At 39.9% G+C, this 115,343-nt stretch carries 90 protein-coding genes, 1 other RNA gene and 2 pseudogenes (1 of these 93 running past the window's edge); 67 read left to right on the forward strand and 26 right to left on the reverse strand.

What is annotated here, in order from left to right:
* The 4 genes from J699_RS12185 to rimI form a co-directional block, all read left to right on the forward strand.
* Positions 1-534: EF-Tu/IF-2/RF-3 family GTPase (locus J699_RS12185; RefSeq protein ID WP_032882785.1), on the forward strand; the 534-nt coding region annotated here is incomplete at its 5' end.
* A gap of 199 nt (positions 535-733) precedes the next feature.
* Positions 734-1,615 carry a metal-dependent hydrolase gene (locus J699_RS12180; protein ID WP_032867904.1) on the forward strand — a complete coding sequence of 294 codons (882 nt, stop codon included), beginning with the start codon at positions 734-736 and terminating at the stop codon, positions 1,613-1,615.
* Between the two features lie 216 nt (positions 1,616-1,831).
* Entirely contained in the window at positions 1,832-2,716 is an 885-nt protein-coding gene (locus J699_RS12175; protein WP_032867902.1) for a metal-dependent hydrolase, read from the forward strand.
* Positions 2,717-2,820: 104 nt separating this feature from the next.
* Positions 2,821-3,270 (forward strand): ribosomal protein S18-alanine N-acetyltransferase, encoded by a 450-nt coding sequence (gene rimI, locus J699_RS12170; protein WP_032867900.1) that lies wholly within the window; start codon positions 2,821-2,823, stop codon positions 3,268-3,270.
* Here the strand turns inward: rimI and J699_RS12165 are convergent.
* From J699_RS12165 to trxB, 3 genes are all read right to left on the reverse strand, one after another.
* A complete protein-coding gene (locus J699_RS12165) occupies positions 3,256-4,071 on the reverse strand; it encodes an arginyltransferase (protein ID WP_032867898.1) in 816 nt (271 codons plus the stop codon). The genes rimI and J699_RS12165 overlap by 15 nt on opposite strands.
* Before the next feature lie 28 nt (positions 4,072-4,099).
* Entirely contained in the window at positions 4,100-4,831 is a 732-nt protein-coding gene (aat, locus tag J699_RS12160; protein ID WP_032867896.1) for a leucyl/phenylalanyl-tRNA--protein transferase, read from the reverse strand.
* Positions 4,832-5,027: 196 nt separating this feature from the next.
* On the reverse strand, positions 5,028-5,978 hold the full coding sequence (gene trxB, locus J699_RS12155) for a thioredoxin-disulfide reductase (protein WP_005283969.1): 951 nt from the start codon (positions 5,976-5,978) through the stop codon (positions 5,028-5,030).
* Positions 5,979-6,230: 252 nt separating this feature from the next.
* Here trxB and J699_RS12150 point away from each other — a divergent pair, with 252 nt between their 5' ends.
* Positions 6,231-9,314, forward strand: coding sequence for a DNA translocase FtsK (locus J699_RS12150; RefSeq protein ID WP_032867890.1), 3,084 nt, complete (start codon positions 6,231-6,233; stop codon positions 9,312-9,314).
* A 128-nt stretch (positions 9,315-9,442) separates the two neighbouring features.
* Positions 9,443-10,060, forward strand: coding sequence for a threonine export protein RhtC (gene rhtC / locus J699_RS12145; protein WP_032867888.1), 618 nt, complete (start codon positions 9,443-9,445; stop codon positions 10,058-10,060).
* Positions 10,061-10,129: 69 nt separating this feature from the next.
* Here the strand turns inward: rhtC and J699_RS19755 are convergent.
* The 7 genes and pseudogenes from J699_RS19755 to J699_RS12115 all read right to left on the reverse strand — a co-directional run bounded on the left by J699_RS19755 (position 10,130) and on the right by J699_RS12115 (position 15,227).
* A pseudogene (locus J699_RS19755) lies at positions 10,130-10,667 on the reverse strand (hypothetical protein).
* 156 nt (positions 10,668-10,823) lie between these two features.
* A complete protein-coding gene (locus J699_RS12140; protein WP_032868277.1) occupies positions 10,824-11,111 on the reverse strand; it encodes a PA4642 family protein in 288 nt (95 codons plus the stop codon).
* 125 nt (positions 11,112-11,236) lie between these two features.
* Positions 11,237-11,509: a cell division topological specificity factor MinE gene (gene minE / locus J699_RS12135; RefSeq protein WP_004655180.1), complete on the reverse strand. Its 273-nt coding sequence runs from the start codon at positions 11,507-11,509 to the stop codon at positions 11,237-11,239.
* Positions 11,510-11,511: 2 nt separating this feature from the next.
* Complete coding sequence (gene minD, locus J699_RS12130) at positions 11,512-12,324, reverse strand: septum site-determining protein MinD (protein WP_005229058.1); 813 nt, start codon at positions 12,322-12,324, stop codon at positions 11,512-11,514.
* A gap of 65 nt (positions 12,325-12,389) precedes the next feature.
* Positions 12,390-13,109 (reverse strand): septum site-determining protein MinC, encoded by a 720-nt coding sequence (gene minC / locus J699_RS12125; protein ID WP_005283982.1) that lies wholly within the window; start codon positions 13,107-13,109, stop codon positions 12,390-12,392.
* A gap of 117 nt (positions 13,110-13,226) precedes the next feature.
* Complete coding sequence (locus J699_RS12120) at positions 13,227-14,285, reverse strand: hypothetical protein (protein WP_032867886.1); 1,059 nt, start codon at positions 14,283-14,285, stop codon at positions 13,227-13,229.
* A gap of 24 nt (positions 14,286-14,309) precedes the next feature.
* Positions 14,310-15,227 (reverse strand): acyltransferase, encoded by a 918-nt coding sequence (locus J699_RS12115; RefSeq protein ID WP_009516136.1) that lies wholly within the window; start codon positions 15,225-15,227, stop codon positions 14,310-14,312.
* Positions 15,228-15,607: 380 nt separating this feature from the next.
* On the opposite strand from J699_RS12115, the gene J699_RS12110 reads away from it, so the two are divergent.
* The 10 genes from J699_RS12110 (at position 15,608) to J699_RS12065 (ending at position 25,749) form a co-directional block, all read left to right on the forward strand.
* Positions 15,608-16,261 carry an OmpA family protein gene (locus J699_RS12110; protein ID WP_004770962.1) on the forward strand — a complete coding sequence of 218 codons (654 nt, stop codon included), beginning with the start codon at positions 15,608-15,610 and terminating at the stop codon, positions 16,259-16,261.
* 197 nt (positions 16,262-16,458) lie between these two features.
* On the forward strand, positions 16,459-18,498 hold the full coding sequence (gene rep / locus J699_RS12105) for a DNA helicase Rep (RefSeq protein ID WP_005229067.1): 2,040 nt from the start codon (positions 16,459-16,461) through the stop codon (positions 18,496-18,498).
* A gap of 23 nt (positions 18,499-18,521) precedes the next feature.
* Positions 18,522-18,974 carry a dUTP diphosphatase gene (dut, locus tag J699_RS12100; RefSeq protein WP_032867884.1) on the forward strand — a complete coding sequence of 151 codons (453 nt, stop codon included), beginning with the start codon at positions 18,522-18,524 and terminating at the stop codon, positions 18,972-18,974.
* Positions 18,975-19,167: 193 nt separating this feature from the next.
* Entirely contained in the window at positions 19,168-20,589 is a 1,422-nt protein-coding gene (locus J699_RS12095; protein WP_032867882.1) for a phosphomannomutase/phosphoglucomutase, read from the forward strand.
* A 13-nt stretch (positions 20,590-20,602) separates the two neighbouring features.
* Complete coding sequence (argB, locus tag J699_RS12090; RefSeq protein WP_032867880.1) at positions 20,603-21,502, forward strand: acetylglutamate kinase; 900 nt, start codon at positions 20,603-20,605, stop codon at positions 21,500-21,502.
* A gap of 127 nt (positions 21,503-21,629) precedes the next feature.
* Positions 21,630-22,406 (forward strand): GNAT family N-acetyltransferase, encoded by a 777-nt coding sequence (locus J699_RS12085; RefSeq protein ID WP_005229071.1) that lies wholly within the window; start codon positions 21,630-21,632, stop codon positions 22,404-22,406.
* Positions 22,407-22,505: 99 nt separating this feature from the next.
* The gene (locus J699_RS12080) at positions 22,506-23,354 is read left to right on the forward strand and encodes a class II glutamine amidotransferase (protein ID WP_032867878.1); all 849 of its coding nucleotides are present in this window, start codon (positions 22,506-22,508) and stop codon (positions 23,352-23,354) included.
* Between the two features lie 285 nt (positions 23,355-23,639).
* Positions 23,640-24,095 (forward strand): bacteriohemerythrin, encoded by a 456-nt coding sequence (locus tag J699_RS12075; RefSeq protein WP_004770972.1) that lies wholly within the window; start codon positions 23,640-23,642, stop codon positions 24,093-24,095.
* 247 nt (positions 24,096-24,342) lie between these two features.
* Positions 24,343-25,425, forward strand: coding sequence for a membrane protein (locus J699_RS12070; protein ID WP_032867876.1), 1,083 nt, complete (start codon positions 24,343-24,345; stop codon positions 25,423-25,425).
* Positions 25,426-25,749, forward strand: a complete 324-nt coding sequence (locus tag J699_RS12065; RefSeq protein WP_032882786.1) for an RnfH family protein — start codon at positions 25,426-25,428, stop codon at positions 25,747-25,749.
* A 53-nt stretch (positions 25,750-25,802) separates the two neighbouring features.
* Here J699_RS12065 and J699_RS12060 read toward each other — a convergent pair whose 3' ends face one another.
* Positions 25,803-26,201, reverse strand: coding sequence for an outer membrane protein assembly factor BamE (locus J699_RS12060; protein WP_004655148.1), 399 nt, complete (start codon positions 26,199-26,201; stop codon positions 25,803-25,805).
* A 111-nt stretch (positions 26,202-26,312) separates the two neighbouring features.
* On the opposite strand from J699_RS12060, the gene fur reads away from it, so the two are divergent.
* Positions 26,313-26,750 carry a ferric iron uptake transcriptional regulator gene (gene fur / locus J699_RS12055; RefSeq protein WP_004770976.1) on the forward strand — a complete coding sequence of 146 codons (438 nt, stop codon included), beginning with the start codon at positions 26,313-26,315 and terminating at the stop codon, positions 26,748-26,750.
* A gap of 97 nt (positions 26,751-26,847) precedes the next feature.
* On the opposite strand, the gene J699_RS12050 is transcribed toward fur, so the two are convergent.
* Positions 26,848-27,966 carry a PilT/PilU family type 4a pilus ATPase gene (locus tag J699_RS12050; RefSeq protein ID WP_004770977.1) on the reverse strand — a complete coding sequence of 373 codons (1,119 nt, stop codon included), beginning with the start codon at positions 27,964-27,966 and terminating at the stop codon, positions 26,848-26,850.
* Positions 27,967-27,990: 24 nt separating this feature from the next.
* Positions 27,991-29,028, reverse strand: a complete 1,038-nt coding sequence (locus J699_RS12045; protein ID WP_004770978.1) for a type IV pilus twitching motility protein PilT — start codon at positions 29,026-29,028, stop codon at positions 27,991-27,993.
* 127 nt (positions 29,029-29,155) lie between these two features.
* On the opposite strand from J699_RS12045, the gene J699_RS12040 reads away from it, so the two are divergent.
* Entirely contained in the window at positions 29,156-29,848 is a 693-nt protein-coding gene (locus J699_RS12040; protein WP_032867869.1) for a YggS family pyridoxal phosphate-dependent enzyme, read from the forward strand.
* Positions 29,849-30,076: 228 nt separating this feature from the next.
* Here J699_RS12040 and J699_RS12035 read toward each other — a convergent pair whose 3' ends face one another.
* The 3 genes from J699_RS12035 to J699_RS12025 are packed head-to-tail and all read right to left on the reverse strand — an operon-like array spanning position 30,077 to position 35,640.
* A complete protein-coding gene (locus J699_RS12035) occupies positions 30,077-30,742 on the reverse strand; it encodes an HAD family hydrolase (RefSeq protein ID WP_032867867.1) in 666 nt (221 codons plus the stop codon).
* Between the two features lie 41 nt (positions 30,743-30,783).
* Positions 30,784-34,380, reverse strand: coding sequence for an AAA family ATPase (locus J699_RS12030; protein ID WP_032867865.1), 3,597 nt, complete (start codon positions 34,378-34,380; stop codon positions 30,784-30,786).
* 9 nt (positions 34,381-34,389) lie between these two features.
* A complete protein-coding gene (locus tag J699_RS12025) occupies positions 34,390-35,640 on the reverse strand; it encodes an exonuclease SbcCD subunit D (protein ID WP_032867863.1) in 1,251 nt (416 codons plus the stop codon).
* A gap of 163 nt (positions 35,641-35,803) precedes the next feature.
* On the opposite strand from J699_RS12025, the gene J699_RS12020 reads away from it, so the two are divergent.
* The gene (locus tag J699_RS12020; protein ID WP_032867861.1) at positions 35,804-36,586 is read left to right on the forward strand and encodes a crotonase/enoyl-CoA hydratase family protein; all 783 of its coding nucleotides are present in this window, start codon (positions 35,804-35,806) and stop codon (positions 36,584-36,586) included.
* Positions 36,587-36,593: 7 nt separating this feature from the next.
* Here J699_RS12020 and J699_RS12015 read toward each other — a convergent pair whose 3' ends face one another.
* Together J699_RS12015 and J699_RS12010 are read right to left on the reverse strand one after the other, a co-directional pair.
* Positions 36,594-36,980, reverse strand: a complete 387-nt coding sequence (locus J699_RS12015; protein WP_032867859.1) for an SMI1/KNR4 family protein — start codon at positions 36,978-36,980, stop codon at positions 36,594-36,596.
* A 32-nt stretch (positions 36,981-37,012) separates the two neighbouring features.
* Positions 37,013-37,390, reverse strand: a complete 378-nt coding sequence (locus J699_RS12010) for a VOC family protein (RefSeq protein ID WP_032867857.1) — start codon at positions 37,388-37,390, stop codon at positions 37,013-37,015.
* Between the two features lie 161 nt (positions 37,391-37,551).
* On the opposite strand from J699_RS12010, the gene J699_RS12005 reads away from it, so the two are divergent.
* The 3 genes from J699_RS12005 to J699_RS11995 all read left to right on the forward strand — a co-directional run bounded on the left by J699_RS12005 (position 37,552) and on the right by J699_RS11995 (position 39,728).
* On the forward strand, positions 37,552-38,001 hold the full coding sequence (locus J699_RS12005) for a GNAT family N-acetyltransferase (protein ID WP_032867855.1): 450 nt from the start codon (positions 37,552-37,554) through the stop codon (positions 37,999-38,001).
* A gap of 289 nt (positions 38,002-38,290) precedes the next feature.
* Entirely contained in the window at positions 38,291-38,737 is a 447-nt protein-coding gene (locus tag J699_RS12000) for an ABZJ_00895 family protein (protein WP_032867852.1), read from the forward strand.
* An 85-nt stretch (positions 38,738-38,822) separates the two neighbouring features.
* Positions 38,823-39,728, forward strand: coding sequence for a TIGR01777 family oxidoreductase (locus tag J699_RS11995; protein ID WP_032882787.1), 906 nt, complete (start codon positions 38,823-38,825; stop codon positions 39,726-39,728).
* On the opposite strand, the gene thiO is transcribed toward J699_RS11995, so the two are convergent.
* Complete coding sequence (gene thiO, locus J699_RS11990) at positions 39,714-40,835, reverse strand: glycine oxidase ThiO (RefSeq protein ID WP_032867848.1); 1,122 nt, start codon at positions 40,833-40,835, stop codon at positions 39,714-39,716. The two genes, J699_RS11995 and thiO, sit on opposite strands and share 15 nt — an antisense overlap.
* A 59-nt stretch (positions 40,836-40,894) precedes the next feature.
* On the reverse strand, positions 40,895-41,908 hold the full coding sequence (gene hemB, locus J699_RS11985) for a porphobilinogen synthase (RefSeq protein ID WP_005229100.1): 1,014 nt from the start codon (positions 41,906-41,908) through the stop codon (positions 40,895-40,897).
* A gap of 169 nt (positions 41,909-42,077) precedes the next feature.
* Here hemB and J699_RS11980 point away from each other — a divergent pair, with 169 nt between their 5' ends.
* The 5 genes from J699_RS11980 to J699_RS11960 all read left to right on the forward strand — a co-directional run bounded on the left by J699_RS11980 (position 42,078) and on the right by J699_RS11960 (position 47,264).
* A complete protein-coding gene (locus J699_RS11980; RefSeq protein WP_005229102.1) occupies positions 42,078-42,575 on the forward strand; it encodes a thioesterase family protein in 498 nt (165 codons plus the stop codon).
* A 264-nt stretch (positions 42,576-42,839) separates the two neighbouring features.
* On the forward strand, positions 42,840-44,255 hold the full coding sequence (antA, locus tag J699_RS11975) for an anthranilate 1,2-dioxygenase large subunit (RefSeq protein WP_032867845.1): 1,416 nt from the start codon (positions 42,840-42,842) through the stop codon (positions 44,253-44,255).
* A gap of 3 nt (positions 44,256-44,258) precedes the next feature.
* Entirely contained in the window at positions 44,259-44,750 is a 492-nt protein-coding gene (antB, locus tag J699_RS11970; protein WP_032867843.1) for an anthranilate 1,2-dioxygenase small subunit, read from the forward strand.
* A gap of 6 nt (positions 44,751-44,756) precedes the next feature.
* Positions 44,757-45,794, forward strand: coding sequence for an anthranilate 1,2-dioxygenase electron transfer component AntC (antC, locus tag J699_RS11965; protein WP_104021885.1), 1,038 nt, complete (start codon positions 44,757-44,759; stop codon positions 45,792-45,794).
* A 135-nt stretch (positions 45,795-45,929) separates the two neighbouring features.
* The gene (locus J699_RS11960) at positions 45,930-47,264 is read left to right on the forward strand and encodes an MFS transporter (RefSeq protein WP_032867839.1); all 1,335 of its coding nucleotides are present in this window, start codon (positions 45,930-45,932) and stop codon (positions 47,262-47,264) included.
* A gap of 47 nt (positions 47,265-47,311) precedes the next feature.
* Here the strand turns inward: J699_RS11960 and J699_RS11955 are convergent, their stop codons facing one another.
* The gene (locus tag J699_RS11955; protein ID WP_032867837.1) at positions 47,312-48,298 is read right to left on the reverse strand and encodes an AraC family transcriptional regulator; all 987 of its coding nucleotides are present in this window, start codon (positions 48,296-48,298) and stop codon (positions 47,312-47,314) included.
* 471 nt (positions 48,299-48,769) lie between these two features.
* On the opposite strand from J699_RS11955, the gene J699_RS11950 reads away from it, so the two are divergent.
* The 5 genes from J699_RS11950 to J699_RS11935 all read left to right on the forward strand — a co-directional run bounded on the left by J699_RS11950 (position 48,770) and on the right by J699_RS11935 (position 55,600).
* Positions 48,770-49,918: an HlyD family efflux transporter periplasmic adaptor subunit gene (locus J699_RS11950; RefSeq protein WP_032867835.1), complete on the forward strand. Its 1,149-nt coding sequence runs from the start codon at positions 48,770-48,772 to the stop codon at positions 49,916-49,918.
* 6 nt (positions 49,919-49,924) lie between these two features.
* Positions 49,925-51,451 carry a DHA2 family efflux MFS transporter permease subunit gene (locus tag J699_RS11945; RefSeq protein WP_032867833.1) on the forward strand — a complete coding sequence of 509 codons (1,527 nt, stop codon included), beginning with the start codon at positions 49,925-49,927 and terminating at the stop codon, positions 51,449-51,451.
* Positions 51,452-51,758: 307 nt separating this feature from the next.
* Positions 51,759-53,753: a gamma-glutamyltransferase gene (gene ggt, locus J699_RS11940; protein ID WP_032867831.1), complete on the forward strand. Its 1,995-nt coding sequence runs from the start codon at positions 51,759-51,761 to the stop codon at positions 53,751-53,753.
* A gap of 158 nt (positions 53,754-53,911) precedes the next feature.
* Positions 53,912-54,271, forward strand: a transfer-messenger RNA (tmRNA) gene (gene ssrA / locus J699_RS19105).
* Between the two features lie 180 nt (positions 54,272-54,451).
* Positions 54,452-55,600 carry a tyrosine-type recombinase/integrase gene (locus J699_RS11935; RefSeq protein ID WP_032868274.1) on the forward strand — a complete coding sequence of 383 codons (1,149 nt, stop codon included), beginning with the start codon at positions 54,452-54,454 and terminating at the stop codon, positions 55,598-55,600.
* Between the two features lie 213 nt (positions 55,601-55,813).
* On the opposite strand, the gene J699_RS11930 is transcribed toward J699_RS11935, so the two are convergent.
* Positions 55,814-56,767: a hypothetical protein gene (locus J699_RS11930; protein ID WP_032867830.1), complete on the reverse strand. Its 954-nt coding sequence runs from the start codon at positions 56,765-56,767 to the stop codon at positions 55,814-55,816.
* A 569-nt stretch (positions 56,768-57,336) separates the two neighbouring features.
* Between J699_RS11930 and J699_RS11925 the strand changes: the two genes are divergently transcribed.
* Positions 57,337-58,281 carry a YagK/YfjJ domain-containing protein gene (locus J699_RS11925; protein WP_032867829.1) on the forward strand — a complete coding sequence of 315 codons (945 nt, stop codon included), beginning with the start codon at positions 57,337-57,339 and terminating at the stop codon, positions 58,279-58,281.
* A gap of 101 nt (positions 58,282-58,382) precedes the next feature.
* Here the strand turns inward: J699_RS11925 and J699_RS11920 are convergent, their stop codons facing one another.
* Positions 58,383-59,093 (reverse strand): hypothetical protein, encoded by a 711-nt coding sequence (locus tag J699_RS11920; RefSeq protein ID WP_032867828.1) that lies wholly within the window; start codon positions 59,091-59,093, stop codon positions 58,383-58,385.
* A gap of 682 nt (positions 59,094-59,775) precedes the next feature.
* Here J699_RS11920 and J699_RS0218605 point away from each other — a divergent pair.
* The 16 genes from J699_RS0218605 to J699_RS11855 all read left to right on the forward strand — a co-directional run bounded on the left by J699_RS0218605 (position 59,776) and on the right by J699_RS11855 (position 94,146).
* On the forward strand, positions 59,776-60,072 hold the full coding sequence (locus tag J699_RS0218605; RefSeq protein ID WP_032867827.1) for a hypothetical protein: 297 nt from the start codon (positions 59,776-59,778) through the stop codon (positions 60,070-60,072).
* 545 nt (positions 60,073-60,617) lie between these two features.
* Positions 60,618-60,785: a hypothetical protein gene (locus tag J699_RS19500; protein WP_153561899.1), complete on the forward strand. Its 168-nt coding sequence runs from the start codon at positions 60,618-60,620 to the stop codon at positions 60,783-60,785.
* Positions 60,786-60,850: 65 nt separating this feature from the next.
* A complete protein-coding gene (locus tag J699_RS0218610; RefSeq protein ID WP_032867825.1) occupies positions 60,851-61,096 on the forward strand; it encodes a hypothetical protein in 246 nt (81 codons plus the stop codon).
* A 190-nt stretch (positions 61,097-61,286) separates the two neighbouring features.
* Entirely contained in the window at positions 61,287-61,931 is a 645-nt protein-coding gene (locus J699_RS11915; protein ID WP_032867822.1) for a hypothetical protein, read from the forward strand.
* Between the two features lie 707 nt (positions 61,932-62,638).
* The gene (locus J699_RS11910) at positions 62,639-62,920 is read left to right on the forward strand and encodes a hypothetical protein (RefSeq protein ID WP_032867820.1); all 282 of its coding nucleotides are present in this window, start codon (positions 62,639-62,641) and stop codon (positions 62,918-62,920) included.
* Positions 62,921-62,929: 9 nt separating this feature from the next.
* Positions 62,930-63,256 (forward strand): hypothetical protein, encoded by a 327-nt coding sequence (locus tag J699_RS11905; protein ID WP_032867818.1) that lies wholly within the window; start codon positions 62,930-62,932, stop codon positions 63,254-63,256.
* Between the two features lie 37 nt (positions 63,257-63,293).
* Positions 63,294-63,902, forward strand: coding sequence for a hypothetical protein (locus J699_RS11900; RefSeq protein WP_032867816.1), 609 nt, complete (start codon positions 63,294-63,296; stop codon positions 63,900-63,902).
* Positions 63,903-64,102: 200 nt separating this feature from the next.
* Positions 64,103-65,152 carry a DUF932 domain-containing protein gene (locus J699_RS11895; RefSeq protein WP_032867814.1) on the forward strand — a complete coding sequence of 350 codons (1,050 nt, stop codon included), beginning with the start codon at positions 64,103-64,105 and terminating at the stop codon, positions 65,150-65,152.
* Between the two features lie 148 nt (positions 65,153-65,300).
* The gene (locus tag J699_RS11890) at positions 65,301-66,416 is read left to right on the forward strand and encodes a YqaJ viral recombinase family protein (protein WP_032867811.1); all 1,116 of its coding nucleotides are present in this window, start codon (positions 65,301-65,303) and stop codon (positions 66,414-66,416) included.
* Positions 66,417-66,515: 99 nt separating this feature from the next.
* Entirely contained in the window at positions 66,516-67,418 is a 903-nt protein-coding gene (locus tag J699_RS11885) for a hypothetical protein (protein WP_032867809.1), read from the forward strand.
* A gap of 96 nt (positions 67,419-67,514) precedes the next feature.
* A complete protein-coding gene (locus J699_RS11880; protein WP_032867807.1) occupies positions 67,515-67,745 on the forward strand; it encodes a helix-turn-helix transcriptional regulator in 231 nt (76 codons plus the stop codon).
* Positions 67,746-67,913: 168 nt separating this feature from the next.
* Complete coding sequence (locus tag J699_RS11875) at positions 67,914-72,200, forward strand: NACHT domain-containing protein (protein ID WP_032867805.1); 4,287 nt, start codon at positions 67,914-67,916, stop codon at positions 72,198-72,200.
* A gap of 1,046 nt (positions 72,201-73,246) precedes the next feature.
* Positions 73,247-74,017: a hypothetical protein gene (locus tag J699_RS11870; RefSeq protein ID WP_032867803.1), complete on the forward strand. Its 771-nt coding sequence runs from the start codon at positions 73,247-73,249 to the stop codon at positions 74,015-74,017.
* A gap of 16 nt (positions 74,018-74,033) precedes the next feature.
* A complete protein-coding gene (locus tag J699_RS11865; RefSeq protein ID WP_032867800.1) occupies positions 74,034-74,465 on the forward strand; it encodes a hypothetical protein in 432 nt (143 codons plus the stop codon).
* 7 nt (positions 74,466-74,472) lie between these two features.
* Positions 74,473-93,489, forward strand: coding sequence for a VCBS domain-containing protein (locus J699_RS19915; protein WP_032882788.1), 19,017 nt, complete (start codon positions 74,473-74,475; stop codon positions 93,487-93,489).
* Between the two features lie 162 nt (positions 93,490-93,651).
* Entirely contained in the window at positions 93,652-94,146 is a 495-nt protein-coding gene (locus tag J699_RS11855; protein ID WP_032867797.1) for a hypothetical protein, read from the forward strand.
* A 349-nt stretch (positions 94,147-94,495) separates the two neighbouring features.
* Here the strand turns inward: J699_RS11855 and J699_RS11850 are convergent, their stop codons facing one another.
* Positions 94,496-95,071: a TetR/AcrR family transcriptional regulator gene (locus J699_RS11850; RefSeq protein WP_032867795.1), complete on the reverse strand. Its 576-nt coding sequence runs from the start codon at positions 95,069-95,071 to the stop codon at positions 94,496-94,498.
* A 99-nt stretch (positions 95,072-95,170) separates the two neighbouring features.
* On the opposite strand from J699_RS11850, the gene J699_RS11845 reads away from it, so the two are divergent.
* The 9 genes from J699_RS11845 to J699_RS11805 all read left to right on the forward strand — a co-directional run bounded on the left by J699_RS11845 (position 95,171) and on the right by J699_RS11805 (position 106,553).
* On the forward strand, positions 95,171-95,923 hold the full coding sequence (locus J699_RS11845; RefSeq protein WP_104021886.1) for an SDR family oxidoreductase: 753 nt from the start codon (positions 95,171-95,173) through the stop codon (positions 95,921-95,923).
* 48 nt (positions 95,924-95,971) lie between these two features.
* Positions 95,972-96,562: a 2-hydroxychromene-2-carboxylate isomerase gene (locus J699_RS11840; RefSeq protein WP_032867792.1), complete on the forward strand. Its 591-nt coding sequence runs from the start codon at positions 95,972-95,974 to the stop codon at positions 96,560-96,562.
* A 395-nt stretch (positions 96,563-96,957) separates the two neighbouring features.
* Positions 96,958-97,518, forward strand: a complete 561-nt coding sequence (locus tag J699_RS11835) for a PadR family transcriptional regulator (RefSeq protein WP_032867790.1) — start codon at positions 96,958-96,960, stop codon at positions 97,516-97,518.
* Positions 97,519-97,958: 440 nt separating this feature from the next.
* Complete coding sequence (locus J699_RS11830; RefSeq protein ID WP_032867788.1) at positions 97,959-99,185, forward strand: oxygenase MpaB family protein; 1,227 nt, start codon at positions 97,959-97,961, stop codon at positions 99,183-99,185.
* Positions 99,186-99,228: 43 nt separating this feature from the next.
* Positions 99,229-100,923, forward strand: a complete 1,695-nt coding sequence (locus J699_RS11825; RefSeq protein WP_050441674.1) for an aldehyde dehydrogenase family protein — start codon at positions 99,229-99,231, stop codon at positions 100,921-100,923.
* A gap of 30 nt (positions 100,924-100,953) precedes the next feature.
* Entirely contained in the window at positions 100,954-102,540 is a 1,587-nt protein-coding gene (locus J699_RS11820; RefSeq protein WP_032867786.1) for an AMP-binding protein, read from the forward strand.
* Positions 102,541-102,653: 113 nt separating this feature from the next.
* Positions 102,654-103,364, forward strand: a complete 711-nt coding sequence (locus J699_RS11815) for an AraC family transcriptional regulator ligand-binding domain-containing protein (RefSeq protein ID WP_050441675.1) — start codon at positions 102,654-102,656, stop codon at positions 103,362-103,364.
* Positions 103,365-104,031: 667 nt separating this feature from the next.
* Complete coding sequence (locus J699_RS11810) at positions 104,032-105,093, forward strand: NucA/NucB deoxyribonuclease domain-containing protein (RefSeq protein WP_032867783.1); 1,062 nt, start codon at positions 104,032-104,034, stop codon at positions 105,091-105,093.
* Positions 105,094-105,146: 53 nt separating this feature from the next.
* The gene (locus J699_RS11805; RefSeq protein WP_032867781.1) at positions 105,147-106,553 is read left to right on the forward strand and encodes a molybdenum cofactor biosysnthesis protein MoeA; all 1,407 of its coding nucleotides are present in this window, start codon (positions 105,147-105,149) and stop codon (positions 106,551-106,553) included.
* Between the two features lie 218 nt (positions 106,554-106,771).
* On the opposite strand, the pseudogene J699_RS19775 reads toward J699_RS11805, so the two are convergent.
* Both J699_RS19775 and J699_RS11800 read right to left on the reverse strand, forming a co-directional pair.
* Positions 106,772-107,183 (reverse strand): annotated as a pseudogene (locus J699_RS19775) (integrase); the annotation flags it as partial.
* Between the two features lie 303 nt (positions 107,184-107,486).
* Positions 107,487-108,095, reverse strand: coding sequence for a DoxX family protein (locus tag J699_RS11800; RefSeq protein WP_032867778.1), 609 nt, complete (start codon positions 108,093-108,095; stop codon positions 107,487-107,489).
* Positions 108,096-108,258: 163 nt separating this feature from the next.
* On the opposite strand from J699_RS11800, the gene J699_RS11795 reads away from it, so the two are divergent.
* The 9 genes from J699_RS11795 to J699_RS11755 all read left to right on the forward strand — a co-directional run.
* Complete coding sequence (locus tag J699_RS11795) at positions 108,259-108,567, forward strand: hypothetical protein (protein ID WP_032867776.1); 309 nt, start codon at positions 108,259-108,261, stop codon at positions 108,565-108,567.
* Positions 108,568-108,636: 69 nt separating this feature from the next.
* The gene (locus tag J699_RS11790) at positions 108,637-109,500 is read left to right on the forward strand and encodes a DUF692 domain-containing protein (protein ID WP_032867774.1); all 864 of its coding nucleotides are present in this window, start codon (positions 108,637-108,639) and stop codon (positions 109,498-109,500) included.
* The gene (locus J699_RS11785; RefSeq protein ID WP_005229121.1) at positions 109,451-110,209 is read left to right on the forward strand and encodes a DNA-binding domain-containing protein; all 759 of its coding nucleotides are present in this window, start codon (positions 109,451-109,453) and stop codon (positions 110,207-110,209) included. The genes J699_RS11790 and J699_RS11785 overlap by 50 nt, the downstream gene beginning before the upstream one ends.
* Positions 110,206-110,826: an RNA polymerase factor sigma-70 gene (locus tag J699_RS11780; RefSeq protein ID WP_032867772.1), complete on the forward strand. Its 621-nt coding sequence runs from the start codon at positions 110,206-110,208 to the stop codon at positions 110,824-110,826. Before J699_RS11785 ends, J699_RS11780 begins: the two co-directional genes overlap by 4 nt.
* Complete coding sequence (locus J699_RS11775) at positions 110,820-110,999, forward strand: zf-HC2 domain-containing protein (protein ID WP_005229125.1); 180 nt, start codon at positions 110,820-110,822, stop codon at positions 110,997-110,999. Before J699_RS11780 ends, J699_RS11775 begins: the two co-directional genes overlap by 7 nt.
* Positions 111,000-111,199: 200 nt before the next feature.
* The gene (locus tag J699_RS11770) at positions 111,200-112,189 is read left to right on the forward strand and encodes an acyl-CoA desaturase (RefSeq protein WP_032867770.1); all 990 of its coding nucleotides are present in this window, start codon (positions 111,200-111,202) and stop codon (positions 112,187-112,189) included.
* The gene (locus J699_RS11765) at positions 112,186-113,460 is read left to right on the forward strand and encodes an NAD(P)/FAD-dependent oxidoreductase (protein ID WP_032867768.1); all 1,275 of its coding nucleotides are present in this window, start codon (positions 112,186-112,188) and stop codon (positions 113,458-113,460) included. Before J699_RS11770 ends, J699_RS11765 begins: the two co-directional genes overlap by 4 nt.
* A gap of 14 nt (positions 113,461-113,474) precedes the next feature.
* Complete coding sequence (locus J699_RS11760) at positions 113,475-114,263, forward strand: DUF1365 domain-containing protein (RefSeq protein ID WP_032867766.1); 789 nt, start codon at positions 113,475-113,477, stop codon at positions 114,261-114,263.
* Position 114,264: 1 nt separating this feature from the next.
* Positions 114,265-115,343: the 5' portion of an SAM-dependent methyltransferase gene (locus J699_RS11755; protein ID WP_032867764.1), read on the forward strand. The gene runs 121 nt beyond the window's last position; 1,079 of the gene's 1,200 nt are visible here — the first part of the coding sequence; it begins with the start codon at positions 114,265-114,267; its stop codon lies off the right edge, out of view.

A 115,343-nucleotide genomic window follows, 5' to 3' on the forward strand; every position in this document is an offset into this window, starting at 1 on the left:
GTATTCTCAATTTCTGGTCGTGGTACTGTAGTAACAGGCCGTGTAGAAGCTGGTATCGTTAAAGTTGGTGAAGAAGTCGAGATCGTTGGTATTAAAGATACAGTTAAAACAACTGTAACTGGCGTAGAAATGTTCCGTAAACTTCTTGACGAAGGCCGTGCAGGTGAGAACTGTGGTATCTTGCTTCGTGGTACTAAGCGTGAAGACGTACAACGTGGTCAAGTACTTGCTAAACCAGGTACAATCAAGCCACACACTAAATTCGATGCAGAAGTATACGTACTTTCTAAAGAAGAAGGTGGTCGTCACACTCCATTCCTTAACGGTTACCGTCCACAGTTCTACTTCCGTACAACTGACGTAACTGGCGCGATCAAATTACAAGATGGCGTAGAAATGGTAATGCCTGGTGACAACGTAGAAATGTCAGTAGAGTTAATCCACCCGATCGCAATGGACCCAGGTCTACGTTTTGCGATCCGTGAAGGTGGTCGTACTGTAGGTGCTGGTGTTGTTGCTAAAGTAACTGCATAATCGCCTAGAGTGATAAAAAAACACCCCATTGGGGTGTTTTTTTTGTTTATTGTTAGACAATCCATTGGTAAGAGTGTCCTAAACTGATAGCTTGCTGTCCCAAACTGCACTTAATTGATTTGCATAACCACGTAATATAAAACGCAAGAAACAGACAAAAGTGCTCAGTGGAAAGTTCCACTGAAAAGGAGTTGGCAGCATGAATGCTAAAGTAAATATTTCAAATCGTGCGGGTGCAAGCTTCCCAGTCCGTCGTATGAACTTTGATTTTGATCAGGTCCCTGAATACTGGATGAATGGTTCGGCGGGGTTAACCCACTTCATGACAGGTTTATCTGCGCTGTTCCCAGATGGTGAAAAATTATTTATTGATGCAGTGCGTGCGGTTCGTTATTACCCGGCGATTAAAGACAATGAAGAGCTACAAAAAGAAATCAGTGCCTTTATTGGTCAGGAAGCCATGCATACGCAAGAGCATGTTAATTTTAATGCCTCAGCCCAGAAATATGGCCATGATGTCAGAACGTTAGAACGGATCACGGGGCGTTATATCCAGTTTGCATTAAGCAACTTTTCTAAGGTGGTCAAACCTTTTGGTATGACCCGAGAAATGGTCAATCTCACCGCAACCACAGCCTTAGAGCATTTTACGGCGACCATTGCTTCTGAATTATTACGTAACCCGCATATTCAGGACTTAATGACCGATGACACCATGTCCTATATGTGGTTCTGGCATGCAGTCGAGGAAAATGAACATAAAGCCGTGGCTTATGATGTTTATGAAGCAGTATTTGGTAAAGGTTTCAAAGCCTATAGCTTGCGTACCTCTGCGCTGGTATTTGCCATGGCCTTGATTTTTATCCTCCAGTCTTATTTCACTTTACGTTTGTTGCAACAGGACAAGAAGCTGAACTTTAAAGAATTGGCCATGATTTATAAATATGGTTATAGCCCTTCAAAAGGCATTATTACCGGCATGGCCGGGGAGATGCTGGCTTATTTTAAACCTGGTTTCCATCCTAATGATCTGGATACAGTTCAGCTGTTAAAAGACTGGAAAGCAAAACTTGGTTTCTAACTTTTCATTTTGAAGTGTATGGTTTAAAAAGGGCAATCAAAATTGCCCTTTTTTATTTTGTAGCCTTTATTTCATAGATGATTTTTAGTGTGGTGACATGTCCTAATATGATGTTTTTCTGACCTTATCTGCACTTATGAGAACGACTGAAAAGGGCGTATAAATGAACTATTCAGCATGATTTATCAAGAATATTCACGGATAGGAGAAAAGGGTATGAATGCTAAAGTCAATATTTCAAACCGAGCTGGCGCCAGTTTCCCTGTACGCCGAATGGATTTTGAATTTGGTGAAGTACCACGTTACTGGGCCAATGGAGATGCTGCCTTAACCCATTTTATGACTGCGCTTTCAGCACTATTTCCAGAAGGTGAGCAATTCTTTGTAAATAGTACCCGTGCAGTCCGTAATGATCCTAAACTGGCTGACCCGAGATTGCAGAGAGAAATCAGTGCCTTCATTGGTCAGGAAGCGATGCATTCAAAAGAGCATTTGGCTTTCAATGCATCTGCCCAGGCCTATGGATACAATGTCCGTAAAATGGAAGCACAAACCGGCCTTTTGATTAATCGAACCATTGGAATAACCTCTAGACTCCTGAAACCTTTTGGTTTCACCAAAGAAATGATCAGTTTGACCGGGACCTGTGCCTTAGAACACTTTACCTCGACCATTGCCGAAGAGTTATTGAGTAATCCGGATATCCAGGCCATGTTTATGGATGAGACCATGTACCATTTATGGATGTGGCATGCGGTAGAGGAAAATGAGCATAAGGCCGTCGCTTTTGATGTATATGAGTCGATGTATGGTCAGGGTGCTAAAGCCTATTTTATGCGTTCATTGGCCTTGGTAATTGCCATGGGGCTGATCTTTATTACCCAATCTTATTTCACTGCAAAATTACTGCAGGTAGATGGCAAACTGACCTGGCGTGATAGCAAGTACATGCTGAAGTTTATGTATGGTTATAAAGGCTTTATGACACGTCAGATTCCAACATTGCTGTCTTTCTTAAGACCGAAATTTCATCCCAATGATGACGATACGACCGAACTGCTGAATAAATGGCGGGCTGAATTGGGCTTTAATCCAAGTTAATGTTCAAGGGCAGTAAAACTGCCCATTTTTTTATTCAATTTTCAGCTGAAATTGTCGATAATCTGCCACAGTAATTTTTAGAGTGTTAACTTGTGATTCGATTGATGCGAGACAGTGATCTGGAAAGTGTGGCAGCCATTGAACGCTTGGTCCAGACCCATCCATGGAATAAGCAGCAGTTTCAGGAGTCTTTAGCTTCATATCAATGTACGGTTTACGAACAGGCTAATCAGGTGGTCGGTTTTTGTATTCTGCAGCCCGTTCTGGATGAGGCAAACCTGTTACTGATGGCAATTCATCCAAGTCAGCAGGGCAAGGGTCTTGGTTATAAATTATTGGACCAATCTATCCAGCAATTAAAAAACAATCCGATCCAGATTTTTTTAGAAGTGCGTGAGAGCAACACAGCCGCGATCCGTTTGTATGAAAAAACAGGTTTTCATCAAATTGATGTGCGCAAAAACTATTATCCGAATCCGGATGGTTCCAGAGAGCATGCCGTGATTATGGTTAAGACATGCACAGATGATTTTGCAGCGTTATTTAATAATTAAATTATTCCATTCAGAGGGTAAGGTACTCATCAATGAATTCCCGAGTTGCTGGATTTCATTGTCTGCGAGTGGGCGGTTGAGTCTGCGCCATTGACCATCCAGTAATAATTCCAGTGGGGTATATTGCGATTTATAATTCATTTTATCTGAATGCGGGACCCAATAACCCAGATATAAATACTCCAGATTCAAGCTGCGGACATATTCAATCTGTTTCAGGATTGCGAACACACCTAAGGAGCGGCGTTGCTCATCAGGATCGAAGAAAGTATAAACTGCTGACAGTCCATCATCCATCAGATCACAGGTGGAGACCGCGACCAATTTCTGGTCTTTCCATAGTTCAATAAAGAAGCTTTCGGTGCAGCTATGCACCAGAAATTTTTCAAACTGATCCAGACTGGCTGGGTACATATCGCCATCTGAGTGGCGTTCATTGATATAGCGTTCATATAAATCGTAATGTTGCTGCGTGGCCTGCGAGGTCGGCAGAATACTCATTTGTAAATCTTGATTGCGTTTCCAAGCCTTTTTCTGGCTGCTATTCATGCTGAATTCTTGCACGGGAACACGACAGGATAAACATTGACGACATAAGTGACATTCAGGACGATAGACAAAATCACCACTACGACGAAAACCCACACGAGAAAGTTCTGACAATGTCACCACATCAATACGGTGAATCGGGTCCAGAAAGACCATCCGCGCAGATTTATTATCGAGATAACTACAATCATGCGGTGGGGTAATGTAGTACTGTAAGTCATTTAAAAGGGACTTGGGTTGGTATGATTTCATTAATCTGTCCCTCCAAGGTGTTAATCCGTTAACCGTCTAATGTGGCAAAAACTGCTATTGTTTTACTTGAAAATACACGTTCTTGATAACTTTTCCAATTGATAGAGGGGGCAATAATTACATCTTGTAACGATTTAAGATAGGCTTGGCGAGAAAGTGTACTCGCACCCAAGCTTAAAAGATGATCATTGACCAGCTGGCAATCAATCCACGGCAACTGATTTTCCTGTCCAATCAGCATCAAGGTATAGAACGCCATTTTTGAAACATCGGTTTCTGTGCTAAACATGGATTCACCAAAACAGCCTTTGCCAATGCTGACGCCATACAAACCACCCACCAGTTTCTCTTCCTGCCAGACTTCAACACTATAGGCATAGCCCGCATTAAATAAGTCATAATAGCCTTGAATAATGTCTTCACTGATCCAGGTTTCATTGGCATAACTGCGAGGTAAGGAACAGGAACGAATCACCTGTTCAAAAGCATGATTCACGGTGATTCGATAATCGTGTTTTTTCATGTTCCGAAGTAATGATTTACTCGGTTTATAGGCATGAGGTTCAATAATGCAACGAGGTTCGGGACTCCACCAGCAAATCGGTTCATCGGCATTGAACCAAGGAAACAGGCCATGCGTATAGGCTTCATATAATGTAGAGGGGCTAAGATCAGCACCAATACAGATAAAACCTTGGCCTTCTGGATCGGCTTCTACAGGATCAGGAAAAATATATTGAGAAGGGGGAAGCGGTTGCATAGCAAACAAAGTAAATAAGAATAATTCTAAACTAACTGAACTGCGCAGGAATGGCAATCCTTAAGCAGAATCAGCTTGGGTCATGCCCAAGAAGAATGTGCATGACTGTGACAGAGGATTGGGGGAATTTTAACCTGATCCTAGTGGGTATAATAAAAAACCACCAATGAATGGTGGTTTTTCTGTTTTGGTCTAATTAGTTTAGATTATCCAGATATTTTTCTGCATCAAGCGCTGCCATACAGCCTGAACCCGCTGAAGTAATCGCTTGACGATAAACGCTATCTGCGACATCACCCGCTGCGAATACACCTTCAATAGAAGCCGCAGTTGCATTACCTGCCGTACCGCTGTGTACCTGAATATAGCCATCACGTAAGTTCAATTGTCCATCAAACATACTGGTATTAGGTTTATGGCCGATTGCAACAAACAGACCTTGAACCTGAACATCCTGAGTGCTTGCATCTTGGGTCGATTTAATACGAACAGCGGTTACACCGGTATTGTCACCTAAGACTTCATCGACCTGATGGTTCCAGATAATACTGATTTTGCCTTCTTTTTCTTTGGCAAACAGGTGATCTTGCAAGATTTTCTCTGAACGTAAGCTATCGCGACGATGCACCAGCGTAACATGCGCTGCAATATTCGAAAGATACAGCGCTTCTTCAACGGCAGTGTTACCGCCACCAACCACCATCACATTCTGGTTCTTATAGAAAAAACCATCACAGGTCGCACAGGCACTGACGCCTTGACCCATAAAGGCAGCTTCAGATTCGAGGCCTAAATATTGTGCGGTTGCCCCTGTTGCAATAATCAGCGCATCACATGTGTACTCTTCCATATCACCTTTCAGCACGAATGGACGAGTCTTAAGATCAACTTCATTGATATGATCATAGACGATTTCTGTACCGAAACGTTCTGCATGGGCTTGCATACGTTCCATCAGTACAGGACCGGTTAATCCTTCAGGGTCACCAGGCCAGTTATCAACTTCAGTAGTTGTGGTTAACTGACCACCAAGTTGTATACCAGCAATGAGTGTCGGTTTGAGATTCGCACGTGCTGCATAGACTGCCGCACTATAACCTGCAGGACCAGAACCCAAAATAATTAACCGTGAGTGACGAGCGCTCATTAAAGAACATCCTTTTTATATTGAAACTGCTAAAATTATACGTGAATCGAGAGGGGAGTGGGGCAAATCGATCCGGATAATATTGATTAACTCAATCGAATTGGGCTATATCCGTGCAGAATGTTAACAACAACAGTAAATAATCGTGCATCTTTTTTGTAAGAACGAGTGCATAATATAAAACTTATTGATTAAGGTAAGTTAGGCCTTAAAAGATACCAACAAATAACGAATTGGGTTACAGGACTGTATATGACTGCGGTGTCAAGTGTTTATGCACAACGCTTTTTAATGACATTATTTTTGATTTCCTTTGGCATTTATTTATTTCTTGCCACAGTCACCTATACACCGTTTGATCCGGGGTGGATGCATATTTCCAGCGATACCCAGCAGGTTTCGAACGCAAGCGGTGTGGCCGGTGCTTGGATCGCAGATTTACTCTTTGGCTTTCTGGGATGGGCAAGCCTGCTTATTCCCTTGTTCCTGTTTATAGAAGCGATTCAGGTCTGGTGGCCGAGAAGCTTTTTGAACCGCCCATTTCGTTATGCAGCCCAGTTCTTCCTGATTCTTTCAATTTCAAGTTTGTTGTATCTACATTGGAATATGCCGGCAGATACGCTGGAGAATGCCGCTGGCGGTATTATCGGTTATGAGTTGGGGGGAAGTCTCTCTCAATTGCTGACGATTTATGGTGCGACCTTATTTTTACTCGCTTTCAGTATCTTGTTGCTGACTTTGGCTTTTGGGATTCAGTGGAACAAAACCTGGGTAACCTTGAAGAATACGCCTGCGTATTTGCAAGACCTGTTCTATAAGAACGTGCCACAAAATGAATCTGCATATGATTTAACCGAACAGTTGACGCCGGCTGAAACACCAGCGGTCACGACCAAGGCTCAAGCAGAGAGCGAGAGTCAGGATAATACAAACCAGAGCAAAACCGATCAGGTTCAGGCCAAGCTGATTAAAATTGATGATTCACACCATCAACTCATGGCTGAAAAATTATTTGCCGATGTGGTGGCGAAAGAACAGCAACAAAGCGCTGAGCCGCATCCAGCGAATGTGCCAGATGAAGAGTTCGAGCAGACCTTACAACGTGCACGTCAATTTGAAACTGAAAGTCAGCGTTTAGTCAAAACAGGTGAAGTATGGCGTGCATTACAACGTGATGATGTCAGTCATAAACAGGAGATTGATGCATTACTCCGTGCTGCTGATGAGTCAGCTCAGATGACTACAGCACTTGAACCCTCAGCCCACGCTGAAGCGGTTATGCAGCAAGCCAATGCCAGCCATCTGGACTGGAATGATGACCAGATCTTTGATGAGCTGTTGGCCGCGGTACCGAATAGTAAAACTGCTACAGATGCGCATACGCCATTCACGCAAAACGTTCCGGCAATGCCGCATACGCCGGTTGAGCAGGAAAACGAGTTTGAGGCGGACATTGAAGCCCTGATTCATGAATCTAATCAGAACAATGGTGCTCAAACTCCTGCTACTGTACAAAATACCGTACACGAGGAAAAACCGCATGCTGTTGCAGAGGAATTTGATGAATTCAATGATCTTCTGGTTGAGGAGGAGCGTGAACATGCTGCTGCTCCACGCACTACAAGTTATGCACAGTCATCTGCTTTCGTCAAAGCACCGATTGAAGTGAAGTCTGCACCGAAAGAAGCTTTGTCTAAAGAAGCATTTATTGAAGCATGGCAAGAAACAGCAGGTAAAGCTGAACCCGAGCCAGACTTTGATCTTGAAGAAGATTTTGATCTGGATGCACCTTTAACCGATGCATTTGGCCGTCCAATGTCACGCGCCATGCAAGTCGCGCAAAAACGCCATGATCTGCCGACCTTACCGGGTCTGGAATTGCTGGATGAAGTCGATCCAAATAAAAAGGTCAATTTTACTGCCGAGCAATTAGCCCGTCTTTCTGAACTTTTAGAGATCAAATTACAAGAGTTTAACGTCAAGGCTCAGGTGGTCGAAGCCCAGCCGGGACCCGTAGTAACACGCTTTGAACTCGATCTTGCACCTGGTGTAAAAGCCTCTAAAGTCACCAATATTTCTCGCGATCTGGCACGTTCCATGTCGATGGCATCGGTCCGTGTGGTTGAAGTGATTGCAGGAAAACCATATATCGGAATTGAAGTACCGAATAGCAGCCGTGAAATGGTACGCTTGATTGAGTTGTTGAAAACGCCAGCGTTTGAAGACCCTGCGGGTATGCTCTCTATGGCGATGGGTAAAGACATTTCAGGCAATCCTGTTATTACTGACCTTGGTAAAGCGCCGCATATGCTGGTTGCGGGGACCACAGGTTCGGGTAAGTCGGTTGCAGTGAACTCGATGATTTTATCGATGTTGCTGAAATATACACCAGAGCAGCTTCGCCTGATCCTGATCGATCCAAAACAACTGGAATTGGCCAACTATAACGATATTCCTCATCTACTCACACCTGTTGTCACCGACATGAAAGATGCGGTTAGCGCATTAAACTGGTGTGTCAATGAGATGGAACGTCGTTATAAACTGATGTCATTCCTGAAAATCCGTAAGCTCAGTGACTATAACCGTAAGGTTGAAGAAGCCATTGCCAATGGTGAAGACTTGATTGATCCAACCTGGAAAGCCAGTGACTCAGTTGTGGGCGAACGTGCGCCGCGTTTAACGCCGTTACCTTCCATTGTGATCGTGGCCGATGAATTTGCCGACATGATTATGCAGGTCGGTAAAAAGGCTGAAGAAATGATTACCCGTCTGGCACAGAAATCTCGTGCTGCGGGGATTCACCTGTTACTTGCAACACAACGTCCATCGGTAGATGTGATTACTGGTCTGATCAAGGCGAATATTCCAACTCGTGTGGCATTACGTGTCAACAGTAAGATTGACTCGCGCACCATTTTGGATGCGGGTGGGGCAGAAGACTTGCTTGGTCATGGTGATATGCTGTTCCTTGGCCCTGGTAAAATTGAACCTGAGCGTGTCCATGGAGCCTTCATTAGTGATGATGAAGTGAACCGTATTTGTGACGCGTGGCGTGAACGTGGTGAGCCAGATTACGTGGATGAGATTCTCACGCCATTTGATGAAGAGCCTACATCGCGTGGTTTTGAAGATGGGGATGGTGATCCAAGCCGAGATGCGCTGTATGATCAATGTGTCTCTTTCGTTCTAGAAACTCGAAAAGCATCGACTTCATCATTACAGCGTAAATTTAGCCTGGGTTATAACCGTGCAGCGCGAATCATTGACCAGATGGAAGAAAATGGCATCGTCAGCTCGATGGGTGCCAATGGTAAACGGGATATTCTGGTTTAACCCAAATATCCCCTAAAAAAAGCCTCGTTATCGAGGCTTTTTTGTTTTAGGTTTTCAAATTTTTATATGGTAAAAATCACGTTTTTTATTTAAGCTTGCCCTTTAAAATCTCAACCTTGAGGTGAGTCGTGTTCGTTGCATTAACTACACTCATTTTTATTCATTTCTGTGCCTTGATTACACCTGGACCTGACTTTTTCTTAGTCTCACAAACCGCAATTAGCCGCTCGCGTAAAGAAGCCTTGCTGGTGGTACTGGGGATTTGTCTAGGAGCAATGTTGTGGTCACTGCTTGCCTTGATGGGACTCAATATCATCTTTGAAAAAATGGCATGGCTTAAGCAAGGACTGTTGATCGCTGGCGGGCTATATTTGTGCTGGCTTGGTTTTCAAATGCTTCGCTCTGCTTTCTCTAAAAATAACCAAACCACAAATCCAATAAGCTTACCTCAGTCACCTTATTTATTTTTTATGAAAGGCTTGTTGACCAATCTTTCCAATCCTAAAGCCATTATCTATTTTGGCAGTGTCTTCTCACTGTTTCTGGCAAACCCACTATTTGACCAGCATCATTCTTTACTTTTTATTATTGTTTCGATTGAAACGATTTTATGGTTTGTCCTGGTCGCTTTTGTATTTTCTCTGCCGACATTTCGCAATGCATACCAAAACTTTGCCAAATGGATTGATGGTGTTTCAGGCGGGATATTTACTTTACTCGGTATTTATCTGATCGGCAGCCGCTAATTCAGGGATAACAAAGCCTGCATCATGCAGGCTATCTGATATACGCCAATCTTATGATCTTTTTAACCCTTAAACTTCAAGAAAAAACCCCATTAATAACAAGATCCAGAAGATAGACCCAATAATAATCACAAAAATTTGAGCAATATTAAATTTTTCCTGTATCACCGCATTAAGTTGATCATCCTGTTTTTTGGCATGATTAAGGGCTACAAAAGCGGGAATAAGGAACATGAAACTGACTGATGAAATTAACCAGTAAGGATCTGGTAAGTTGGCGAATACTAAGGCGAAAAGGATATAGCCGATATACATCCAGCCTGCAGAAAACTTCTGAACATCGCCTTGCGCTTTGGCATATTCCCGGATTTTTTTTAAACAGGGAATATAAGAAGAAAATAGAAAAAATAGCTCGGGCAGCCGGCATGATATTTAAATGATCTTTAATTGCGAAAAAGCGCCATGCCTTAAAAATCCACCATAGCTCGTATAACCCTAAAGAAATAATTGATAAAAAGATAAACCTTTTTAAGCTAATAATGGTTAAATCGGCTAAATGATGGTTTACAGGATCAGTTTTAATTACAGTTGTGTTTTGATCAGTCATGGTCTTAGTTAGAATAGCTAAAATATAAAAATTGTATTATTGGCAATCTATTTATCAGAGAATTTAAGAAATATCATTATTTTAATTAAAAACCACATAATTTACGCTTCAATTTATTGATATTGATAAATTATGTGGCCTTTATTGTAGCGTTGATTAAGCAAACTTCGCTAAAACTTCCAGAAAACCCTCTTTCTGGCGAGGAAATTGTGCAATCACATCATGAATGCGTTGGCCTTCAGGATTGGTTGCATTCAAGTCACGGCCATCTGCCAGGAACTTGGTAAGCAAGCGCTCATAATCATTTGGACGCATATGTTTGAAGGCATGGTAGAGCACATGAAAGTCGGCATTTACGCCAGCTGGAGGAAGCTGGTTAAGGTAGGCAAACACACGCTCATCTGACCATTCTTCATTGAAAGTTGCTGGCTGTGATAATGCCATGACAATCTCCTCAGTCTTATAAAATAATAAAGGCAAAATATGAGGCAGGATGAGAAAAGTCATACTTTTCAAATTCTGCGACGTATTTTGCCCTTATTTACAAAAAATCGCTAATGAAAAAACTTCTAACGATCTTCAGGTAAATTGATATTCATTTCTAGCATTTCAATGTTTGCTTCTGAACGAACCTGCATTTGAATATGCTGTTCATCCACCCCACGAACATAACGACTCACAACCTGCATGATTTCTTTTTTCATTTGGTCGATTTTGTCTTGGCCTAAGCGACGGCCCAAGCCTTGTTCAGATGCCACAATAACTTTTAAACGATCTTTGGCAGTTTGTGCACTTGATGGTTTTTCATCACTGCTAAAAAGTTTACTCCAGAATCCTGCCATAATTACGCTCCAAATAGTCTAGCTAACCAACCTTTTGGCTGTACTGCAATGTGTCGATAAGGACGGTCTTCGCCAAGGAAGCGAGCCACTAAGTCATCATAGGCTTGTCCAGCTTTTTCATCTGAATACAGAATTACTGGTTTACCTTCGTTTGATGCTTGAAGTACGCTTGGGCACTCAGGAATTACCCCTAAAGTCGGCACACGTAAAATATCTTTAGAAATATCGTCGATCGTTAACATTTCCTGTTTATCCGCACGTTCCGGATTGAAACGGGTGATACATAAATGCTTACGGATACGACCTTCGTTTTGTTCAACTTTTTTGGTTTTGCTATCAAGCATACCAATAATACGGTCAGAGTCACGCACTGATGAGATTTCAGGGTTGGTCACAATGATCGCTTCATCGGCATGATACATGGCTAGAATCGCACCACGCTCGATACCAGCAGGCGAGTCACAGATGATGTAATCGAATTCTTGCGAAAGTTCGTCGATCACACGTGCCACACCATCATCACTCAACGCATCTTTATCGCGGGTTTGTGACGCAGGGAGAATATATAAGTTTTCAATATCTTTATCACGGATGAGTGCTTGTTGTAAGCGAGCTTCATTATTGATGACATTGACAAAGTCATAAACTACACGGCGTTCGCAGCCCATGATCAAATCAAGATTACGTAAACCCACATCGAAATCGATCACAACAGTTTTATGACCACGTAGGGCTAAACCTGTTGCAAAAGATGCGCTTGTTGTAGTTTTACCTACACCACCTTTGCCTGACGTTACGACAACAATTTTGGCCACCGAATCCACTCCTATTTATGGTCATACGCCCCTAAAAGGGCTTTTTTGGTGTTTAATGAGATAAATTAAAACTGCAAGGCCTCAAATTCAAGTTCTTGCTTGTTATTTAAATAAATATGTACAGACTTTTTGATCATATCTTTTGGAATATCATCGGCTACACAATAGGTCCCTGCAATCGAGATGAGTTCGGCTTCTAGCGAATGGCAGAAAATACGTGCTGCAGCTTGTCCACCTGCACCAGCAATGACTCTACCACGAGCATTGCCATAAATGTGAATATTTCCAGATGCAATCACTTCCGAACCACTATTCATGCCTGCATTTAAAATGATATCACCTTGATCTTGCACCAAACATTGGCCTGTACGCAAAATTTCATCATGATACGAGCTGATATAGGCATTCGATGTGTTTTTTTGTGGTGTTTGTATTGCTGAATTATCTGCGGCTTTTGCCGGAGCAGGATCAACCACCTGTTCTTTTGAGGCCTTGATACGTTGCAACGGCTGATCGACAGGTAGAACCGGGAACTGAATAGCGCGGGCTTCATCACCCAAGATGCCGTCAATCACTGCCATCGGTTGTAAACCCAGATCAATCAAGAGCTGAATCAAGGCAATCAGTTCTTGCTCAACCGTACTGTCAATAATGACCAGGGTACCGATATAGGAACCTTCATTCAGGGTGCTGGTAAGTTGCTGTCGGATTGCATTATGGTCATTTGTGTCGAACGTGAGTCGACTAAAATTCACCATTCTGCCCGTAATCCGTATATCAGCCATAATTTATCCTTCAGGGCTTTTTAAGCGCTCTATATGTGTTAAAGCAGTTGTAAATAAAAGCAAATGCTAGAACAAATTACACGAATTCTCTAGCTCGATTGGTAATTTTTCTTGTAATCATTCTGCTTTTTTATCCAATTGATCAGATTCTTGCAAAGTTTGCTGCCATTGCTTCACTTTTACTTGTTTTCTGATCGCTTCCAGACTTTCAAATACCACCGATTCGACCAATTCTTCCAGATATTGATTATCAATATTTAACTGGCTGACCTGCTCGGCAATATATTGATAAGTTGCATTTGGTTGCTGAGCTGATCCTGCTATAAAAGGATCAATCAAACCAGCGGTGATATTTTCACCTAAACGTTGACCAATACTTTGAATCTGTTGTTCGATTCTTCCCCCCACAATCGGGATCAAGCGTAATAGTTGCGTCAGTTCCGGCGTATCTTCAATGGCCTGATTGACAATAACGCCAACTTTCTGGGTAATCAGGGGTTGCTGTTGTTGTAATGCTGCAGCAAGCGACTCCTGTAGCATCGAGGCCAAAGTCACCGTAAACAATTGTCGATGATGATCGACCAGATCGTGAATAATTTTTTTATGATGCGAACTGGTTTGCAGTTCATGGCGGATTCCGTCAATCACGGTAATCACAACACGATCTGATAATTCTTCCATGACCACGCGATAATAAAACACGGCTTTGATGCGGATGCCGTCTGGTACGACTTTATAGCCGAGTTCATATAAACGGTAAGCAATCACGCCTGCACGGAACAAACGTAAAAAACGGAAATAGGGAATGATCGCCAGAATTTCATACCAGTGCACAAAAGGAAAAAACCACCAGCGTGCATGGTGTTTTTGCACAATCGACAGAAACCAGCGAATCACCAGTTCAACAATTAAAAAGATAATAAACCAGGCTTCGGTGGTAATCACCCACGGGTGTAGGTGAGTCCGGTAAAACTCCAGCACCGTCGGAAGCTGGATGGTATTAAAAAACCAGCTCCCGATATTGCTCATCAGGAAAAAGTTCATGCCCAAGCAGAACAGGTTAAAAACAATAATAAAGACCATAAAAATGTCATAGACCAGAAACAGCTTGAAGAACTTGCTGTTCGGATTGACATAGTTATATTTAGAGTTGTTTCCTGAGTCCGGCTGGGTCATGTCTTACTACAATTCCTTGTGCAACTATTGATGGTATCTGGCTTTCATCTGGCTAATCAGCTGATCTTTTTCAGTCCAGATCTGGTCTACCCATTTCTGGAAGCGCTCACGGTAAACCGGGTCATCTTCATAATGACCACCCAGTACCCAGTCTGGAATTTCAATCTTACGTAAATCCACGGCGATACGAGACACATCACCGAGCCAGAATTCGCCGTAACCTGGCGCACCATCTGGATAAACAATGGTCATGTCGACCAAAGCATCAATTTTATCGCCGAGAATATTCAGTGCTAAAGCCAGACCACCAGCTTTAGGTTTAAGCAGGTTTTGATAAGGGGATTGCTGTGCAGCATGTTTTTCAGGGGTAAAGCGAGTCCCTTCTAAATAATTCAGTAAGGTAAACGGTTGACTGAGTAACTGTTCACAGGCTTTACGAGCTTCCAGCATATCACGCGATTTGAGTTCCGGATTCTTTGCGATTTGCTCTTTGGTATGGCGTTTCATCATCGGGAAGCCGAGGATTTTGAATGCCTGCCCGACAAATGGAATAAAAATGAGCTCCCATTTGGTAAAGAAGCGGGTCAGCGGCATACGGGTTAGGCCAAAATACTGATTGACCGTGGTATCGACCCAGCTTTGATGGTTGCAGATCATCATATATCGGCCCTGCAAATTCAGATCAAGGCTTTCATCAATGCTGATATCCCAGTGTAGATCTGGCAATACATTGTCAATTAACCAGTTATTTACCCCGAGCCAGCTGTTGGTGATCTGAATATTGGTTTCGTCTACTTTTGATGATTTTTTAAATAATTTGGTTAAACCTAATGCCAGGACAGGAGGACCATGAAAAAATGTACTGCCTGTAATCACTGAACTAACGGTTAATCCTTTACTGACTTTTTGCAATAAGGACGCTTTTTTATTGGCGTTAGACATAAATCGAGCCTTGAGTGCAGAGGTTTGAAAAATGAGATGTTCCAACTATAAACAACAGATGTTGAAATACAACTGTATATTTTCAGATGTTGACAATTTTTATATATTTAAACGGCATAATGCTACTTTTTCCGATTAAATACCGGTTTTCCCAGATTGAGATCAGAAAAGGTATCCATGTGATGAGTGTCACATAAAAAAAATATTGTGTGAAAAGTATAAACATGAAGAAATTGTGATGCTTTATTCAAGTAAAATGCATCAAAATATTACAAAAATACAAATAAAGTGTTTATTATTAACAAAATATCAATGGTCTAGGGCCGTTTTCTCATTCATTATTTGTCCAGACAACAAAATACATAGACAGGAGCTACGCAATGCGTGCATTAGTAATTTCAACACTCGTAGGGGCTGGATTGGTACTTTCTGGTTGCCAAACGACTGGTAATAACATCGGTGGCGTAGAATATGACAAATCTGCTTTAGGTGCATTAATTGGTGCAGCAGCAGGTTATGGCGTATCTAAAGGTAACGCAAATACAAGTAAACAAAACAACCGTGCTGCGGCAATCGGTGCTGTGCTTGGTGCTGCTGGTGGTTTATATCTCGACAATAAAGAGAAAAAATTACGTGAGCAAATGGCTGGTACTGGCGTAGAAGTAGGCCGTAACCCAGATGGTTCTGTTCAGTTAATCATGCCGGGTAGCATTACTTTTGATACCAACAAATCAAACATCAAACCTAACTTCTACAGCACTTTAAACAAAGTAGCGCAAACTTTAGGTGAAGATAACAAGAGTGCGATCTTGGTAACGGGTTATACAGATAATACCGGTAATGATTCAATCAACATCCCATTATCTCAAGCACGTGCGCAATCAGTGAAGAACTACTTAGCTGGTCAAGGCGTATCTTCTAGCCGTATCGATGCACAAGGTTATGGTTCTTCTAACCCGATCGCTTCAAACGCGACTGCTGCTGGTAAAGAGCAAAACCGTCGTGTAGAAATCAGCATTTATGCAAAACAGTAATTTTTACTGATTTCTAAAAAACCACCTTCGGGTGGTTTTTTTATTGTCTATCCAGTCAGGCGACAAGCCGTGGCGCAGCATTTGTACAAGGCATCATAATTTATACATATCCCTGGATTTACTATTGGGTTTCTAAAACATAGATGTCTATAATTGTGCTCGAAAAATCAGGCTCGGAAACGAGAGAGGAATAACCAATGTCATCTGCCAGTCAACTTAATGACAAGCAACTTGAAGCCATGAAATATGTTCAGGGGCCTTTGTTGGTACTCGCAGGTGCAGGTTCGGGTAAAACATCGGTGATTACCCGAAAAGTGGCTTTCCTGGTACAGCAATGTGGCATTCCAGCCTACCGTATTACCGCAATGACCTTTACCAATAAGGCCGCACGTGAAATGAAGGAGCGTGTCGGTAAATTACTGTCACGTGAAGAAGCAAAAGGACTTTCGGTTTCGACCTTCCATACCTTTGGTTTGAATTTACTTCGTCTTGAATTAAAACACTTACCGCTTAAAAACAACTTTTCTATCTTAGATGCGGACGACTGTAAGCGAATCCTGATGGATTTGATGCAGCGTGACAACTTGTCAGGGGCAGAGAGTAAAGAACTGCTGGCCAAGGCAATGAAGAAAATTTCGGACTGGAAAAACGACCTGATCGTTCCAGAACAAGCCCATTCAACCTGTGAAACGGTTGAAGACGTCCAGTTTGCCCATCTTTATCAGCTGTATGAGCGTAACTTGCGTGCCTATAACGCGGTAGACTTTGATGACCTGATTGTCATGCCGACACGTTTGCTTCAGGAAAATGCTGAAGTACGGGATAAATGGCAAAACCGTGTTCGCTATTTGCTGGTCGATGAATATCAGGATACCAACACTGCGCAATATACTCTGGTCAAGCTATTGGTTGGGGTGATGGGGCAGTTTACTGCCGTAGGGGATGATGACCAGTCGATTTATGCATGGCGTGGTGCCAAGCCTGAAAATATGGCGTTATTGAAAGAAGACTTCCATAATCTCAAAGTGATTAAGCTTGAGCAGAACTATCGTTCGACCAGCCGTATTTTAAAAGCGGCCAATGCCGTGATTGAGAATAATCCGCATATTTTCGACAAGAAATTGTGGAGTGATAAGGGGCATGGCGAAAGCATTCGCGTGATTACCTGCCTAAATGACGATGATGAAGCAGAACGCGTGGTGAAAGACCTGATCACGCACAAGTTGATGAACGGTAAAAACTGGAAAGATTATGCGATCTTGTATCGTGGTAACTTCCAGGCTCGCGTGATTGAAACCCAACTGCGCCAGATGCAGATTCCTTATAAATTGTCGGGTGGTCAGTCCTTCTTCGCGCGTGCCGAGATTAAGGATGTGATGAGCTATCTACGTCTTATCATTAACCCTGAAGATGACAGTGCATTCTTGCGTATTATTAATACGCCAAAACGTGCCATTGGTCCGGTGACTTTGGAAAAACTCGGTTTATTTGCCCAGGAAAATACCTTGTCTTTGCTTACGGCATCGTCTGATCAGCGCCTAAGCATGGTGTTGCCGAAGAAAGCGGCCACTCAATTGCATGAGTTTGCAGATTTTATCGCGACATTTACCCGCGAGTTACTTGATGATGATGAGCCGATGCCAAAGGTTCGTCAAATGATCAATGAAGCGGGCTATATCGATTATATCCGCGAACAGGCCGCAACGCCTGCTCAGGAAAAAACCAAGCTCGACAGTATCGAAAGTTTGTATAGCAGTATTCAAAATCTGTTGAATCGAACCGATGATGTCGATGAGAAAAATATTGAAAGTGTAATTCGTAAACTGGTATTGCTGGATATGCTCGAGCAGCAACAGGAAGAAGAAGACACCGATAAGGTGAACTTGTTGACGTTGCATGCGGCAAAAGGTCTGGAGTTCCCTTATGTGTATATGATCGGTCTGGAAGAAGAACTGTTACCGCATAAGAACTCGATTGCATCGGAAACCATCGAAGAAGAACGCCGTTTGATGTATGTGGGCATTACCCGTGCGCGTCAGGGCTTAACTTTGACACTGGCTGAACAGCGTAAGAACGGTGGACAAATGCGTCAGATGACCCCAAGTCGTTTCCTGGACGAAATGCCGCAAGACGATCTGGAATGGCATGGCCGTAAAAAGAAACTGGCACCGAATGTCGATCCAAAAGAGCAGGCGCAGCAGTATCTTGCTAATTTAAAAGCATTGTTGAAACGATAAAAGTTTGTAAGTAGGAAGTTGTAATGAAAGTCCAAGTTAAAGTATTAGATGCGCGTTTAGGTCAAGAGTGGGCTTTGCCTTCTTATGCCACCACAGGTTCGGCAGGTTTAGATTTACGTGCATGTTTAGATGCAGCGATTGATATTGCACCAGGTGAAACGGTTCTGGTGAAAACCGGTTTGGCGATTTATATCGAAGATCCAAACTTTGCAGGTTTGATTTTGCCGCGTTCAGGTCTAGGCCATAAACACGGAATCGTTTTAGGTAACCTGATCGGTTTGATTGATTCGGATTATCAAGGCGAATTGATGGTCTCGGTCTGGAACCGTGGTCAAAACACCTTCCGTTTAGAGCCGGGTGAGCGTTTGGCACAATATGTGCTGGTACCTGTGGTACAAGCCGAGTTTGAACAAGTCAGTGAATTTGTGGCTACCGAGCGTGGTGCGGGTGGTTTTGGACATACCGGCCAACAATAAGTTTCCGGTAAATATCACTTAAAATGCAATGTTTTACTGGAAAACGTTGCATTTTTCATATTGATTGTTTGTTTAAAGTATATTACAAAGCAACTGATTAATTATTTTAATTTTTCTGAACAAGGGTTAGTTAATTACTTAATAATTTCGCCATCTTGCATAATCAGAATGATTATAAAAATAGGGGCTTGCTGTGAATATACAACAAACTTTTCCTTTGAATATTTTCCGTGCCTACGATATTCGCGGAAAACTTTCAAATCTCACGCCAAATATTATTTGTTCAATTGCGCATGCCCTGGCGTTACACTATAAAAATGCTGGACAGCATCAGGTTGTGGTTGGATATGATGCGCGATTAAGTAGTCCTCATTATGCTGAAATTATTCAGCACGTCCTTCAGCAACAGGGTTTGCAAGTCACCAATATCGGTTGCTGCTCATCGCCAATGATGTATTACATTGCCCGGGATTTTGGTGGAAATGGCATTATGGTCACCGCCAGTCATAATCCAAAGTCCGATAACGGCATTAAATGGATTGTGAAAGGGGAGCCTCCGAGTCCAGAGATGATTCAATCCGTTGGACAGCTTGCCCAGATTTCCCAACCAGCCGCAAATGAAAATTTCTCCGCCGATATTCGCCCGCATCAGATCATTTCTCAATATTGTTTACCTTACCAACAGTCTTTAATTGATGATATTGATCTGGCACGTCCCTTAAAAGTGGCTTTGGATGGTTTACATGGCTCGGCAGGCCGTTGTGCAAAACAAGTGCTGGAAAAGTTAGGCTGTGAGGTGATCGCATTACGTTGCGAAGCCAATGGACATTTCCCTGATCATGCACCCGATCCTTCCCATGCCGAGCATTTAAAGCAGTTACAGGCTGTGATCCTGTCAGAGCAGGCGGAACTGGGTATTGCCCTGGATGGAGATGGGGATCGGGTCGTATTGCTGGATGAGCAGGCAAATATTATTAGCCCTGACCGGTTGTTGTCCCTATTTGCACAAATCTGTTTACAGCAGCATCCGCAAAAAGAAATTGTATTTGATGTGAAATGCTCGCGTATGGTGGCGGATACGGTTCAGCAACTGGCAGGTCAGGCTAAAATGATCCGTACTGGCAGCAGCTTCTTACGGGCCTATTTATCTCAATCCAAAGGTGCGGCCGTTTTTGGCGGAGAATATGCTGGCCATTATGTCTTTAACGACGGACGCGGTTATGGCTATGATGACGGCCTCTATGCGGCTCTGCGGGTGATGGAATATCTGACCCAATCCACCGCAAAAAGCTTGTCTGAATTACTGAGTATTTATCCTGAACGTTACTGTACAGAAGATACCTATATCAGTACCCATGATGCCAATCCGCAACAGGTTTTAAATGAAATAGAGATTTTAAGTCACCATTTAGGCGCACGTTTAAGTAAAATAGATGGGGTAAGACTTGATTTTGACGATGGTTTTGGCATTATTCGAGCATCAAATACGGGTGAATATTTTACCGTCCGCTTCGATGCAGACACTCCGGACCGGTTAATCGATATTCGCCAGAAGTTTGTTTCCATGTTGCAAGATCATTATCCACAGATTGCACAAGAACTCGCACAGGCTTAATAAGGAGAGACGCATGCCACATGAACATATCGGCATTGATAAAGCAAAAATTTTGATTGAAGCTTTGCCGTATATCCAACGATTTGCAGGAAAAACGTTGGTTGTAAAATATGGTGGTAATGCGATGACTGATCCTGAACTGGAAAGTTCATTTGCCCGTGATATCGTATTATTAAAAACAGTCGGTTTAAACCCGATCGTTGTACATGGTGGCGGTCCACAAGTGGATTCATTATTAAAACGTCTCGGGCAGGAATCTGACCGTATTGATGGCATGCGCGTAACCGATGAAGCAACCATGGAAGTGGTTGAGATGGTATTGGGCGGTAGTGTCAACAAATCGATTGTGAATCTGATTAACAAACATGGCGGTCGTGCCATTGGTTTAACCGGTAAAGATGGTAATCTATTGCGTGCGCGTAAGTTATTGATGGAAAAGCAGGAAGCGGATGGTTCCGTTTCGCAAATTGACCTGGGCATGGTGGGTGAAGTCACAGGTGTAAAAACCGACGTCCTTGAAATGTTTACCCAAAGTGATTTTATTCCTGTGATTGCACCGCTAGGTGTCGATGAAGAAGGCAATACCTATAATATTAATGCAGACCTTGTAGCTGGAAAGGTTGCAGAAGCCTTAGGTGCAGAAAAACTGATTTTATTGACCAATATCAGTGGCGTACTGGATGAAAATAAGAACCTGTTGACAGGTTTGACCACGCAAGAAGTTGATCGTCTGATTGAAACCGGTGTGATTTACGGTGGCATGATTCCAAAAGTGGGTTGTGCACTCGATGCGGTAAAAGGTGGTGTAGTAAGTGCGCATATCGTTGATGGACGCGTACCGCATGCAAGTTTGTTGGAAATCTTTACCGATCATGGGGTAGGAACTTTAATTACCAATCGGGTGAAGCATTAATTCTGTCGATTAAAAAATTGAGGCCTGAATAGGGCCTCTTTTTTTTCGTCATGTGTTGTTCATGTTTTAGTCATCTCAATGTCATTTACGCGCTTTAAGGTAAAGCTAGTCATAAGGAGCTTTCATTATGCTAGAAAAATTAAATCAATATCGTCAGACATTGACTTTACCTTTACGCCACAAACCAGCTCAAAACCAGTTCCGTTTTGAATGGGTGGATAATTTAAAAGAATTACAAGATGTACAACGTTTTAGAGCGACGCAATTTAGCCATCAGTTTGGCATGTCTTTTGAAGACGGTTTAGATCAGGACCTGTATGATTTTGGCTGTGAACATGCTGTTTTACGTGAGAAGTGGACAGGTGAAATTGTTGCCTATACCCGCTTGAAATTATTTCAAGGCCATGAAATCGGGCAGAGCTACAGCGCGCAAGAATTCGAAATTGTTCCACATTTATCACATTTACCGAGTGTTTTAGAAATTGGTCGAACCTGTGTTCACCCTCAATTTCGTTCTGGTAAAGCACTCTCCATGCTATGGTTGAATCTGGTGCCTAAAGTATTATGGTCAATGCGTGCCAAATATTTAATGGGCTGTGTCAGTATTCATTTAGATGATAATCTGGCCCGTGCTTATTATACCCATCGCCAGATTCAGCAACTGGGTGAGCATCAAAGTATTGATATCCGTTCAAAGCGTATATTTGAACCAGAACGTCCTGACTATAGTTTTCCGCAGGATGAGCGCATGCCAAAACTATTCCAGACCTATTTGGGCATGCAGTCGAAACTTTCAAAACAGGCATTTTATGATGAAGACTTTAAGTGTCTGGATTATTTTGTGTTTCTGGAAGTGAACAAGATTGCCATGTCTTTTGTCATGAACAAAATGGTGCAACGCTAGTGCTTTATCATTCTTAATCTAATAGTGAGCACATATTCAGATTTACAAGCGATCTCAACCTCATGCACAATAGGCATAGATGTTAGATAGTTAAAAGATATGTGCCAGCTATTAGGAATGAATTGTGCTACCCCGACAGATATTACCTTTTCGTTTCGTGGGTTTTCCCAACGAGCAGGGGTCACGTCTGATCATTGTGATGGCTTTGGTATTGCTTTCTTTGAAGATAAGGCTTGTCGCCTATTTGTCGATAACCAGTCAGCAGTCGAATCTCCGATTGCCGATCTAATTCGTAACTATCCGATCAAGTCTCGTAATGTCATTGCGCATATCCGTAAAGCGACCCAAGGCAAAATCAACTTAGAAAATTCACATCCTTTCTTGCGAGAGTTGTGGGGCCGACACTGGATTTTTGCCCATAATGGCGATTTACATGACTTTAAACCTGAATTAAGCGGTCGTTTCGAGCCGGTTGGCAATACTGATAGTGAGCTGGCATTTTGCTATTTACTCGATCAGATGGTTGAGGCATTTGGCTATACCGAGCCAAGTTTAGAAGAAATTTTTTCATTATTGCAGCGCATTTCTCCACAAATTGCCGAGCATGGAACTTTCAATTTCTGCTTGTCCAATGGCAAGGCGCTGTATAGCTATGCCACCACCAAATTGCACTGGCTGGTACGCGAATACCCTTTCCAGCATGCACACTTAATTGATCTCGATGTTGAAGTTGATTTTAGTCAGGTCACGACGCCTGACGATCGTGTGGCAGTGATTACCACAGAACCTTTAACGCATAACGAAGCGTGGACTGCCTACCAGCCTGGGGAAATGATCTTATTCCAGTGTGGCAAACCGATTTTGCATGCTTTAACCCGAGTCGAGCGTTTAATCCGCGAGGCAGAAAATCCAGCATTAAAACGAATCACCAAAGCAGACCAATATTAATATCGAAGATATAACCAGAATATATGTTTTAACTGTTTTTATTAAAAAAAATTAGTACTCATTTTTCTGGTTATATCAATAAAATTAGATAGATAGTTTTTCTTACTGGTTAAAAAATACTTGAGTGTTTTGATCGGTAAAAATATTAAATTAAATATAAAACAATAGTTTATTATGTTTTGTTAATAAAAAATGCAAACCTGACAAAAATGCTGCGTTTTTATTTAAATACTTTACCGATATTATATCCGTATTCAATAAATCAAATATGGTTTGGGGTTCGATATGGGTATGAAATGGTCTGTCGAATATAATACAGGAATCGAGGTGATCGATGATCAACATCGTCGTATTCTAGATTATATTAATGAAATTGATGAATTAAAAGAAGACGATGATCGTGCAAAGTTAAAGGGGATTCTGGATAATATTATTGATTATACCCAGTCTCATTTTACCTTTGAAGAAAGCTTGCAGGAAGAAGCAAATTATAAATATCGTGTGCCGCATAAACGGGTACATGACTTATTTATCAAAAAGATAGAGACTTATCGTCAGCGTTTTGAATTGGGGCAGGAAATTGATAGTGAGCTACATGAAGCACTATCAAAGTGGTTGATTAATCATATTCGTCATGATGATGCCGATTATGTCGGTGCCGTCAAAGAAAATATGATTGGTATTATTAAAGAAAATGAAAAGAAAAAAGGGAAGAACTGGTTTTCTCGATTCTTCTCATAATAATAAGATAATAAAAAAAGATCCCTTGTTATAAAAAATAATAAGGTTGGTATGAGTGATATACAGGGGGTCGAATGAATAAAATAATAACTGGTGCGCAGCAAATCATCTTGACGAGGTGATTTGCTTTTTTCTTTTGCGATCTTTTGTTTTGATTTTCAAGCGTGAGAAAGGCAAAATAGATTGAATATTTCATTGCAAACACCATAAAGCGCAATGAGTTCAAAGATTTTTCAAGGAATGCATTATGCAGGACACAACTCTGTCACGCTGGTTTGCCCCAGTGATGGCGTTTTGCCTATCTTTTGTCATGATTACCACATTGGCACCGACGGTGGGTATCCAGATTGATCGTCAATTCGATTTCTGGTTGCTATGGTTAGGGACCATGATTTTATTGGCACTGCCAATCGGCTATCTTGAAATCGCTTTAGCAAAGCGTTCACAAACCACTGCATTGCAAGCCCTTTCAAGCCTGACCCGTGATGCCGATGCTTCACCAAAATGGCGTCTGGTTGGCTGGTTAGCAGTTGTTTTCGTCCCGTTTTTTGCAGGTAGCGTATTAAGCACTGCAAGCCATGTGGTGAATGCGCAACTGGCATCTAATATTTCGAGTCAGATCCTGTTCGCGATTCTTGCGCTTGTGGCATTTGCACTTTCTTTTATTCCTCGTCAATTCCTGATTGCTTTGACCACTATTGGTGTGGTTGCTGCGTTCGTTCTCGCTAATGTGATGGGCACCCAGTTACAGGCTTGGCACTGGACAGGTGTGGAGTTTAGCGAGTGGGGCAATGCGACCGTGCTTGCCTTGGTCGCAAGTGGTTTAGGTTTGGGCTTATATTGGCAGAGTAGTCTGGCGATAGTGAAAAAGCAGGAAGCTGCAACCACTTCAGTGTTGCCGATCTGGATAGCTCAACTGCTTGCCGTGATTGCATTTGGTTTCTTCTCGATTCAGGCTCAGTTGCCTGCGTTAGCCTGGGGTTTTGCTGCCCTGATGTCGGCTGCCTTATTAATCCAGTTTGCAAAAGAGCAACTGGCGCAGCGCCAGCTGGCGGTTGTAGTGCAATGGGCAATTTTACTTGCAGCCGTTGCGGTATGGGCAGTGCCTCAAGTTGAGCAAGTTTTTAATACTGTATTGATGCTATGGGGGCTGGTCATTTGCCTGATCTATGCCTTGTTTGCGGGCTGGATCATGAAGATCAGTCATCTGCGTAAAGCCATGGGCTTTAGCAATGAGCTGTTCTATAACCTCTGGCGTATTGCGATCCGTATTGTGTTACCCCTTTCAATTGTGGCCGCGATTATTGCAGTGATCGGGCAAGTGATCTAAATGGAACCGATTAAACAAGTCTGGGTGGCTTACACCACACCTGAGCAGCAGTTCCATCTTAAGGTTGCATTTAGTGAGGGAATGACGGCTCAGCAGGCGATTGATGCCAGTGGCTTAGCCGAGCAGGTGTGCCTGCCAGAAGTTTTACATTTGGGAATTTTTGGTAGCAAGATTGAAGCTGAGACTGTGCTACAGGCTGGGGACCGGGGCGAGATCTATCGCCCCTTAACCATTAATCCTAAAGATATCCGTCGGAAACGGGCAGAAAAGAATCCGGTTGGACGATTTATCAAGGGTAATCGCTTTAGACCATCAAGCTCATAAAGAAAACCCCTCACGATTCTCTCGATGAGGGGTTTCTTTTTACGGCAAAGCCGTTATAGTGGGGGCGCAGTCAAAATCGCTTCTTTTGATGCCGGTAAACCAGGTTGTGATTCTGGAATCGTATCCAAGCCTTCCAGACGTTCGACATTACCATTCGCATCAAAATAAACTTTCAAATGCTGGCCGTGTGCCGCAGGTATTTTTGCTTTTTTCGCATAGGTACCCGGGATGTAGTTGTAGATGTAGTCCCAACGTTGTGGATTCAGTGGATCTGTCACTGTTGGACTACCCAGCAAGAAACGGACTTGCTGAAAGCTCATGCCCACTTGTACTTGAGATGCTTGTGCTTTGGTTAATGGTGTTCCCTGTGGAATATCGACTTTATAAACACCAAAGACTGAACAACCGCTAAGTACTGAAGTGACGAACAACGCCAGCATGATTTTTTGCATTTTGCTACACTATCCTGATAAATGATGATGCATTTGGTTCAAGGATAGATCATACTGCATCTAAACTCTATTGCCTATTCCAACTTAAGATTTGTTGAGAGACCTTTTTTTATGCCGATTTCCAATCAAGACTTACGCAAAGCTGGACTTAAAGTTACCCTTCCTCGTATTAAGATTTTGGAATTATTAGAAAATTCAAAACAACATCATTTAAGTGCTGAAGATATTTATAAAACTTTGCTTGAGCAAGGTGAAGATGTAGGTCTAGCAACGGTTTACCGTGTGTTAACACAATTCGAAGCTGCCGGTATCATTCAGCGTCACCATTTTGAAAACAACCATTCTGTTTTTGAAATCATGCAGGAAGATCATCATGATCACCTCGTATGCTTGAACTGTAACAAAGTTGTTGAATTTACAAATGATATTATCGAGCAAGAGCAACATGCGGTTGCCGATAAGCATCAATTTGCCTTAACGGGCCATTCTTTAAACCTTTACGGCTATTGCAGTGATGCAGAATGCCAAGAGGCTTATCGTAAAAAATAAGCTGAGTTGAGTTAACATTTTTAAAGTTCACGAAAATTGAACAAATAAAAAGGGAAGGTTACAAAAACCTTCCCTTTTTTTAATGGCTTAGTTTGAACTATTGCCCATCGAAGGTAATGTTACGGCTGGCACTCAATAACTGGTCTGCGCCTTCTTCGGAAAGTTTGATGGTGAGACGCAAGTCGTTTGGCGAATCGGCATGCTTTAAGGCATCTTTATAGGTGATCTGACCTGCCTTATAAAGGTCGAATAGGGCTTGGTCAAAGGTCTGCATACCCAACTCACGTGAACGCTTCATCAGATCTTTGATCTCGTGAATTTCACCCTTACGGATATAGTCGGCCAGAAGCGGGGTATTAATCAGAATCTCAATCGCAGCACGACGTGAATTACCATCAGGTGTCGGAATTAGCTGCTGCGCCACTAACGCTTTTAAGTTCAGCGACAAGTCCATATACAGTTGGCTGTGACGATCAGCTTCAAAGAAGTGAATAATACGATCCAATGCCTGGTTGGCATTGTTGGCGTGCAGGGTCGCGAGTACCAAGTGTCCTGTTTCTGCGAAGGCAATCGCGTAGTCCATGGTTTCACGCGAACGGATCTCACCAATCAGGATCACATCCGGTGCCTGACGCAGCGTATTTTTCAATGCCACTTCAAATGAATCGGTATCAATGCCGACTTCGCGTTGCGTCACAATGCAACCTGCATGTTGGTGTACGAATTCGATCGGGTCTTCAATGGTAATAATATGGCCTTTGGAATTCTGGTTACGGAAACCGATCATCGAAGCAAGGGAAGTCGACTTACCAGTACCCGTTGCACCAACAAAAATGATGATGCCGCGTTTGGTCATTGCCAGTTCTTTTAGCACTTCTGGCAGTTTCAGGTCATCCATGGTGGGGATGTGGGTCTCGATCTTACGCAGAACCATGCCCGGCATATCACGTTGCTGAAAAGCACTGACACGGAAACGGGCCGTTTTTTCGCGATTCATGATCGCGAAGTTACATTCACGGGTATCGGCAAATTCTTTACGCTGTTTGTCCGTCATGATGGACTGTACCAGTTGACCGACGATTTCCCCAGACAGCTTGGTTTTTGAAACAGGCACAATCTGCCCGTTAATTTTCATTGAAGGTTCAACATCCGCCGTGACAAATAAGTCTGAGGCATTCTGCTGAATCATCAAATTGAGTAAATCATTAAAGTCCATGATATTTCTCTAATCCATTTATTTTTATAGGAATGACTCGGGTTGTTTCGCCACGGTACGTGCCGTTTGCGGACTGATTAAACCTTTAGATACCAATGTTTTCAAACTTTGATCCAAGGTGGTCATACCGTAGTTGGCACCTGTCTGGATCGCTGAGTACATTTGCGCGACTTTGTTTTCACGGACAAGGTTACGGATCGCCGGAATCCCGATCATGATTTCATGTGCAGCCACACGGCCACCGCCGTTCTTTTTCAATAAGGTTTGTGAAATCACCGCTTGTAAAGATTCAGACAACATGGCACGCACCATATCTTTTTCTTCAGCAGGGAATACGTCGATGACACGGTCAATGGTTTTTGCGGCAGAGGTGGTATGCAGGGTACCAAACACCAGGTGACCGGTTTCCGCAGCGGTCAATGCCAGACGAATGGTTTCCAGGTCACGCATCTCACCGACCAGAATAATATCTGGATCTTCACGTAGGGCAGAACGCAGTGCGGCATTAAAGCCATGTGTATCACGGTGCACTTCACGCTGGTTGATCAGGCATTTCTTCGACTGGTGTACAAATTCGATTGGATCTTCTACCGTGAGGATATGGTCATAACGGTTTTCATTAATATAGTCGATCATTGCTGCAAGAGTGGTTGACTTACCTGAACCTGTCGGGCCTGTCACCAACACAATCCCACGTGGATAATCACAGATTTCCTTGAAAATTGTACCGAGGCCTAAATCTTCCATCGTCAGCACTTTAGAAGGAATGGTACGGAACACGGCACCAGCGCCACGATTCTGGTTGAAGGCATTGACACGGAAACGGGCAATATTCGGTACTTCAAATGAAAAGTCAGTTTCTAGGTCTTCTTCAAAATCACGACGTTGTTTATCATTCATAATGTCGTACACTAGACGGTGTACATCTTTATGTTCCAGTGCTGGCAAGTTGATACGACGGACTTCACCATCTACGCGAATCATCGGAGGCATACCGGCTGACAGGTGTAAATCTGACGCACCGTTTTTAACCGAAAAGGCGAGTAATTCTGTAATATCCATAATTTCCCCGAAACAAACTCAAAAAGTCTCATTATTTTGTAGAATAATATAAGGCTTTCATTCCGGCTTACCAACACCTTAAAGAATGGGAAAGCAAAAAAACATTTCGTAAATGAGAACTGTGTCAATGAATCAATCGCAACAATCCCGCCAAACTGTTTTAAATCAAATAGAACACGCCTGTCAGCAAGTTCAGCGGGATCCTGCGACTGTGCAATTGTTAGCCGTTTCAAAGACTCATCCTGCATCAAGCTTACGAGACATGTACGCAGTGGGACAGCGTTGTTTTGGTGAAAATTATCTACAGGAAGCGTTGGAAAAAATTGAAGAGCTCAAAGATCTAGAGATTGAGTGGCATTTTATTGGTCATGTACAGCGCAATAAAACCAAGCATCTGGCTGAGAAATTTGACTGGGTGCATGGGGTTGATCGTTTGATTATTGCCGAGCGTTTATCTGGCCAGCGTCAGGAATCGCAAGCGCCGTTAAATATTTGTCTACAAGTGAATATTGATGGACAAGATTCAAAAGATGGTTGCCAGCCAGAACAAGTGGCTGAACTGGTTCAGCACATCAGCCAGCTTCCGAATATCCGTTTACGTGGCTTGATGGTGATTCCTGCGCCTGACAATCATGCGGCATTTGCACAGGCTAAAGCACTATTTGATCAGGTGAAATCTCAACATGCGCAGCCACAAGATTGGGATACCTTGAGTATGGGCATGTCGGCTGATCTGGAAGCAGCGATTGCAGCGGGTTCAACCATGGTCAGAGTTGGGACAGCATTGTTTGGGGCAAGGGATTATTCAGCAAAAGCCTAAAGAACTGTTGTTGTGAGTTTTGACTTACACGTACTGGTCTCTTTAGCGACTATAGATAGTGGTCTTTTTAATTTAATATGGCTTTATCAGGAACAGGATGTTTCGTATAAGAACAATAATGAGTATTGAATGGAATCAGGTACGACAGGAGTTATACCTTTGCAGAATCTAAAAAAGTCTCGACAGGATGTCGGGGCTTTTTAGTTTTAATTAAAGTTTTTATTCAATTCAAATGGTTTTTAAAAGATCGATCAGGATTGTATAGTGGTGTAGCGTTGCATCAGCGATTAATGACCTTATTGATGGATCCGGATGAAAGAAAATGGTTTTCATCCCGACAGCCTTTGCACCTTGTATGTCTGCTAGTTCATTATCACCGACAAAGATACAATTTTGCGGATAAACACCAAGTTCTTTACAGCATAAGAGAAAAATTGCGGGATCGGGTTTTCTAAGTCTAACGGCCTCAGAAACAATAATGCTTGAAAAGAACTCCGTTAGACCTAGGGCATAAAAATTATGTTCTTGAAAGGGTGTTCTACCATTAGAAATTAATCCAATCAGATAACCTTGTTCTCTCAGTTCAATAATCGTGCTTTCTACACTCTTAAAGCAACATGAAAATTTATTAAAATCATTAATATAGCTTGCTAAAAGCCTATCATGTGTAACATGATCAATTGAAAACTCATGAATGAGTTGTTCATAAACGCTATCTTTCCAAATTTTTCCATTATCATCTAGTTCCAGAAAACGCTGAATGAAGAACTCCTTTTTCATAGTAGAAACTAATTGGAAAAAATTGATCTGCCAATTTAAGAATTTTATTAAGGAGGCTGTTCTATCCAGTATGGTTTGATCAAGGTCAAAGATAACGGCTTTCTTAGGAATCATTAGATCTCAGTATTGTGATTATTCAATCATCATAAAATGCTTTAACCCACAATTTCAATCCGACTCGAACCTGAGCCAACCGGTTGAACCTGAATCTGTACAGGAATCCGTTCATGCATTTCCTGAATATGCGAAATTAAGATTACTTTACGACCTTGGCTTTGCAATTGATCCAGCGCATTCATCACCATGTGTAATGACGACGCATCCAGTGTCCCAAAACCTTCATCAATAAACAGTGATTCGATTTTCATCGAACCCGAGGCCATATTGGCAATCGCCAAGGAAATCGCCAGGGCGGTGAGGAAGGATTCTCCACCAGAGAGCGAAGCCACCGAACGGGTTTCTCCATCCATATCATGGTCGATAATCGCCAGGCTGAGCGAGTTTTCCAGACGCTTTAAGGTGTAACGCTGTGACAGCATTGCCAATTGCTGATTGGCATATTCCAGCAAAATATCCAGATTATACTGTTGGGCCAAATCACGGAAATCTTTGCCCTTAGAATCGCCAATCAGGCTCGAAATCTTATTCCAGCGGTGCTCCTGTTGCTGAATTTGCTGGATCTGCTCGGCAAACTGTTTTTGCTTGGCAAGATTTTGCTGATGCAGTTCCAGTTGAACTTTATATTGATCGCGTTGTTCAAGCTGCTGTTGCAGTTTGTCCTGATTTAACTGAATCAGCTCAGACAGCTGTTCCTGCTGGATCTCGGGCTGCTGTTGTTGATGCTCGTTTAATTGCTGTTGTGCAGTTTTGAGCGCATAGGCAGCTTCGCTGAGAACACGCTCTGCATTTTGCAGCGTTAAGCGAATCTGCTGTTCCTGTGTCGACGAAATGGCCAGTAACTGACTTAACTGTTGTTCCTCAAACTGGGTGTGCTGCGTCAGCCATGCACTAATTTCATTTTTACATTGAGTCAATGCCTGTTGATTGTGCTGATGCTGGGCTTTGAGCTGTTCCAGTTCATTCTTATGTTGCTCAAAGTTTTGTCGCGCCAGTTCGAAATTCTGTTTAAGTTGCTGGTATTGATGCTGCACCTGCTGTCGTTGCTGATCATGCTGATGCAACCATTCATTGGCTTTGAGTTCAGTTGAACCGGCCATGGCCAGAATGAGTTGATTGGCAGCCTCACTATTTTGTTGACCCTTTTTTGCAATGTCCTGCAATTGCTGAGTCAGTTCAGCATGTTGGGTATTCAAGCCATTCAGATTTGATATGAATAAATTGAGTTGTTGAGTGCTGTGCTGTTGTTGTTTGCTGAGTCCATCCGCATGATCAAGCTGTTGCAGGCGTTGTTTTAAACGCTGCACAATTTGTTGTGAGTGGGCTAGCGGTTGTTCCAGCCAAAGTGTTTTCTCATTGATTTCCAGACAATCTACAATATGCTGAATCTGTTGTTGTAATTGCTGTACGTTTTCCAGTTGATAGGCCGTATTCTGGACAGCTTGGTTTAAATGAAGCTGCTGTTTGCTGGCCTGGCTGAACTGTTGTAATTCCTGCTCAAGCTGTTGTTTTGTCTGTGTAGATTGAGTGCTTAAGCCTTGCAGGTAAACTTCAAGTTCAGGTTGCGCAACATTCAAATCGAGTTGGATCTGGGTTTGAGCCAAATAGTGCTGTAATTCTTGCTGTTGCGTGTTTAGCTTGTTCTGGGCCTGTTGTAAGGCATTTTGCTGCTGCTTTTGCTCGGATTGCAGTTGGGTAAATTGCTGCTGTGTATGCTGCCATTGTTGAAAGCATTGCTGTTCTTGCTGTAAAGCCTGTTGTTCCTGCTGCTGTTGTAATGCAAATAAGGCCTTAGATACCTGACTTTCATCATCACGATAGGGATGCTCAGTACTGCCACAGACCAGACAGGCTTCACCTTGTTTCAGTTCAGCACGTAAATGTTCAACATTTTCTGCGTGTAATAGGCGTTGCTGTTGCAGAATATGTTGTAATTTTTCCCGTTCGTTTTTTGCGGCCTGAAATTCATTTTCCGCTTTTTGAGTATTTTGCTCAAGCTGTTGAGATTGGTGTTGCAGTGCGCTCAGGGTTTGTCTGAGTGCTGAGGCTTCATTTTTTAATTGAAAATAATGCTGTAATTTTTGCTGAATCACATCCAGTTGATTCAGTTGAGTCAACAATTGCTCTTTTTGTGCCTGTTTTTGTTCTAGTCTAGACTCAATCTGCTGCGTTGTACCAAACTGTGAGATTAATTGATCAAGTAAGTGTTTATCTTGCTCAAGTTTGGCCTGAGCCTGTTGAATATTCCCAAGGGTATTTTCAACTTTTTGATAATGCTGAATAAACTGTTCGAGCTGCTGTACATGGGCATGCAGACCCTTATCCAAAACCGAGAAGTGGCCACTGTGCTGTAATTGCTCAATACAGGTTGCCTGTTGTGTACTCAAATTCTGAATATGTTGCTCAAGCTGTTGCTGCTGTTGCAGTAGAGGCTGTTGCTGAGTTTCAACATGTGCCAGTCTGCTTTTGGTCTTTTTATAATCTTCTGCAATATAGTCCCGTTCCTGCACATATTTACGGACCTGATTCAACTCATCTTGATGTTGCAACTCAAAATTCTGAAACTGTTGTAGCGCCGTTTCTGCTTGTGTATAGCGGACTTTTTCCTGCTCAAACGCTGAGGTAAAGCGACTAAAATCTTGCTGTTTCTGCTGCAGTTGTGGTTCAAGTTGTTGCAGTGTTTTTTGGATTTGCTGCTGTTGAAAAGCAACAGGGCGAATCTCGGAAAAGATATCCAGTTGTTCGAGCAGTTGGCGATCTGTTGCCAATCCAGCATGGGCATTGAGTTGCGTCTCATGCTGCTGTTGTTTGAAGATAACTTCACTTTTAAGCTTTTGTTGCTGCTCAAACCACTGTTGTTGTTGTTTAAGCTGGTTTCGCTCGTTCTCAAGTTGCTGGACCTGTTGTTGGAGCTGTTGAAACTGAGCCTGTAATTCGGCAACTTCCTCATCGGAACGAATTTCGATATGGCCTAAAACATTTTCCAGCTGTTTGCGCTGATTGGTGATTTCTCGGGTCTTTTCAAAGGCCAGTTGTCCAATTTTGGCAAAGATACTGGAATTGGTCAGATACTCCAGCAATTCGCCCCGTTCGGTATCACGAGCTTTTAAAAATGCCGTGACCTCAGACTGCGCCAGTAAAACGGCACGAGTAAACTGTTCAAAACTGAGTTGGGTAATCTGCTGGATATGGCTTTCGACGGCTTTAGTCTTGTCTGCCACCACCACACCGTCGGTGAGACATTTAAGCGAGCGCTGCACACTTTGCAGTTTCCCACTGGCATTTTCACGGGCACGTTTGATTTCCCAACGCGCCTGATAATGTTTTTGGTCTTGTGCCACAAAACACAGTTCAGCAAAGCCATGTCCTGTACCGCGACGTAAAACGGTCAGGGGAGAGTTGGTCAGCAGTTCAGAACCATCCACATCCAGAAGCTTGCCATCACTTTCCTTAAGGCGGGGAATTTTATTAAACAGGGCCAGACACATGGCATCCAAAATGGTAGATTTACCAGCGCCAGTTTTGCCGACAACGGCGATCAGTCCCGCATTGGCCAAAGGGTCGCATTCAAAATCAATAAAGTGTTCGCCTGCAAGAGATGCCAGATTTTTTAGCCGAATCGATAAAATTTTCATGGCAAATCCTTAAGAACTTTGATCATCTTCAAGTTTTTTCTGTGCTTCATTCACCAGACTTAAGAAATCTTTGGTGACGTCATCATCGGCGTGATAGCCCTTTCTCTCCCATATCTGCTGGAATAATTTTTCTGGTGTTGGTGGCTCCAGGCTAATGCTTTGCTTGATTTCAGTATTATTTTCATTGGATAAATATTGTCTGGAAATACGTACCAGACGATAGCGATCCTTCGGCAAGGCATCTTCAAATTGCTGGCGCAAATTCGGCTGTGGGGGAATCGCGGTATGATATTCGATATCGACATATTCACGATGCTCGAGATTTTCGATGGGGCCACTCGGTAGGTTTTTAAGCTGCTGCATGACCGCTGTGAGTTCATCTTTAATTTTATGCAGTTGAATACTTCGCGGAATTGCCAATGCTTCAAAATTTAGCTTATTTTCTGGTTGGGTCGAATCAATGGTGACATCAAGCACTTGATGCTTATAGTTAATTTCACTAAATGACAGTGGAATTGGAGAGCCGCTATAACGAATATGTGGATGTTGTACCTTTTGCGGTTTATGCAAATGCCCCAGCGCTACATAATCAATGCTGTCATCGAACAGGCTGGTCGAAAGTGCTTCTTCATTGCCAATGATAATTGGGCGTTCAGAATCAGAAGTTTCCCCGCCTTGCATATGTGCATGCGACATCAGAATCAGCGCTTGATCCTCGGTTTTACGACGTTTGGCTTCTTCGATTAATTGTTGGTGTAGATAAGCAATGGCATTCTGGCTATGGGTGGTGTGTTCATTAAACCCCGTGATTTCGGCAGAACGCAAGAAGGGCAAGGCAATACACCACGCGACAATCTGTTTTTGCTCATCATAAATCGGCAGAATTAAACGTTCCAGATCCAGCGTTTTATCTTCCTTCCAGCGAATCACGCCAACCGTTTTGGCATTATATTTGGCCAATAAGGGTTCAACCTGTTCAATTCGGTAGCCTGAATCGTGATTGCCTGCAATCATGAGGGTTTGCATATGCGGTGCAAGTTCATGCGCATCGGCAAGGAATTGGTAGAGCTGTTTTTGTGCCTGAGAACTCGGATTGATGACATCAAAAATATCACCTGCAATCAGCAAGGCATGCGGCTGTTTCTGTTTGATTTGCTCAAGTAACCATGCCAGAAATTGTTCATGTTCATAATGGCGGGAATGATTATAAAAGAATTGCCCCAAATGCCAGTCAGAAGTATGAAAAAAACGCACAGTCATAAATGAATCTAAAAAATGGATTGAACCAGAATAAGGTAGCACGTATTTAAGCGGAAAGGAGAATCTTGCTGAGCAGAAAAGTAGTACATGATCGCGCTTGATCATTTTTAAACGTTGCTCTAGTTTGAAGATAAAGTCATGCAATAAAAAATGAGGCATCGAGATGAGCTTAGGTAAAGTAAGCCGTGAAGTGACGGATCAGATTATGTTGATTGGGCTGGACCGTGTGGAAAAACGGAATGCCTTTGATAGTCATATGATTCAGGATTTGTCACTGGCGTTAACTGAATATGAGCATGATCCTGAACTTCGTTGTGCGGTAATTTTTGCACATGGCGATCATTTTACAGCGGGCCTGGATCTGGTTGAGTTACAACCGAAGATATCTGAAGGCATCTTTAATTTTGCTGAACAACAAATTAACCCGTGGGGAACAGCGGGCCGGCATCGCAGCAAACCCGTGGTGGTGGCGGTACAGGGAATTTGTTATACCGCAGGAGTCGAGTTGATGCTGAATGCCGATGTGGTCATTGCCAGCGAAAATACCGTCTTTGGTCAGCTTGAAGTGCTACGTGGCATCATGCCATTTGGTGGGGCAACGGTGCGCTTTGTGCAGGCTGCGGGATGGCAAAAAGCCATGCCATATTTGTTAACCGGCAAAACTTTTGATGCGAAAACGGCGGATCAGCTCAATCTGATTTCCGAGATTGTGGAAAATGGACAACAGTTGCAGCGAGCCATTGAAATTGCCAAAGAGATTTGCCTCTCCGCACCACTTGCGGTACAGGCTTTATTAGCTTCTGCAACCGATGCGCTAACTCAAGGGCAGACGGCGGCATTTGAAAAGATGAACAGTTATCTGATGCCATTGTTTGAATCACAGGATGCACAAGAGGGCGTCCGTGCCATGTTAGAAAAACGTCCGCCGCAGTTTAAGGGGCATTAATAATATTTTAAAATAATGGATCAGTGATTTGTTCGACTTGATGAGTTTCATGAAACCAAACATAGACAGATTCTGATAAAACATTGGAGTTGAAAAAATCAGGAAGAAAAATTAAATAATCGCCACAATCATTTTGAGCAAACGCAATTGCAGAATCTGGAAATCCATCCCATGTTCTTGCGAGCTTAGTTTCTCTCACAATATGATTACATGTACGTATTTTTCTTTTTGGAGTGGACTCATCAAAAAAAGGAAAGATTTGCCAATGATCATCTGCGATGAATAATTCACCGCCATTTTCCTCAATCATTTTGTTTTTGAATGCTTGAGGAAATATAAGCTGTAATTCCCTTTCTGCCGCTATAATATATTCCTCTGTAATTGGAAAAGGCATTGTGATTTCTCATTAAAAATTAATAATTTATTTTATACTGCATTTTCATCTAGCTCACAAATACCAAAAATATTATGGTCAGGATCAAGAAAATAGCCCTGCCAGCAACGATTCGGGATTGCGAATTTATCCATTGCCACAATGCCGCCGAGGCTGAGAATTTTAGCTGCCGTTTCATCAAAGTTTTCGACTTCTATAGTGCAGGTAAAGGCATTGGTCCCACATCCTGTGGGTGGAATCGCCACTGGACGTTGTAGTAAACCTCCGTGAATTCCCTCTGTTTCAATGCGATAATATTCAATCGGCAGACCTTCCACTTTTTCAAAATGCCAGCCAAATGCAGACTGGTAAAAATGGACGTCGCGTTGAGGATTGGATGACTGAATTTCAAAATAGGCAACAGTATTCATGATTTTATTCCTTGGTCTTTATTGTGCTTGATTCATTCTAGACAGAACTGGCATGAGCGTGCTAAAGCTTTATGTAAATGAGTAAAGTTGTCCTTTCTGATTTGATTACTCAAATAAATTTTATGAGTTTAACTAAAATAGCAGAGATTGATTAAACCTTAATGAAGATAATGAAGTTAGCCGATCATCCTGAATGGTTAGATCAGGCAGCAAATTGGTTTGCGCAGAAATGGGAGATTCCTGTTGAAGCATACCGTGACAGCATGCAGACCTCGATTGAACAGGCACAAGCCATTCCACAATGGTATGTGATTCTGGATGACAGGCAGCACATTATTGCGGGTGCAGGGGTGATTGATAATGACTTCCATGACCGCAAAGATCTGACACCAAATTTATGTGCCTTATTTGTTGAAGAGACTCATCGAAAGCAGAATATTGCCAGACAACTATTAGATTTTGCTCGGACAGAGATGAAAAACGCTGGCTTTGAAAAGTTGTATCTGGTGACAGATTTAAATGATTTCTATGAAAAATGTGGCTGGACATTTTTAACGAAGGTCACCGAAGATGATGGTGAGTTGATCAACATGTATGTTGCCGATACCTGAACAAACTCAAATCGCAGGCAAATAAAAACCGACGATTCGAGTGATGATAAATCGTCGGTCAAAATCTTTTTCAATGGTTATGGCTGCTAACACAACCATTGTTAAAGATGGAGAGTCATAATGAAAGGTCACCGAAAACATTGCGGATGCCGTGCAATGTCCAATCGGTTGCTGCGACCTTGTACCCTATATAACGCTGCTGGTTGAGGATTGGTTGACATAAAAATGAAAAAAAAGTGAAAAAAATTTATAATTATTTCTTAAAGCCAGTCTAATTAGGTTTATCTTTATGATTTCATTGCGTTTGTATTATCTCTGGTTTTTTATTATTTGTTTGGCCTCGACGTTAATTGCCGGTGTGCTGGCCGCTATTTTACCTAATAGCTTAGGTGGGGTACTCACTGCAATTCCTTACCTGATCGCGATTATCTTTGTTTTGTTCAAATTTCTCAAGCAACAGCGCCGTGCACCCACTGCGCAAGAGAAAAAGTGCTTAAGCATTGGCTTTAGTCTGATCTTTTGGGGGTACAATGCATGTGGTCTGTTACTCGGGCTATATATTTTTGCGCGTAAAGATCCTGAAATCTGGCAGAACTTCCTGCTTTATTTAAAACAGCCACAATTTTTACTGGCTGTATTGGGCATGTGGCTGGTGATTGCCTTACCTTTATTTCTCATTACTTACTGGTTTTATGGACCGCAGGCCCAGAGAATGGCCACAAAGATGTTTCACTAATTAAAGAAAGTTTACTTGTCATTCACTTTTATTCTGCTAAGACTTAGACATCGATCTGATCAATATCATGCAGGATGAGGGTGTAATGCAGAAACAGACGGTTTTAATCACAGGTGCAAGTGGCTTTATCGGTTCGTATTTGCTGCCTTTCTTGTTAGAGCGGAACTATCAGATCATTGCACTGCCCCGCCAGCCTAATCGGGTATCGTCGCATTCAGCACTGTGTTGGGTAAATGACCTTGATCAAATTGAAACACAACACATTGATTATGTGATTAATCTGGCGGGCGAAAATATTGGCGCAAAACGCTGGACGGAACAACGTAAGCAGCAGTTGATACACAGCCGTGTGGCAATGACTGAGCAGCTGTATCAATGGCTGGAACAACGGCAAATTTTTCCGACATGCATTATTTCCGGTTCTGCGATTGGTTATTACGGGATTGATCCTCAACAGCAATGGAAGCTTGTTTGTGATGAAAATACGCCACCACAGACGATTTTTATGTCTGAGTTGTGCCAGAAATGGGAACAAACGGCTTTAAAATTTATCCAGCAAAAGACCAAGATTATTCGTTTAGGCGTGGTTTTCGGGCAAGGCGGAATTTTGCCGCAGATGCTGTTGCCGATCCGGTTAAATGCTGTTGCCAAAATTGCTTCAGGACAACAACCGGTGGTGTGGATTCATATTCAGGATGTACTGAATGCCATCCTTTTTCTGCTGCATTCGGATCATCGTCAAAAGGTGTATAACCTGGTTGCACCTGATCGGGTCAATCAACAACAGTTTGCTCAAGTGGCTGCCCACATTTTAAAGCGCAAACCTTTTATGAACCTGCCCAAATGTGTGTTTACCTTGCTGTTGGGCGAGCAATCACAACTGATCCTTAATGGACAGTATGTGGTTCCCAAGGCTTTGCTGGATCACGGCTTCCAGTTTCAATATCCGGATTTGAATGGAGCTTTGACCGAAATTCTAGCAAGACATTAAATTCTGTTGTTTTAAGCGCAAGGGTGAATAGGCTTGAGGATCAACAATTGTCTCTTGACCCAACAGCAGTTGGCGTAACAGTCGTGCTGAGCCAGAACCCATGCATAAGCCGTTACGGAAATGTCCAAAATTAGCCCAAAGGTTTTCCAGTTCAGGCATGGCACCAATATAAGGAATCCCTTGTGGTGAGCTTGGACGCAATCCAGCCCAACGTTTTACGATGGGGAATTGCGCTAACTCAGGAACCATCTCTAAGCAGGCAGCAAGAATATCCTGCTGGGTCTGTTCATCTACCGCATTGCTAAAGCCTGTATCTGCCATGCTTGAACCACATACAATGTGTCCATCTTGGCGTGGAATCAGGTACATCACCCGATTCATGCACATCGTCGGTAACCAGTTTTCAGGGGTTTTAAATAACAGCATTTGTCCTTGGACCGGTTGCACAGGAACATGATATTGCAGTTGTTCGGCCCATTGCTGACTCCATGCACCAGAACTGATGACCACATGATCTGCCATAAATTTTCGGCCATCTTTGGTTTCAATTCCGAGCACTTTGTTATTCTGAATCATTAATTTTTCAACAGGACAATGTTCAAAAAAACGGACGCATGGATGTTGTTTTAAATAGCTGATCAAGGATTGTAATAAACGTGGATTGCGGACATTGGACAGTTGGGGAAAATAGATTGCTTGCTGGAATTGTTGGGAAATATAGGGATTAATCTGTTCGAGTTTGGAGCGATTGAGCAACTCACATTGCTGCATCGGTTCCTGATATCGAGTGGCATAATTCAAGCCAACCTCGAAATCTTCCTGATCAAAGATCAGCATGCCGGTATCGTGGATTTGAAAATCAATGCCAGTGACGGGGAGTAACTTTTCGTTCCAGGTCTGGTACAGCGATTTTCCGTATTGCGCCAATTGATTGACTTCAGGCGCATAACGCCATGGATACATCGGGGAGAGAATACCGCCACCTGCCCATGAAGCGGCTTGGCCTGCTTGTTGTTGATCAAAAATATCGACAGAACAGCCTTGTTCAGCAAGTTCCAATGCTGACATTAAGCCACTAATACCTGCACCAATGATGGCAATATGCATGATAAAGTTAAACCAGTTTAAAGATTTCCCCTCTTTATTAAAGAGGGGCTAGGGGAGATTTATCTCATCTCTTTTAATTTACGTGCTGCATCTTCAGCAAAATAGGTCCAGATCCCATCAGCACCGGCACGACGGCAGCACATCAAAGATTCCAGAATCACGCTGTCAGATAACCAGCCGTTCTGAATCGCACCTGCAAGCATGGCATATTCGCCACTGACCTGATACAGGAAAGTTGGCACGCCAAAAGTATCTTTGACTTCACGCACCACATCCAGATAAGGCATGCCCGGTTTAACAATGACCATATCTGCACCTTCTTGCAAATCCAGTGCGATTTCATGTAAGGCTTCGGCACGGTTGCCAATATCCATTTGGTAATTGTATTTATTGCCGCCTTTCAGGTTGCTGGCAGAGCCGACCGCATCACGGAAAGGACCATAGAAGCTAGAGGCATATTTCGCTGAGTAGGCCATGATGTTGGTATAGATAAAATCGTTTTGTTCGAGTGCTTGGCGAATCGCACCGATACGGCCATCCATCATGTCACTTGGTGCAATCACATCAGCCCCAGCAGCAGCATGACTGAGTGCCTGTTTCACCAGACATTCAACCGTTTCATCATTTAACACATAACCTGTGTCATCGATAATACCGTCTTGACCGTGTGTGGTATAAGGGTCAAGCGCACCATCGGTAATCAGCACCATTTCTGGTAATTCTTTTTTGAGTAGACGACAGGTGGTTTGAACTAAACCATTTTCGTCCCAAGCGGCTTCCGCTGTTAAACTTTTGTCTTGTTGTGGCGTTACAGGGAATAAAGCAAGTTTCGAGACACCGAGTTCAAGCAGGGTTTCCGCTTTCTTTAGCAGTAAATCAGCCGATAGACGTTGCACATTCGGCATGCTTGGAATGTCTTGAGTTTGTTGTTGTCCCGGTAATACAAACACTGGATAAATCAAGTGATCTGCCGTTAAATGCGTTTCGCTGACCATGGCACGAAGTTGGTCATTTTTACGGATACGGCGCATGCGAGTCGCAGGAAAAGCGGGACGATTGAACGTATAAGTCATAACAATCTCGATGTTCAGTATTACACTAGGGGAATAATTGAGGTATGAAGTCACGCGAGGGAGAGCTGGGTGACGTCGCTCAATTACGAACCCCGCTATTGTAGCCCCATATTTTTAGATTTGTGCAAAATAATGGAAAGTTATTCTTTCCATTGAGTGTAGGCCGCGTATGAATGATGTAAAGAAAAACTGGACTGGCAATATTCAGTTAGGTGCAAAGGCAGATCACCAAGTGGTCTTGAAACAGCTATGTAAGGCATTTAATGCCTGTCCATTTTTTAAATACAGTGGCATGGTCATGCGCGTGGTCGATGATCAGATTGAAGCCTATGTGGAGATGCAGCCAGAACTGGTCGGGAATCTGGCATTCCAGATTTTACATGGTGGTGTGGCGGCTACGATTCTGGACAGTATCGGTGGTGTAGCAGCGATGGAGCAACTTTATCGCCGTGCCGCACCCGAAGATTTGCCTGATACCATCAAGAAAGTATCCCGTCTGGCCACGGTGGATATGCGGGTCGATTATCTGGCGCCAGGGCGTGGCAAATATTTTATTGCCCGTGCCGAGACCTTACGTCTAGGTCGTAAAGGCTGCACCATGCGCATGACCATGGTCAATGATGAGGACAAGCCGATTGCCACTGCAATCGCATCGTATGCCTATTAATCGGTTAATGCTTAAAATAGAACGAGGTGAAGGCCTCTTATGCCACGCTTGAGAGGCTGATTTCATTTTAGAAGCATTTTATTCTCCATTCCGATTGTTTTATAGCAGGCCTAAGGCCTGCTTTTTTTGTGCCTGAATATTCGCACCGCAAGCTGGGTCAAAATGATTCACAAAATGGATAGAGATCTGGAAAAAGTGGATAGAGTCCAGCCATAAATCAGGCTTCAATCAATAAAAGGTTTTTATGGATTGGAGGAGATAAAAATGACGACACGTAATATTGCCGAATGGCAGGACTTTGTGAGTGGATGTCTGGACTTTCGCCCGAAAGATGGAGTGTTCCGTATTGCGCGCGAGATGTTCACTGAAGCTGAACTGTTCGATTTGGAAATGGAATTTATTTTTGAAAAAGTCTGGATTTATGCCTGCCACGAAAGCGAAATTCCTAACAATCATGATTTTCTGACCGTTCAGATTGGACGCCAACCGTTAATCATTAGCCGTGATGGTCAAGGCCAACTGCATGCCATGATCAATGCCTGTGAGCATCGCGGTGCGACCTTAACCCGTGTGGCCAAAGGCAATCAGTCCACTTTTACCTGTCCCTTCCATGCGTGGTGCTACAAGTCCGATGGCCGTCTGGTCAAAGTCAAAGCGCCTGCCGAATATTGTGAAGATTTTGATAAGTCCAGTCGTGGACTCAAGCAGGGGCGAATTGCCAGTTATCGCGGTTTTGTCTTTGTCAGTCTGGATACACAGGCTACGGATAGTCTCGAAGACTTCTTGGGAGATGCCAAAGTCTTTCTGGACTTAATGGTAGAGCAGTCACCGACTGGTGAGTTGGAAGTCCTGCAAGGCAAGTCGGCCTATACCTTTGCAGGAAACTGGAAGTTGCAAAATGAAAATGGACTGGATGGCTATCACGTCAGTACCGTGCACTATAACTATGTCTCCACCGTACAGCATCGCCAACAGGTTAATGCAGCCAAAGGCGATGATCTGGATACCTTGGATTACAGCAAATTAGGGGCCGGTGATAACCAGACTGATGATGGCTGGTTCAGTTTTAAAAATGGTCATAGCGTTTTATTCAGCGACATGCCCAATCCGGCAGTGCGTCCGGGCTATGACACGGTGATGCCGTATCTGCTGGAAAAATATGGTGCCAAGCGTGCGGAATGGGCCATGCATCGTCTGAGAAACCTAAATCTTTATCCAAGTTTATTCTTTATGGATCAGATCAGTTCACAGCTGCGCATTGTCCGTCCAGTGGCATGGAACAAAACTGAAGTGATTAGCCAATGTCTGGCGGTAAAAGGAGAGTCAACCGAAGCGCGTCGTAACCGTATTCGTCAGTTTGAAGACTTTTTTAATGTTTCGGGCTTAGGAACGCCAGATGATCTGGTGGAATTCCGTGAACAGCAAAAAGGTTTTCAGGCGCGTCTGGAGCGCTGGAGTGATATCTCTCGTGGTCATCATCAATGGTGTTATGACATGACTCAAAATGCACAGGATCTCGGGATCCGGCCTGTGATTACGGGCCGTGAACTGACGCATGAGGGTTTATATGTCAATCAGCATGGTCATTGGCAACGTTTAATGCTGGATGGCTTAAATCGCAAGGCTTTAAAAATGCAGGATATTACTTATCAACTTGATACAGCAACGGAAGAGGTATAAGTCATGGCTGCTGAATTACATTTTGCCGTTTCACAATTCCTTTATCAGAAGTCTGAATTATGCGATCGCTATGACTGGGATGCCTATCTGGAACTGTATGATGAAGATAGTGAATATCACATTCCGCAATGGATTGATGATCATCGTTATGTCGAAGATCCAAATCAGGGCTTGTCTTATATCTATTATGCAGACCGTTCGGGTCTGGAAGATCGTGTATTCCGTATCCGTACTGGAAAAGCGGCCTCGGCGACACCATTACCACGCACTCAGCACAGTATTCAAAATGTACAGGTGAAAAGTCTGCCAGATGGCTTGATTGAAGCCAGAGTCGGTTGGAGCACCTTATATAACCGTCAGGGGCTGGAAGGTTGTTTCTATGGACATGCCACTTATCTGTTAAGACCAACCGCTGAAGGATTCCGCATCCGTCGTCAGCACACGATTTTGCTGAATGACAAAATTGATTCGGTCTTGGATTTTTATCATGTTTAAGGGAGCATCATGATGGGACATTCAGTTGCACTTAATTTTGCCGATGGGAAAACCTTTTTTATTTCAGTCCAAGAGAATGAGTTGTTGCTGAATGCAGCCATTCGTCAGGGCATCAATTTACCCTTGGATTGCCGTGAAGGCGTATGCGGAACCTGTCAGGGCCAATGCGAAACAGGCATTTATGAGCAGGAATATGTGGATGAAGATGCGTTAAGTGAACGTGACTTAGCAGAGCGCAAAATGCTGGCCTGCCAAACACGGGTCAAATCCAATGCGGCATTCTATTTCGATCACAATTCTGAAATTTGCAACGCTGGCGAAACACAGAAAATTGCGACGCAAGTGACTCAGGTTGAACTGGTGTCCGAGACAACCGCGATTTTGCATGTTGATGCCAGTGCATCTGCCAAGCAACTCGAGTTTTTATCCGGCCAATATGCGCGTTTGCAGATTCCCGAGACGGATGAATGGCGTTCTTATTCTTTTGCCAATCGTCCGAATCAGACCAATCAATTGCAGTTTTTAATCCGCTTATTACCCGATGGTGTGATGAGCAATTATTTACGTGAACGTTGCCAAGTGGGTCAAACCATCATGATGGAAGCACCTTTGGGTAGTTTCTATTTACGTGAGGTTGAACGACCGCTGGTGTTTATTGCGGGTGGAACCGGGCTGTCGGCTTTTTTAGGCATGCTGGACAATATTGCGGAACGGGCAAATGCACCCGCCATTCAGCTGTATTACGGCGTCAATCAGGCAACCGACTTGTGTGAACAATCCCGTTTGCAAGACTATGCGGAACGTTTACCAAATTTCAATTATCAACCTATTGTCACACAAGCTTCGGAGACTTGGGCAGGCAAAACAGGTTATATCCATGAGCATCTGGACCGGGAGCAACTGGCGGAACAGCCTTTTGACATGTACCTATGTGGCCCGCCACCGATGATCGAGGCTGTTAAAGGCTGGCTGGATGGACAAGCCTTAGACAACTATCGTTTGTATAGCGAAAAGTTTTTACAGAGCAATACGGCTCGCAATTGATCGGCTGCGTTGCCAGACGATTAATACAAAACAGGGGGAGAGGAAATCCCTCTGTTGAAGATAAATAACCAGTTTGAAAAATTAAAAATCTCAACGTGAGCATACGTTGAAACATCGACTTTTAAGGGAATAAAAATGAAGACAATTGATGTGAATCATGTGATCAATCGGGATCGGCTATCGCCCTTGCAATGTCTGGTGTTTGCCTTGGGCTTTCTGGTGTTTTTCTGTGATGGTTTAGATACCGGAATTATCGGTTTTATTGCACCTGCCTTGCTGGATGACTGGGGTATCAGTAAACCTGAATTGGCGCCAGTGCTGAGTGCGGCACTGGTGGGGATGTCGATTGGTGCAATTATTTCTGGGCCTTTGGCGGATAAATTTGGACGTAAAGGCGTGATTGTATCCACGACTTTATTGTTTTCTATATTTACCATTCTGTGTGGATTTGCTTCATCTACCCAAGACCTGATGCTTTACCGTTTTATTACCGGTGTGGGCTTAGGCGCGGCCATGCCGAATATCAGTACCATTGTTTCAGAATATATGCCTGCAAAACGCAAAGCTTTTTTAACAGGGCTGGCAGGTTGTGGATTTATGTTGGGTATTTCTTGTGGCGGGGTGTTGTCGGCCTATTTACTGGAAAATCTGGGCTGGGCCAAGGTGGTGATTCTGGGTGGGATTATTCCTTTATTTTTAGTGGTCGCTTTAATCTTGAAATTACCAGAATCTGTACCGTATCTGATTAAAAAAGATCAGCAACATAAAGCCCAAAGCATTCTGGAAAAAGTTCAGGGTCATGCTTTTGCTGATACGGTCAAAATCGAATTAGCCCAAGTTGATGTCAATCATAGCGATAGCCCGGTCAGAACCGTACTAACGAAATATCTGTGGGGATCGGTGATGTTGTGGCTATGCTGTTTTATGAGTCTGTTGGTATTCTATTTGCTGACCAGCTGGATGCCGACGATTCTAAAAACAGCGGGCTTTAGTACCCAGCAATTTAGCCTGATTGCTTCCATTTTTCCTTTTGGGGGGGTAATTGGTGCGGTGATCATGGGCTGGTATATGGATAAACTGAATCCAACTCAGGTGATTAAATATGCCTACCTGACAGCATTTGTGCTATTCATTGTTGCAGGCTTTGTCAGCTCCAGTATCGCGTTACTCGGCATCAGTATTTTCCTGATCGGGGCATTGCTGACAGGAGCACAATCGTCACTACTGCCTTTGGCTGCTTTATTTTATCCATCGCAGTGTCGTGCAGTCGGCGTGTCATGGATGCATGGCCTTGGTCGAGTCGGCGCAATTTTCGGGGCATTTTTCGGTTCGTATATCTTTACCTATGACATTAGCCTCGGTGGTATTTTCTACCTTTTGGCCTTGCCGACTTTTATTGCCTTTGTCGCGCTGAGCTTGAAAGCGATGCATCAAAACAAGAAAGCCAATCCTGTGTTAAGCACCAGTTAATGGCAAGAAAGCCCAGTACGCTGACTGGGCTTTTTATTTAACAATGCTTACTCATGTTTATTTCGGGTTTCACTCGGTTTTTCGCCAAATTCATCTTTATATTCCTGAGCAAAACGGCTGAGGTGATTAAAGCCCCAGTCATAGGCCAGTTTGGAAATGGAAATCTTTTGATACTTGGCGGCATTGCTTAATATTTTATAAATTTGTTGTAGGCGATATTTACGTAGATAGGCCATCGGACTCAGACCATAATGCTGCTGAAACTCTGCATAAAGCTTGGATTTAGAGACACCCGCCAGGCGCTGTAAACTCTCAGCATCGAAGGATTCACGTGCATGTTGCACAATAAAATTCTTCACTTTACGGATATAGGCGGGTTCCATCTGATTGCTGCGTTCATGCAGGGCTGCCGAATAATTATTTTCCTGAGACAGGAGCAGGGCTTTAATCACAAAATTTTCATAGTCTTCAGAAAACATCGGTAAGCCGGCAAAATCCGCATAATGTGATTTGAGTTGTAGAAAATTTTCAATATTATGCCACCAGGCTTGCATTAATCCGGTCATGCCGAGCGAGATTTCGGGGTTAAACACCAAGGCCTGCTCAAGCGGTTTATTCAGCAGTTCTGCAAGGACCTGATGCAGACTCTGTTCAGGAATCACCACCTGAAATTTTTGACAATCCTGATGAATGACCAAGTCCTGTAAATCCTGATTGGAAACAATGAGCCCTGTATGGGCATCGGATTGGTATTTGGCGCCACCAATACTCAGTGTCTGCTTGCCATGAAAGGGCAGACTGATGCTATAGGCTTTCAGGTGGGAAATATTGATCGCGACATTGGCACCATAACTGATGGTCCCGATGGCCATTTTTTTATGCGGGAGCCGCATACCCTCATAATGAAAGTCGAGTGTCTCCCGACACAGCGTATCCAGACGGTGTTCGCCACAGATCATCGACATTACATTTTGTGCAAAATCGGCTTGATGCGAATGATGGATAAGATCCATATTTTGGCTGAGTGATGTCATCGTCCTTTCACCTAGCGAAGTGCTTATTGTTTTAGCAGCAAAAAAATGCCATTTTGTTCCATAAATGACGCCATTTACGCTCATTGCCAGCAATCGGGAATTGAGCAGAAACTCTGATCCAGCTTTGTTTATTAGAACAAATTTGGCTCAATACGCAAGCCCGTAGGGAATATATCTTTATGCTTTATAGGTATGTTAAATGCTGTGATCTACCAGATTGCATGGTTCGCTTCATCAATCAATAAGTAAACTTAAAGTTTTTAATCGTCATTAAAATATCAATTTATAAGAATTGAACGCATCAGTTATTTTTTTTAATCTCGTCATATGATTTTTTGCCGTTAAAATGCGAAATAATTTTTGCGCTTATGTTGCACTTTGGTTTTTAACATTCAGTTAAGTTTTCAAAATTAAACTGATCGGCTGATTAAACCAAAAGTTAAAAATCTCTTTAATTTTCAGGAATAACTTATGACTGACGCTCAAGCCAATTCACAGGATGCTGCTTCAGATTCGGCATCAGATGATGCAATGAAAGCAAAACGTAAAAAATTTCTCGGATTTTTCGCGCTCATTCTCATTCTTGCTGCAATTCTGTATGGCATCTGGGCGTTATTCTTTAATCATTCTGTGAGTACCGATAATGCTTATGTGGGCGCTGAAACCGCACAGATTACCTCAATGGTGAGTGGGCAAGTTTCTGAAGTCTTGGTGAAAGATACCCAACAGGTGAAAAAAGGCGATGTGCTGGTGCGCATAGACGAGCGGGATGCCAAGATTCAACTGGCACAGGCGCAGGCAGAACTGGCCAAAGCACAACGCCAATATAAGCAGACTCAGGCAAATAGTAGCTCTTTAAATTCTCAGGTCGTGGTGCGTAATGATGAAATCAGCAGCGCACAGGCGCAAGTGACCAAAGCGCAGGCGGATTATGATCGTGCGGCATTGGAACTCCAGCGCCGTAATGAGCTGGCTGCAACAGGGGCGATTTCTAAAGAAGAATTAAGCAAGGCGCAAAGTGCAGTTTCGACGGCTAAAGCCAGTCTGGATCTGGCTCAGGCCGGTTTGGCACAGGCTACTTCTAGCCGTAAAGCTGCTGAAAGTACTTTCGCTGCCAATGAGGCCTTGATTCAGGGGGTAAATGAAGCCTCAACACCTGATGTGCTCGTGGCAAAAGCCCATGTGGAGCAGGCTGCGCTGGATCTGGAACGTACCGTGATCCGTGCACCTGTGGATGGGGTAATCGCGCGTCGCAATATTCAGATTGGGCAACGTGTCGCACCCGGCACCGTGATGATGTCTGTGGTGCCTTTATCGGCACTCTATGTCGATGCCAACTTTAAAGAAAGCCAGCTGGCGAAAGTGAGACAAGGCCAAAAGGTCACACTACGTTCCGATCTGTATGGCGATGATGTGGTGTATCACGGGACGGTGCAAGGTTTCTCGGGTGGAACAGGCGCCGCATTTGCCTTGATTCCAGCGCAAAATGCGACAGGTAACTGGATTAAAGTGGTACAGCGCTTACCGGTACGTATTACTCTTGATCCCAAAGAGCTTGCACAACATCCATTGCGCGTCGGGTTGTCGATGCAAGCGGATATTGATCTCGCATCGAAGTAATCAGCCATGAAAACGCAAACTCCTTTTGCAGAACTCAGTGGCGGGCGCTTACTACTCGCAGCTTTTGTGATCGCCCTTTCAAATTTTATGGTGGTCCTGGATACCACTATTGCCAACGTGTCTGTCCCGCATATTACCGGCAACCTTGCGGTTTCCAGTTCCCAAGGGACCTGGGTGATTACCTCTTATGCGGTTGCCGAAGCGATTTGTGTACCGTTAACTGGTTGGCTGGCAGGACGCTTTGGGACAGTCCGTGTGTTCATATTCGGGCTGATTGGTTTTACCATCTTTTCATTCCTGTGTGGTTTAGCCACCTCGTTGGAAATGCTGGTGTTTTTCCGTATTGGACAAGGTCTCTGCGGTGGCCCGTTAATGCCGCTCAGTCAAACCCTGCTCATGCGAATTTTCCCACCCGAAAAACATGCACAGGCGATGGGTCTTTGGGCCATGACCACGGTGATTGGACCCATTCTCGGGCCGATCCTCGGGGGCTTGATCAGTGATAATCTGTCTTGGCACTGGATTTTCTTTATCAATATTCCGGTTGGTATTGTCTGTGCCTTAGCCGCCGTGCGCTTATTATCTGTAGCTGAAACCAAAACCGAAAAATTGCGGATTGATGCGATTGGCCTAGCTTTGTTGGTGCTATGGATTGGTGCACTGCAATTAATGCTGGACCTCGGACATGAGCGCGACTGGTTTAACAATACCAGTATCATTATTCTGGCATTGGTGGCCGTTGTTGGTTTTATCGTGTTTATGATTTGGGAGCTGACTGAAAAGCATCCTGTGGTCAATCTGTATGTGTTCCGGCATCGGGGTTTTGCGGTTTCGGTACTGGCGCTGGCCTTTGGTTTCGGTTCCTTCTTTGGCAGTATTGTATTGATTCCACAGTGGTTACAGATCAATCTCGGCTATACCGCCACATGGGCGGGTTATCTGACCGCCACGATGGGCTTTGGTAGTCTGACCATGTCACCGATTGTGGCGAAGCTGTCGACCAAATATGATCCACGCGCACTAGCAAGTTTTGGGCTGGCCTTGCTCGGCGTGGTTACTCTGATGCGGGCATTCTGGGTCACTGATGCTGACTTTATGGCCTTGGCGTGGCCGCAGATTCTGCAAGGTTTTGCCGTGCCATTCTTCTTTATTCCGTTGTCGAATATTGCAATGGGCTCGGTATTGCCCCAAGAAATGGCATCTGCCGCAGGCTTGATGAACTTCCTTAGAACCATGGCTGGTGCGATTGGCGCGTCAATTGCAGTTACCATTTGGGATGATCATGCCAAAGTGGCACGCAGTGAAATAGTCAATAATCTGCATCCGCAAGAAGTGCAAAACAGTTTACTGCAGAATGGATTTTCTCCCGATGCAACGCTAGGTGTAATTGCCAATCTGGTGGATAAAGAAGCCATTACCATGTCAGCCAATCATGTATTTATGCTACTGGCGATTGCATTTGTCTTTGCCAGTGCCCTGATCTGGATGAGTCCAAAACCGAAAGGCAATAGCGGTGGCATGCCGACCCATTAGAAACTCTGAATCAAACACGCATCTCTCAGGAGGTGCTTTTTTTATGTATAAAAATAGTGTCTTAAGCCAGAATTGATAGATTTTGCCTGTTTTGATTCAGGCAAGGCATGCCAGAATTCAGCTGCAAATAATGAAAAGACATAATCAAAACAGGGAGGAGCATTGCTGGCAGAGGAACAACAGCGCCAAATCATTCAATATTATTAAAATTTTATTTTGAGCAAAGATTAAAAGTTTTATCCCTGAGAACAAAGTTGCCCGCATGAAAATTGCATGGATTGGCATACGCATATAGTGGAGTTATCACGTGAATCATCGATATTTATTTTGGTTGAGCAGCGTATTGGCTGCTGGTTTATTACAAGGATGTGGGAATGATTCCTCATCAGATCAATCAGGCACAGATCCAAATACAGGCCATCCTTCAACCCCCAACCTGATCGTTGATCAGGACCCAAGTAGCTGTAGCAAACGGGCAGAAGATGGCTCAAGTGTGGTGGTCGGTTCGGATCAGAATGGTGATCCCGCAGCGCCTGAAGGCGCATCGGGTTACCGATTAAACAATACAGTGAAATATGCCGATAAATATATGGTGGTGGCGAACACGCCATTGGCCGTAAAGGCGGGCTGTGACGTCTTGAAAGCGGGTGGCAGTGCGTTGGATGCTGCGGTTGCAGTACAGGCGGTATTGGGCTTGGTAGAACCGCAATCCAGTACCATTGCAGGCAGTGGTTTCATGATGTACTACGATGCAGAAAGCAAAACGGTCACTGCCTATGACGGACGTGAAACCGCACCTGCTGCTGCCAATGAATATTATCTGGTTCGACAGGATCTGCATGATCCGGCATCACCCGCACCGGTACCGAGTGCCCGTCGTAGTGGCCGTTCGATTGGTGTCCCTGGGGTCATGCGCTTGCTGGAACAGGCTCAACAAGAGCATGGCAAACTGAAATGGGATCGGCTTTTTGATCAGGCCATTGATCTTGCCGATCATGGCTTCCGTATTCCTGGGCGTCTGGCAGATGCAATTGCCAGCAATGCAGACCATCTGGCACTGGATGCCAATGCAGTCGCAACCTATTTTTATCCAGATGGTAGCCCTCGAAAAGTGGGTGAGACCATGACCAACAAAGCCTATGCCAAAACTCTGGAAGTACTTGCAAGCCAAGGGGCAAAGGCCATGTATAGTGGGCCGATGGCGAAAAATATTGTGGCTAAAGCGGGCCAAACAGTCGGGGATGATGCAGCTCGGACACCCATCACGCCAAGTTTGATGACCTTACAGGATTTAGCGGATTATAAAGTCAAAAAACGCACGCCAATCTGCACCACTTACCGCGATCGTTACTATGTGTGTACCATGCCACCGCCATCATCAGGTGGGATTGCAGTTGCACAAACGCTAGGCATTTTAGAAAATTTCGAGATGAGTAAATATCCACCTAAAAACCCCGAGAATGAAGGTGGAATTCCGGATGTCATGGGCGTGCATCTGGTCACAGAAGCTGAGCGATTGGCCTATGCAGACCGTGATAAATATGTGGCAGACACTGATTTTGTAGCTTTACCAGCCAAGGGTATCGCCAGTTTGATTGATAAAAATTACTTGAAACAACGTGCTGGATTGATCAATCCAGATCAAAGCATGGGCGTAGCCCCAGCAGGTCAATTCAACTCAAATGCAGGGATAGATAAGACCGTTGAACATGGCACCACTCAATTCACCATTGTCGATGCCTATGGCAATGTGGTGTCGATGACCTCCACTGTTGAATCGAGTATGGGTTCATTCCATATGGTGGATGGTTTCCTGTTATCCAACCAGTTAACAGATTTTAGTGCTAATCCGGTCGATCAGATGGGTGCATTACTGGCGAACAGGGTAGAAGGGGGTAAACGTCCACGTAGTACTATGGCACCCACCTTGGTCTTCAAAGGCACCGCACCTGGTGATTTTTATATGGCAACCGGTTCACCGGGTGGCGGCACCATTATTCAATATGTGGTAAAAACGCTGGTGGGGGCATTGGACTGGAACCTGAATGCACAACAAGCCACTTCTTTGATGAATTTTGGTGCGACCAACAGGCCAAATACCAATATTGACAGTTCAAATAGCCAGTTATCCTTACTTGAACTGATTGATGCTTTGAAAGCAAAAGGACATGGTATTTCCAATACTGCTCAAACCAGCGGTATTGCGACAATAATGAAAGTGGATATTGATAACCAAAGCAAATATGCGGGTGGTGTCGATCCACGCCGTGAGGGCATTGTATTAGGCAATGGTGCTCTATAGGTCAAATTCAAAAAAGCTGTCCCTGTGGCAGCTTTTTGATTTTGTACTTGAAAAATAAAGTGCAGACGCCATATACAGCAATAAGCGTATATTTTGCTGATTGGTTAGAAATTAAGATTTAAATTCTAACGATCTATGTTATGATTGCGCTGTACTTTGGGGATGTTTCTGGCTTCGACGCTGGTGATGAAACTCATAGATGCATGCCGAGAGCGCATTTTCTCTCGTAAATAAAATTTGCATTTTAATAGTCGCAAACGACGAATCATACGCTCTAGCTGCCTAAGGGCAGCTTGTCCGCTTCACTGAATACTTGTGGTCAGTGAACCCGACTGAAGCGCACGCACACAAGTCCGTATAGTGTTGAGCCTCGGGACACTATACCAAATCTAGAGGATCGCGCTGAGTACCCTGTTCGTCGGGTCGCTTAGCGTTAAAACAATAGACGATATCTAAGCATGTAGTATTCTCGAGCGTAATGCTGGCGGACGCGGGTTCAACTCCCGCCATCTCCACCAAAATATTATTCGGGATTGTTTGATCCGATATAAAAAAGCCTTTAAGTTCAATACTTAAAGGCTTTTTTATTTGCCTATTTGTCCGATATCATCTGATATGATTTGACCTCATTTTTGCTTTTTAAGGGTCAGAATTGGGACAATTTGACCCACAAGATTCAAAATGAGTGGGCAGGAAAAATGGCACTAACTGATGTGGAATGCAAAAAGGCATTACCTAAAGAAAAGCAATATCGATTATCAGATTCTAATGGGTTGTCACTCATCATTGATCCGAAAGGTAGTAAATATTGGTCGCTTCGATTTACGGTTGATGGGCAAAGAAAATCTAAAGCACTAGGGCAGTATCCTGAGCTAAGCTTGAAAAAAGCTCGCGAAATTGCTTTAGAAATAAAATATAAATTTTCTCGTGTAGAGGTAGTGGATGAATTAAAGCCACTTTTTAAAGAGGTAGCAGAAGAGTGGTTTGAAAATCAAAAAGAAACATGGTCTACAAAGCATATTAGCAATGTCCAAGCATCATTAGATGAATTGTATATTGGACTTGCCAACAAGCGAATTAATCAAATCCAAGCTCCCGAAATTTTGCAGATCATTAAGAAAATAGAAGCGAGAGGTTCACTTGAGATTGCTAAGCGTACATTATCACGCTGTGGAATGGTCATGAAGTTCGCAATTGCGCATGGTTATCGATATGATAATCCTGCTAGTGATTTGGTATATGCCCTTAAGAATAGAAAAGTGAAAAATCTGGCTACTCTCTCTGCAAATGAAATGCCTGAATTTCTAAGACGTATCAAGGCTTATCCATGTGATGATCAAACGCATCATGCGCTTATGTTGATTATGCTTACTGGCGTTCGCGTAAGTGAATTACTGCAAGCGTGTTGGGACGAGTTTGATCTAGATGAGCGTAAATGGGACATCCCGGCTGAGCGTATGAAGAATGGTTTACCCCATCGTGTACCCTTAACAGCCATGATGGTCGATGAACTTCAGGCATTGCGTCTGACGCATAATCAGGATGCATTATTTCCACACCGACTAAATAACAAGCAAGCCATGCGTAGTGAGTCAATTTTGGCCGTAATTAAGCGTTCAGGCTATGCGGGGCGAATGACTACGCATGGATTTAGATCTCTATTTAGTACAGTGGTGAATGAATCTAATTTATTCAATCCTGATGCGATTGAACGTCAGCTTGCACATGTACCTCAAAATCGTATTCGCGCTGCTTACAACCGTGCACAGTATTGGGAGGAACGTGTAAAAATTATGGAATGGTATGAAGGGCAAGTCAAAGCTTGGTTAATGAGGGCTGATAGTTGATGATATTAGCTTAGATATCTCAATATTTTCGATGGATTAAATGTATTGATGGTAATTAGAGACTCAAGAAGACCCAAATTATAGGCTTATTTTTTGAATTATTTGATAATTACATGATGCGGTAGTGGTTAATTACCGCATCATGTAATGTATACGTCAAAAAATTACTACAAAGTACAATGATTATCGTAGAAATGCACTGAGAGTGTGAGATTAATCGTTTTCAAGATTAGAGTTTCTTGAGGTTTGATCTTTGAAGTTTATGATGTTGCTAGATTCAATTAATCCTCTATTACGAATTGGTTGAGTCGTATTTAGTGCTTTATGATGATCTAGAATTATTTTTTCAATCATTTTTTCCTTTGATAAATTACTTTGTTGGCAAAGTTCAAGAAGCAGATTATTGGTTTTTTTAGTGATCCTTATTTTGTATTCATCTTTACTTTTCTCACTTTGATTAAACTTATATTGGTTCCAACTTCTTTTTAATCGGTCAATTATATTCTCATAATCCTCTTTATTATTGAAAGGAGTGACATCAAAGATATGAAGAATATAGATGATGGTGAGTTTTTTGTTGCTATTGTAGCTCATTCTAATACCTAGATCTTTGAATCTAGGGTGTTCATTTAAATATTCTAAGCACCATGCTAATTGGTTTTTATCTGATTTTGAAAGCCATTTTTCAAAATCGTAGGTGAGGTTTAATCTGAGTACCCATTCATTTTTTAATTCAATAAGATAATGTTGTTTTTGTATAGTTGTAATTTCTGTTATTTTGTTTTCAATTTTTTTGAAATCTTCATTGTGAATATCAATTTTTGATGTGAAGTTAAGATATAAATCATCACTATAGTTAATGCTATTAAGTCTAATATAATCTTTTTTTAGCCTGAAGTTTAACCAGAACAATAATCTTTTATCTTTTTTTCCAATCCACATAATTGATTGATTAGGAATAACTTCAGTTCTTTTTTTATTTAAAATTTCATTAATTGTAATTTTTTCGTCCAGAATTGCAGTAAAGCAAAAATCTTTATATTCCCTGTGAGTTAGTTGCATTACAGGTAACTCTTGCTTCTGGCAAAGCCATACGTACAACCAATAGAAATCCTTTTCTGAGAAATCTTTCAAGTGGCCAACAGGGTCAAGTTTTTTGTCTATCATAGTAATGATCAATAGATGATATTAAGTGGGTATTTTTTCATATAAAAACTGAATAATAAAGTGATATTTTAGTGATATTTTAGTGATATTTTAGTGATAATTTTATTCATGTATTCACTGTAAATTATAGTATACAGCATAAAAATAAGCATTTTTAAATTGATCATACGTTTTTTAATCTAATAAAGAGTGTACTTGAGTTTTTTGATATGTGGAAAGGAGGTAGGATCATCAATAAGTGGACACTGTTACTCAAAAAAGATTTGAATTTTTGCTTCTAGTAGTGAGCTCGAATGGGCTAACGTTAGCTTGTTTTTTGGCACTGAAGTAGATCAAAACGCCTAAGAAGGATAGCTGAATTTGGATCATTTGAAAGGTTGAAATCTGTGTGTCTTAGTGGGTAGTCTATATTATTAGAATCATCGTACTCAGGTTTAATATGATATTTTATTAATGAAGTAAATAAATTATTGAGATGAGTAGTTATTGAAAACAAGAGATATTGATTTTATAAAATTAAAAAAAAGACAGTGTGCATATTGGATGAGATTAGATTAGGAGTTCTCACCATGACTGTTACAATGACACAGAGAAAAGATGAATCATTTATTCTATTTAAAGTGGAAAGTTTTGTTTTAGATGTGATGAGTGGGGGATTATACCCAAATATGAAGAAACAACTCATTGAATTAATGACGCAGTTTGATCTAGTTTACAATATTGACTATCAATATAGTGATTATATTCTTTCTTTTGTACATTTGAAGTCAATTATTGATCTTAAAAGATATAGTTTAGATCCTCCCCTATGTGATTCATATACTTTTGTTGATCATGTTTGTATGGATGAATTAAATGCTTATGCACAAGAAGTTAAGACATTTAAATTTAAGATTGAAAATGCTCTATACCAATTTTATAGGCAGGAGGAGGAGAGTAAAAAAAGATTAATAGGATATATGGAAAAGCTTTTTCATCATTATCGTAAATTACTTATTGTTAGAGTGAACCTGTTCTATCATGAAGAGGTTCGGGATGAAATTAATATAAAGAAATTTGATCAAGATTTTAGGGTCTTTAGAAATCGTCTTTCAAATAAAGATACTTGTTTTAAAAATTTGCATGGCTATGTGTGGGCTATGGAACAAGCAGAAAAGTGTGGCTACCATGTCCATTTACTACTTATTTATGATGGAGCATTACATCGTAGCGGCGTACATTTTGCTATGTTGATAGGACGGAAATGGAATGAGATTACTCAGGGGCGTGGTGCTTATTTTAGTTGTCATGACAAATCGTATCTTGAGCAATTACAACGAGCAGGATGCAAGATTGGTATAGGTCCAATTTCACGGGAGGTTTCAGGTGATTGGGAGCGACTTGAATCTGCATTTTTGTATTTGGTCAAATCAACAAAAGATGCTCAACGGATGCGTGTCAAATTAAAAGATATGCGTACCTTTCATACAGGACGGTTTGAAGTCAAAAAAAGGAGAAGGATTAAACCTCGCTAAAACTGCCGACTTCAACTTATACATTGTCACTTAAAAAAAACATTTTACGCTTTAGGGGGTTATGAGGAGGGGCGATGCACCCCTCCCGATTTTTATTTTCTTTAATCATCTTCTTTTATTGGCTGACTGTCTTCTGGAGAAACATCCAGTTTTTTCTTCGGTAAGCTTAACAATTTTAACGCATTTGATTTGCGCATAAAGTATTTCAAAATACGAGACCCAATATAGATGATAATAAACATGAATAGAAGGTTAATGCATCCCCAGAGTATTCCTAGACCAATGTGTTTTTTAAAATCTATACCTGTATTGACGAAGAAAAGCATAAAAATTACAAAGCAATAAGCAAGAATTCCACTAGTAGCAAATAGAGCTGCGCCTATATTCTCCGATTTTTTTGCTTCTTCTTTTGAAATCTCTTTAATTAATTCAAAACTTTGATTGGCTTCATTAAATTTAACAAGATCGTGGCAGTTGTTATGAATTCTTGCAGCATAGTGGCTATGGATTAAGCTTTTGAAATATCTCAATAATGATAGGTTTTGCTCCTGGGTTTTAAGGTTTCTCTGTAAAATGGCTACTATTAATTCGTATTGGAATGAGACTTTATCTTCTTTAGATAGATATATGGTGTTTAAGTTTTGCTCGAGTTCTAAGATTTCTTTAGATTTAAAATGTTGGTATAAGCCAAAGATATCTTGAAACATTTCGCTGTCTTTAATTTTCTTATAAGCTGCGCAAAATGTAAGTAAAACTGGTATAAGAGCAGCGAACCATGCAGCATCAGGAACTAAGTTAAGGTAACTTAGCATAAAGGAACTCCTCATAAGTTTTTTTAATAGATTAGAGTTTTAAATAGAAGATAGTAAATGGTTAAGAGTATATCGGGCGGCAGTCTATGTCGTATGAAATTTACCCATCATTAAATTATTTGTATGAATAATTTTTGGATTTTAAAAAGCCCTTACATTCAGAATTTAGATAATCTAGTCTACTGTTTTTATGGAATGCAGCAAATTTAAGCTAATGTTTAAAAAAGATGTTGAACAGTATATTGCAAGCCTTAGACAGCTTGGGAGGGGTTCAAGAGATATAGAAGGAGGTTGGGAACGTTTATCCCAGTAATCAATTACTTTCCCTTACCTGAAAAGGACACACAGCGGCTTCGAGTGAAAGCTATCAAAGATATGCAGACTTTTGGTCATGGGCACTTTGAGAATGGCAAACGTAGATGGATTAAAAATGACTCAAGTCAAAATTCTTAACTTATACATTATTAGTTAAAAAAGCTTCTTAGAACATGGATCAAAATTATAGTAGAGATTGTCACAAGTAAATCTACCTTATTTCAATACTTCTTATCTTAAAGTTGACAGTTCATTGATTATAAGATAACCATGAGAGACATAGATTGTCGTACTAAATTATTTGAATGTTGACTGAAGAATCTATTATGAATAAAAATCAATCAATGTCATTAATGAGATAGGAATCATGGAAATAATTCAAAAAGTACTTGTTTGGATTGTTAATTTTATTCTAAGTGGAAGGGCAAAAGCCGTAGGTGTTGCATTCTTAGGTGCAGGTGTTTCATATCTTTTATTTCAAGGAGCATCGTTATTCCTTAATACATTTATAACTTTGTCACCCCAATTCCAAGAATATGTATTCAATCACAGAGTTTGGTTTATGATTGGTTTATTTGCTTTGTATATGGCTCCAGTAAGTATAGGTTGCTATATGTGTTATAACGAATTGGAATACATTGATAATAAACAGATGTATAGATAGGTCAGGGTATCAATCTATAAAAAATTTCTGATTTTTGAATTTAATTTGAGTTACTAGTTTTAAGAATTGCTGGTTTAGACAACAATATTTCGAAAAGTTCAATGAAATTTAATGAGTTTTGAGAATCCTTAAAGGATAAAGATTTAAAAGGATTGGGTTCTGAGTTTTTATTGGAATTGTCATACACGTAGAAGATCTGATGGATGATAGCAGTAGCATAGAAAATATTTTAAGTGCTTAAGAAGAAAAATTTATAAATATCTAAATGGTTTGGGAGTGATTAAGCGTGAAGACCCAATAGGATTAGAATGACTTCAAGTTATTTATAGCTATTTGGCGCTTTTAAAGGAATTGAGTCATACTCAACTCCTGTAGATAAAATTTGGATGTAGCGGCCCAGTACCCTAAGTCCAAATTTGTGATTAGAATCTATCATTAGATAACGTAAACTCTTTTTAACCCAAATCTACCCTTGAAATTAAAATTTTAGACTCAAATATAAAAGTATTATTAAAATGGTTTAATAATACTACAAGGATTTCAAGATGACTGATATGTCAAATATAGCCGAAGTTAAAGAGGTTACTTCCTCAAGAGAAGCAAATGCATTAATAGCTCAAGGTTGGGTTTTATTAGCGCCACCAACAACTTTTCAAGGTGAGCATGAAACCTTGTATATTTATTCACTTGGAAGACCTAAAAGTAACGATTAAGTTTAATTTATAAATTATGAATCAAATTGCTTAATAAGCAATTTGATTCATATGAGAGACTAACGATGACAAATGATAGCAGTAAAAGAAGTATATTCTTCTCCGAAGAAATTGAAAATCAAGTAGAGCGATTAAGCATGGATGAAATTCAAGATTTATACAATACATGCGTAAGAAACAAGCATAAATTGGTCAACTATCAAGCGGGCGTGAAAGTTTGTTGCAGTTGCAAAAAATATTATACTTTTTTTGATAAAAAACCTGTTGAATACAAAGATTTACCACCTAATATTGATAGCAAGTGCTGTTGATTTTTAGTCATGCTTTTTCTATTACATTATGATTAATATCTAATTTTTATATATGTAAAAAAAGCTTCGACTTAGATCAGTGCTTTTTTATTTAGTATAGTAATCATTATATTAAATGGAAGTGAAATTATAGGTTATCTATGCTAAAAGAATTATTAAACGTAAAGTTATATTTAAGGTAAACTACTTAATGAAATCTAGAGAGCTAAAAACTATTCATAATTTAATAGTTAGTAATTACAAAATGACTCCAATTGGAAATTCGGGGAAATTTCTTCATACATTTACTCCAGAAACCACTGATACCGTTTACTCTTTTGAAGCAAATGGTGTTGCTGAGTTAGAAGAAGGCATCCACTACAATATCGGTTATTATGAAGAGGGTGATAAAAAAATTATAGATATTTCATCTACAGCTAAAGCAGATATTGCTAATCCACAGTTTTCATATGCTTGTGCTAAACAGTTCGCGGAAGAAGAGAAAAAATCTAATACGCAAAAAAATGATATTCGAGTTAAACATTCTGCAACTGATGGTTATTATTGGGGAAAAAAATACGCTTGGCGACAGTTCGGATTAGCTATTCCTAAAGATGCATTTTATAAATATCTTGAGGAAATTAAACATCCATTTGTTAAATGTCAGACTATAAACCCAGACCTCCCTTTTTCTGTGAATGAAGACTCAATTGCTTATAAAGAGGAAGGGCTTGATGATGCAATAAAAAAATTACTATTTTCAGCTGTAAAGACTGGTAAAGTCTATTTTACATCACCACATTATAGTAAAAAGTTTTCAATACGAGGTCCGCAGTCTATTACAGATAAAAAGTAATTAAGTTCCTCTAAAATTGACATAATACGCCTTATACTAAATGCTTAAATTTTCCATATAAGCATCAATGCCTGAGTTAAAGTCGTTCTAGAATTAAGCTAACTAGAACGACTTTTTTCATGATTATTTACGTTTGACATCTGATATTTAATGAATGTTTCACGGTTTTCGTAAGTAGAGTTTAAATTTAGAAATTAGGTTATGCTGTTTTTGTAACTAATCAATAAATATATAAAATAAGATCTATTCCTAACCATCTGAATTGACTTCATCCCGCCTCACTATTATTCTTAGCTTGCTGACCTACATTGTCAGTCGGTTTTGACAGACCGCTTACACACAAGCACATCAAAAAAGTCATTTTTTGGTGGCGAACTCGTTCGTCCCCCTTCGTTGCGGTAGGGCGAGGGAGGGACGCCTTGTGCGTGCTGATTCTTGTGTGTCAGTCTGTCAACCCGCCTTCGTTCTACCACCATAATCAATTGACAGTGATTTGGTAGAACTTCTTTAGCACACAAGGAGTTAACCATGACGATTCATAATTTCCTCTATCTGCACTGATATCTCTTTTATTTAACTGATTTAACTTCAACGTTTAATCGGTGCTTTGGCGTTTCTTATTTATTCACGAACAGCTTTCTGTTCTGTGTATGTACGCTTGTAGGTTTAAAAACTATCAATAGAGAAAAAGATATAGGGGAGCTTTAATGAAAATTAAATCATTCAGCATTCTTGCAATCATCATTGCACAAACATTATCAGGCTGTTCGTCCGAGACAAAAGACCGTAAGGGTTACATTGAACAATGCATGTATCCAAATAAAGCCATTAAAACAGCCGTGGAAACTGAAGCTTATTGTGGTTGCCGCTACGATACGATTCGTCAGGCTTATGGAAAACCATTCTTTAATAAACCAATTAGCACTGAAGAAGACCAAAAGAAAATGGACTTTGCCCGAGGTTATACCATTGGTAAATGCAGTCGATAAGGAGCAGTGATGATGAACAATAAAACATTTTTGATTATGACAACTCTACTCATGATCGGATGTTCTTCTGGGCAAGAACAGGCTGCAACAAATGACCCTTGTCAGGAAGAAGCAGACGTTGCTGAAACAGTAATGGATATGCGTTTGAAACAAAGCAATATGGCAAATGCAATGGTATTGCTGGCTGGAAATAATGAGGAACTTCGGGAACAACTTAAACCGATTCTCCATGATGCCTTTGAATATGACCGTGGTGGTACAGCAACTTTTGAAAGAACCAAACAAATGTTTAGAGATAAGTACTACCAGCAATGTATGCAGAGACAAGGCAACTAACTTCTACTTAGGAGGAATCAGTTTATAGGGGGAGAAAATGAAAAGATTGATCTTACTGACATCTGTAGTCTTGATGGTTACAGGGTGTGATAAGGCAAAAACAGACGCATCGAATAAAACAACACAGGCAGAAGTCCAACCTGTCACAGAACATGCCGAATTAACAGTGGTGGAGAAAGAAGACTTAAACTCTCTGAGAACCTCACCAATTGAGGAGACTGCAAATCAGGCAGAGTTTTACTTAAATCATTTAGAAACATCTTCTATTCAGGAGATGCGAGCATTTATTAAAAAAGGTTTAGAAGAATGGGAAGCCTTTAATAATGAACGTGCTGATCCGAATGTTCCACCGCTCCCCGAAAATACGGATGCGAGTATGGAATATCGCATTGAAGTGAAGAATCATGTCTATGGCTCTAGTGTGGTTGAAACAGCTTATCTGAATCTGATTTCACTCTCAGATAGTATTGAGATGGATAAATTGATTGTGAATAGAGGAAATTGTAGAGCTGATTACCGTAGCGGTGCTAATCCGATTACCTATGGTAATTCCATGCGTTTCTTCTTAAATTGTGATCCACGCAATATCAGGGAAGTTGTTGCTGTACTCAGGGATGGCCGTCAGGTCGTGATGTCACCACAATAACTATATGAGTCATACAGCACAAAAAGCCTAATTGGAAAAAATTGTAGTTATATAACATTAAGATGAATCAACACATAGAATGAAATAATTCACTGAATTGTTTCCTTCTCATCAACATTAATCTCATCTAAGACTGCTGGGTTTCATTCCTTTAACAAGGAGTGAGGTCCAGCAGTCTTTTTGTTTATAAGGACACAATTATGGCGCACTTAGTAGAAACAATGGCATTTGTAGGACAAACCCCTTGGCATGGTTTAGGCAATGGACTTACTCCAAATCAACCTATTGAGGTATGGGCACAGCAGGCAGGGATGGATTGGCGAATTGAGACTTCTGATGTTAGTTACATGGCACAGAATGAAAAGGGGCAGAGTATCCTTATGCCTTATGAGGAACAGAGAGTACTTTACCGTTCCGATACTCATGCACCTTTATCAGTGGTGAGCCAACGCTTTCAGGAAGTCCAACCCCTGGAAATCCTAGATTTCTACAAAGATCTGACTGAACAATCAGGTTTTGAACTGGAAACCGCAGGTGTACTCAAAGGTGGTAAAAAGTTTTGGGCATTGGCTAAAACTGGACAGAGCGCAGAACTTAAGGGTAAGGATGTCAGCAATGGCTATATTCTTCTGGCAACCGCCTGTGACGGGACATTAGCAACAACAGCTCAATTTACCAGTATTCGGGTGGTGTGTAATAACACTTTAGCGATTGCTCTCAAAGGACAGAACACCAGTCCTGGTGTGGTAAAAGTTCCGCATAGCACCAAGTTCGATGCAGAGAAAGTCAAACAGCAACTCGGTATTTCAGTCCGTGCATGGGATGAACATATGTATGAAATGAAGCAACTTAGTCAACGTAAGGTAACTCAACAGGAAGCGGCAGCCTACTTTGATGCAGTATTTAACAACACTAATCTGAGTATCGCTGAACAGGATGAAAGTATTATCCAGTTCTATCGTAATGCAGCCATGCCCAATCAAACGAACCCATCCAAAGCAGATAATAAAACTGAGCGGAATGGACGCGCTATGTCTAAAGTCATGACTATGTTTAATGGACAGGGACGTGGAGCAGAACTTAGCTCAGCTAAAGACACAGCCTATGGTTTGCTGTGCAGCATCACTGAATTTGTGGATCATGAACGTCGGGCCATGAGTCAGGATTATCGTCTGGACTCTGCTTGGTTTGGTGCCGGTGCAGTGATTAAACAACGAGGACTTGAGCAAGCTTTAAGAATGATCGCCTAAATTCAGTTTTAGTTAAGCCTTCTACATTAGCCTAAGCATACGGTAACACCGTACAAGCACAGCAACACTTTTAGCCGCATCCTCAGATGCGGCTTTTTTATGCCCCAAATTTAGCTTTTACGATTTTATACATATAGGAATATTTGCAATGAATACCAATACGCAAATTCAAAACACGTTAAGTCATCCACCCTTACAACCGTACGTACTAAACTTAAATCAACCCACTCAACAGGTTGAGGTGGGAACTCGAAGCAAACGCAATCCCTCACGAAAAACCAAATCACCCACTGCCAAACGTCTAGCCAACACCAAGCAGATGAATTACCAGCAATGGCTAGAAGTTAGAAAACAGGGCATTGGTAGCAGTGATGCTGCAACGGCCTGTGGACTGAATCCTTATATGTCGATGCTGGAACTATGGATGATCAAGAAAGGTCGGATGCAGCAAAACATTGAGGACGAAAGTGCAGGCTATGCACCGTTATATTGGGGTAAGCAGTTGGAACCCTTGGTGGCTGAATACTACAGCATGCACACCAATCACAAAGTGCGTCGAGTCAATGCAGTGTTGCAACACCCTGATGAAGACAAACACTTTATGTTGGCAAACCTAGACTTTGCTGTGGTGGGCAGTGATGAGGTGCAGATTCTCGAATGTAAAACCGTGGGGGAATATGGGGCAAAGCTGTGGCGAGATGGTGTACCCCTATATGTGCTATGTCAGGTGCAACATCAACTCGCAGTGACTGGTAAACAAGCAGCGCATATCTGTGCCCTAATCTGTGGACATGAAACCAAGATATTTAAGGTCACACGCAACGAGACTGTCATTCAGCACATCATCAATGCTGAACGCCATTTCTGGCAATGTGTGGAATCAGGAATTCCACCCAGTGTCGATGCCTCTGAGTCGGCAGCCAAGGCCTTGCAACAACTCTATCCTGAACAGATTCCGTTAACCGTAGAAGACCTGACTCAAAACGAGCAAGCCAACTACCTATTTAACCAATTGTTAGAGGAGCGACATAAGGTTGAGCAACATCAGCAGTATTTTGATGAGTTAAAACATCAACTACAAATGATGATAAAAGATGCTGAGCGAGCTGTGTTTCTAGGTGGTTCAGTGACGTGGAAGAAATCACAAGACTCAATCAGTCTAGACTGTAAATCGCTTCTTAAACAGCATCCTGAATATCTACAGCTGTTTCCACAAACTAAAGCTGGAACAAGACGCTTTCAGATTTATCCAAACGGTGGATAAATCATTCTTTATCCACAATCTATCAATCCAACTAGCCAATCCCAGACCCAAACAGGTCTGGGTTTTTTTATATCCAATTTTTATTTAAAGGAAATCATTATGATTAAAGGTCTCGCAATTACACCACCTGTACTGGGTCGTATTAGTATCGGTAAAATCGTTGAAAAGAATGGGAAACGTGTCCCTGAAAAGGATGACCAGTTTACCATTACCAGCCAAATCCAGAACAAGGATGGCTGGGTCAAGCATCCACTTGATGAACAGCTACGAGCCAAATCACCGAATCAAAACCAAAAGCTTAGAAGCATTCCAGTCCGTATGATCTTTAATGATCCTGAACTGAACCTGCGTGCAGAGTACAGTTTATTTGACAGGCAAACAGGACGTTTGATCTGTTCAGGTAATGGTGAAACCTGTCAGCGATTTGGGCAGAATGGGATTGAACAACATTCATGCCCATCACCTGATTTATGTCCTTTGGCACAAGGAGGATTATGCAAGCCCTATGGACGGCTGTATGTCAATCTGGATGAATCGGATGAGTTTGGCGCATTCATCTTTAGAACAACAGACTTTAATAGTATTCGTACTTTGGCAGCACGGCTTCGTTACTATCATGCTGCATCGGGTGACTTACTTTCTTGTTTGCCATTACAACTGACTTTACGAGGTAAAAGCACAACACAAAGTTATCGTACTCCGATCTACTACGTGGACTTAACTTTGCGGGATGGAGTAAATCTCAATGATGCTATCACTTCTGCTAAACAGATGGATGAACAGAGCAAGGCAGCAGGGTTTTATCAGGAAGCGCTGGACCATGTGGCACGACAAAGTTACGGCAATGCTAGTTTTGAGGTGGGCAGTGAAGAGGGACTGGATATTGTTGAGGAGTTTTACGCCGATGAACCAAAACCAGAGCGGCATCAGCAGACTAGCGACTTGACTCATGTTCACGATATTCAGAAAGGGTTACAGCAATCAGTTCAGACTTTGAATTAGATGAGCTTGGACAACATTGGACTGCGTAAAATTTTACTGGATTGACCTATCATCTGAGCGAATTACCGCTCGCATCAATGATTAGGAGAAAACATCATGAATGCGTTCACAGGTCAAACTTTTCAGATGAATCAACTCATAAATATAAAACAGGTAATCGAGTTCACAGGTGTATGTCGTTCGACAATATATGAAATGATGGATGAAAATTCGCCTTACTATGATCCGACTTTTCCAAAGAAAGTTACGATCTCACAAAAACGTATAGGTTGGTCTGCTTGGGAGATTAATCAATGGATTGAAGCAAAGTTAGCGAGTCGTGAATAGGGGAGCCGATGCTCCCTTTTTTTAATTGAATTATTTTTTTTTGATAAAAATATAAATTAGCCTCTAATCACAAACCTTAAGAAATAAAATACAAAATAGGTAGTCTCCCATATTTTTTGTAATTATGGTTATACTGAGAATAACTTTAAATAATTTTATCAATAGATTATGAATGACTATATTCAGTTAAATCGCAAATTCTCACCAATATTGTCAGATCAAAATTTAGATGTGTCTAATTTAGATTATTCACTAAACATGGGGGGTGCAGCAAAAAATAGTTGGGACGATTTGTTAACTGAATACAGATGTGTGATTTTGGCTGAAGCTGGTGCAGGAAAAACTAAAGAATTTGAACAGTGTGCTAGAAGAATTAAAGCAGATGGTAAATACGCGTTTTTCATTCGGATAGAGGATATAGATGATGATTTTGTCAATGAGTTTGAAATAGGAGATGAAGACCAGTTCGATGAGTGGTTAGCCTCTACAGATTCAGCATGGTTTTTTTTAGACTCAGTAGACGAAGCTCGTTTAGAAAATCCAAAAAAATTTCATAAAGCCATAAGAAAATTTGCAAGAAAAATAAAAGCTGCTGTACATAGAAGTCATATTTATATTTCAAGTCGCCCTTATAGTTGGGAATTTGATAGTGATGAAGAAATTCTAAATACGGAACTGTTTTATGGTATCAAAGACGAAAAATATAAATCTGAAAAGGATGAAAAACTAAAAAGTGGACTAAAAATTTTTACTCTTTCTCCTTTAACTTTAGAAGATATAAAAAAATTTTGTGAAACTCGATCGGTAGAAAATATTCCAATTTTACTCAATCAAATCGAAAGATATGATCTGCTAGAATTTGCTGAAAGGCCTTTTGATTTAGAAAGTATTATTGATAAATGGAGAAATGACGGGGCATTGGGTTCTAGATTAGAAATTATTAAATATAATATTAATCAAAGATTAGCAGATAGGCATGACTCTAATAGACGTAATATCAATATAAGTCCAGAAAAACTTACTCAAGGAGCCCAACGGCTAGCAGCTGCAGTTATACTGACCCGTAAAGCTAATATTAATGTACGTTCCTCCAATCACAATACTAAAAACTTAGATCCTACTGAAGTACTTCCTGATTGGACTAATGAAGAAATATTTGCTTTATTAAGTTGTGCTATTTTTAATGATATCATATATGAAGCAGTTCGTTTTAGACATAGAGATATTCGAGAGTTTCTTGCAGCCCAGTGGTTCTCAAATTTATTAAGTGGGGATGATAGACTTTCAACAGAAATGCTTTTTTTTAAAGAGCAATTTGGCGAAAAAATTGTAGTACCTTCACTTCGAGCAATACTTCCTTGGCTAATATTGTTGGATGAAAAAATTTGTCAAGATGTAATAAAATTTCAACCAGAAATTGCTTTTGAAAATGGTGACCCAACACAGTTATCATTAGATGTACGTAGAAAACTTTTTTCACAATTTGTTGAAAGAATTGCAAAAAACCAAGATGATCGAACAATTAGAGATAATGACTCTATTGCAAAAATCGCTGATTTTGATTTAGAAGATGAAGTTTTATCACTAATAAAAATTTATTATGATAATGAAGATGTTATTTTCTTCTTGGGAAGAATGGTATGGAAAGGAAAGTTTACTAAATGTCTTTCTTTACTTACATCCATTGCGCTTGATTCTAAAAGAAATATGTACTCTAGGAGAGTGTCGACTCGCGCAATTATGGCATGTGGGCAAAGAGAACAAAAAGTCAATCTTTGGACTAATTTAAATCAAGGCGGGAAAAAACTAGATAGACAGTTAATTGTAGAACTTATCGATGAAACTGTTCCTGATCAAGAGTTTATCAGTTTACTCATAGAGTCTTTAGCAAATGCAACTTTATATAAAAGATTTGAACATAGTGGGTTAACTGCGGTCTTAGAGAAATTTGTACAGAAACTTGATGCTATATTAGGATATGAGTTACTTATTGGTATAGCAGAAATATTAACTTCAGGACCTTTTTTTAATATAAAAGAATATCAAATATCGAAAGAATATGCCTGGACTTTAAAAATAGCTTTTCAAATTATTGAAAAATTAGTTAGAGAGCGTAATTCCTTAGGGCTTGAGGATAGAGTAATAGAAATATTAATTAATGCTACAGCTCTAGAGTATCAAAGGGATTTTGATGATTTCAATGAAAAGAATAAATTGAGAGAAGTTATACCTACATGGTCGGATCTTAATGATAAGTTATATTGGAATTTAATTAAAATAGAACGTCAAAATTTACTTCGAAAAGGAACGAATAGATTAACTGATGATGGGGTTATTTCAGGTCTAGGACACTTTTGGGGATTTAATGCTGATAGTTTTGATAGATTATTGAGTTATATTGATATTAAAGATTGTGTTGATGATAAATTAATCTGCTTGAATCGAGCATTTATAATATACTCACAGCAGAACCAACCAATTGAAATGTTAACCAAAATACAAGAGGCATGTAAAAGCCATTCTCAACTTTTAGATCATTTAGCAACTTTATTAACACCTATACATGTTAAAAGTGATATACCAAAAAGAGTTGAAGAAGATACGATAAAGCGACAGTCTCAACTTGAAAAAAGAGAGTTAAGAGAAAAAAATGATAAATTAAATTGGATTCAGCGATTGAAAAATAATCCTGGACAGCTCACAAATTCCCCTCATATTTTAAATGGTGAATTAACAAATAATCATCTCTGGTTGATGCGTGAACTTGATTATGGTGGAATATCTACAGATCGCTATGGATATCAGAATTGGGAAGATTTAATTCCTGAGTTTGGACAAGAAGTAGCACAAGCCTATCGCGATTCAGCTATACAATTTTGGCGAGTTTATAAACCTAAATTGCATTCAGAAGAAGCCTTAAAAAAACACAGTACACCTTGCGATCTAATATTTGGTTTAATAGGGTTGGAACTTGAGTATAAAAAGGATCCTGAGTTTTATAAAAAATTAAATTCAGAGGAAATCACAAATGCTTTAAGGTATTTTTCATGGGAGTTAAACGGTTTTCCATCATGGCTAGAAAAATTTTATAAAGTTTTTCCAAATGAGGTTGTTGAAGCTATAAACAAAGAGGTTGTATGGGAACTAGGATCATCAGATCCTGAAGCTGACCACAATTATAACCATGTCTTGCATGACCTCATTTATCATGCGCCTTGGATACATACGGATATAGCACATAGAATTTTTGACTGGTTAAAAGAAAACTCAAAATTACTTCATAAAGACACTTACAGATATGCAGTACAAATTTTATTAAATTCTGATATTCAAGAATCAGATTTTAGTTTACTGGCTCAACAAAAAATTAACGAATTAAGTTTACCTGTACACAAGTCATGGTGGTATGCACTTTATGTAGATTGTGACCCAGAAGAGGGAATATTATCCTTAACTACTTGGTTGGAATCATTAGTTATTGAAGATGCTATACAAGCATCTCAAGTTTTTATTTGTCAGTTGATGGGTAAAAGAGATTCAATAAATGGAAAAGCAGGAAATAATAAGTTTAAAGAGGTCAAGTATTTAAAGAAATTATATTCTTTAATGCATAAATATATAAAGCTAGATGATGATATAGAAAGAGCTAATTCAGGAGTATATTCGCCTGGGCTTAGAGATGATGCACAAGAGGCTAGAGATTTGATTTTTACATATTTGAAAGAAGTTCCTAGTGCTGAAAGTTATTATGCAATTAAAGATTTGTTAAAAGAGCATCCAAGTGGAAATAGACGTATTTGGTTGGAAAAGACTGCTCACAATATTGCCTTGTCTTGTGGTGATTCTGAGCCATGGAGCATTGAGCAAGTACTACAATTTGAAGCTTTAGGGGATATCAAGCCAAAAACACATAAAGAATTATTTGATTTAGCATTGCTTAGGATAATTGAACTAAAAGACTGGCTTGAAAATGGTGATGATAGTCCTTGGCTTACTTGGCAAAGAGCTGAGAAAGAAACTGAGATGAGAAATCTAATTGCTGGTGAGTTACGAAAAAAGGCACAATCTAAATATTCAATTTCCCAAGAAAATGAATTAGCAAATAGCCAAAGAACTGATATTAGGCTTGATAACCCTACTGTAAACAGTCCAGTACCAATTGAATTAAAAATTCTTGATAAAGATTGGAGTGGGACTGATTTATGTGAAAGATTAAGAAATCAATTGGTTGGTGATTATTTGCGTGAAAGGACTACTGGTTGTGGAATATTTTTATTAGTATCTCAGTCAACGAACAAGAATTGGATAATTCAAGGTAATACAATTAGTTTGAGTGATTTGGAGAAAACACTTCAAGAATATTGGTATAGTATTGCCCATGAGTGGATTGGAATAGATTCTATCAAAGTTGTTGTTATTGATTTAAGTAAGAGAAAACTAGTTGCAGTTACATAATGGTTTTTCAAATTTACTAGCTCAAATTTGATCTCATAACTTACACTTTTTAAGTTGTATCTTCATTTTAAATTTGAGCCAGTACTTTTTTCATATAGTTATAATTTCTATTGTTGGTGATGTTGGAATCTGAGTAGTCATCCTATTATAAATTTCGAAGAGTTATTTGTTGTAACTTTATAAGTGTAATTTTATGGATTTTCTATTGTTGAGAATGGGTGGGTTTGGTTTATTAAATATATATTATAAAAATTTCTTTGTGGTGAACTTTATTCGGCAGAAACTTAATCTATCAAGAAATGTTCAAAAAGAAGAGGGATGAAACAGGGTAAATTTGACGTATTTTTTTAAATAGAATTAATATAAAACAATAAGATATTGTTTTAATTCAACTGACGCCACCTCCACTCAAATATTATTCAAGATCATTCGGTTTAATATAAAAATTGTTGAATTAAATCGTAAGGTTGCTACTAATTTAGATGAAATATCTAAATTAAAGAGCTTTTTCACTCATACACTGATCTATGTCTACTGTCACAAGATGGATGCACAATTCTATGGATGATTATTCAGTGTTATTGCACCCCGAGCTACTACTTGGGTTTAACCATACGGGGTGGTATGAATTGATAGGATGTAGTTCCCCAGCCAAACAAACTGATAAAGCAAGTAAGGCTGCGGGGGGATCTGGAAGCTTTGGATTATGTAGCAAGGCTAAGGTATAGCAATGCCAGTTGTAGAGAGAGGGGCTGGAATTGTTAATGAGCTCTGTACAGACGTAGTAAAAGCTGAACAGTCTTAGCACACTGATAAGTTGAATCATCTGCACAATATCCAGAAAGGGTTGCAGCAGTTGTTTCAGATTTTGAATTAAAAAAAGGAAGTCAAGACTTCCTTTTGGATTATTTTAGGAATGGCAAACAAGCATTTTTAAATTTTTTTGCTTTTGATCGGAAATTTAAAAATAGAAAGATAATTCTGTATAAAAATACAAGAAGAAAATAGTAATATGCAAAATATTTGAAACTTAGAAAAGCTTAAAAATGAATATTCACTTTACAATTGAAGATGATCAAAAAAAAAATGGGGAAGGACCAATCCAAGTAGGTTGGTTTTTAACAGAAAATAAGGCTTCTTTGCTTTATGAACCGCCCTATAGAATGCGGTCTCAGGCGCTAATAAAACATGCTAAATCAGCAAGCCGTTGCCCTGCGATATTGCAACTGGAAAGTCGTTATTTTGTAATTAATTGCCCTTTTGACTTTCATTTGCGTTTCGACAGAGATGCCCATGGTAAGCCAGTCTTGGTCAATGTCCTAGGTGATCAGTCACCTATACGCCAAAATAAATTGAGAGAGTTATTAACACTTGTCAATGAAAATGAATGGCGCAGTCCTCAAATTCCCATTTTACAGCTTAAGCTTCCTTACTGTTTTATTGCTGATGAAGTGGTGTATCTGACTCAATTGGATGCTTTTGGTCATTACCGTAAAAATCCACTGCCTGGCACAATTTTTGGTGGTCGTTTTCCGATTCATATTTGGCCACGTCCACTGATGTGGGCATTTGAATGGCATGACTCTTCTAAAGATTTAATTTTAAAACGTGGTGAACCTTTATTTTACTGTCAATTTGATGGTTATGATCCATCACGCACAATAAAACTACTTCAAGCTGAAAAAACGCCTGAGCTGATGCAGTATATGGATCAAATTTCGGGGGTGGTGAATTATTTAAATCAGACTTTTAGTTTGTTTAATGAAGTTGAAAAAGTTAGACCATCTAAATTATTAGAATTTAAAAAAATTAATTAAATTTAAGGAGTAAAAAATGAATGTTATTAAAGATAAAATCACTCAAGGTGAATTTAGTGAAATCCTAAGTGCTAGATTAGATCTTAACCCTATCCTTGTACGAAGAATAATTTTTGATTTTTTAAAAAATAATGAATCCACTATAGAGAATGAAGGAGAAATAAATATTCCCTCTATCTATCATTTTAATGGAAATTTTCTTTGTCCAGCTATGGGTAGGCCAGATCCATATTTTGAATATATTTTTTCCAACAATGATTTTGTAATATATGTGGAAACTAATAATAATGATCTAATGATTATAAACTTTGCTGGAAACTTAAACACTCCAAATGAAAAAGATATTGAAAATATAAAAAATGAAATTTTTGAAATTATAGAGAGTGGTAAAGTTTTTTTGTTGTGGGATATGAAAAAAGAAAATACAGAATTTAAAATAATAGGATGATATAAAAATGAATATTTATGAGTTGTTGAATGCGGAAAGTAATACTTTGTCTTTAAAGGACTTTGTTGATGCCATAAAAAGTTCAGAAATGAATTTTGAGCAAGATAAGACTTACATTTTGTATTCAGGTTCTATATCTGGAACTAAAACCTCATCTTTAGTGGGAAGTAATTTTTCTGAGGACTATTTTCATATTGGAAAAACAGAAGTAGGTAATTTTCTTATTCAAACTCAATTTAATACAAATGGAATGGGTGTTAAATTACTTGCAGCTATCCAAAAAGATTATATTTCAAAAGGTTTAATACCAGAAGGTCCATATCAAAGTTTATCCACTGAAGATAAGGCTTTAGTTAGAAATACAATGGAATTTATCTTCCAATCTGATCCTATAATTCCTGCAGATCCAAGATTTTCTCAAGCTTATCCTAAGGCTCAAGACATGAAACTGTGGGATATTGCTTCAGAGCGTTTCGTAGCTGAAGCTCCAACAGGAACGAATTTTAAAATTTTGGTTGGTTCAGATCCATTTGTAGTTGAGAAACTTCAAGATACTGTATTGATGAGAAAAGAAATACCAGCTTTATTTAGTAGAAATGATCTTTTCGTTGATGGATTATCTATAACTAATTTTAAAAATGGAAATAGTTTAGAAAGCTTTAAGGCCGCTTTATATGCTGAATCAGCAGCAATTACTAATTTATCTAAAAATGCTGATGGTACATTAAATGTCGAATTGTTTAAAACTTTTAAATCGTCAAGTGAAATCGAAAACTATATTAAAAGTCTTAAAAATTTATCGGATGCGGGTGATATTGATGCGACTAAAAAATTAAACTTATTTGATACAGAGTCAAAAAGTATTTTCAAACAACTTGAGAGCTATTTAACAAACTTACCAGAAGGAACACAAACGGTTCTCAAGGGTTTGAGTGTTGTCGGGGTGGCACTAAGTTTTATTATTGCTAGTAGTCAAGCTCAGGCAGCAGAGCAAGCTGGTGATCATCAGCGTGCAAAAGACATAATGATTGAATGGGGTGTTGGTGAGGCTGGAGCTGAAATAGCCACAATAGTATCTGGTGCATTAATAGGATTAGTTGGCGGGACGCTATTAGGATTATCTGCACCAGTTGCATTAGTAGCTGGTGTAGTTGTTGGTATTACAGCAGGTATCTATGGAGAGGATGCAGCTAAGAAACTGTATAATTTAACAAAAGATCAAAATGATAATGGGAAAATTGATTTATTAGATGCAATTGGAAAATTACTTTTTGGTATAGATAGTACTCCTATTGCAATTGCTCAGATACTAAAAGCAAATGATCGTGCATTAATAATTGATGCTCCAATTCAGCAAGTATTAAATCTTGCAATAACTGATTTATCTTACCGTTATGCACTTTTAAAGCTTAATCCATTTGTAGTAAAAGGTCTTGATTATCAACAGTATAATTTAAATGGAGAGCTTGATTTAGCTAATCCTCAAAATGTAGATGGTATAAGCCAGCAGTTTTTACAGAATAGAGCTGAAATGTTGATGTGGAAGCTTGAATTCATGAAGCAAGGTGTTGATTTTAAAGAGCGTTTTAATCAGTTAGGTAGGTTGTTGCCTTTACCAGTTAAAGGAGATCATATTTATAAAGACTTAAATTTAGATTTAACTTTAGATATTGATGGAATTAACCCTCTGACACTAGCTAGTCATTATCATATTTTTGGCTCAGGTAAAGATGAAATTATTAATGGTGGAAAACTTTCTGATAATTTATTTGGTGGAGGAGGAAATGATAAACTAACAGCTGGTGATGGAACAGATTATTTAGAAGGTGGGAGTGGTAATGATATTCTGTATGGTGAGGGAGATAATGATCAACTGTTAGGTGGTAGTGGAGATGACCAACTCTATGGTGGTACAGGAAATGATTATTTAAATGGTAGTTTAGATAATGATTATCTTGATGGCGGTATTGGTAATGATATTCTAGTTGGTGGGAAGGGACGCCTAAATGCTGATGGTGGTGACGACAATGATATTATTTATGCTGATAAAACCAATACTTCAAATCTAGCACTACCCGATGAATTAAAAGGTGGTAAAGGTAATGATATTATCTATGGCTATGATGGTGAAAATAAAATAGAAGGCGGTGATGGAAATGATTTGTTATATGGTGGTAATGATAAGAATGAACTGAAAGGTGGGGCTGATAATGATCTTATTTACGCTGGTAATGGTGTTGATACTCTTGAAGGCGGATCAGGTACAAATATTTTAGTAGGTAAAGGTGGAGTAGATACATATAGGTTTTTTACTTCGGCTATAGGTCTAGACGGCTTTGGTACCACACTTATTAAAGATAATGATGGGAATATTCTGATAGACCATAAGGTATTACAACTTGGTGACTATGACCCAACAATTCGGGCATGGAGAAGTCAGGATGGCGAATACATCATCCGAAAATTGGGTGAAGATACAGATAAAACAATAATAAGCATTCATAAAGTTGGTGATGAAAAAAATACAATCTATCTTGATGGTTGGGATCAAAATCTTCCTGATTTACCATCAGAAAGTATACCGAATAAAGATGGTATGCTTATTTTAAATGATGGAAATAATATTATATATAATCAAAATAAAGTAAATGCTGGTAATGGTAATGATTATATTGCAACAAATAATAATGATAATTATGTCGATGGTGGTGATGGTAATAATTGGATTGATACTGGTGGAGGTAATGACTATGTTGTTGGGGGGGGAGATGATGATATTATTTTAACTGGTTATGGTGATGATACCATTTATGGAGGGATGGGCGATGACTTAATTTTTACTACAGTTGGGCATAGTAACCTTAATCCATACTTTTTCAATGATAATTTAAAAAATGGTTACTCTACGAGTAATTATTCTTCCGATTACGATATTGATTTTAAATATAAGAAAACTTTACATGAGGAAACTCAAAGTTATAGTTTTTATCTTAATGGCTCTGCCACAATTATGCCTAATATCGAAACCTATATTATAATTGAAGGAAAAAAAATAGATTTATTTTCCGCATTTTTCTTGGATCAAGATATAAGAAGTGGTGAGGAGAATGATCAAGATATTGCATATGGTGGACAGGGCTTAGACTTTATTATTGGGTCTGGAAGTGTTGATCGATTGTATGGCGGCGAGGATGATGACCATCTTTATGGACGTGGTGGCGATGATTATGTTTATGGAGAACAGGGGGAAGATATTATATATGGCGGCGCTGGTCGTGACTATTTAAGCGGAGGAGACAATAGCGATCGTTTGGTAGGTGGATATGAAGCTGACATCATTTTTGGAGGGCAAGGTGACGATGTTATTACTGGGGATTTACAAAACCTTTACGGCACTAGTGCTCCGCCTGAATCAGCAGATCCAACTAGATATGGCGATGACCTCATTTATGGTGGGTTAGGCCAAGATGTGATTTGGGGGAATGGTGGAAATGATATTCTTTATGGTGGAGATGATAAAGACCAGATTCTCGGCGGCGGTGGTGATGATTTCTTATTTGGTGGAAATGGCAATGATTCATTAGTTGGAGGCGCAAATAACGACATTCTTTTTGGCGATGAGAATGATGACTCGCTTAAAGGTGAGGATGGAGATGACATTCTTTATGGAGGTAATGGCAATGACATCTTTCTTTTTGGTGGAGCCAATAATGACATCATTTATGGCGGTGAAGGAAAAGATGCATTGTTTGGTGAGGCAGGAGATGACATCTTATTTGGGGGAGCTGGAAATGATAAGTTAGTTGGTGGACAAGGATCCGATTTATACGTATTTTCAGTCGGTGATGGACAAGACGTAATTCAAGAAGAAGTCACTGATTTAGCAGCATTGAACTATCAAAACTTTATTTATTTCACCTTTGATCCAAGCCAAATGAGAGGTATTAGTCGAGCTGGATTCGACCTGATTGTTAAATATGGAACAGATGATCAAGTTACAGTTAAAGACTATTATAAAGTTAGAAATACCAGTAACCATAGCTATTTAGAAAACCAAGAACTATTTGAACAAATTGAGATATCAGAAATCCGCTTCGAAGATGGTACGGTTTGGGATACTGCAAAAATTATGCAGATGGCACCACCACCAGAAATCAATGAATTACCTTTAGAGCCATTAACTGGCGTTGCCTACTTTATTGATGCTCTTGCAACACGAGAGTCTATTGCTCTGCTTGGAAAAAAGATAATAAGTTATTCATTTCCTGCAAATGAATTACCTGGCACTAAGGCTTATTCTCAAGAACAGGTTTTAGCGATAGAGCAAGCACTGAATAAATTTGCTCAAGTGCTTAATGTCAGTTTTGTTCAATCAGATACTAGTGCCGGAGACCTTAAATTTTATTTAGATGATTTAACTTCAGCGGATGCTGGTGCAGCAGCAGGTTATGCGAGTGCTCAAACTGGTGAAATACATATTAATTCATTGCTATTTGAAACTGCTGATTCACTGAATCAGGGTAAGTATGGCTTTGAAGTATTACTGCATGAAATTGGACATGCTTTTGGGTTGGAACATCCTTTTGAAGCTCCTGTATTACCTGAAATAGAAAATAATCAAGATAATACAGTCATGTCATATACCTCAAATGATAATAATGACACTGAATTAAAAATATTTGATTTAGCAGCATTGCATTATATACATGGCGTTAATTCAGCTGCGCGTGCTGGGAATGATACATATACCTTTGCCGATAAATACATTTGGGATGGTAATGGTATTGATACTTTTGACGCATCTGCAGAAACCAAAAATGTATATATTAATCTTCAGGCGACGACATGGAGTTATGTTGAGCAGAAAGCAAATTATTTAACGGCTGTAGGTCAGGCCTTTATTGGTTATGGTACCGAGATTGAAAATGCAATTGGTGGTGAGGGTGATGACCAGCTTACAGGCAATCAACTCGATAATCACTTATCTGGGGGGGCTGGTTCAGATCTAATTCTTGGTGGTAAAGGTGATGATAGATTAGAGGGTGGCACTGGAACAGATATTTATCACTTCACATTGGGGGATGGTAAGGATCAAATCATTGAAGATGATGTAAATAATACAATTCGTTTGGATGGGGTTACTGTTCAAGAGCTCCATTATGTAAATGGTATTCTGCATTATGGTTCAAATGGAGATCAAATTGTAATTGACTCTAGTAAAGTAGCAACGTGGATCATTGCCAATGTCTCTTATACGACACAAGAGCTAGACCATATTTTTAGCGGAGGTGTTTCTTCAACAGAAAATATTATTCTTGGTCCTTCTCAGCGAGATGCAGAATTACTTGGGCAGGATAACACTAATGCATATGGAAATTCGCTAGATAACCTGCTTATTGGGAATAGTGGTAATAATATTTTAGACGGTGGTCAAGGGGTAGATACCCTTATTGGAGGAACTGGTGATGATATATATGTGCTGGATTCGATCAATGATCGAGTGATTGAAAAATCAATGGAAGGTATAGATACGATTGAAACCAGCGTATCACTGCCTGGTTTAGCTGAAAATATTGAAAATCTAACTTTAATTGGAAATGATACATTAACAGCGACTGGTAACAACTTAAATAATATTATTAAAGGGAATAGCGCTTCCAATACATTGGATGGTAGGGCAGGAGCTGATCTCTTAATCGGTGGTATGGGTGATGATTTATATATTGTTGATGAGTATTTAGATATCACACAAGAAAATGAGAATGAGGGTATAGATACAGTTCAATCTAGTGTGGATACTGTATTACAAAATAATATCGAAAACTTAGTGCTTACAGGTGCTGCAAAATACGGTACAGGGAATGCTTTAAACAATGTCATTATCGGGAATGATGCAAACAACATTTTAGAAGGCGGTGGTGGTCAAGATACAATTAAGTTTGGACATGGTCAGGATCGTTTGATTTTCAAAGTTGGTTCAGGCTCAGTTCAATTGGTAGATACACTTTCAACTAAGCTAACAAGTGATTATCGTACTGTTATTTTGGATAAACTAACGTTAAATGATGTGGTGTTTGCTCAAACAGAAAATGGCACATTAACTATTAAAATAAAAAATAGTCCAGATCAACTGGTTATTCAAGAGCAATTTGGAAATAGTGGCCAAAACTTGATTGATCATTTTGTATTTAGTGATGGAACATCATTGCCAGCACAAAGCATCAAATCAATGGCTAGTTTAACATTGGTATCTGGTAGTGAAGGAAGCGATACGCTATATGGTACAACTTCTAATGATTTGATTTTCGCGGGTGCAGGGAATGACAACATAGATGGAGGTATTGGGCAAGATATTATTGTTGGGGGGGCTGGCAATGATGTTTTAGATGGAGGTGCTGGTGATGACTTATTGATAGGGGGGGCTGGTAATGACTCACTCACTCCTGGTTTAGGTTATGACACGATCGTTTTTAGTCGTGGTTCTGGACATGATACGGTTTATGATTCTAGCAATAAGCAATGCTTAATCCGTTTTGATGGGGTTAACTTTGCTGAGGTAACTTTCTATCAAATTGGCATGGATTTAAAGGCGGTTATTCAAGACACTGGTGAAAGCATTCTGATTAAGAATGGTCTAGTGAAAGTTAGTTATTCCTCCTCGTATTATCCGTATTACTACATGTTACGCAATAAATTCCAATTTGCTGATCTTGGTTTAGTGGATGATTCTAAGATTAAAGTCCACGTGATTGGAACGGATGCAAATGAGGTGATTAACGGTGCATATACCCAAGATGAAATTAAGGGAGGGCTCGGTGATGATGTCCTGATTTTAACGGAGGGGGACGATGAATACCTTTATTCAAAAAATGATGGTAATGACAGGATTGAAGGCTATGGAGGCAATGATCTATTAAGATTCACAGATCTTACTTTAACAGATGTATTCTTTACGCAATCTGGTTTATACGATATTAAAATTACAATTCGTGAAACCCAACATGTGATCACTTTGGTGGATCAATTAAATGCTTCTTTGAATGGAAAAATTGATCAGATTATTTTTGCTGATGGTCAACAATTGTCTCAGAATGATTTTCTTGAGATTATTTTAGGAACAGACCTTGAGGAGACGCTCTACGGTACAGTTGGTAATGACCGTATTCAAGGTTTGGCTGGTGATGATGTCATTTGGAGTGGTAGTGGTGATGATATCCTCATTGGTGGCAGTGGTGATGATAGGCTGTATGGTGACTCTGGTGATGACACGCTGATTGGTGATGAGGGGAATGATAGCCTTTATGGTGGGGCTGGTAATAACATACTCATAGGTGGGGCTGGAGACGATGATATATCTGGTGCTGATGCAAATGATTCACTCAATGGTGGTACAGGCGATGATCATCTAAGAGGGGGGCGAGGTGAAAATACTTATACTTATCATGCAGGAGATGGGAATGATGTAATTGAGGATGGTTCTCAGCAATATAGTAATAATTATGGATATTGGTGGCGTCTTGACAACCAGAGTACTTTATTATTGCATGGGGTAAAGCTCGAAGATATTCGGTTCTCTTATGCCGATGTGAATGTTAATGATGATTATAGAAGCTATACACTTCAAATTACCAATAATGTGACCAACGAAACTATTACATTAAAGAATCAGGTCAATATTCTAGGTCAATATGGAATCGATGAGATTCATTTCGATGATGGAACAAAACTGTCTGCACTTCAAATTGCTAAAGGCTTATTAATAGGAACTCATGAAAATGATGTGATTTATGGCACCACTGAAGATGACACACTTATTGGGAATGATGGTAATGATACTTTAGAGGCTATTGTTGGCCACGATACATTGATTGGTGGAGCTGGCGACGATCGATTGCTGATCAATGGTAATTTGCGATCAAGTTACTATTATGATGATAAGGCCAATATGTATGGTGGTTTGGGTGATGATCACTTATCAGTCATTTCAGTCAATAACAATCAGCTGTATGGTGGTGCTGGCAATGACACATTACGTTTGAACAATAGTCAAAATAATGTGCTCAACGGTGGAGATGGGGATGATTTAATTCATTTAAATAATGGTTCAAGTAACCAACCCATCATATTCACAGGTGCTTTTGGCCATGATGTAATTGAAACATATTATGATTATTATCAAGGGCATAGCTTAAATCAAAAATTGGTATTCACAGATTTAAATGTCAGTGACATTTCATTTAGTGTTAATAACGAATATGACTTAGTTATTACCAGTTTAGTGGATCAAAGTACGGTAACTGTAGACTCACAATTTTTGAGTTATTACAAAGTTGCAAGCGTACAATTTAAAGATGGTACAGTGCTGACTGGGGATGATATTAAAAATAAAGTCCTACAAGGGACTCTACAAGCAGATCAGATCAACGGGTTCTTCACCAATGACAGTATTTATGGCTTGGCTGGTGATGATGTGATTTCTGGTGGCGGTGGGCAAGACAGCCTGTTTGGTGGAGATGGTGATGATGTTCTACAAGGCCGAGGTGTATTAGACGGCGGCAATGGCAATGATACGCTACAAGGTTGGGGAACACTGATTGGGGGGAAAGGCAATGACCTGATCAAAGTCACCAGTTCATCGATTTTCGTGTTTTCTGTGGGTGATGGCCATGACATTATCCAGTCAGATTCTTCTTTTAACAAGATTATGCTTCGTGGTATTGCCAAAGAGGAGGTCAGCTTCGGCATTCGCAATCTGGATTTAATCATTACACTCAATACGACGCAAGAAACCATCACCATCCCGAATCATTTTAAGAATGAGACAAGTCCTTTAATACAAACGGTATATTTTGATGATGGTCGATCTATTGAATATCAAGATTTTTTAAGTGGAATCGTTGTTGGTGGTGAAGGTAATGACTTTCTCCATGGCAGCATAGCGGGAGAACAGCTCTTAGGTAATGCAGGTGATGATCTCTTATTTGGTCAACAAGGGGATGACACGCTCAATGGTGGTGCTGGGAACGATATCCTAGCGGGAGGTAGTGGTAATAATACCTATATCTTTATGAAAGGTTCAGGCCATGATTCGATACGAGAAACACTGTTGGGAATTGATAGCACAAGAATTTTAGTCAAAGGCTTGAGGTATGAAGAACTCGCATTTAGCCATGGAGACAATGGCAGCCACGTATTAAGTATTATTTCGACGGGAGAATCGATTAGCTTTGTTGGCAATGTTCAAATGGAGATTGAGGGTGGCAACACCTATACCATTGGTCAACAAGATACGCTAGGTTATAACTTACTTGATGGACCACGAGATCCTAACAAAAATCAGATTTTTTATGGTTCTGGAAGTGTGGATCAATTAAAAGGATTAAATGGAGATGATCTACTAATTGGCGGCTCTCAAAATGATCTTTTAGATGGTGGGCGTGGCAATGATACGCTGATAGGCGGTTATGGCAATGACACTTACTATTTTTACCGTAATGCGGGCAATGATAAAGTCATCGAAGGTGTATGGGGCAATCAAATCAGTGAGGATCAGCCTTTTTTTACTGCTGACAAAATTAATGCCTCTTCACTTAAGATTGCAGACATCGTTTTTCAACAGTCAGAGAGGGATGTTTTTCTTCAAATCACCAATACGAATGACTCGATTCGTTATATCAATGGTGTACAAAAGCGTCTTGGTGAAATTACCTTGGCAGATGCGACCATTACCTTTAATAGTAATGGTCTCAGTAATATCATTAAAGGCGGTTATGGTAGCCAAACGATCTATGGGTCGAATAATACCACTCTAATTAAAGGTGGAGATGGTCATGATCATTTATACGCTGGACTCAATAAGACACAACTGATTGGGGAGTCGGGTGATGATCTGCTGTATGGTGGTTCAGGACATGATTATCTATTAGGGGACAGTGGCTATCGTAGAGATTATTATTCTAATTATATTTATGAGCCAGCTTCTGAACAGGGTAATGACACCCTTTATGGTGGAGCAGGGAATGACCACTTGGATGGTGGGCGTGGCAATGACATTCTTGATGGGGGGCAGGGCAATGATGAACTTATCGGGAACTATGGAAGTGATACCTTTGTATTTGCTAAAGGCTATGGTCATGATGTGATCTTGGATGGGGTTGCGCTTAGTTATTTAGTCAATAACCGATTAAAACAAGAAAATGATGTGGACACGTTATCGCTAAAAGGTGTGTTGGCCAGTGATGTGAGTTTTAGTCGCAAGGTCAGTGGTGATTTGATTGTTACACTTATTGAAACGGGTGAAACGATAGAAATTCGCAACCAGTATACGGCTGGAAGCAATAGTGATGATGTTATTATTACTAAAGTAGTGTTTGAAGATGGTTCAACTCTATCCGCCAATCAAGTGTATGAGCTAGCCACTGAAATCCCAACTGGGCTGAGCGGTTATATTAACTATGGTAGTAATTTAGACGATGTCTTTGTGAGTTATGGGGGGGGGAGCTTACTGGATTATTATTTGAATGGAGAAGTCCCAAGCTCATTCGGTGTGCGGCAAAGTAATGGTCAAACCAATATTAATGGTGGAAATGGTAATGATGTCTATAATTTAGATGGAAGTAGTGCACAAAATGTGACTTTTATTTTTGATCAGGACTTTGGTCACGACATTTTGAATTTAACCAGTAATGCCAAGAATAATACCCTTTATTTTTCAGCTCTGAATGTAAATGAGATTACTGCGACCCGTAAATATGATGATTTATTAATTGTCAATAATTTAACCGGTGAGAGTGTTTTGGTTCGGGGGCAATATACGCCTTCAACCAATCTAAAAGTGGAATATTTCCGGTTTTCTGATGGTCAAACCATTCACCTCGATCAATTAGACGTGATCATTGACCATACCATTAACGGAACTGATGGACAGGATAACTTGCATGACCTCATTGGTGATGATCTGATTTATGCAGGCAATGGTGATGATCAAATCACGTCAAGTGATGGGGATGATCAAGTCTATGGCGGTGCAGGGAATGATAGCCTAATTTTTACAGGCACTGGCGACCGGACGTTATATGGGGGGAGTGGGGATGATTATCTACGTCAATCATGGTGGCAAGCCAATTCTGGCAATCAGGTCTTGGATGGAGGCACTGGAAATGATTCTCTGGAAGCGAGTACGGGAGATGATCGTCTAATTGGTGGTGAGGGTGACGATTATCTGCACGGTGGGTTAGGTAATAATATCTATGAATTTGAAGGAAATTTTGGCAACGATCGGATTGCAAATTATAACTATAATAATTTTAAGCAGGCAAAAGATACAGTTTGGCTTAAAGATCTAAATTTGGCAGATGTGACTATTACGCAAGACCTTGATTATATCTATATAAAATCAAAACTTGCAGCTAACTCGATCATAATTGAAACAGGATATGGGTATAACGACAAAAATGTCTGGATACCGATTGAAAAAATTATTTTTAAAGATGGATTGATACTGGATCAAGCGCAATTAAAAACCATCTTGTCTATGGTAACGGACGGGGATGATTTCATTATTGGAGATGATCTAGACAATACCATTGAAGCTGGCATTGGCAATGACTTCATTTTTTCGGGTGGGGGGCATGATGTTTTAGTATTCAGAACTGGTTTTGGTCAAGATACCATTTTGGATCGAAGAGAGCGGTTTTTACCACCTGAATCTGAACCTCGCTTCTTGATTGAGTATCCGCAAGATGAGGGTAGTCGAACGATTTACCTTCCAGATTTTATTGCAAGTGATATTCAACTCACCATGAGTTATCAACATGATTCGGATGGGATGCCGATCGAAAATTTTTATATTAGTATTCTTGGTCAGCCAGATACGATTAGGGTGCAGCAAAATGCGATTGATTTTATTGTGTTTGGAGATGGGACAAGATATGACCGTGACCAAATCATAAAATTCACGACAATGATTGATGGTGATACTGTACGAGAAATTTATGGCTCCGAAGGTGATGATCGATTAGTCAGTGGCAATCACTATAACTATATGTATGGTGATCGTGGTAGTGATGTGTTTGTGATTGCACAAGTTCATGGACAAGAGATTGGTGATGGCTTCTATACCAAAGGCGAAACTGATATTGATGTGTTGGAATTAACCAATTTAAATTTGGAAGACGTAGAACTGTTTAGAGATGGGAATCGTTTAGAGATTCGCTCTACACAGGATCAAAACAGTGTCTATATTTATGAACAATTTGCATTGGGTGAGGATTATGGAATTATTGATGAGATTCATTTTAAAAATGGGCAAATTTTAAATAAACAACAAATTTATGAGATTTCGATTAGCAATGAAACTTTTTGGGGATCAGATGAAGATGAATCATTCAGCTCAGGTGCGGGTAATGATACCTTCTTTTTATCGAATGGCAATGATACCTATTTGTTCAAAACAGGATTTGGGAATGATTCTATCTCAAATGACTCCGGAAAGAGTTCAGGAACCGCTAGCATTGATTTAACTGATTTTAGTTTGGATCAAATTCAACTTTATCGAGAAAATGATTCACTATTGATTATGGATAAGGAGACGGGTAATACAATTACTGTTTATCAACAGTTTCTAAATCCAGCTGTTGCATTGATTGACAAAATTATATTGCAAGATCGAATGCTGACTGCTGAGCAGGTTAAAGCACAGATATTAACGGGTTCGGCAGGGGATGATATCCTGACTGATTTTATTGGTAATGATGTTTTATCAGGGGAGGCTGGGAATGACACCTTAATCAGCAACAAAGGCAATGATACTTTAATTGGCGGTGCTGGGGATGACAATCTTATTATCAATAGCCACGATAAAGCCACGATTATCTTTGATGCGCAGTCTGGGCATGATGTGATTAAAGGAAATAATTATAATTATACTGACATTGTACTATCTGGCTTAATAGCAAGCGATCTCGTCTTTGCTGGCTTGAATGGTATTTACACGGTTTCTACTTTAAGTTCCGAAGCAAGTCTGACTTTATCATCTATTGAAGGAGTTCGATTTAAATTTGAAGATCAGTCTGAGTGGGTGACGGCTAGGGATGCATTCAAAGGACAAGATCTAAAAGTTGTGGGTACCGATGGGAATGATTATTTGTGGAGTCAAACGATTCTTGCTGAAACCCTTGAAGGAGGAGCAGGGAACGATCAGATTTATGGCGGGGTTGGCGATACTCTATTTGGCGGCACAGGTAATGATACAATCGCGGGAGGAGACAAGAGTATCATCATTGGTGGCGCTGGCAATGACCGATTGCTAGGTTATTATAATAATAAAGAAACCATCTATCAATTCGACCAAGTCATTGGACATGATCGTATTAGTGTTCATGATTATCGTTCCGAAGGTGGAAGTACTGGTGTCATTAAGCTCAATTATTTGAATAAAAACGATGTGATTATTAATTTTAGTAATTGGCATTATCTCGATTATTATAATGATGAAATTAATATTCCCTCTTTAAATATTTTAGTGAAAAATACGGGTGAGACCATTTCAATTTCGGCTCCAGAAGGCAGATATTATTATGACTTGCTCAATCTTATCCCACAAAATCCAATTGTTTTTATGAATGGCGAGGTGATGTCATTTGAAGAGATTAAACAACACGTTTTATATTCAAATTCAAATCTAAATGACATCATCGAAGGGACGTCAGGCAATGATTATCTCGATGGTGATCGTGGTAGCGATATACTACTTGGTGGACGAGGAGATGATACCTATTTTGTAGATGTCAGTACAGATACGATCGTGGAGCGCAATGATCAAGGCATCGATCATGTGATGAGTCAAAGTGATTTTAGCTTAAGTGACTATGTAGAAAACCTGACTTTAGTTAATGACACTGCTGCATTGCTGGGGGTGGGCAATGGCCTGAATAACATGATTAAGGGTAACCAAAACGAAAATCGTTTGGAGGGGCATGGTGGGAATGACAGACTAGATGGAGGTCTCGGTGCAGATACGCTACTTGGGGGACTAGGAAATGATATTTATATTGTTGATAACGCTGGTGATAATGTTATTGAAAATATGGATGAAGGGATTGATTTAGTTTATTCAGATATTACTTACACACTCACTGATCATGTAGAAAATCTAACATTAACAGGGTATGAAAATAATACAGGGACAGGCAATGAACTCAATAATATAATCATTGGAAATGATGGCTCCAATTTGTTAATGGGCTTGCAAGGCAATGATATTTTAGACGGAGGTGCTGGTGCTGATACGCTACTTGGGGGTGCTGGAAATGACATTTATTATGTTGAGCATATCAACGATCAAGTGATTGAATATGCATCTGAAGGTGTTGATACGGTCTATTCTAATATAGCTTATATTGCCCCGCAAAATGTTGAGAATATTGTATTGACAGGTGCTGCTGAGATCAATGCGACTGGTAATGCATTAAATAACACTTTAACTGGGAACAAGGCTGCAAATACGCTATTGGGAGGAATCGGGCAAGATACTTTAATCGGCGGCTTAGGGAGTGATGTTTATTTTTATACCCGCGACAGTGGTCAGGATACGTTGATTGATTACAGTGCGGTGAATACTGGTGATGTCAATAAAGTATATTTTGAAGTAGGGATGACGAGAGATCGATTAATTCTGAATTGGGAAAATAATGATCTAATTGCCTCGATTGCAGGCTACTCATCTGTACTACGCATTCAGGATTTTAAAATTGACCAAAATGAATGGCGCTTTATTTTAGGTGACAGTGTTGAACTCAATAAAGCACAATTGATCAATCTCATTGGTGAAAATAGTAGCACTGATTATCCGCATGTAATGGATGATCAAATTTCAATTGTGGTGAATCAGACCAATACGTTTGGTAATTTGCTCAGTAATGATTATGATTCTGCAGCTTTAAAACTTTCTATTGTAAACAATGGTATTTTGCAAGGAAATTACGGTGAATTACATCTTAATGCAGATGGTACGTACCAGTATGTTATTGATGCTAATAAAGTTATCGAATTAGATCCGAATCAGACTGTACAAGATAATTTCTTCTATGTAACAACGAACGGTCGTTTCGAAAGTACAGGACAATTGGCTGTCAGTCTTACGGGTGTAAATGATGCGCCAATCGTTTTGAGTGATAATGCAAGTTTATTCGCAAGTGAAAGTATTCTAACTGGTAATGTACTTTCAAATGATAAAGATCCTGAAAATAATCATCTATTAGTAAAAAATCAGACTGATCAGCAGGGCTTATATGGGCTTATCCACTTTAATGCAGATGGAACCTATAACTATATTCTTGATTCTTCTAAGGTAACTCATCTAATTCCAGATCAACGCGTTCAAGAGAAGTTTAGCTATCAAGTCACGGATGGTGAATTGAATACAACTGCCGAATTGATCATTGAGATTATTGGAGTGAATGATCAACCACAAGCCACTATTGATCATGCCTATGTTGCTGCCAATGAAAACAATATTATGGGCAATGTGCTCCATAATGACACTGATCCTGAAAATACTACACTCAAAGTTATTGTTTCTGACCGTATTCAACATGGTCTCTATGGAACATTAACGCTGAGTGCTGATGGCAGTTATCGCTACGAAATTGATAGTAAAAAAGTTGCGGTATTTAAACAAGGTCAACAGGTATTGGATACTTTCTCATATCAAGTGACGGATGGAGAGTTGGGTGATACCAGCCAATTACAGATTCATATCACTGGAGTAAATGATGCACCAGTATTGTCCAAAGACATGGTTGCTATCAGTGTTGATCAGTCAGAAGTTAGCGGTAATGTCCTCAATAATGATCGTGATCCTGATGGCCTGATTACGATTCTGGATAGTGGTGAGAAGCAAGGGCTTTATGGTGTTTTATTCCTCAATAGTGATGGCAGCTATCAGTATATTCTTGACCGAAATAATGAGGAATTAATTCAATTACCAAAAGCACAACATGTTAGCGAAACTTTTAGCTACCAAGTAAAAGATGGTGCCTTTGAGTTGAGTAGCCAGATTGAGATTACCATTAATGGCGGTAATCGAGGTCCAAACGTTACGGATGATAGCAATGTCGTTGATATTGAAATTGGTGAGGTGGTTGGAAATGTACTCCAGAACGATGTCGATCCAGACCAAGATGCCCTACTCATTTTAGATACGCGTGATCAAATCGGTAACTTTGGAGTGCTGCATCTTGCAGAAGATGGTTCGTATCGATACATTTTGGATCCCGCTGCAATTCCTTTGATTACTGAAGATCAGCGGACGGAATATTTCAGTTACATCGTTTCTGATGGGGATGTAATAAGAGAAGGCTATTTAGAGATTAATATTACGGGACTTAGCTTTAATCAGGCACCAGAAGCAGTATTGGATAGCATCGATGTTTTAGCTGATGCTGATTATGTTACTGGTAATGTTCTAGACAATGACAGTGATCCAGAGGGTGATAGTCTGGCAATTGTTAATATTGGTGAGTATCAGGGAGCTTATGGCATCCTTCATCTTAATAGTGATGGCAATTATGATTATGTACTTGATGCTGAGAAAATTAAAGCTCTTAAAGTAGGTGAGCAAGTACAAGAAAGTTTTGATTATCAAGTGACAGATGGTGAGTTGATATCAGATAGTCAATTACTCATTAATATCACCGGTGTCAATGATGCCCCAATCACGATTGCAGACAGTGTAGATATTTTAGCGGATGTAGATTACGTCATGGGTAATGTTTTAGACAATGATAGTGATCTAGATGGTGACTCTTTAACGATTACCAATACCGGCGAGCATCAAGGCAATTATGGTGTTCTTTATCTCAATGCAGATGGAAGTTATGACTTTGTACTTGATGCGGAGAAAGCTAAAGTTCTTAAAGCGGGTGAGCTGGTAGAGGAAAGCTTTACGTACCAAGTCACCGATGGTGATTTGCAATCGCATAATCAACTGTTAGTTAATATCATGGGAGTGAATGACGCACCAATTGTGATTGCAGATAGTGTAGATGTTTTAGCGAATGCAAAACATGTGACAGGTAATGTATTGACAAATGACAGTGATCCAGATGTTGATAGTCTGGCAATTGTTAATATTGGTGAGCATCATGGAGTTTATGGTGTCCTTCATCTTAATAGTGATGGTAGCTATGACTATGTGTTAGATGCTATGAAAGCTAAAGCTCTCAAGGCAGGCGAGCAAGTACAAGAAAGTTTTGATTATCAAGTGACAGATAGCAACGTAGTGTCCCATAGTCTGTTAAAAATTAATCTTACTGGAGTTTCACTTCAAGCACCTACCATTGATATTATTTCTAGTCATGATGGTAGTGCACTTGTGAGTGGGAAAACTGAGTTGGGAACTTTTGTTATTGTAAAAGATCCTCAGGGTCATTCTTATACAGTAATGGCAGATGATAAAGGTCACTATTCATTTAATATTCCAGCGCCTGCCGCCGAAGGTAAATACGAAGCGATTGCAACTGATGCAGTGGGGAACACATCTGATAGTGTGACAGCGATTTTAGATGATGCAATTGCTCCTACAATGCCAGTAATTGAAACTTATAATATTACGGGTCATGGTTTGGAGATCAAAGGAATTGCTGAACCGAATAGTAAAGTTAATATTTATACATTATCTGGTAATCTCATTGGATCAGGCATTACCAATGCACAGGGTAAATTTGTTGCGACAATTCTAGAAGAGTATAACGATGCTAGAACACTAAAAGTCACTGCAATTGATAAAGCTAATAATGAGAGTCAAGCAACCGAGTTTGCAACAGATCCTGTGGTTGCTACGAATAATCAAGATAGTGCATATGTTGACTTGATCAAAGGGCTAACTCCAATTATTAGTGAGGAAAGCAAGACATTCTTTAAACTGTTTAGTAGTTCTTTGTTGAATTTATTAGGTGTTGGTTCTTTTGGTGGAGCGATGGAATTTTCTGTAAATAGCGGGCATATGCAAAATGTCGTTGCGACAGTTAAGGCAAATAGTTTAGCTGCTATATTTGATCAAATGACGATTTCATTATCAAAGAAACAAACGGATGGCTCTTGGACGTTAGTTGCAAGCAATAAAGATAGTGGTTGGTTAGACCTAATGATTTTTGGCGAGCAGGCTACTATTAAACTGAATGGATTGGAGGGAGGGACTTATAAATTAGGCTTTGAAAGTAAGCCATTTGCTGGTTTAGCAAACTTTTTAAATGTGTCTTTGAAATATGCAGATTATGATCTAACTCAAAGCCCTAAAACGACTGCTTCATCTATTGAACAAGTTATTGGTAATCTTATTTCAGATGCCGATACGCATACTGGTAAAGTTGATAACTTAGGGCCAGGTGATAAAGTTCAAATCAGTATTCTGAAAAATGGACAATATCTAGATGTTATATCTACAACTACTATACAAGGTAAATATGGTTTGTTGACGCTTTCTGAGGATGGCAGCTATATTTATCAGCCATCAACTAGTTTATCAAAACTAGTGAATGCAGATGAATTTAGCTATCAAATCACTAATGCAAATGGAGACTCATCTATTGCTAAATTAGTGGTAGATTTTACTTATAATTGGAAAGGTACTATCTCTGATGATGTGTTTATTTCAAGTGGAGCAACAGATCTAATTACTGGTAATACTGGTGCTGATACTTTGATTTATCAGTTGTTGGTGGCTTCTGATGCTGTAGGTGGAAATGGCAATGATCATTGGGCTGACTTTAAGGTGGGAAGCATCAATAGCAATGCGAATGCTGATAAGATAGATATTGGTGATTTATTAATAGATTATTCTGGTAATCATAGTATTACGAGCCTTACACCTTATCTCAAAACTGTTGTGAAGGGTGCTGACACAGAACTATATATAGATCGCGATGGTAATGGTTCAACGTATAGTAGTTCATTGCTATTAACTTTGAATAACACCAACACTAGTTTAAGTGATCTAATTAATAATCAGCAAATTGTGATTTAGATTTATTTAAAGAAAGGCATTAAGATTCGTTTCTTTCTTAATGTCTTTCTCCCTTATATTAATTTCAGTAGTAATTTTAGATAAAATTTTTCATCCTAAGTCTTTGTTTTTTAATTTATAAATATGTATAATAACTATTCTATTATAAAGTGAAATAAAAATATGGAAAAATTATTAAAGGGGCTCTTTATGGGGAGCATCATGATTTTGTCTACATATACCGTTGCAGCTACATGGCAAGATGTGGGAACACTTTCAGGTGGAATTTTTCCTAATACCTCATGCCAAGTCCAACTTGCATCGCCTACTGCAAATAGCGGAGTTTTCCGAAATATAGTACCAGTAAGTATATATAAAGATCCGTATGATCTTAAAATGGATTTTTCAAATTATACTGTAGATCAGTTGCGAGATTTCTTTATAGATGTACCTAATAATAACTGGGAAAGTTTTTATCAAAGTTATCAATCAGCCCAAAAAAAATACCCATATCACACACCTAAATTCAATATATCAATTTATAAAAATAATAATTATTTTTCCACATCCTCAATGCTTGTTTTAGTATCTGGAGGACAACAAATCTCAGTTGGCACACCTATTCAAGCTATAGCTTCTCACCCTTATATTAAAATTCAGCAGTTTTGTCTGTCTTAAATATAGCTGAAATCATCCTGAATATTTTATATCTAGGGTGGTTTCTAAAATTATCATATTGTAATTGAGAGTGAATAGAGAAGTTAGTAACCATTCTTAAGTTGTTGTTATAGAATTTTTGTTAATATTTTTATTCTATCAAGAAATGTATAAAAAGGTAATGGGTCAAGATCGGGTGAATTTGAATTGTATAAAAATAAAATTTAAACAAAACAAAATGTTATTGATTTAGTTCAACTGACGCCACCTCTATTAAAATACTACTAGAAATTATTTGAGCTGAAATAAAAAAAGCGTTGAAATAAACCAAAAAATTTGGGGGGCATGCATACATCTTCACTTTAAGTTATTAGTTTTTTGTATGAGCACTTTTTAAACTCTGTTTCATCAATTTTTTATTTGATTCTAAGATCACTATTCTTAAATTTTCATCTTCAATGCTACGTGCGATAAGGATTGTACCCACTAATTGGCTCATCATAGCCCAAGCTTTTTCCTCACTACCCAAATTCTTGGCAAATAATGCATGACCTCTCATTAATTCATTTTGATGCAATCTTCGTATTTCACTATCTGATTGAGCGATTTCATTTGCTAAGGAAGGAAGAAAACATCCATTTTCGGGTTGTTCTACGTGAGATAGGGAAAGGTAACGATCAAGTTCAAAATCAATCCAATCCTCAATATTCTCATGTGGATTATTCCACCACATGCGGATGCTGCGTTCTGATTCAGTTTCAATTAATGCCTTAAACAAATCATTTTTAGACGAAAAGTGTTTGTAAAAACTACCACTTGTCACGCCTGCTGCTTTCATAAAACGGTCAATCCCAGTCGCATAAAAGCCCTGTTTTTTTGCTAGCTTCCCGCTGATAGCAATAAGTTCTTGACGTTTCTGGACTTTATAACCGTCTTTATACCGCATTTCTGATTTCCAAAAATTAATTTGCTTAGAGCATAAATATAACATAGTATTTTATTGGGTAACGATCGTTATCTAATGGACAATTATCGGAGAATGCTAATGGAAGTCCAGAATGAACAAGTAACTCAAGGTAAAAAAGTAGCTTTGGTAATTGGTGCAGGTGATGCTACGGGTGGAGCTATTGCAAAGCGTTTTGCGCAGGGAGGCTACATTACTTGTATGACTCGTCGAAATGCTGACAAGTTGTTGCCACTGATTAAAGAAATTGAATCGGAAAATGGTCAGGCTTATGGCTTTGCCTCAGATGCACGAAAAGAAGAACAAGTCATAGAGTTAATAGAAAAAATTGAATCAACGATTGGCCCAATTGAAGTCATGGTCTTCAATATTGGAGCGAATGTTCCATGCAGTATTTTAGAAGAAACAGCTCAAAAATATTTCAAGATCTGGGAAATGGCATGTTTTGGGGGATTCCTAGTAGGACGGGAAGTTGCTAAACGTATGGTTCCACGCCAAAAAGGTACCATTATCTTTACAGGTGCAACAGCAGGTTTACGGGGATCAGCAAATTTTGCCGCATTTTCAGGGGCTAAGCATGGCTTACGTGCATTGGCGCAAAGTATGGCAAGAGAATTAGGTCCTAAAAATATTCATGTGGCCCACGTTGTCGTGGATGGGGCTATCGATACTGCTTTTATCAAAGAGACTTTTCCTGAGGCTTACGCACTTAAAGAACAAGATGGAATTTTGAACCCCGCTCATATAGCAGAAAACTACTGGTATTTAACTCAACAGCCTCGTGATGCTTGGACACATGAACTTGATCTTCGACCTTATATGGAACGTTGGTAATCGATTCTGGGTTTATTTTAAATTTTGGTTAAATACGGAAAAATAGCAATGAAAGAACTTGAGTTTTATTTTGATGTGGGCAGTCCTTATAGTTATTTGGGAATGTATCGCATGTTACAGATTGCTGAAAAACATCCGGTAGAAATTATTTGGAAACCGATGTTATTGGGTGGTGTTCTAAAAGCGCATGGCAATAGCAGCCCATTGGAAATTCCTGCGAAGGCTAAATATTCAATGATGGATATACAGCGATGGGCAAAAATCTGGGATATACCAGTAACAATAAATCCTTTTCTACCGATTAATACATTACAAATGATGCGGCTTATTACCGCTGTTCAGATGTATCAGCCAGAAAGATTCCTTAGTTTAGTAAAGGGAATTTTCAATGCGATGTTCCGTGAACCTCAAAATTTAAATGATATAAACGTTTTGATCCATGTGGCTAAAAGACTAGATCTAGAACTTTCAGTCGTAGAGGGTTGGTTAGCTGATGAAGATGTTAAGGCCCAGCTTAAAATGGTTACTGAGAGCGCAATTCAAAAAGGGATATTTGGCGCACCTACATGGATTATCGATAATGAGATGATTTGGGGAGTAGATCACCTTAACTTTGTTGAAATGGCTTTAACGGTTTAAGAAAAATTTCTTTTTTAACTGAGTAAATTTATTATTCATACTGGCCTTAAGCAACCTATCTCTAAATCTTATTGAAATGATATGTTGAAGGCGGATTTATTTTCATAAATTTTCAAGGCCAGTGTTTTCAAGTTTATGATAATATTAAATTAAAATCATAAATCATCTCGAATTTAACAAATCGAATTTTATCTTCTATTATTACTTGTGAACCCCCTTTATCTAAAGAATTAGTCATATAGAGATGGACAAAAATACTGAACAAGACTATAAAACCAAACAATAAGCTTTAGCAGAACTTCTATTAGACAATATTTAAATTAGTGCTACTTTGTCTAGAAGAGGCTGCATTCAAATTATTTACTCAAACTAAATGTATTGCGAGAGACAAACTTATGGCCCTTAAGGAAGCAATTCTTACAGCTTTATTGGATGGTGAAGCATCTGGCTATGATTTAGCGAAGCTATTTGATTTTGCGATGGCGAATTATTGGGCTGCTACACCTCAGCAACTTTATCGTGAGTTGGACAAGCTAACCATTGATGGACTTATTGATGTTCGTCTGGTTGAACAAGACCGTCGGCCAAATAAAAAAGTTTTTTCCCTCACTGATGCAGGGATGGAAGCGATTGTAAAATTTTCCTCAATTGAAACAAAACCTACTGCAATTCGTGAAGAATTAATGTTGAAAGTGCAAGCGGTTGATTTTGGTGATGTTACAGCAGTTTGCGAAGCACTTGCATCAAGACGTGAAGAGGCACAAATTAAGCTCACTCGTTATGAAGAGCTTCAGGTACATTTTCTTGATGGAAAATCTGAAACTGAATATCTTGAAGTGTCATCACGTGTAGGCCCATACCTTACACTTTTGCGTGGAATTGCTTTTGAGCGTGAAAATATTGAATGGGCAGAACGATGTTTGTCTGTTTTGAATAAACGTAAAGGAAAATCCTAATTTATTTCAGTAAATTTAATATTTTTTAAAATTTAAATACTTAACTCATTTTTTGCTCCTTTCACTAAAAAGAGCTAACAAATTTATCTCTCCAAGTTCTTGGACTTCATTTAGGGCACTTTCGTTAGAAAGTGCCCTATTTTTTTCCTTGTTTTTAACAAGTACTTAGCTTGTTCAAACACAAATATTGTCATGAGTTTAATTGTCAAAATGATTTTGATCTGAGTGTTAAACATAAGAATAAATCCGATAAGCGGTAAAGAGTGACAAGTATTATTCAAAAAATAGTATAGACAACAAAGTTAATATTAACTAAAGTTAGTATGTGTGGTGAATTCATGAGCTATTGCTGAAGCTTTCAATGATAAATAGCTCAAGAATCAGATATTCCAGTGATCAAGCTTGATTACAAAAGTTTCAGACTCCAAAGGAGATACAGTATGGGTAGTATGGCTAATTCAGAAACTCAATCAGTTAATTCAGATCTTGCTAAACGCGTAGCCGTAGTTACCGCGCTAGCACGTGATCCTGGTTCAGAGGTGTATCTTGATCCAGCGGAAGTTGACTATGAAGCATGGAATCATGTCGGTGATCCGATAGCAGAAGATCTGATTGAGCTCATGCGTGAACAAAAATTAATGCGTGGTGATATCTATGCTAATGCCCGTAAATTAGAAGCAGATGGCGTAGCTGAAGCAATTACTTTTTTTAAAGACGTAGAAACACTTCCATCATGGTTTGACATTGACTCCCTCAAAGTAGGGGCCAGTATGGGACGTCGTAATCCATTTGGTATGAGCATAGCTTTTCTTTCAGCACTACCTTTTACATATATTGATCCAGCCACAGCTGAAGTTATGAGTGCTACTGGTCGTTTAGCGCGTGGAGGAGATTATCGCCGTCGCGTTTTTGAAACTGCGGCAGGATTCTTTGGAGCGCTGGATGTTGATGGCATGCTTCCTGGCGGTGAACGCTGGATTTTATGGGTTCGCATTCGACTCTTACATACTATGATCCGTCAAGGTATTCATCGTGGTGGAAACTGGGCTCGCTACGATAGCGGTACGCCAATTAGTCAGATTGCTACGGCAGCATGTACCTATATTTTTGGTCAACATCGCGTAAATATTATTGAGGCTGCTGGTGGGGTCGTTACTCAGGAAGAGCGAGATGGCTTTGCTTTGATGTGGCGTTGGGTATCACGAATACAAGGCGCTAACAACCAGTTATTGGGACGTACACACGCTGAAGAATTCGACCTCCAATCTCGTGAACATGCATATTTGTATGAGTCAACAGAATTAAGTGCTGAGCTTACAGATGCTGTGATTTCAAGTTCCGCTGCCATAGGACAATTTGGTGGTTCGAAAACAATTAACCAAGCTGTTGCCCGTTTACTTCTTTCTCCTGAAATGACTCAAACGTTACCTAATAAAGATCTACGAGAATGTCTCGGTATCGAACCTGTACCTGTTGCAGATGCATTCGTTAAAAGTATTTCTATACTGCTGAAGATACCTAATCAACTTACCCGATTGAAAGTGGTGCGTAATTATTTTGATAAGAATGGCCAAAAGATATTGGATTCTGCAATAGAAAAAGGTCTTGCAGGTGTTAAAGCCGAGTATAGAGGTACACCAGTTGCGAATAAAGCAACCGATGAATAATTAAGTTCCTCGGCATCATAGATTCATAAAGGGACATTTATGTATGAACAATATATTGAAATCCATGTTTAACACAGAGCAAGAGTTGGACTCAGCAATTGCAGATCTTACGCTTGGCGCATCAAAGTGGGCGGCAATGGGGATAAAGGAACGTATCACTTTGCTCCAAAGGACACATCGTACTGTTGCAGAAGCGGCAGAAGATTGGGCATTGGCAGCAATTGAAGCAAAGGGCATTAACGACGAACAAATGGATGGCGAGGAATGGATGGCTGGTCCTTATGCAACCCTTAATGGATTGGCGGCTGTTATTGAAAGTCTAACGAAAATTGCTAATGGCATGTCGCCAGCACTTGGGCTAAAAACTCGTCAGGTTTGTGGTAATAGGACAGCATTTACAATGCTTCCTGGAAACTTGTATGAAGCCAATCTCTTTCATGGATTTAAAGGTGAAATTTGGCTTAAGCCTGGAATAAGTGCAGAAGAGGCAAGGAAGCTTGCTGGTTTGGGAGCTAAGCGTCTAGGAGAAAATGGAGGAGTTGGTTTAGTACTAGGTGCCGGTAATGTATCTTCAATAGGTCCTTTAGATGTCCTTTATGAGTTGATCGCCTATAACCGAGTGAGTGTACTTAAGTTGAATCCAACATTCGCTGGACTAACTGCGGCTTATGAGTCTGCATTTTCCCCCCTAATCAAGGCTGGTTTTCTGCGTATCGTAAATGGTGGGGCCGATGTTGGACAGTATCTTACTGGCCACTCAGGTATTAACCATATACATATTACTGGCAGTAGCGTCACTCACGATATGATCGTTTGGGGATCTGTGACAGATAAATCTGGCGAGCCAAAGCTGAATAAATCGATTACAAGTGAGCTTGGTGGTGTTTCACCAATTATCGTTGTCCCAGGAGACTGGGATGAGGATGACTTGCGATATCAGGCTGAACATGTGGCGACACAGAGATTTCATAACTGTGGTCATAACTGTATTGGTGGGCAGGCCCTTATTATTTCTGCTGACTGGAAACATAAAGAGGCTTTCCTCACTGAAATCCGTCGTGTCATTAATGAATTGCCCTCAAAAGCTTCTTGGTACCCTGGCACTGAACGTAAAATTCAAGCTGCTGAAAATGCCTATCCAAATGCTGAGCATATCAACGGACGTATCTTGTTGAAAGTCGATAGTTCAACCTCGCAGGAAGCATTAACAACTGAGTATTTCGGACCAGTTTTAGCTCATATCGAACTTACTGGTGAAGGAATAGAATTTCTAAAAACAGCAGTTGAGTTTTCTAATAATGAGCTGGACGGTACTTTAGGTGCCAGCATCATTGTTGCTCCTGAAGATCGCAAAATAATGGGGTCAGCATTTGAACTTGCAATAGCAGACCTACGTTATGGAACTATTGGGATAAATGTTTGGAGTGCGATTGGTTTCCTTATACCAGCACTTTCATGGGGGGCTTATCCTGGAAATACACTCGATAATGTCGGCTCAGGAATAGGGTTTGTTCATAATTCACATCTTTTAAAAAATATTGAACGAAGCGTGATAACTGGACCATTTAGGCCTTTTCCTAGGTCTGTAGCCAAAGGGGAAATAGCTCTATCGCCTAAACCTGCTTGGTTTGTTACGGCGAAGACTGCTAAGAGTGTGGCACAGCATCTCACCCGTTTTGCAGCTGATCCAAGTTTGGGCAAGCTTCCAGGAATTTTTAGTCAGGCTTTTCGCGCCTGATTTCTATCCCCATATAATTGAGTATAAGACATGATTTATTCTAGTAAGTATCCATCGGTCAATATTCCAGAAGGTGACATCTATACTGAGATTCTTGGAACATTAACTCCTCAGGATTTTGATCGAGTAGCCGTGACTGACGGCATTACAGAACTGACATATGGCGATCTGAAATTAAGTGCGGATGCATTCGCCGGTGCGCTTGCTGCACGTGGTATTAAACAGGGTGATGTTATTGCTATGCAGGTGCCTAACAGCCCTGCATTTGTCATTGCTTTTTTTGGTATTCTACGAGCAGGGGCAACTGTCACAACAGTAAATTTAATGTACTCACCACAAGAAGTGGCCAGACAACTCAAAGACTCAAATGCAAAGGCCTATGTCACTAATGCAATGACTTTATCTTGTGCTTTATTATCGAGTGCTGAAGCAGGTATCGCGAAAGATAAGATAATCGTTCTTGATGGTGCTGAAGGCCATTCATCAATGAAAGAATTACTTGCACAGGGATTGCCTGCGCCTATAATTAATTTAGAACCAACCCATTCTTTAGCTGTTTTACCTTATTCATCTGGTACCACGGGTTTAGCAAAAGGCGTGATGTTGTCTCACCGTAACCTAGTAGCAAATATTGTACAGGGTGCTGTAGGAATCAATGTCAACCAGAATGATAAAGTTATGGCTGTATTACCGTTTTATCATATATACGGTATGAATATGATTATGAATCTGACTTTATATCGAAGAGGGACTTTAGTTACTTTATCGAAAATGGATCTTCCTGCATTTCTTGAATTGATCCAAAGTCAGAAGATCACGTATCTATATATTGCACCACCTATTGCTGTTGCTCTGGCTAAGCACCCAATGATAGATGAGTATGATTTATCCTCTGTTCGTTTGATTCTTACAGCGGCTGCGCCTATGGATGAGGCTTTAGGTAAAACACTGTTGAAACGTCTGTCAGTACCTATTGTTCAGGGTTTTGGAATGACGGAGCTCAGTCCTATTTCACATATTGCACCACCTGGCGATGACAGAATTTCAATAGGTTCTGTTGGTATCGTCCTGCCTAATATTGAGTTTAAAATTGTTGATGTCGAAACCGGTGAAGATGTACCAGAAGTTCCTGGAGGCCGTACTCTTTCAGGTGAAATGCTAATCCGCGGTCCAAATGTGATGCTAGGATATTTGGGCAATGAAAAGGCAACAGCCGCAACGATTACGGCTGATGGATGGTTACGAACAGGGGATATCGTCGAAGTAGGCCCCTATCAGGAAGTTTATATTGTTGATCGACTTAAAGAGTTAATTAAATATAAAGGGTATCAAGTAGCGCCAGCAGAATTAGAGGCACTTTTACTCAGACATCCAGCTATTGCTGATGCGGCAGTTGTAGGACATCCAAATGAAGAAGCAGGAGAGATACCTCATGCATTCATCGTATTGCAAAAAGGGATAATTGCAACAAGCGACGAAATTATTAAATGGGTTGGAGAGCGTATAGCTCCTCATAAAAGAATTCGTATGATTGATTTTATTGATGCGATTCCTAAATCACCTGCAGGCAAGATTTTGCGGAAAGATCTTAAACCTGTGCAGTCAGCATCGGCTTAATTATCCAATATATTTTCTTGGCCAATGTAGATTGTCTTTATAATTTTTTAAACACACCATTCTTCAAAAATCTATGAGTTTGGTGTGTTTACTCGATTGAGTTTTACTTCAAAATGAAAAATTCTTCTCTATCGAATGGTGAAAATTTACCTATTTATTATGTCCTTTTACTATTAGATATAATGAATGAAAAAGGATATTCAAAGATTAATTTAATTAACCAATGTAGGCTGAACCAAGAAAAACTGAACGACACGGCGTCATATATTTCATTTAGACAATGGTATTGTCTTGTGGAGGAATGTTTAAGATTAGCTGGTGACGTTGGGTTGGGATATGAGTTTGGACTTCGATTTCGATTGACTGCTATTGGACCATTAGGTTTTGCAATTTCGAGTAGCGCAAACCTAAAACAGGCGATTGAGTTGGCTGTTCAATTCTTCAATTTACATTTAAAAAGTTGTCGAATTGATTTCAAAGTGAATACGGAAAAATCTAAAATTCAGATTCAAGGCTGCAATACCAAAAGAGATAAGGGATTTGAACAGCAAATAAAGATCAGACATTTCTTATTTGAAAGTTTGATTACGGGCTATGTGAATTCTTCAATTTTTCTAGCGAAACAGGCTAAAAATGATGTAGACATTGCAGTCGAATGGTCTGAGCCAGCTTACCATCAAGTTTACGGAAAGCATTTGCCAAAAATTCATTTCAATCATCATCGTACTTTTATTAATTACAACACTGTTTCTATATTGGCGCCTTTACCTATGGCCGATTCGTTTGCTTGTCAAAAGTTTCTTAAAGAACATGAAAAAACATGAGGTTTTTAATATATACGTTATAAATCAATAAAAAACAGAATAACTGATTTGAACAAGATTCTATCTCACTAGTAAGATTATCAGTGAAACATCTGAGACAATATCCTCAAATAACTTAAGCTTTTCTTAATTTAATTGATTAATTGTTTAAATCTTAATTCCTATTTTAATTAACTAAAGATGAATAAAGAACTGATAATACTAAAAATTTAAAATATTTTTTATAAATTATAGGTGCTTGTTGCTTAATTAAATATCCTATTCTTTTTTAGTATTGAGCAGTATTTTTGTTAAGAGTGAATTGCAAATAAAAAATATCATTGTGCTGTTCCAATAGATCTAATCTAAAAATTTTTTTAGTCATAACTTGTAAGTATACATGTATTTAGAGGTGGTTGTTAAGATTCATAAAATAGATAGATATTATTGTTTAAATTAAATTAATAAAATAATTTTGGTGGTAAATCATTATAATTGTGTGAAATATAAAGTATTTTTTATTATTTCAATTGTTTTGTTGTGCAATAAAGGATCAGTTGGTAAATTTAAACTAATAATTTTTAACAAATAAATTTACTTTATAATTTTTTTATTTATTATTTGTTCTAATTCCAAATAATTTAAAGGAAATTATTTGGAATTTTTTTACTAAAATATTGGAAAATTCATGTTAAATATAACTAAATATATAATGGCCATAAGTGCTTTTTTTATAGCATCTAGTAGTTACGCAGCGAGTGCTTTAGATGTATCACCAATTTGTAAAACAGTCGGTAAAGATCTTGATAGTTTTATAAGTAGAGGGTCACATTGTCTAATGTCAGAACAGCGAGAAATAGCTTTAACTGATGCACAAGGGCTGAATGTTGGTACGGCAAAAGTTACTGCATATGTTTATTCTGATAATCCAAAAAATGCGTTAACCTGGACTTATAAATATAAATTACGTACTCAAATTATTGGAAAGCCTGGTGAATCTGTAAAAGTACGTCCGGAATTATATTGTTATGAATGTACTGTAAAAACTGTATATGGTAATCCTATTAATTTAGTTAATGGTTTATCTGCAGAGTCAACTACCACATTTACACCCTCAAAAGCATCTCTTGCAACATCAAATCCTTTATTTTTATCTCCCAGTGTTAGTTTTCAGGTTGCAAAAGTAAAAGAATCTTTTGATAATGCAGGTTATTTGGACCCAGGCCTTTATAATCCTAGTGTAAGATGTGATATTGGGAAGGCCAAATTAAACACACAGGGCTGTGTTTATCCCAATGCACCAGCGATTATGACCACAATTAAACTTACTGATCCTGATGTAGATGAATCTGCAAAGCATATTAAAGAAGCTTTTTTAGCAGGGAAACCGGGGGAGTTTATTGCTAGTGCACCAAACTCACTATTTAGAACGTCAAATTCGACACCTTTACATCGTCTTAGAGATGCTGGAACACGCAAAGAACATCGAGCCATTTCCGTCAAAAATTGTAAGGCAAAATATGGTCCAACTGTGGGTTCGAAATGCTTCTTTACAGGTGATTCTGATGAAGTTGCAACGGATTGCGATTGTGATGAATTTCCTTTTGCTGCGACAAAAGAAGGTGGAGCAGATGCTTCCGTGAAAAAGATTGATGCCTCTGATAATCGGAGAGCAGGTGCTCGTTTAGGTGCTTTTTTTAGTGCGGAAAGAGTGCTAGATGAAGATGAATTCTTTTTAAAAGTTGATTAATGACTCATTTAAAGAGGTAGCTCAAATCAGAGCTACCTCTTGGATTTATACTTATGCGTAAACTTCCCGTACCTGAAGATCTTCCATATGATCTGACCACGATTTATTATCGCCTTTTTATGCAGCTTCCTCTGGGGGAACTAAAGGATACTGTAAACTTAGAAATGGCACTTAATCAAGTAAATGCAACTGATATTCATGCTTTACAAGACTATCCAGTTCATAACATATCTGCTTACACCGGTTGGACTATTAATTCAGAATCAACTCAAGCTGCAAGTAAACAGCGACCAATATTAATCGATAACCTGTACTGCTGGGGATCGCAACTTTATCGTTCAGTGAACCCATATAAGCTGGATTTGAGTGGAAAAAATCTACTCAGAATTCCACAATATACAAAATTACCTGAATCTGTTGATGCTGTTATTGCAGAAGAAGATAAGCGTCTAGATATTTCTGATTATGATAATAAAAAAATTATAGCACCTGTATCTACAATGCAAGGCGTTATCCAGCAAGGCAGCGTAATTCAACAAGGTGATCTAATCTTAGCTAAAAATGAAAAAATTACACCAGAAAAATTGATTGCACTCAGACGCGCTGGAATTAAAGAAATCACAATTTATAAAAATCCACGGATTATGGTTGTGAGTATGCATTCCTTTGATGAGGAGCATTCATTTTGTGAAGAAAGCTTGTACGTTAAAGACGTATTGAAAACGTGGGGTTACGATAACGTTGAGATAAAGCGACTTAAGCCACAACGTTATGATTCAGCATACAATAGCCGTAAGAAAGAGAAAGACCCAACTTTAGATGAGACATTAACAACAGATTGGGAAAGTTATAATCGTTTTTTTGAAGAACATATTCCAAATTTTGATGTAATGATTATTTGTTCTCACAAGAATATTGGTGGTTCAGTATTTTCAATCGGTAGACTTACGACTTTTGATCCTGGCAGTATGCCCTCAAATTTCCAAACACGCTCTATCCCTGCTGCTGAAATGGGTATTATTAGAAGTATGCCTAGAGCGCCTGAACTACGTGAAATCGTACCGTTCATTGATGATCAAGGTAATTCTAGAGGCTCTAAGACCGTTATCACAGAAGATAAAACGACGATCATTAATCTACCTGGTGATATGCAAGACATTGCCTTACTTATGCATTTCATGGTGAAGTATATCCTAAATAAATATGATCCAGATTTTCTCAACAAAATATTTATAAAAGGTCGTACTAAACAAATAATTGAAACAGATCCTGTTCAAAAGAGACTAGTATGGGGCAAATATCAACTTCATGATGATGGTCAGTATGACTTAGAGATAGTTGAAAAGCAGCATGCTTATCAAATAGAACCTTTTCTGGTTGCAAACTGTATTGTTATTGTTCCTTTTTCAGAACAACCAATCCAAGGTGATGAAAATGTTTATTTTATAAAAATTGACTAACTTTATATTGAATTTAGGATAATTAAAAAAACCATAACTAATACAGTTATGGTTTTTTACTCGCAAGGTAATAAGTGGAGCTCAATAATTCGTAATAATCATTATAGCCGCTTTGAAATAAGTGATTTAAACGCCCTAAAAGATTTTACCTAATCTCACTATAACTTTTTTTTGCTCATGCCATTTATAATTTTCTATTCAGTAGTATATAACAATCATTATTGATGGAAATACTGAGCCCAATCAGCTATTAAACCTTTACATTATTTTAAGATAAGCTCCACGTAGGTATGAGGCTTTTACTTCATCTCTGAGTTTGTGGACAAGAACATGCTCACAAACTTCTCTAGGATAATCTGTCTTATCAGCAGACTAGTCACGGAAAGTAGATCGAAAGCCATGCGCCTTAATGACACGGTTTTGTTTAGGGTCAAAATAGCCTAAGCCTTTTTCATTAAGCTTCTACTTATGCATATGTTTGAATATTGTAGTTAATAACATATCAGAAAACATCTCACCATTTCGTGGAGCAGAGATGATGAAATCTTGTGCTTGAGAATACTCTTGAATTGACTTAAGCAAAGCACTTGATTCTCTAGACAAAGGCATACGAGGTTCCTTTTCTCTCTTAAATGTTATCGATCAAAAATTTTAAACCATCTAAAAAGTACAAAAGGGTAATGGGTCAAGATTGGGTAAACTTGAGCTATATAAAAATAAAATATAAATAAAACAAAACGTTATTAATCTATTTCAACTGACGCCATCTCCACCAAAATTCTTTATAAAAAAGCCACTTATTTTAAGTGGCTTTTTTATTGAAGGGGCTTTTGACAGGTTCAGTTTGTCTGTAATTTTCCCATCTCTATTTTCATGCATCCATAAGCATGATGGTTACAATTACAAGTTTTTCACCTAAAAAATTTCTATGTATTAATAGCTTTGAAGCTTTGATTTAATCCAATAATCTAAACTGAAATATCGACCTCCATCCAGTACCATTAGCGCAATCAGCATAATTAAATACGTCACCGCAAATTCAACACCATTATTCAGAACCACGAATGAACCGCTAGATGTGAGCCAATCATAATTGCCATAGGCCATTAAAATTTCCTGGGCTTTTTCTAATTTCTCAGCTGAGGCCAATACTTGAGCATTGGCAAAAGGTGCATGTGGATCGGCAATCGCTTGCCAGCCATTTGGCAAATGGACAGTAAAAATGGCGACGAGCATGGTGATGATCAACGGAATACTTATAAAGCGAGTGAATAAACCGAGTGCCAGTAGAACGGCACCTGCGATCTCAGCTGACGTTGCCAAAGCTGCCATAAAATGAGGAAAGGGCATGGCTAACCCCCAATCTGGGTTACCAAACCATTCCACTGTATCTTGAAAATGTATCAGCTTATTTGTGCCAGCCATCCAAAAAATAGGCGTTAAATAACAACGCAAGGCAAGTGCTGCGATGCCATCTGTATGTTGAAGGATAGTACAAATGTTTTGATAGTGCTGAGGGAGAGAATGCAAAAAGTTCTTCATGATAACTTCACACCGGATGAGATTGAATAATCATTAGTCGGGTGAGGGTTCAGTTTCTTACAAAAACTTTTTTTATTTGCACTGTAATAAATTGAGAGTTGCGCCGTCTAACTTTATGTACCTCTGTACAAAACGAGTATTTACCTTAAAAAGGAATAGAAAAATGAGCAAACTTAATTCGATGACATCAGTTGCAGCATTATTGGCATTATCTGTCGCTGGCGTAACCCAAGTGGCTGTTGCAGCAACGACAACGACGACAGAGGCCCATGCAAGCAAAGCTGCTGATGGAAAATGTGGTGAAGCGAAATGTGGAGCCAATAAAGCCAAACAACAGCAAAAATCTGCTGAAGCTAAATGCGGTGCAGCAAAAAAAGCAGCAGACGCGAAATGTGGTGCAGCAAAAAAAGCAGCAGATGCAAAGTGTGGCGCAGATAAAAAAGTCGCTGATGGTAAGTGTGGCGCCAAATAATCCCATCAATCATGCATGATGTCGGTCTAGAACTTGGATCGGCATCATTCTAATCATAGGAGTTTCACTATGACTGAATTGGCTGGTGTAGGTCTAGGCTTAAGAAGAGAGTTTATTGATGCTTTTTTAAATGCTGAAATCCATCCGGATTTTATCGAAGTTGCTCCTGAAAACTGGATGGGTTTTGGTGGTCGGCATGCCAAACTTTTAGCTCAATGTGTGGAGAAAGCTCCCTTAATCTGTCATGGACTATCTTTATCGATTGGAGGGCCTCATCCCCTTAATCTTGAATTTATTCAGCAAATTAAGGTTTTTTTGCAACGCTATCAGGTCATGACTTATTCAGAGCATTTGAGTTATACCCATGATGGTGGCTATTTATATGATTTATTACCGATTCCAATGACTGAAGCTGCTGTAAATTATGTGGCAGAGCGTATTTTACAGATACAGGATATTTTAGGCAGAAGACTGGTTATTGAAAATGTTTCCACTTATTTGATGCCGAACGCAGAAATGCGTGAAGCTGAATTTATATGTGAAGTGTTGTTAAAAGCAGATTGTGAATTGCTGCTAGACATTAATAATGTCTATGTGAATAGTATTAATCATGGCGGTGATGCTTATGCTTTTATTGACGTAATGCCTAAAGATCGGATTCGTTACTTGCATGTCGCAGGCCATGAACAAGTGGAAAAAAATCTATTGATTGATACGCATGGTACTGCAATTAGTGATCCGGTTTGGCAGCTCCTGCAATATAGCTACCAAGTTTGTGGGGTTAAGCCGACCTTACTGGAACGTGATTTTAATATTCCATCTTGGGCACAATTACAAAGTGAGTTGAGCCAAATCAAAATCATGCAGCAACAGGGGAGTCGCGATGAAGGCAAAACAAATATCCTTTCACACAACGCAACGACAGTTTTGTGATTGGATTCGTAATCCAGAATTACAGCCACCACAAAACTTTGCTGTAAATCGCATGCAGGTCTATCGTGATTTGCTATTTAATAATGTATGTTCATTTATTAATTTGGTTTTTCCTGTCGCACAGGCGATGTTAACAAAACAGCAATGGCAGCAATTATTGGTAGAGTTTTTCGAGAAATCACAATCCCAGTCGCCCTTCTACAATGACATTTCCTTGCAGTTTAGAGAATATCTCAACGCACAGCAGCATCCGGTATTACAGCAATATCCATGGTTAGCCGAGTTATTACAGTATGAGTGGTTAGAATTATATCTAGACACCGTAGAAATTGAATCTCCAGTTTTGGCTCAGGATCATGATTGGCAATTAACGACGCAAATCTGGGTGCTGGCTTATCAATATCCGGTTTATCAATGGACAACCGCAATGACACCCGCTTTGGTAGAACCCATACCCAGTGCAATTATGGTCTGGCGAGATGAGTTGGATCGAGTACGATTTGAAGTTTTATCGCCTTTATTTGCTGTATTGATAGAACAACTCAGTCAAAAAGGATGGATGCAACTCGATTTAGAGCATGGGATTAAATCCTTGCTGCCTGATTTATCTCTGCAAGAGCTTCAAATACAACTTTGTGAGTTAAAAGCTTTATTAACTCGGTTAAGATTAATTCATGTTCCCCATAATAATGATGAGATACCGGGATGAGTTCTGCTTCAGCACATCACAATGAGAGATTTTTAGATCAGGTGCATAATCCTGCTTTTTTGCAAGATCTAAGACAACAAATGATTAAATTTGCTGTTCTACAGCTTTCATCATTGCCACAGGCAGAAGACGTCGTGCAGGAAGCATTGGCAAGCGCATTTCAACACTTAGATTCTTTTACAGGCCGTGCTGCTTTTAAAACTTGGATTTTTGCAATTTTAAAAAATAAGATCATTGATCTGATCAGGCAAAAATCACGTTTGGTTAGTATGAGTGAGCTCTTTAAAGATGAGGAAAGTGAACTCAGCATTCATGCCTTATTTGATGCTTCAGGTCATTGGCATAAATATGAAGCTCCACACGCCTGGTTAGGTCCAGAAGAAATGATGGAACAACAAGATTTCTGGATTATTTTTGATGCGTGTCTTAATCATTTACCTGCCAAATATGCACAAGTATTCATGCTGCGCGAAGTGATTGAACTAAATTCCAGTGAAATATGTGAGAAGCTTGAACTGACAGTGTCACATTTTAATGTACTGATGTATCGCAGCCGAACTCGACTGCGAGAATGCCTAGAAAATAAATGGTTATTGCAGGAGGATTGCTCATGTTGACCTGTCGTCAAGCCACGCAACTGTTATCTGAAAAGCAAGATAGGGCATTGTTGTTGCGAGAGCAGAGCAATTTACAGCTGCATTTATTGACCTGCCGTTCATGCCGCCGTTATGGAAAGCAGATAAAGACTTTATCTCAACTTTCAAAAGAATTTAAAAAATTTGATCAATGATTTATTTCATTTTATAACTTTGACCCATTATATCTCTGGTCTGAGCTTGTTATTTTTAGCTAGAAAAATAGTTGCAAGATAAGCCTATGTTTTTAATCGTTTTATATTAAGATGAATAATTGTAAATTAGGCTTCACATAAACTTCATATCGAATTTTCTACAATGATAAATATAAAAAGAGATGGGTCAGGAAGAATCAATGTTTAAGTTTTTTCTGGGATGGGTGGATAGTTGGTCCTTAAATAACGCTTCTAGATTAAAAGAAGGGTCAGGTGCTCATATCAATAAAGATACGAAAATCCAATGGGTGAGAATTCTTCCTTTTATCTTATTACATCTTGCTTGCTTCGCAGTATTCTGGGTGGGCATTTCTTGGTTCGCTGTCATTTTTATGCTGACCTTTTATCTGGTGAGAATGTTTGCAATTACCGCATTTTTTCATCGTTATTTATCCCATAAAACTTTTCAAACCTCACGACCAATACAATTTATATTTTTGCTTATAGGGACAATGAGTGCACAGCGAGGACCATTATGGTGGGCTGCACATCATCGTTATCATCATCGTTTTACCGATACGGCACAGGATCCTCATTCATCTACACACGGTTTCTGGTATAGCCATATCGGCTGGGTTTTAAATGAACAGAACGTTTCAACCCGTAAGGATGTGATTAAGGACTGGCTCAAGTTTCCGGAGATTGTCTGGCTCGATCGTTTTAGTTTGCCAGTGGTGCTAATAACTGCCTTTATCATTTATTTATTGGGCGAATGGTTGGCTGTATCCCATCCCGGTTCTGGGACCTCGGGACCGCAACTATTGGTCTGGGGATTCGTTATATCAACTGTACTCTTGATTCATGCAACCTTGTGCATTAATTCGCTTGCGCATTTATATGGCAGTAGAGATTTTGATACACCAGATAACAGTCGAAATAACCTTTTTTTATCAATCCTCACCTTAGGGGAGGGTTGGCATAATAACCATCATTATTATGCAGGTAGTGCCAGACAAGGTTTTTTTTGGTGGCAAATTGATATGACTTATTATGGTTTAAAGCTTATGTCCTGGTGTGGTCTGGTCTGGGGCATAAAGCATGTACCTCCCAGGATTTATGCGGCCTGCAAAAAAACTAAACACATTCTTAAAATCAATCCAGTAAAAATTCAGAGTAAGGAATCCTCATGAAAATTGCAATTGTTGGCTCTGGTATCGCAGGGCTATATGCGGCATGGAAACTCTCGCAAGAGCATGAGGTCACTTTGTTTGAAAAAGAAAATTATTTTGGTGGACATACCGACACCCATGCGTTGTGGATTGATCATCAAAATGTCGCTGTTGATAGCGGATTTATTGTTTTTAACGGCGTTAATTATCCATTATTCAGTGCAATGCTGAACGAGTTGGAAGTAAGCACACAGCAAAGTGATATGAGTTTTTCTGTGAATAATCAAGTGACAGGACTACAGTACAATCCTTCAAAAAAATGGTCATTATTGGTTCGGCCACAAAATTTTATCAATCAAAACTTTCGGGTGATGCTATCGGATTTATTCCGATTTTATCGAGAAAATAAAGAGATTGATATCGAAGAGCAGGGCGCTGATCTATCGATTGAAGCATATTTGGATCAGCATGGTTATTCAAAGGTCTTTAGAGAGGAACATTTATATCCGATGTGCGGTGCGCTTTGGTCAAGCCCTGTCGATCAGGTAGGGAATATTCCCTATAAATTCGTGGTAAGTTTTTTTCAACATCACCGGATGTTGCAAATAAAAGACAGACCGCAATGGCAAACGGTCAAAGGTGGCTCAGCTTCTTATATCCGAGCAATTCAAAAAGCATGTCCGTCGATCATTTGGAAAAAAGCAGGTGTTCAGAATGTAGTACGTGAAGCGCACACGGTCACGGTAATCACTGATCAGGAGAAGGAGATTTTTGACTGGGTTATTTTTGCTACCCATGCGGATGACACTTTAAGACTGTTGAGTGATGCTTCAGATATAGAGCGTGAAATCTTAGGATGTTTTAACTATCAAGATAACCATATGGTTGTGCATAACGATCAGTCCATTATGCCCAAAGCACGTTCCCAGTGGGCAAGCTGGCATGTCCATGTCACCCCCCAATCTTCAACTGAACCCCAGTCACAGAGCGCAAAGGTCCATTTTGGTTTTACCTACTGGATGAATCGTTTGCAAAATTTAAGGTGCAAAACTCAGATTTTTTCTACCCTGAATCCGAATACTTCGATTGCCAAAGAAAAGATTTATATTGAGCGACATTATCGGCATCCTGTGTTTAATAAACATGCACTTGAGGCACAATCGCGCTGGAAAGAATTAAATGGCAAAAATCGAAGTTCTTTTTGCGGTGCCTATTGGGGCTGGGGCTTTCATGAGGACGGTGCTAGAAGTGCTGAACGTGTCGTAGAAGCTTTATCTGGTATTGATGAATAAACAGGGGAACTCAAATGCTTGCAGCTCCGCTCTCCATTGCAAAAGCCCAGATTAGACATCGACGGTTTCATCCGAAGGTGCATGATTTTCAATCTGTGCTTAGCTATTTGTGTTTTGATCCTGATCGCATGCATGAACAGCTTGAGCATTCATGGTTATGTTCAACATCACACTGGAGTGTGCTGAACCTTTATGAAAATGATTTTTTAAAGGGTTATACCGGAAGCATTCGAGAAAAAATAAATAAAATTGTGCTCCAGCAAGCCCATGTAAAGTTGCCCGAACAATCTGAAATCCGTGTATTGTCTTTACCCAGAACGATGGGCTTTAGCTTCAATTCTGTCATCTTTTACTTCGTATTTAACCGACAAAAACAACCCGTATTTATATTAAGTGAAATTACCAATACGCCTTGGAATGAACGGAAGGTGTATGTTCATGATTGTCAGGAAAAGTTACAACAACACGGCTCTTATCAGGGGTATGAATTTAAATTCGAGAAAAGTTTTCATGTGTCTCCATTTATGCCGATGGATATCCATTACGCATGGCGATTCAACTTTTCAGATACGCAAAATGTCATTTATATGCAGCTGTATCATTCAGACAAATTGATGTTTGATGCAACCATGCAGTTTTCGTTAACACACATCACACTTCCTTCACAACTCAATCATTATGCTATTTATCATCTCTTCGAACCTTTTAAGATGTTAGCTTCAATTTATATCCAGGCATTTCATCTGTGGCGAAAGAAGGTTCCATTTTATCGACACCCTAAAAAAGATAAGGATTTACAATAAAATGATGAAAACACTTATTTTAGGGGAACAAGATTCCCTGCCATTGGTGCTTCGAAGCCTGCTTAAACTTCGTCATGGCCAGATTCATTTTCGGGGCGAATGGCGTGGTACGGTTGGGGAAGCCTCGGACCTTGAAGCAACTATAACTGTTCATAATAAGAAATTAATTGATCTTATTTTTAAAAACGGAGTGCTCGGTGCGGCTGAAGCTTTTATGCTGGGATATTGGAGTAGTGAGCATCTGGTTGAAACGATCCAGATATTGGCAAGAAACCGCGATGTTCTCGATAAGATCAATCATAATGTGATTTCACAGGCGAGTCAGCTGATTTTAAAGGCGTGGTACAAAAGCCGGAAAAATTCTGTGTCGGGGAGTCGTCAAAATATTGCCGAGCATTATGATCTCAGCAATGATTTTTTTAAGCTATTTCTGGATACATCCATGATGTATTCCAGTGCAGTTTATCAACATAAAGAAATGACTTTAGAGCAGGCTTCAGATTATAAGAAGGAGCTGATTTGTGAAAAATTGCAATTAAAATCCATGGATCACTTGGTGGAAATCGGAAGTGGCTGGGGAGGCTTTGCGATTTATGCTGCCCAGCACTATGGTTGTCGGGTGACCACAATTACGATTTCTCAGGCTCAGTATGAGGAGGCGAAACAACAGATTGCCGATGCCGGTTTAAGTCATCGCGTAGATGTACAGCTAAAAGACTATCGTTTACTACAGGGTAAATTCGACAAACTAGTATCAATTGAAATGATTGAAGCGGTGGGTGAGCAATATCTTCCAACCTATTTCAGTCAATGCCGATCACTATTAAAACCTCATGGTCTAGGCCTGATTCAGGCCATTACGATTGAAGATGCCCGTTATAAAAAAGCACTTCAGACTGTGGATTATATAAAACGTTATATTTTCCCTGGAAGTTTTATTCCCAGCATCAGTGTCCTGACACAAGCCGCCTCAGAACAGAAATTAAGATTGAAGCATCTTGAGGATATCGGATCCAGCTATGCAGAAACCATTCATCAATGGCGCGAACGTTTTTTAAATGCAAAAGCAGAGGTTCTTGC

This window comes from Acinetobacter sp. 1000160, from assembly GCF_000588715.1.
Classification (GTDB): domain Bacteria; phylum Pseudomonadota; class Gammaproteobacteria; order Pseudomonadales; family Moraxellaceae; genus Acinetobacter; species Acinetobacter courvalinii.

Excerpts from the sequence above, each read along its gene's own strand:
- J699_RS11805 (WP_032867781.1), top strand. The coding sequence starts at position 105,147 with ATGCGTAAACTTCCCGTACCTGAAGATCTTCCATATGATCTGACCACG.
- J699_RS11910 (WP_032867820.1), top strand. The coding sequence starts at position 62,639 with ATGAAAATTAAATCATTCAGCATTCTTGCAATCATCATTGCACAAACA.
- J699_RS11875 (WP_032867805.1), top strand. The coding sequence starts at position 67,914 with ATGAATGACTATATTCAGTTAAATCGCAAATTCTCACCAATATTGTCA.
- J699_RS11765 (WP_032867768.1), top strand. The coding sequence starts at position 112,186 with ATGAAAATTGCAATTGTTGGCTCTGGTATCGCAGGGCTATATGCGGCA.
- J699_RS11885 (WP_032867809.1), top strand. The coding sequence starts at position 66,516 with ATGATTAAAGGTCTCGCAATTACACCACCTGTACTGGGTCGTATTAGT.
- J699_RS12005 (WP_032867855.1), top strand. The coding sequence starts at position 37,552 with ATGAAGATAATGAAGTTAGCCGATCATCCTGAATGGTTAGATCAGGCA.
- J699_RS11780 (WP_032867772.1), top strand. The coding sequence starts at position 110,206 with ATGAGTTCTGCTTCAGCACATCACAATGAGAGATTTTTAGATCAGGTG.
- hemB (WP_005229100.1), bottom strand. The coding sequence starts at position 41,908 with ATGACTTATACGTTCAATCGTCCCGCTTTTCCTGCGACTCGCATGCGC.
- J699_RS11915 (WP_032867822.1), top strand. The coding sequence starts at position 61,287 with ATGAAATCTAGAGAGCTAAAAACTATTCATAATTTAATAGTTAGTAAT.
- antB (WP_032867843.1), top strand. The coding sequence starts at position 44,259 with ATGGCTGCTGAATTACATTTTGCCGTTTCACAATTCCTTTATCAGAAG.
- J699_RS12025 (WP_032867863.1), bottom strand. The coding sequence starts at position 35,640 with ATGACTGTGCGTTTTTTTCATACTTCTGACTGGCATTTGGGGCAATTC.
- J699_RS12030 (WP_032867865.1), bottom strand. The coding sequence starts at position 34,380 with ATGAAAATTTTATCGATTCGGCTAAAAAATCTGGCATCTCTTGCAGGC.
- J699_RS11845 (WP_104021886.1), top strand. The coding sequence starts at position 95,171 with ATGGAAGTCCAGAATGAACAAGTAACTCAAGGTAAAAAAGTAGCTTTG.
- J699_RS12035 (WP_032867867.1), bottom strand. The coding sequence starts at position 30,742 with ATGATTCCTAAGAAAGCCGTTATCTTTGACCTTGATCAAACCATACTG.
- J699_RS12015 (WP_032867859.1), bottom strand. The coding sequence starts at position 36,980 with ATGCCTTTTCCAATTACAGAGGAATATATTATAGCGGCAGAAAGGGAA.
- rimI (WP_032867900.1), top strand. The coding sequence starts at position 2,821 with ATGCGAGACAGTGATCTGGAAAGTGTGGCAGCCATTGAACGCTTGGTC.
- fur (WP_004770976.1), top strand. The coding sequence starts at position 26,313 with ATGCCGATTTCCAATCAAGACTTACGCAAAGCTGGACTTAAAGTTACC.
- aat (WP_032867896.1), bottom strand. The coding sequence starts at position 4,831 with ATGCAACCGCTTCCCCCTTCTCAATATATTTTTCCTGATCCTGTAGAA.
- J699_RS12080 (WP_032867878.1), top strand. The coding sequence starts at position 22,506 with ATGTGCCAGCTATTAGGAATGAATTGTGCTACCCCGACAGATATTACC.
- J699_RS12075 (WP_004770972.1), top strand. The coding sequence starts at position 23,640 with ATGGGTATGAAATGGTCTGTCGAATATAATACAGGAATCGAGGTGATC.
- J699_RS12010 (WP_032867857.1), bottom strand. The coding sequence starts at position 37,390 with ATGAATACTGTTGCCTATTTTGAAATTCAGTCATCCAATCCTCAACGC.
- J699_RS11820 (WP_032867786.1), top strand. The coding sequence starts at position 100,954 with ATGATTTATTCTAGTAAGTATCCATCGGTCAATATTCCAGAAGGTGAC.
- J699_RS12000 (WP_032867852.1), top strand. The coding sequence starts at position 38,291 with ATGATTTCATTGCGTTTGTATTATCTCTGGTTTTTTATTATTTGTTTG.
- J699_RS11905 (WP_032867818.1), top strand. The coding sequence starts at position 62,930 with ATGATGAACAATAAAACATTTTTGATTATGACAACTCTACTCATGATC.
- J699_RS11775 (WP_005229125.1), top strand. The coding sequence starts at position 110,820 with ATGTTGACCTGTCGTCAAGCCACGCAACTGTTATCTGAAAAGCAAGAT.
- J699_RS0218605 (WP_032867827.1), top strand. The coding sequence starts at position 59,776 with ATGGAAATAATTCAAAAAGTACTTGTTTGGATTGTTAATTTTATTCTA.
- J699_RS11960 (WP_032867839.1), top strand. The coding sequence starts at position 45,930 with ATGAAGACAATTGATGTGAATCATGTGATCAATCGGGATCGGCTATCG.
- J699_RS11840 (WP_032867792.1), top strand. The coding sequence starts at position 95,972 with ATGAAAGAACTTGAGTTTTATTTTGATGTGGGCAGTCCTTATAGTTAT.
- J699_RS11770 (WP_032867770.1), top strand. The coding sequence starts at position 111,200 with ATGTTTAAGTTTTTTCTGGGATGGGTGGATAGTTGGTCCTTAAATAAC.
- J699_RS11790 (WP_032867774.1), top strand. The coding sequence starts at position 108,637 with ATGACTGAATTGGCTGGTGTAGGTCTAGGCTTAAGAAGAGAGTTTATT.
- J699_RS12115 (WP_009516136.1), bottom strand. The coding sequence starts at position 15,227 with ATGTCTAACGCCAATAAAAAAGCGTCCTTATTGCAAAAAGTCAGTAAA.
- J699_RS11880 (WP_032867807.1), top strand. The coding sequence starts at position 67,515 with ATGAATGCGTTCACAGGTCAAACTTTTCAGATGAATCAACTCATAAAT.
- thiO (WP_032867848.1), bottom strand. The coding sequence starts at position 40,835 with ATGCATATTGCCATCATTGGTGCAGGTATTAGTGGCTTAATGTCAGCA.
- argB (WP_032867880.1), top strand. The coding sequence starts at position 20,603 with ATGCCACATGAACATATCGGCATTGATAAAGCAAAAATTTTGATTGAA.
- J699_RS12150 (WP_032867890.1), top strand. The coding sequence starts at position 6,231 with ATGACTGCGGTGTCAAGTGTTTATGCACAACGCTTTTTAATGACATTA.
- J699_RS12045 (WP_004770978.1), bottom strand. The coding sequence starts at position 29,028 with ATGGATATTACAGAATTACTCGCCTTTTCGGTTAAAAACGGTGCGTCA.
- J699_RS19500 (WP_153561899.1), top strand. The coding sequence starts at position 60,618 with ATGACTGATATGTCAAATATAGCCGAAGTTAAAGAGGTTACTTCCTCA.
- J699_RS11900 (WP_032867816.1), top strand. The coding sequence starts at position 63,294 with ATGAAAAGATTGATCTTACTGACATCTGTAGTCTTGATGGTTACAGGG.
- J699_RS11810 (WP_032867783.1), top strand. The coding sequence starts at position 104,032 with ATGTTAAATATAACTAAATATATAATGGCCATAAGTGCTTTTTTTATA.
- J699_RS12180 (WP_032867904.1), top strand. The coding sequence starts at position 734 with ATGAATGCTAAAGTAAATATTTCAAATCGTGCGGGTGCAAGCTTCCCA.
- rep (WP_005229067.1), top strand. The coding sequence starts at position 16,459 with ATGTCATCTGCCAGTCAACTTAATGACAAGCAACTTGAAGCCATGAAA.
- J699_RS11830 (WP_032867788.1), top strand. The coding sequence starts at position 97,959 with ATGGGTAGTATGGCTAATTCAGAAACTCAATCAGTTAATTCAGATCTT.
- J699_RS11815 (WP_050441675.1), top strand. The coding sequence starts at position 102,654 with ATGAAAAATTCTTCTCTATCGAATGGTGAAAATTTACCTATTTATTAT.
- J699_RS11865 (WP_032867800.1), top strand. The coding sequence starts at position 74,034 with ATGAATGTTATTAAAGATAAAATCACTCAAGGTGAATTTAGTGAAATC.
- J699_RS11895 (WP_032867814.1), top strand. The coding sequence starts at position 64,103 with ATGGCGCACTTAGTAGAAACAATGGCATTTGTAGGACAAACCCCTTGG.
- J699_RS12040 (WP_032867869.1), top strand. The coding sequence starts at position 29,156 with ATGAATCAATCGCAACAATCCCGCCAAACTGTTTTAAATCAAATAGAA.
- J699_RS11930 (WP_032867830.1), bottom strand. The coding sequence starts at position 56,767 with ATGATAGACAAAAAACTTGACCCTGTTGGCCACTTGAAAGATTTCTCA.
- J699_RS11800 (WP_032867778.1), bottom strand. The coding sequence starts at position 108,095 with ATGAAGAACTTTTTGCATTCTCTCCCTCAGCACTATCAAAACATTTGT.
- J699_RS12020 (WP_032867861.1), top strand. The coding sequence starts at position 35,804 with ATGAGCTTAGGTAAAGTAAGCCGTGAAGTGACGGATCAGATTATGTTG.
- J699_RS11945 (WP_032867833.1), top strand. The coding sequence starts at position 49,925 with ATGAAAACGCAAACTCCTTTTGCAGAACTCAGTGGCGGGCGCTTACTA.
- J699_RS12110 (WP_004770962.1), top strand. The coding sequence starts at position 15,608 with ATGCGTGCATTAGTAATTTCAACACTCGTAGGGGCTGGATTGGTACTT.
- J699_RS12165 (WP_032867898.1), bottom strand. The coding sequence starts at position 4,071 with ATGAAATCATACCAACCCAAGTCCCTTTTAAATGACTTACAGTACTAC.
- J699_RS11795 (WP_032867776.1), top strand. The coding sequence starts at position 108,259 with ATGAGCAAACTTAATTCGATGACATCAGTTGCAGCATTATTGGCATTA.
- minC (WP_005283982.1), bottom strand. The coding sequence starts at position 13,109 with ATGGCTGATATACGGATTACGGGCAGAATGGTGAATTTTAGTCGACTC.
- J699_RS11920 (WP_032867828.1), bottom strand. The coding sequence starts at position 59,093 with ATGCTAAGTTACCTTAACTTAGTTCCTGATGCTGCATGGTTCGCTGCT.
- J699_RS11935 (WP_032868274.1), top strand. The coding sequence starts at position 54,452 with ATGGCACTAACTGATGTGGAATGCAAAAAGGCATTACCTAAAGAAAAG.
- antA (WP_032867845.1), top strand. The coding sequence starts at position 42,840 with ATGACGACACGTAATATTGCCGAATGGCAGGACTTTGTGAGTGGATGT.
- J699_RS12140 (WP_032868277.1), bottom strand. The coding sequence starts at position 11,111 with ATGGCATTATCACAGCCAGCAACTTTCAATGAAGAATGGTCAGATGAG.
- J699_RS0218610 (WP_032867825.1), top strand. The coding sequence starts at position 60,851 with ATGACAAATGATAGCAGTAAAAGAAGTATATTCTTCTCCGAAGAAATT.
- J699_RS19915 (WP_032882788.1), top strand. The coding sequence starts at position 74,473 with ATGAATATTTATGAGTTGTTGAATGCGGAAAGTAATACTTTGTCTTTA.
- J699_RS11950 (WP_032867835.1), top strand. The coding sequence starts at position 48,770 with ATGACTGACGCTCAAGCCAATTCACAGGATGCTGCTTCAGATTCGGCA.
- J699_RS11890 (WP_032867811.1), top strand. The coding sequence starts at position 65,301 with ATGAATACCAATACGCAAATTCAAAACACGTTAAGTCATCCACCCTTA.
- J699_RS12085 (WP_005229071.1), top strand. The coding sequence starts at position 21,630 with ATGCTAGAAAAATTAAATCAATATCGTCAGACATTGACTTTACCTTTA.
- J699_RS11925 (WP_032867829.1), top strand. The coding sequence starts at position 57,337 with ATGACTGTTACAATGACACAGAGAAAAGATGAATCATTTATTCTATTT.
- J699_RS12175 (WP_032867902.1), top strand. The coding sequence starts at position 1,832 with ATGAATGCTAAAGTCAATATTTCAAACCGAGCTGGCGCCAGTTTCCCT.
- J699_RS11980 (WP_005229102.1), top strand. The coding sequence starts at position 42,078 with ATGAATGATGTAAAGAAAAACTGGACTGGCAATATTCAGTTAGGTGCA.
- J699_RS12070 (WP_032867876.1), top strand. The coding sequence starts at position 24,343 with ATGCAGGACACAACTCTGTCACGCTGGTTTGCCCCAGTGATGGCGTTT.
- J699_RS12065 (WP_032882786.1), top strand. The coding sequence starts at position 25,426 with ATGGAACCGATTAAACAAGTCTGGGTGGCTTACACCACACCTGAGCAG.
- J699_RS12050 (WP_004770977.1), bottom strand. The coding sequence starts at position 27,966 with ATGGACTTTAATGATTTACTCAATTTGATGATTCAGCAGAATGCCTCA.
- J699_RS11955 (WP_032867837.1), bottom strand. The coding sequence starts at position 48,298 with ATGACATCACTCAGCCAAAATATGGATCTTATCCATCATTCGCATCAA.
- J699_RS11825 (WP_050441674.1), top strand. The coding sequence starts at position 99,229 with ATGAACAATATATTGAAATCCATGTTTAACACAGAGCAAGAGTTGGAC.
- minE (WP_004655180.1), bottom strand. The coding sequence starts at position 11,509 with ATGGCAGGATTCTGGAGTAAACTTTTTAGCAGTGATGAAAAACCATCA.
- J699_RS11855 (WP_032867797.1), top strand. The coding sequence starts at position 93,652 with ATGGAAAAATTATTAAAGGGGCTCTTTATGGGGAGCATCATGATTTTG.
- J699_RS11835 (WP_032867790.1), top strand. The coding sequence starts at position 96,958 with ATGGCCCTTAAGGAAGCAATTCTTACAGCTTTATTGGATGGTGAAGCA.
- J699_RS11870 (WP_032867803.1), top strand. The coding sequence starts at position 73,247 with ATGAATATTCACTTTACAATTGAAGATGATCAAAAAAAAAATGGGGAA.
- J699_RS11760 (WP_032867766.1), top strand. The coding sequence starts at position 113,475 with ATGCTTGCAGCTCCGCTCTCCATTGCAAAAGCCCAGATTAGACATCGA.
- J699_RS12120 (WP_032867886.1), bottom strand. The coding sequence starts at position 14,285 with ATGACCCAGCCGGACTCAGGAAACAACTCTAAATATAACTATGTCAAT.
- J699_RS11785 (WP_005229121.1), top strand. The coding sequence starts at position 109,451 with ATGAAGGCAAAACAAATATCCTTTCACACAACGCAACGACAGTTTTGT.
- dut (WP_032867884.1), top strand. The coding sequence starts at position 18,522 with ATGAAAGTCCAAGTTAAAGTATTAGATGCGCGTTTAGGTCAAGAGTGG.
- J699_RS12060 (WP_004655148.1), bottom strand. The coding sequence starts at position 26,201 with ATGCAAAAAATCATGCTGGCGTTGTTCGTCACTTCAGTACTTAGCGGT.
- J699_RS11850 (WP_032867795.1), bottom strand. The coding sequence starts at position 95,071 with ATGCGGTATAAAGACGGTTATAAAGTCCAGAAACGTCAAGAACTTATT.
- trxB (WP_005283969.1), bottom strand. The coding sequence starts at position 5,978 with ATGAGCGCTCGTCACTCACGGTTAATTATTTTGGGTTCTGGTCCTGCA.
- J699_RS11995 (WP_032882787.1), top strand. The coding sequence starts at position 38,823 with ATGCAGAAACAGACGGTTTTAATCACAGGTGCAAGTGGCTTTATCGGT.